The organism is Fulvimonas soli (assembly GCF_003148905.1).
GTDB lineage: Bacteria > Pseudomonadota > Gammaproteobacteria > Xanthomonadales > Rhodanobacteraceae > Fulvimonas > Fulvimonas soli.
Genome location: NZ_QGHC01000008.1, coordinates 108712 through 219694, shown reverse-complemented (window position 1 = coordinate 219694; position 110983 = coordinate 108712). Strand labels below are relative to the sequence as shown.

Sequence of the window (110983 nt, the reverse complement as noted above, 5' to 3'; positions counted from 1 at the left end):
CGCCGGTGGAGCCGCCGGTGAGGATGCGCGCCCACGGCTGCTCGATGGTGCGGAAGCGCCGGGCGATCTCCGGCAGCAGCTCCTGCTGGATGGCGTCGTCGTAAGGGCCCTCGTTGGCGGAATTCACCGCGTAGGAGTCGTCGTAGTAGGGCGAGGGGTGCTGCAAGGTCACCGCGATGACGCGCGCCTTCTTCGCCGGGTCGAGCCAGAAGGCCCGGAACGGCGAATCCCTGCGCTCGAAGCCGAACGGCGCGGCGGTGGAGAAGTGGCCCTGCTCGTAGATCACCGGGTAGCGCACGTCCGGGTGCCTGTCGTAGCCGCGCGGCAGCAGCACGGTGGCGCCCAGGTAGATCGGGTGGCCCCACCAGGCGCTCAGCAGCTTGCTCCGGATGCGGAAGCGCTTGACGTAGGGCGTGTCCTTGGGGAACGGGATCGGCGGAATCGCCCGGTCGGCGACCAGGTGCAGCGGTTCGGGCGAGGCCGGGTCGTAGTGCACCTTCACCGGCTTGCCGTAGAGGTTGCCGGGCGAGTGCTTCCAGTCCTGGCCTTCCCACTGGTCCATGTGCAGCCACACGGTGTGGCCGTCGGCGCGCCTGAACTCGGTATAGACGTTGACGAAGGGCTGCATCCAGTAGTCGCCGGCGGGCAGCTGGCGCAGGCTGGTCAGGGGTGCGCCGGCGTCGTCGGCGTCGATCGCCGCGGCCTGGCCCGGCGCCAGCGCGGTCACGTCGTGGCCGAACAGCGGCACGCCGGTGACGTCGGCCTCCTCGATCGGCGGCTTGCCGGCGTCGCGGCTGACCGCCACGTACACGCGCCCGGTCACCGGCTCGGCGCGCGCCTGCCGGCTGAAGCTGACCAGGATGCGCGGGCCGTCGGCGGCCGGCGCGGCGGGCGGGAGCAGGGACAGGGCGAGGACGGCGCCGGCGGCGCGCAGGAGCGGGAGCGTGGTCATCCGCCGATCGTAGCGGCCCGCCGCCGCGCCGCCCACCGTTACGTGCGTTACACCGATTCGGCGGTACCCAGCGCCTCGTTGGCGGGGTCCTCCAGCTGCAGGCGCTGGCGCCGGCGCAGGCCCGGGAACAGCAGCATCCACAGTCCCACCACCGCCAGCGTGCCCAGCCCGCCGACCACGGTGGCGCCCACCGCGCCCAGCCAGGCGGCGAGCAGGCCCGACTCGAACTCGCCGAGCTGGTTGGAGGTGTTGATGAAGATGCCATTGACCGCGTTGACGCGCCCGCGCATCGCGTCGGGCGTGTCCAGCTGCACCAGCGAGCCGCGGATCACCATGCTCACCATGTCGAACGCGCCCGCGGCGAACAGCGCGGCCACCGACAGCCACAGCGAGCTGGACACCGCGAACACCAGCGTGGCCGCGCCGAAGCCGGCCACCGAGCCGAACATCACCATGCCCACGCGGCGCTGCAGGTCGTGCCGCGACAGCCACAGCGACATCAGCAGCGCGCCCACCGCCGGCGCGGCGCGCAGGATGCCCAGGCCCCACGGCCCGGTGTGCAGGATGTCCCTGGCGAAGATCGGCAGCAGCGCGGTGGCGCCGCCCAGCAGCACCGCGAACAGGTCCAGCGAGATCACGCCGAGGATGTCCTTGCGCTCGCGGATGAAGTGCACGCCGGCGAACAGCGTCTTCAGCGTGGCCGGCTCGCGCTTCGGCTGCGCCTGCTCGTAGCGCAGCCGCGCGACCAGCACGGTGGCGACGAGGTACAGCGCGGCCGCGCTCAGGTACACCACGCCGGGGCCGGCCACGTACAGCACGCCGCCCACCGCCGGGCCGAGGATCATCGCCGCCTGGAACGCCGAGCCGCTGGAGGCCACCGCGCGCGGCAGGATCTCCGCCGGCACCAGCGCGGGCAGCATCGACTGCATCGAGGGCGACTCGAACGCCTTGGCGGTGCTGATGGCGAACACCAGCAGCAGGATGCCGAGCTCGTGGACCGCGCCGAGCAGGGTCAGCGCCGCCAGCAGCGCCACCGCGAGCAGTTCCACGATCTGCCCGTACAGCACCACGCGGCGGCGCTCGAACTGGTCGGCCATGTGCCCGGCCGGCAGCGCCAGCAGCACCGAGGGGAAGAACTGCACCAGGCCGATCAGGCCGAGGTCGAGCGCGCGCCCGGTGATCGCGTAGATCTGCCAGCCCACCGCCACCGACAGCATCTGGAAGCCGAAGCCCGAGGCGATGCGGGCGAACCAGAACTGCACGAAGGCGGGATGGCGCAGCAGCGAGTGCGTCGGGTCGGGCGAAGCGGCGGGGGCGGCCATGCGGGGGATTCCGGGCGGGGAGCGCGCATTATCGTGGAAACGGCCCGCGCCGCGCGGCGGCGGCCGCCGCGTTGCCGCGTGGCGCATGACGAGGGCGGGAAGAACCGGCCGGGGCGACGCGAAAAAAATGTGGTGCGCTTCACGCCCGGCTCGCGCGGCCTTGACCGGCCCTTGCCGCGCGCCGCGCTACCCTGCGCGCCGTTCTCCCTTCGCAGGCATCGCCATGGGCCGCCAGGCCGAGCACGTCTACACCGACCAGGCCAGCATCCATCACCTGGAAGCGCTGGTGCGCGAACTTCCCACCAACGGCCACGTGCGGCTGTCGCTCAAGGACGGCAGCCGCTGCGACGGCTTCATCTGCGAGCGCCCCAACGTGCAGCTGTTCCGCGACGCCGAGGAGCGCGAGGGCTTCAACGGCGTGGTGCGGCTGGACCACCGCGGCATCGGCGGCTGGAGCCGCTTCGTCTGGCTCGACCAGATCGCCCGCGTCGAGCACCTGGACTCGACGCTGGGCAGCGAGACCTGAGGGCCTGTTCAAATCATCGAGGGAGAGCGCCAGGAAGGCCGGCAGGATGAAGCGTGCGCGGGCGTGGAGGCAGCGCTTGCCGTTCTTCCATCGCTTCCCGTGTTTCTCCGGCCAGGCACCGCCGTGCTCGACCACCGGCGCTGGGGCGTGGACTCGGCGGGCCTGGCATCGAGGCCCTGGGCGGCTTCGCATCAGGCTGATCGCGGCCGGAGGCCGCTCCCCAGGGGACCTCGCCAGCCTTGCGGGAGCGGCCTGCGGCCGCGATGCCCAGAACATCGGCCAATCCCGCCATGCCGCGCCGCCGTGGACCGATGTCCACTCTTCCTTGGCCCGCGCGCAGACGGCTCCGCGAAACGCGGCCGCCATCCTCATTCCGTCGTCCCCGGGATGACGGCGCGCGCCGGCTCGCAGGCTTTCGCGCGCTCGGCCGGCCGGGCCGCGGGTGGCGCGGCGCGGCCGCCGGACGGCGCGCGGCTGTCCAGCCCGAACAGCGGCCGCAGCCAGCGCACGCGGCGGATGCCCTCGTGCAGCAGGGCGCAGCCGGCCACCGTGCCGAGCAGCAGCAGGCCAGGCTCCAGCACCGGGCCGAGACGGCGCGGGATCAGCCAGGCCGCGCAGGCCAGCAGCACGCTCTGGTGCAGGATGTACCAGGGATACACCGCCTCGCGCGCATACGGCAGCCAGCGGAACGGGCGGTTGAGGCATGCATGGCCCCAGCCGAGCACGGCGGCGATGGCGCTCCACAGGTAGAAGTAGCGCGTGGCGCGCCACAGCGCGACGCCGGCCGGCTCCACCCAGGCCGCCAGCGCCTGCTGCGCGAGCAGGCGGCCGGCGAACTTGTCCAGGAACAGGTAGGCCGCGAAGCAGGCCAGCGCGAGCGCGAGCGAGCGCCGGCGCAGCCGCGCGAACTCGTTCCACAGCGCGGCGTCGGTGCCGATCAGGTAGCCGTACAGGAACACCGTGGCGTAGATCGCGTGCGCCCACCAGTCGCCGACCAGCGCGTGCGTCTCCGGGTAGCCGCGCAGCAGCGTGCCGAGGGCGAGCAGCGGCAGCGCGGGCAGGATCAGGAGCGGCCAGCCGCGCAGCCTCGCCGCGCCCGCGCGCAGCCGCCGGCCGGCCGGCGATTCCAGCGCCGGCAGCAGCGCGAGCAGCGCCATCGTGTACAGCCACAGGTAGGGCAGGTACCACAGGTGGTTCCAGGTCAGGCCCCAGTCGCGGTAGCCGTGCGTCCAGTAGTGCGGCAGGAAGGCCAGGAAGCCGGGCGCGAGGGCGTGCTCGGCGCGGCCCTGCACGTAGGGCTGGACCGGGACCACCACCAGCATGCCGAAGACGAGCGGCAGCAGCAGGCGCACCGTGCGCTTCCACGCCAGCGCGGGCAGGCGCAGGCGCCCGCGCAGGAAGTGCACGGCCAGGCCGGAGACCAGGAACAGCAGCTCCATCCGCCAGCGGTTGAGGAACAGCATGGGGTACTGCAGCCATTCGGCCAGATGGCCGCTCTTGAGGTGGAAGCCCCAATCGGCCGCCGGCGCCACGTAGAGCATGCCGGCGTGGTAGAGGATCAGCAGGCCGAAGGCCAGCACGCGCAGCGCGTCGATGTCGTGGCGGCGGTTCATGCGCGCGCCTCCGCGCCGGGGCGGCGCGCGAAGCCGTCCGCGCTCCAGCTTTCGCTGCCCACGCCGTGGTGCACGAAGAACAGGCCCTCGGGGTCGTAGCGGCGCTTGGCCGCGGCCAGCCGCGCGTGGTTCGCGCCCCAGAAGCGCTGCGGCCAGTCGCGCAGGAAGTAGTCGCTCTCCGAGACGTAGGAGCCGGCCTGCGGCGCGACCCGGCGCAGCGCGTCCATCGCGCGGTCCACCGCCGCGGCGCGCTGGCGGGCCCGGGCCAGGTCCGGCCCCGGCCCGGGCATGCCCGGGAAGGCCGGGTCGCCCGCGGCGGCGCAGATCGCCAGCGCGAACGCCTCGGTCGCCTGCGGATGGGTGGCGGTGTCGCGGGCGCGCGCGACCGCCGCCGGGTCGCCGCCGCCCAGGCCCTTGTTGAAGTGCAGCGAGACGTGCCACTGCCGCGCGGCGTCGAACAGCGCATCCGCCAGCGCGCCGCGCCGCGCGGGCGACAGCAGCGACTGCGGCAGCCAGGCCGACTGGAAGGCGTGGATGAACCAGCCGACCTGCTCGCGGTCGCCGGCCCATACGCCGTGGTGGGCCGGCGCGCCGGGGCGGTCGTCGGGGACCATCAGCTCCGGCGCGTGCCGGCGGAAGTAGTCGAGGTCCCAGAAATGCCGCGCGGGCAGCGCGAGGACGCGCACCGGCTCGGCGAAGCGGTACTCCGGGCGCGCCTTCACCCAGTCCAGGAACGGCGCCCACGTGCGCTCGGCCGCGGCCTGGTCCATGCCCTGGAACACCATCGAAATCCGCAGGCTGTCGCCCTGGAAGGCCAGCTGCTCGCCCCAGTGCGGGTTGTGCAGCGCCTCGGCGTAGAACGCCATCGCCCTGGCGATCAGCGCGCGCATCGCCTCGCCGGAGCGCGCGCTGATGCGGCCGAGCACCGCGCCGAACCATTCGGGCAGGTCGAAGGTGCGCAGGGTCAGCTCGGTGAGCACGCCCAGGCTGCCGCCCCCGCCGCCCTTGAGCGCCCAGAACAGCTCCGGCTCGCGGCGCGCGTTGACCGTGCGCGCCACGCCGTCGGCGGTGACGACGCGCGCCTCGAGCAGGTTCGACGCGGCGGTGCCGAAGCGCTTGGAGAAGCTGCCGAAGCCGCCGCTCTGCACCAGCCCGGCCACGCCGACGGTGGTGCAGCCGCCGCCCTGCACGTAGCGGCCGGCGCGGGTGGTCACCGCGTGGTAGGCGTCGGCCCACAGCGCGCCGGCCTGCACGGTCACCGCCGGAGTCGGCGCGACCATGCCGGCGCAGCCCTCCGGCACGAAGGCGTCGTGCAGGGTGCAGCGGTTCATGCGGCGGGTCCACACCAGCAGCGAGTCGGGCGCCTGCGAGGTGCCCTGGTAGCTGTGCCCGCCGCCCTTCACCACCAGCCGCAGCCGGTGGCGGCGGGCGAACGCGACCGCGGCGGTCACGTCCTCCTCGCGCTCGGCCGCCACCGCATAGGCGCTGGGCTGCGAGCGCCAGGCCCCGGCCCAGCCGCTGGTCTGGGTCAGCGCCGGGTCGTCGCCGAGCGCGAACGGGTTGCCCAGCAGCCTGAGCGCGTCCCGGCAGCCGCCGGCGCAATCGGCGAACGGCGAATGCGGCCGCAGCAGGCGGCCGCCGACCTGGCGACGGAGCGCATCCCATTCGGCCGCGCCCGGCCAGCCCGGGTCGCCGGGACGCACGCGCGCCGCCGCCGCCGCGCCGGCGGCCGTGCCGCGGGCGGCGGCGGGCGCCCAGCGGGCGGCGAGGGGCAGCAGGGGCATGGCCAGGGCCGCCTTGAGCAGGTCGCGTCGGTGCATGGCAGGATTCCTTCGGGGACGCCGGGGGACGGATGGCCAGCGTGGGCGCGGGGCACCACCGGCCGCCAGCCGGAAGTGACCAGCCGCGGGGCCGCGGGGACGAGTCGCGGGACCGCGGGGACGGGCCGCGGCCGCCCGAGCGCTTAGAATCGCCGGATGAGCGAGGCCGCCGGTTTCACCTACCAGGACTTCCAGCGCTGGCGACGGCCGGTCGGGATCGTCCTCCTGCTCCTGCTGACCCTGGGCAACGCCGTGTTCAACAGCATGGTGTCGCGGATCGACCATGCCCGGGTGGCGGCGTGGGAGCCGTGGACCTGGGAGTGGAGCAGCGCGCTGCTGGTCCTGGCGCTGATCCCGGGGGTGCTGGCGGTGGACCGCCGCTGGCCGCTGCGCCTGGACAGCTGGCGGCGCAGCCTGCCCTGGCACCTGCTCGCCACGCTGCCGTTCAGCCTGCTGCACGTCGCCGGCATGATCGGCCTGCGCAAGCTGGTGTACGGCCTGGCCGGCTGGGAATACCGCTTCGGCGCCTGGTGGCCCAACTTCGGCTACGAATACCTCAAGGACTTCCGCACCTACTTCCTGATCGTGGCCCTGGTCGCGCTGTGGCGGCTGGGGCTGATGCGCTGGCAGGGCGAGGCGCGCCTGCTCGCCGCGCCGGACGACGGCCCGCCGGTGGAGCCGGTGGAGCGCCCCGAGCGCTTCCTGGTGCGCAAGCTGGGCCGGGAGTTCCTGCTCGCCGCCGGCGAGATCGAGTGGGCGCAGGCGGCCGGCAACTACGTCAACCTGCACGTGCGCGGCCGCGACTACCCGCTGCGCTCGACCATGGCCGCGCTGGAGGCGCGGCTGGACCCGGCGCGCTTCGTGCGCGTGCACCGCGGCTACCTGGTCAACCTGGACTACCTGGCCGAGATCGAGCCGCTGGACACCGGCGACGCGCGCCTGAAGCTGCGCGACGGCGCCGAGGTGCCGTGCAGCCGGCGCTACCGCGCGCAGCTGCGCGAGCGCTTCGGCGAGCCGGCCGGCGCCGCCTGAGGTTGCGCCGCGGCGCCGGCTCGTTCCACTCTAGGCCCCTTTCGTGCCCAGGTGACCGCCGATGAAACGATCCCTACGCCCCGTCCTTCCCGCGCTGCTCGGCCTCGGCCTGCTCGCCGGCTGCTCGTCCTCCGGCGACCAGTCCGCCGCGCCGGCGCAGACCGCGCAGCAGGCCGGCGAGGCCGAGGCCGCCGGCAAGCTCGACACCTACCGCCAGCTGCTGCGCATCAAGAACGACGAGATGGCGGTGAGCATGGGCCACGACATCCTCGAGCGCTACCCGGGCAGCGCGGCGGCGAAGGAAGTGCAGCAGACCCTGCCGGCGATCGAGAAGCGCTGGAAGGAGAACAGCGAGAAGGCGCGCCTGGCCGGGCTGTGGGTGTACCAGGTGTCGCCGATGGAGGGCGGCACGCAGTCCACCGCCACCATCTACACCAGCCAGCCCTCCGGCAACGACCGCGTGCGGCTGGTGCTGCGCCGGCACACCGCCTGGGGCCAGAACGCCTTCCTGTTCGGCGGCGGCCACGGCTTCGTCTGCCGCGGCAACTGCACCGTCCCCACCGAGGTGGACGGCAAGCGCGCGGGCATCAAGGCCTTCGCCCCGCCCACCGGCGAGCCGGCGCTGATGATCCGCGACGACAAGGCCTTCATCGCCCAGCTCGCCAAGGCCAAGAAGATCAGCATGGACGTCACCCTGGTCGACGGCGAGAAGAAGGAGACGCTGGTGTTCGAGGTCGGCGGCTTCGACCCGGGCAAGTGGCAGCCGCTGCCCAAGGGCAAGAAGTAGCCGCGTGCACCGCCGCCGGCGGTGCGCGTTCGATCCACCGGAGACACTGCCTTAAGGAGCCGTCGCCATGTCCGCCATGCCCATGCGCCCGCTGCTCGCCGCCGCGCTGGCCGGCCTGCTCGCCGCCTGCGCCACCGGTCCCTCGCAGGGCGAGGCCGCGCGCAAGGCCGCCTACGCGGCCGCCGCCGGCGCGCCGGTGAAGAGCTTCCGCTTCTACAACCCGCTGTGGTCGTGGGAGGCGCTGGGCGCCGACCAGGTGGCCATCTACACCCGGCCCAGGGAGGCCTGGCTGCTCGACGTGCCCGGCTGCACCCAGCTGCCGTTCACCAACGTGATCGGGCTCACCTCGAACCTGCACGAGGTGTCGGTGCGCTTCGACCGCGTGCTCACCGACCGCAACACCTTTCCCTGCTACATCACGCGGATCCGCCCGGTGGACGTGGGCAGGCTGAAGGAGGTGCAGCGGGAGCAGCGCAAGGTCGAGGAGCGTCCGCGCCCGGCCGACGGCGCGCCCGGCGGCTGAGCGGCCACGCGGCCAGGCCGGCGCGGAGCCTTTCCGGCGGAAGCCAGCCTCAGGGGGAACAACAAGTCCTTTCCCCGCCCGGAGAAGGGCGGCGGCGCGCCCGTCAGTGCAGGAACAGCTTCGCGGCCAGCTTGGCCAGCGGCTTCTCCAGCGCATCCTGCAGCCGCGGCGGCAGGTCCAGCGGCTTGAGCAGCATCTTCACCGTCATCTCCACCGGCACGTGGCGGCGCAGCAGGCCCTCGGCGCGGTCGGCCACGCGGCGGAACTCGGCGTGGTCGTCGCGCTTCTCGGGATAGCACTGGTAGAACACGTGGCGCAGCGCGATGTCGCCGTCCTCGCCCTTGATCTCGCGCACCCGGCGCAGGAGCGCGCGGAACACCCTGTAGCGGCCCAGCCCCTCCTGCTCGCGGTAGCGGCGGAAGTAGTGGTAGAAGTGCTTGTAGTGGCGCACCTCGTCGCTCTTGATGTTGTTGGTGATCTGCTTGAGCACCGGCTCGTCGGTGATCGCGTTGATCGCGCGGTACATGCTGGCGGTGCCGGTCTCCACCACGCAGCGCGCGGCCAGCTCCAGGCCGCGGCTGGGCTCCAGCTGCTCCATCGTGCAGGTGGCGCTGTACTCCTGCCAGAACGAGGCGAAGGCCGCGTCCCAGTCGAACTCCGGCCACACGTGGCGGATGTAGGCGGCCAGCGCGCGGCCGTGCTGCAGCTCCTCGTGCTCCCAGTGCTCGCTCAGCCAGGCGCGCACCTCCTCGTCGCCGGCGAAGTGCTCGACCAGGTTGCGCGTGTAGAGGTCCGAGCCGCTCTCGATGAAGGAGGAGCTGCAGACCAGGAAGAACAGCTCCTCGTTGTGGCGCACCCGGGCCACGTCGATGCGGCCGAGGTCGATGCTTTCCAGGGTCCAGGGCAGGGAGATGGCCATGCTCACGCGCGGGTTCCTGTGCGGTGGGCCGCGGCGGCGGGCGCCACGGCCGCATGTGACGGTCGGATGACAACAGCATACGGCCTGGCCGCCCGCGCGGCTTAACGCGGGCCGACCCGGCGAGCCGCCGCGCCGTCAGCGCACCACCGTCACCGGCACGTGCGCGCGCGCCAGCACGTCGCCGGACACCGAGCCGAGCAGCCAGCGCGCCAGCGCGCCGCGCTCGGTGTGGCCGATCACGATGTGGTCGATGCCGTGCTGCTGCACCTGGCCCAGCAGCACGTCGCCGGGGCTGCCGTGCAGCACCTCCACGTCGACCCGGTCCATCGCGTCCGGCGCCAGCGCGGCCAGCTCGCGGCGCAGTTCCTCCAGGCGCTCGGCGCTGGCGTCGGTCATCAGCAGCGCGCAGGCGTCGGCGCCGCCCTCGCTCACCTGCAGCACCGACACCACGCGCACGCGGCCGCCGCAGGCGCGGGCCAGCGCCACGGCGAGCAGGAAGGCGCGCTGCGAGGTCTCCGAGCCGTCGTAGCCGACCAGCGAGTGTTTCAGCATGCGCTTCTCCGCGGTTGCCTCGGTGCCTTCGATTATGCCGGCCCGCGCCGGCGGGTAAAGCTGAACGGGCGCGGCGGCCCGCATCCAATTTCTTCACGAATGCGACGACAGACTCCGCGCCGCAACATCCCCACCGTCCACGGCAACCTGAGGAGGAAGCACGATGAGCAAGCGTACGTTTGGCGGCATGGCGGCCCTGGTCCTGGCGTGCGCGGCGACGGCCCTGCCGTTGCATGTCGCCCGCGCCGACGAAGCCCAGGTGAAATGCGACCTGCGCTTCAGCCTGGAGGGCTGGTCGATCATCTACAAGCATGCCGAGGGCCACGGCACGGTGACCTGCAGCAACGGCCAGTCGTCGCGCGTGAAGATCTCGGTGGTCGGCGGCGGCCTCACCGCGGGCAAGTACCGCATCGAGAACGGCAAGGGCGAGATCACCAAGGTGCGCGGCATCGACGACGTGTTCGGCGACTACGCGCAGGCGGGCGCCGAGGCGGGCGTGGTCAAGAGCGGCACCGCGCAGGTGCTGACCAAGGGCACCACCTCGCTGGCCCTGGCCGGCACCGGCGAGGGCGTCAACCTCGGCGTGTCGGTGGGCAAGTTCACCATCAGCAAGCCGTGACGCCCCGCGCGGGCGGGCGCCGCCGGCGTCCGCCCGCGCATCCGCATAGACTGGCGGGCTTCGCCCGTTTCCGGAGCCCGCCATGCGGCATCGTCATTCGCCGGCACTTCCACCATCCTTCCTTGCATTCGCGCCCGCCGCGGTCCGTGGCGGGCGCTTCGCGTCCGGCCTCGCCGCGCGGGAGGCGGCCGCGTGAGCGCGCCCGCGCCGCAGCGCCTCGCGCCCTGGCGCGTGGGCCTCTGGATCGTGCTGCTGCTGGCCGCCTTCGGCGCCGTGCAGTACCTGCGCTACGGCGCCTGGCTCTATCTGGGCGGCGCGTTCGCGGTCATCGTGCTGTGCGCCGGCGGCGTGCTGCGCCAGGCCTGGGCGCGCCAGCCGCTGCGCCTGGCGCTGCTGCTCGTCGCGCTCTGGGCGCTGGCCAGCGGCGGCCTGATGCTCGCCCAGTGGGGCCAGTTCGACCAGGCCCGCGCGCGGGCGCTGGCGCAGCCGCAGCTGGCCGCGCCGCTGCTGGCGATGCTCGAGCAGATCCGCCGCACCTGGCTGCTCGGCCTGGCCTTCAAGGCGCTGCTGCTGCCGCTGGCGCTGTGGCTGGCCTGGCGGCTCGGCCGGCCGGCGGTGGCGGCGCAGTTCCGCGCCCGCCGCTAGCGGGACTGGGCGCCGCGCGGCGGCCGCGCTACGCTGCCGCGGGCAGGATCGGCCTGCCTGTGGGGATGGGGAGCCAGGGGATGAAACGTCTGTGGTCGGCGGCGTGCGGCTGCCTGCTGGCCGGCGCCGTGATGGCGGCCGGGCCGGGAGCGGTGCGCAGGCAGGTGGAAGCGAGCATGGTGGTCACCGGCACGCTGGTGGTGGCGCCGGACGGCAGCGTCGGCAGCTACCGGCTCGACCGCCCGGAGAGGCTGCCGGCGCCGGTGGTGGACCTGATCGGCAGGAACGTGCCGCGCTGGAAGTTCGAGCCGGTCGTGCGGGACGGCAAGCCGGTGGCGGCCAAGGCGAGGATGAGCCTGCGCGTGGTGGCCCGGCCCATCGAGGGCGACGACCAGAACTACGCGCTGAGCATCCGCGGCACGCATTTCGGCGATGCCGCCGGCAGCCTCGGCTTCAAGGAGCACCGGCAGGGGCCGCACTACCCCGAGATGGCCGCCCGCGGGCACGTCGAGGGAACGGTCTACCTGCTCCTGAAGGTCGACCGCCAGGGCAAGGTCGTGGACGCCGTCGCGCAGCAGGTCAACCTCGCCGCGATCGGCAGCGAGCACCTGCTGCAGGCGTGGCGCGAAGCCTTCGCCAAGTCCGCGCTGCAGGCGGCGAGGACCTGGACCTTCAATGTCTCGGCCGACGGCGAGGACGCCGAGGCGGAATTCCACTACGCGCGCGTGCCGGTGCATTACCAGCTGGGCGAGCGGGGCCAGCTGGCCCCGGACCCCTACGGCCGGTGGGAGGTCTACGTGCCCGGTCCCTACCAGGCAGTGCCCTGGTTCGACAAGGAAGGGATGATCTCGGGCGTGGACGCGCTGCCCGACGACGGCCTCTACGACGTCGGCCATCCCGGCCCGGTCCTGCTGACGCCGCCCGGCGGCGCCTGAGCGCATCGCCGGCGGGCCGCGCGCCCGCCGGTTCAGCGGTGGTTGGCGCATGGCCGGGTATTCGCAGGCTTCGCCTGCCGCCCGTGAAGAACCCATGCGCCTTCCGCTGTCCGCCGCCGCGTCGCTGTGCCTGCTGCTGGCCTTACGGGCCGCGCCCGCGCAGGACCTGACCACCACCTGCCACGCCAGCAGCAGCTACGACCTCACGCTGCGGCCGGGCAGCCTGCTGTTCGACCGCGCGCAGCCGGCGCCCTACCGGGTGGAGCTGGGCGACGGCGCGCTGCGTGCCGACGGCCGGACGGTGCCGCTCACCGCCGAGCAGCAGGACCGCCTGGCCGTGTTCGAGCGCGAGCTGCGCGCGCTCGCGCCGCGCGTGCGCGCGGTGGCGCAGGCGGGCGTGGACCTGGCGGCGCGCGCGCTGCACGAGGAGGCGGCCGGCATGCAGCTCGACGCCGCCAGCCTGGCGGAGCTGGACCGCCGCGTGGCCGCGCGCGCGGACGAGCTCAAGCGCCGCATCGCCGCCAGCAACAGCACGCACGACTGGCAGGGCGAGGCCGCCCAGGCCTACGCCGACCAGCTGGCCGGCGACATCCTGCCGCTGCTGGCCGGCGCGCTCGGCCAGCAGGCGCTGGAGGCGGCGATGGGCGGCGACCTGCAGCAGGCCGCGCAGCTGCGCGACCGCGCCGCCGACCTCGCCACGTCGCTGCGGCCGCGGCTGGAGCGGCGCATGCAGGCGCTGCGCCCGCAGGTGCAGGCGCTGTGCCCGGCGGTGCGGCGGCTGGCCGGGCTGCAGGAGGGCCTGCGCGGCGGCGACGGCCGGCCGCTGGACCTGCTGGAGACGACGCCTTGAGCAACGCCCGCTGAGCGGCCGGCCGCCGGGGCGGGACGGATTAATCTGCGGCTAAGCGCCCCCGGTCCAGCATGCCCGTGTCCCAGCCGGAACACCCGTTGCCGTGGCCCACGCCGCTTCCCAGCCGATCTACAACGCACTGATCCGCCGCAGCATCGACCTGCGCGCGCTGCATTGCGACGCGGCGGCGCAGGTGCGCGAGCCGGGCCTGCGCGCGCTGCTGGGCGAGAACGCGCAGGTGCTGGCGCAACTGGTGGACGAGTTGCAGGGCCAGGTGCGGCGCCGCGGCGGCGAGCCGGCGCAGCGCGGCAAACTGATCGGGCGGGCGCGCCGGCAACTGGCCGGCTGGCTGCCGGCGGCGCTGGCCGCGGACGAGGCCTGGATCCGCCGGCTCGCCCACGACGAGGCGGCGCTGCTGCGGGCCTTCGAGCGCGGCATCGCCGCGGCGCCGGCCGACGCCGCGCTGGAATTGCGCCGTCTGCTGCCGCGCCTGCGCGACATCGACCTCGACATGCGCAGCCTGGTCCATGCCGGCGGACGCTGCTGAAACCGCGCCGGCGCCGGCGCGCGAGGTGCTGGCGTTCTGGTTCGCCGGGGAGAACGCCTCGCGCTGGTTCGCCGCCGATCCCGCGTTCGACGCGGCGATCCGCGCGCGCTTCGCCGCCACCCACGCCGCGGCGGCGCGCGGCGAGCTGGACGGCTGGTGCGCCACGCCGGAAGGCTGGCTGGCGCTGCTGATCGTGCTCGACCAGTTCAGCCGCAACCTCTACCGCGGCGACGCGCGCGCCTTCGCCTGCGACGCCAGGGCGCAGGCGCTGGCCGTGGCCGGCCTGGCGCGCGGCGACGACGGGCGGCTGCCGCGGCCGTGGCGCGCGTTCGCCTACCTGCCGCTGGAACACGCCGAGGACCCGGAGCTGCAACGGCAGTCGGTGGCGCGCTTCCGCGCCCTCGCCGAGCAGGCGCCGTCCGCGGAGCGCGCGCGCTACGATGGCTACCTCGACTACGCCCTGCGGCATGGCGCGGTGGTGGCGCGCTACGGGCGCTTCCCGCATCGCAACGCCGCGCTCGGCCGGGCCGACACGCCCGACGAACGCGACTACCTGGCGCAGCCGGGCGCGGGGTTCTAGCCGGCACCATCCCGCCGTCCCATGGAAAAGGAGTGGCCCATGCACCGTCGCCTTCCCCTCTTGCTTGCGCTTGGACTGGCCGCCGCCGTCGCCCACGCCGGCAACACCCTGCGCGTGGACAGCCAGGTGCTGACCGTGGGCGACAGCGCCAGCCGCGTGGTCAAGCTGCTCGGCCAGCCGGCCTACAAGGAGCCGGTGCAGAACCGCTACGGCGCCTACCGCGGCGAGCGCTGGCAGTACGAGCGCGACGGCCGCGTGGTGAACGTGGTCATCGTCGGCGGCAAGGTCGGCGCCATCGAGGAACTGCAACGGTAGTGTGGGAGCAGTAGTGCGGGGCGGCCTCTGGCCGCGACCGAGCCCGCACGGTGCGCGCCCGCCGCCTCACCGCGGACGGTTCCCGCGCGGATGCCTGCGCCATCGACAGGCGATGCCCGCATCGCGCGACGACCTGGCTTCCGGCACGACCGGCAGGCCGGCGGCGCATGCCGGTCGCATCGCCGCGCCGCCGATCCTGTCGGTGTCGCCCGACCGCGATTCGCGGCGGTCGCCGGCTACGCCCGGGCGATGGGCTTTGCTAATTCTTCTGCATGACGGGCCGCGGCGCCGCGCCGGCATGTCATCCGCGTTCCCGCATCGTCCACGTTCCCACGGAGGGGTTCCATGCGCCGACTGCTTTGCATCCTTCTGCTCCTGCCTGCCTTCGCGGCCGCCGCCGACACGCTGCGCGTGGGCGACCGCCTGCTGGTGAGCGGGGATTCCACCGCCCGGGTGGAGGAACTGCTGGGCCGGCCCTCGCACAGGAGCCATCGCACCGCGGCGCGGCACGGCCGCAGCGGCCAGTCGGGCGAGCGCTGGCAGTACCGCCGCGACGGCCGCACGATCACGCTGACCATCGTGGACGACCGCGTCGTCGGCATCGAGCAGGGCGGGGACTGAAGGCGCATGGCACCGTCGCCGCCGGCCGTGCGATAAAGCGGCCCTGCGCCGGAGAACCGCCATGAGCCAGCCGCCTTCGCCCGAAGCCCGCCACCGCGCCGGCCTGCTGCGCCGCCGCGGCGCCGCGGCCGACGGCCACGTCACCAACATCGAGCTGTTCTTCGACCTGGTGTTCGTCTACGCGGTGACCCAGCTCTCGCACACCCTGCTGCAGCGGCTCGACGCGCTCGGCGCGCTGCAGGCGGCGCTGCTGTTCCTGGCGGTGTGGTGGGTGTGGATCTTCACCGGCTGGGTGACCAACTGGCTGGACCCCGAGCGCATCGCGGTGCGGCTGATGCTGCTGGCGCTGATGCTGGCGGGGCTGCTGCTGTCCTGCGCGCTGCCGGAGGCGTTCGGCGCGCACGGCTGGCTGTTCGCCGGCGCCTACGCATCCATGCAGGTGGGGCGCACCGCGTTCGCGCTGTGGGCGCTGGGCGACGACGCGCCGGCCAACACGCGCAACTTCCAGCGCATCCTGGCCTGGCTGTCGCTGGCGGCGCTGGGCTGGCTGGCCGGGGCCTGGGCCGGGGGCGAGCGGCGCCTGCTGCTGTGGACGCTGGCGCTGGGCGTGGAATACCTGGGGCCGGCGGTGGGCTTCCGCGTGCCGGGCCTGGGCCGCACGCCGACCCGCGACTGGGACGTGGAGGGCGGCCACCTGGCCGAGCGCTGCAGCCTGTTCGTGATCATCGCGCTGGGCGAGTCGGTGCTGGCCACCGGCAGCCATTTCGCCGAGGCGGCGTGGAGCGCGCCGGTGGTGGCCGCCTTCGTCGGCGGCTTCCTCGGCAACGTGGCGATGTGGTGGATCTACTTCGACCTCGCGGTCGAGCGCGGCCGCCAGGCGATCCGCCACGCCGAGGACCCGGGCCGGCAGGCGCGCGTCGCCTACACCTACCTGCACCTGCCGATCGTCGGCGGCATCATCGTCTGCGCGGTGGCCGACGCGCTGGCGCTGGAGGAGCCGCTGTTGCGCGCCGACCTGCCCGCGGCCGCCGTGCTGCTCGGCGGCCCGCTGCTCTACCTGCTCGGCAACGCGCTGTTCAAGCAGGCCGTCAACCGCACCCGCTTTCCGCTCTCCCACCTGGTCGGCATCGGTCTGCTCGCCGCGCTGGCGGTGCCGGCGGCCCTCGGCCTCTCGCGGCTGGCGCTGTCGCTGCTGGCCACCGGCGTGCTGCTGCTGGCGGCGCTGTGGGAGACGCTGTCGCTGCGCTCGGTGCGGCAGGCGCTGGCCGAAGCCGGCGGGGCATGACCGACGGCACGGCATGACGCCTGGCCCATGCCGCGGCGGCCGGGCGGCGCGACGCTGCGCGCATCGGGCGGCCGGGCGCGCCGCCGTGCGGGAGACACGCCATGCGCAACGCCATCATCCTGTCGCTGGCCCTCGCCCTGGGCGCGGGCGGCCTGCCGGCGACGGCGCACGGGCTGCACATCGGCCACGACGAGTGCGGCTTCCGCACCGACTACGACGTCAGGGCGGACGATGCCGGCCTCGCCTTCAGCCGCGCGGCCGGCCGGCCGGCCGAGGTGCTCATGCACGACGGCCGGCTGCGCGTGGACGGCCGCGACGTGGCGGTCTCCGCCGCCGATGCCGCGCGGCTGCGCCAGTACGAGGACGAAGTGCGCGCGCTGCTGCCCGAGATGGCCGGCATCGCGCGCGAGGGCATCGACCTCGGCTTCGACGCGATGGGCACGGTGGTCGCCACCTTCGCGCGCAGCGACGGCGAGCGCGCCCGCCTGGTCGAGCGGCTCAACGCGCGGCACCGCGAGGCGCTGGCCGGGCTCGACCGCGGGCTGGGCCACGGCGTGTGGAAGCAGCACGAGCTGGACACGGCGATCGGGCAGGGCATCGAGGACGCCGTCAGGGAGCTGGTGGGCAGCGTCACCGCCGACGCGGTGAAGGCGGCGCTGTCCGGCGACGAGAGCCAGGTGCAGGCGCTGGAGGCGCGCGCCGACTCGCTGGACAAGAGCATCGACCAGGCGGTGGACGCGCGCGCGGACAAGCTGGAGCGCCGCGCCGAGGCGCTGTGCCCGCGGCTGTCCGCGCTGGAGCAGTTGCAGCGGCAGTTCCGGTTCCGCCTGCCGGACGGCTCGCCGCTGCGCCTGGTCGCCCGCGAGGAGGCCGCCGACCGCGAGGTCGTGCGCCGCTGAGGCGGCCGTCCCGCGGCGCGGTTGCCGCCGTCCCACTGCAAGCGCCCAGGCCTTGCGCCGCGCCGATCCCCCACCATGCGCGGCCGCCGCCGCGCCGGCATCCCCAGGCCGGCGCGGCTTTTTTTCGCGCGCGCCTGCGCGGCTTCTTCATCGGCGTGCTGCTAGGCTTGCCGGCGTTTTTCACGCAGGGAACCCGCCATGCACGACTTCCTCGCCAGGCTCCAGCTGCCCGGGAACCTGCTCCAGACGGGCGTCAACCTGCTCGTCGCGCTGCTGATCCTGCTGCTGGGCCTCTGGCTGGCGGCGCGGCTGGCCAACTTCGCGCAGCGCGCGCTGCGCCGCGCGGCGGTCGATCCCACCCTGATCGGCTTCCTGCGCAACCTGCTGTACGGCGTGCTGGTCGCGGTGGTGGTGGTGATGGCGCTGACCAAGGCGGGCATCCCGTCCGCGCCGCTGGTGGCGGCGCTGGGCGCCGGCGGCCTGGCGATCGGCCTGGCGCTGCAGGGCTCGCTGTCCAACCTGGCCTGGGGCGTGCTGCTGATCGTGTTCCGGCCGTTCCGCGTCGGCGACTACGTCACCGCCGGCGGCGTCGAGGGCACGGTGGAGAGCATCAACCTGATGCACACCCTGCTGGTGATGCCGGACAACCGCGAGGCGGTGGTGCCCAACGCGAAGATCGGCGGCGACGCCATCATCAACATGAACCGGCGCGGCCTGCGCCGCTTCGAGCTGAAGGTGGGCATCGGCTACAAGGACGACATCGGCCAGGCGATCGCCGAGGTCGAGCGGCTGTTCGCCGCCGACCCGCGCATCCTCGAGGAGCCGGCGCCGGGCGTGTGGACCGCCGGCCTCGGCGAGAGCGCGGTCGACCTGGTGGTGCGCGCCTGGGCGCGCCCCGGCGACCTGTGGGCGGCGCAGACCGACCTGCTGCGCGCGATCAAGGAGCGCTTCGCCGCCTGCGGGATCAGCATTCCGTTCCCGCAGCGCGAGCTGACCGTGGTGCAGGGCGCGCTGCCGGCGCAGGACGCGCCGCGCTGAAGCGTGGCGCGGCGCTTCCGCGCCATGCATACGTATGCGCACGGTGCGAAGGCGCGCACGCGATGCCGCGCGGCGCGCGCCTGTTCGCTATGATGGAAGCCTTGCGCGGCCGCCATCCCCGGGCGGCTGCCCGCCATCCGCAGGAGATCCCATGGCCGACCTCAAAGAAGCCCGCGTACCCGACATCGGCGGTCACGACCACGTGCCGGTGATCGAGGTGCTGATCAAACCCGGCGACCGCGTCGAGAAGGACCAGAGCCTGGTGACGCTGGAATCGGACAAGGCGACCATGGAGATTCCCGCGCCGTTCGCCGGCACGGTGAAGGAAGTGAAGCTGAAGGTCGGCGACGAAGTGTCCGAGGGCACGGTGATCGCCATCTTGGGAACCGTCGGCGAAGCCGACGCCGCGTCCCCCTCTCCCCAGGGGGGAGAGGGCGCCAAGGGCGGCGGCCTGCGCGAGGCGCGCGTGCCCGACCTGGGTGGCCACGACCACGTGCCGGTGATCGAGGTGCTGGTGAAGGTCGGCGACACCGTCGCCAAGGACCAGGGCCTGCTCACGCTGGAATCGGACAAGGCCACCATGGAAGTGCCCGCGCCGTTCGCCGGCGTGGTGAAGGAGCTCAAGGCCAAGGTGGGCGACGAGCTGTCCGCCGGCGACGTGATCGCGCTGATCGAGGGCGCGGCCGGCGCCCCGGCGCCCGCGCCCGCTCCCGCGGCGGCGCCGGCCGCGGCCGGCCTGCCGGCGGCGCAGGGCGGCCCGAAGGTGGAGGAGAAGCCCGCGCCGATCGGCGGCCGCAGCGTGCTGCCCGGCAACGCGCCCGAGGGCGACGTGCCGCCGCAGGCGCGCCCGCCGTTCGACGCGAAGATCGTGATGCCGGGCGACGCGCCCTACGCCAGCCCGGCGATCCGCGCCTTCGCGCGCGAGCTGGGCGTGGACATCCGCCAGGTCAAGGGCAGCGGCCGCGGCGGCCGCATCGTGCGCGAGGACGTGACCGCCTACGTCAAGCACGCGCTGGCCTCGGGCGCGCGCCCGGTGCAGGGCGCGCCGGCGGCGGCGGGCGGCGGCCTCAACCTGCTGCCGTGGCCGAAGGTCGACTTCAGCAAGTTCGGCGAGATCGAAGAGAAGCCGCTGTCGCGCATCCAGAAGATCTCCGGCGCCAACCTCGCGCGCAACTGGGCGATGATCCCGCACGTCACCCAGCACGAGGACGCCGACATCACCGAGCTGGAGGCCTTCCGCAAGAAGCTCGGCGAGGAGAACAAGGACCTCAAGATCACCCCGCTGGTGTTCCAGATGAAGGCGGTGGTGGCGGCGCTCAAGGCATTCCCGCAGTTCAACGCCTCGCTCGACGAGACCGGCGAGAAGCTGATCCTCAAGAAGTACTTCCACATCGGCATCGCGGTGGACACCCCCGACGGCCTGGTGGTGCCGGTGATCCGCGACGTGGACAGGAAGGGACTGCTGGATCTCGCCCGCGAGCTGGCCGAGATTTCCAGGAAGGCGCGCGAGAAGAAGCTCGGCCCCAACGAGATGTCCGGCGGCTGCTTCTCGATCTCCTCGCTGGGCGGCATCGGCGGCACCGCGTTCACGCCGATCGTCAACGCGCCGGAGGTGGCCATCCTCGGCGTCTCCAAGGCGGCGACGAAGCCGGTGTGGAACGGCAAGGAGTTCGTGCCGCGGCTGATCCTGCCGCTGTCGCTGTCCTACGACCACCGCGTGATCGACGGCGCGCTCGCCGCGCGCTTCGCCGCCTTCCTCGCGCAGCAGCTGGGCGACATCCGCCGCCTGCTCCTCTGACGCCCTGTCTCCCTCTCCCCTCCGGGGAGAGGGCCGGGGTGAGGGGCGGCCCTTGCGTCGCCCCTCATGCGTAGCGAAAAGAATTCCAAGGATCCCCCATGGCAAGCACCATCGAAATCAAGGTTCCCGACATCGGCGGCCACGAGAACGTGCCGGTGATCGAGGTGCTGGTGAAGGCCGGCGACACGGTCGCCAAGGAACAGAGCCTGATCACGCTGGAATCGGACAAGGCGACGATGGAAATTCCGTCGAGCGCCGCGGGCGTGGTCAAGGAGCTGAAGGTCAAGGTGGGCGACGAGGTGTCCGAGGGCGCGGTGATCGCCCTTTTGGAAACCGTCGGCGAAGCCGACACCGCGTCCCCCTCTCCCCCCCGGGGAGAGGGCAGGGGTGAGGGGCCATCCTCGCCGAGCGCTCCCGCCAGCCCCGCCCCCTCACCCCAACCCTCTCCCCAGAGGGGAGAGGGGGCGAAGGCGCCGCAGGCGGCGGGCGCTTCCGGTCGCAAGCCCGACATCGAGTGCAAGCTGGTCGTGCTGGGCTCCGGCCCGGGCGGCTACACCGCGGCGTTCCGTGCCGCCGACCTCGGCGTCGACACCGTGCTGGTCGAGCGCTACGCCACGCTGGGCGGCGTCTGCCTCAACGTGGGCTGCATCCCGTCCAAGGCGCTGCTGCACGCGGCCGAGGTGATCGAGGAGGCCGAGGCGATGGCCGCGCACGGCGTCAGCTTCGGCAAGCCGAAGATCGACCTGGACGGGCTGCGCGACTTCAAGGGCAAGGTGGTCGGCAAGCTCACCGGCGGCCTGGCCGGCATGGCCAGGCAGCGCAAGGTACGCACCGTGCAGGGCGTGGGCAGCTTCGTCTCGCCCAACGAGATGGAAGTCCGGACGGCCGAGGGGTCCAGGCTGATCCGCTTCGAGTACGCGATCATCGCCGCGGGCTCGCAGGCCGTGCGGCTGCCGGCGTTCCCGTGGGACGACGAGCGCGTGATGGATTCCACCGGCGCGCTGGAACTGAAGGACGTGCCACCGAGGCTGCTGGTGGTCGGCGGCGGCATCATCGGCCTGGAGATGGCCACGGTGTACTCGGCGCTGGGCAGCGAGGTGACCGTGGTCGAGTTCATGGACCAGCTCATCCCCGGCGCCGACGCCGACCTGGTCAAGCCGCTGGCGCAGCGCCTCGGCAAGAAGCTCAAGGGCGTGCACCTCAAGACCAAGGTGGTCGAGGCCAAGGCCGTCAAGAAGGGCATCGAGGTCAAGTACGAGGGCGAGAGCATCCCCGAGACCGCGCTGTTCGACCGCGTGCTGGTCGCCGTGGGCCGCTCGCCCAACGGCCACAAGATCGGCGCGGACAAGGCCGGCGTGGCGGTGACCGAGCGCGGCTTCATCGACGTGGACACGCAGCTGCGCACCAACGTGCCGCACATCTTCGCCATCGGCGACGTCGTGGGCCAGCCGATGCTGGCGCACAAGGCCACGCACGAGGCGCGCGTGGCCGCCGAGGTGGTGGCGGGCCTGAAGAGCCACTTCGACGCGCGCGTGATCCCGTCGGTGGCCTACACCGACCCGGAGATCGCCTGGGTCGGCGTGACCGAGCGCGAGGCGAAGGAGAAGGGCCTCAAGGTCGGCGTGGGCAAGTTCCCGTGGGCGGCCTCGGGCCGCGCCATCGGCATCGACCGCACCGAGGGCTTCACCAAGCTGGTCTTCGACGAGGAGACCCACCGCGTGGTCGGCGGCGGCATCGTCGGCCCGCGCGCGGGCGACCTGATCAGCGAGATCGCGCTGGCGATCGAGATGGGCGCGGAAGCCGCCGACATCGGCCTCACCATCCATCCGCACCCGACGCTGAGCGAGTCGGTGGGCATGGCGGCGGAGGTCTACGAGGGCACCGTCACCGACCTGTACATCCCGAAGAGGAAGTGACGCGCGCCGCCGGCGTGCAGCGAGAAGCCCGGGCCAGGCCCGGGCTTCTCGTTTTGGCGTCGTGCGGGGGTGGGCGGCGGTCGCCGGTGGGATGCGTCGTTCCAGGTGGGCCATCGCGGCCGGAGGCCGCTCCCACGGTGGGGTTCCGCGGCTGGCGCCGGGCGCGCATCGCTCAGACCACGGTGAGGGTCACGTCGATGTTGCCGCGGGTGGCGTTGGAGTAGGGGCACACGACGTGCGCCTGCTGCACCAGCGCTTCCACCTCGTCGCGGGGCAGGCCGGGCACGTGGATCTTCAGCTCGACCTCGATGCCGAAGCCGGTGGGGATCGGGCCGATGCCGACGCTGCCCTCGATGGCGGTGTCGGCCGGCAGCACGCGCTTCTGCTGGCCGGCGACGAACTTCAGCGCGCCGAGGAAGCAGGCCGAGTAGCCGGCGGCGAACAGCTGCTCGGGATTGGTGCCGTCGCCGCCGGCGCCGCCCAGTTCCTTCGGCGTGGTCAGCCTGACGTCGAGCGCGCCGTCGGAGGAGACGGCGCGGCCGTCGCGGCCGCCGGTGGCCTTGGCATGGGCGCGGTACAGGACTTTCTCGATGGACATGGGGGTTGCCTCGTGGTGGTAGGAGCGCCAGGGCCGGTTCCGGTGGGGCGGCGGAGCCGGCCTGGCGCGGCTCCGTCGTCATTGTGTGCTATTTAATAGTGTGCTATTTGATGGGTGGTTCCATGGGGGCGGCAGGAGGCGGTCAGGCGCTGTCGGCGAGCCGCTCGCGCAGGCTCTCCAGCTGCCGCTTGAGCGCGAGCAGCTCGTCCCGCTCGCAGCCGGTGGCGCAGAACACCGCGCCGGGCACGGCGGCGGCGCGCTTCTTCAGCGCGCGGCCCTGCGCGGTCAGGCCGATCACCACCTGGCGCTCGTCCTCGGCCGAGCGGGTGCGGCTGACCAGCCCGGCCGCCTCCAGCCGCTTGAGCAGCGGGGTCAGGGTGGCCGAGTCGAGGAACAGGCGCTCGCCGATCTCCGACACGGCCAGGCCGTCGCGCTCCCACAGCACCAGCATGACCAGGTACTGCGGGTAGGTCAGCTCCAGCCCGGCGAGCAGCTTGCGGTAGAGCTTGGTCATCGCCAGGCCGGTCGAGTACAGCGCGAAGCACAGCTGCTGGTCCAGCCCGAGCGGGGCCGCGGCGGCCTGCGGTTTGGCGGTGCGGGTCTTCATGGAGCGGCAATTTAAATAGCGTGCTATTCAATTGCAAGCGTCTTTTCGCGGCGGCGGCGCCGCCCGGGAGTCACGCCGCGGCCGGCGGGTGTCCGCCGGCGGCGCCGGGCAGCGCCGGCGCGATCCGCCGCGCGGTGCCCTGCAGGTGCGACAGCACCGAGTTCAGCGCCATCTCCATCTGCCGCAGCGTGTGCAGGAAGGCGCGGGGATCGACCGGGCGGTCCAGCTGCAGGTCGGTGTAGGTGTCGACCAGGTGCGGCGCGTCGAGCACCAGGGTGGCGTCGTGCTGCAGCCAGCCGTCGAGCACGCGCTCGGCGGTGTAGGCGGACGAGTAGCGCTGCAGCGCGTCGGCGTCGATCCAGCCGAGCGACTGGTCGGCGACCGCGACGTCCCAGGCGTCGGTGGGCAGCACCGGCCAGTTGACGTCGAGCTGGTAGTCGTCCTTGCGCGCCTCGATGTGCCGGTTGACCGCGGCCGCGTCCAGGTCCGCGGCGAGGTCGGCGACCACCGTCGCGTCGAGCGCCTGCAGCCGCGCCAGGGTCCTGCGGTCGTTGGCCTCGGCGTCGCGGATGTTGTCCAGCGCCGCGCGCAGCTCCTCGTCCATGCGCCGGCTGGCGGTGGCGGCGGCGCGGGCGTGGTGGACGTGCTCGATCCACGCCTCCAGGCCCAGCGCGGTGAGGATGCTGAGCACGATCATCAGGTAGTGCTTGGCGAAGTCCTTCAGCGAGTGCAGGGGGAGCTTGGGCAGCTCGAGGTGCATGGCGGGCTCCGGGCGGGCGCGAAGCGCCGCAGCGTACACGATCGTGTAGGCCCGGGCTGCGGGGCCCCGAAACGCGGACGGCGCCCCGCGGGGCGCCGTCCGTCGCCGGCCGCCGGGGCGGCGGTTCAGCCCAGCGCGTAGCCGAACTGCTCCTGGAACTCGGCGGCGAACTCCTCGTAGGTGAAGCGCTGGTTCTGCGTGCCGGGGTGCTCGACCTTCAGCGCGCCCATCAGCGAGGCCATGCGGCCCACGGTCGGCCAGTCGTAGCCCTTCATGATGCCGAAGATCAGCCCGGCGCGGTACGCATCGCCGCAGCCGGTGGGGTCGACCACCTGGCGCTCGCGCGCCGCGGGGATCTCGATCACCTGGCCGCCGGTGTGGATCAGCGAGCCGCGCGGGCCCAGCGTGACGATGTAGGCCCGGGTGCGCGCGGCGATCTCCTCCGCGCTCCAGCCGGTGCGCTGCTGCAGCAGCTGCGACTCGTAGTCGTTGACGATGACGTAGGTGGCCTTGCCGATCATCGAGCGGAACTCGTCGCCGTTGAACAGCGGCATCGCCTGGCCCGGGTCGAAGATGAAGGGCACGCCGCGCGCGGCGAAGTCGTCGGTGTGCTGCAGCATCGCCTCGCGGCCGTCCGGCGCCACGATGCCGAAGTCGATGTCCGGCACGTCGGCGACGTGGTTGTGGTGCGAGCTGGACATCGCGCCCGGATGGAAGGCGGTGAGCTGGTTGTTGTCCAGGTCGGTGGTGATGAAGCACTGCGGGGTGAACTGGTCCTCGAACACGCGCACGCCGTCCAGGCGGATGCCGCAGCGGATCAGGTGCTCGCGGTAGGGGCCGAAGTCCTGGCCCACGGTGGCCATCGGCAGCGGGTCGCCGCCCAGCAGCTTGAGGTTGTAGGCGATGTTGCCCGCGCAGCCGCCGAACTCGCGGCGCATCTTCGGCACCAGGAAGGACACGTTCAGGATGTGGACCTTGTCCGGCAGGATGTGGTTCTTGAACTGGTCCGGGAACACCATGATGGTGTCGTAGGCCAGGGAACCGCAGATGACGGCTGACATGATGGAAGGCGACCCCGTGGTGACGGCAGGAAGGGCGACCGCGCGGCGCCCGGCGAGCGGCGGACGCGGGCGTCCGGCAAACCGGGCAATGGTAGCGCCAAGTCGCCGCCAAGGCGACCGGGCCATCGCCGCGGCGCTTGCGCCGGCGATGCAGGAAATGCGCGCATCACCGCGTTTCGCAAGGCTTTCTTAACGACTGCGCGCTTGCGTGGGGTAGGGCCGCTCACTAGACTGGCACGCTTGTCTTTCCCTCGCACCGGCGCGCCCAGCCCCCATGTTCAAGAAGTTTCGCGGCATCTTCTCCAACGACATCTCCATCGATCTCGGCACGGCGAACACGCTGGTGTATGTGCGGGGGCAGGGCATCGTGCTGAACGAGCCGTCGGTGGTGGCGATCCGCCAGGACCGCGGCCCGGGCGGCCCGCGCGCGGTGGCCGCGGTGGGCACCGAGGCCAAGCGCATGCTCGGCCGCACGCCGGGCAACATCGCCACGGTGCGGCCGATGAAGGACGGCGTGATCGCCGACTTCACCATGACCGAGGCGATGCTGCAGCACTTCATCAAGCAGGTGCACAAGTCGCGCATGCTGCGCCCCAGCCCGCGCGTGCTGGTGTGCGTGCCGTGCGGCTCCACCCAGGTGGAGCGCCGCGCGATCAAGGAGTCGGCCGAGGGCGCCGGCGCGCGCGACGTGTTCCTGATCGAGGAGCCGATGGCCGCCGCGATCGGCGCCGGCATCCCGGTGCACGAGGCGCGCGGCTCGATGGTGCTGGACATCGGCGGCGGCACCTCCGAGGTGGCGGTGATCTCGCTCAACGGCATCGTCTACTCGCAGTCGGTGCGCGTGGGCGGCGACCGCTTCGACGAGGCGATCATCAACTACGTGCGGCGCAACCACGGCACCCTGATCGGCGAGTCCACCGCCGAGCGGATCAAGCTGGAGATCGGCTGCGCGTTCCCGCAGACCGACGTGAAGGAGATCGAGATCTCCGGCCGCAACCTGGCCGAGGGCGTGCCGCGCATGTTCACGATCAACTCCAACGAGGTGCTGGAGGCGCTGCACGAGCCGCTGTCGGGCATCGTGGCGGCGGTCAAGGCGGCGCTGGAGCAGACTCCGCCGGAGCTGTGCTCGGACGTGGCCGAGCGCGGCATCGTGCTCACCGGCGGCGGCGCGCTGCTGCGCGACCTGGACCGCCTGATCTCGGAGGAGACCGGCCTGCACGTGCAGGTGGCCGACGACCCGCTGACCTGCGTGGCGCGCGGCGGCGGCAAGGCGCTGGAGCTGATCGACCAGCACGGCAGCGACTTCTTCGCTCCCGAATAATCCGCACGCGGGGGGCAGGCGATGGCGCTCGCGCGCGAGGATTCCTCGCCCCTGTTCGCCGGCAGCGTGGCCGGCACCCTTCGGCTGATCTTCTACCTCGCGCTGGCGATGGTGCTGATGGTGCTGGACCACCGCAACGGCTGGATGTGGCGCGCGCGCTACGCCGCCGCGGTGGCGGTGGAGCCGGTGTACCGGCTGGCCGGGCTGCCCGCGGACGGGGTGCGCGCGCTGGGCGTGGCCTTTGCCGACCGCCAGCGGCTCACCGAGCAGAACCAGCGCCTGCGCGAGGACCTGCTGCTGGCCAACGCCAAGCTCAACCGCATGGCCGCGGTGGCCGAGCAGAACGAGCGCCTGAAGGAGCTGCTGGCCACCCAGCACAGCCTGGGCCTCAACGTGCAGCTGGCGCGGGTGATCGGCGTGGACCTCGGCGCCGGCCGCCACCGGCTGATGATCAACCTGGGCGCGCGCGACGGCGTGAAGCCGGGCCAGCCGGTGATCGACGCGCGCGGCCTGCTCGGCCAGGTGGTCGAGGTGCTGCCCACCACCGCGGTGCTGATGCTGGTGACCGACCCCAACCACGCGGTGCCGGTGACGGTCGAGCGCACCGGCCTGCGCACCATCGCCTACGGCGCGCGCGACGGCGACCAGCTCAGCCTGCCGACCGTCCCGATGGCCGCCGACGTGCAGGCCGGCGACCGCCTGCTCACCTCCGGCCTGGGCGGGCGCTTCCCGCCGGGCTTCCCGGTCGGCACCGTCACCGCGGTCGGCCCGGCCGCCAACGGCCTGTTCCTGGAGGCGCGCGCGCGGCCCAGCGCCGACATCAACCGCAGCGACGACGTGCTGCTGCTGCACGACCAGGCCGAGCCGGCCGGGCCGCCCGCGCCGGCGGCGTCCGCCGGCCCGCCCGCCGGGCTCGCGCCGGCCCCGGCCCCGGGCCAGCCCGCCGCGCCGGCCGCCGGCGCCGCGGCGGGGGCGGCGCGATGAACCGGCACCGCCTGAACCTGCTGTGGTTCGTCGCCACCCTGGCGGCCGCGCTGCTGCTGATGCTGGTGCCGCTGCCGCAGCCGCTGGAGCCGTTCAAGCCGTACTGGCCGGCGCTGGTGCTGCTGTACTGGTCGCTGGAGTCGGCCGAGCGGGTCGGCCTGGGGCTGGCCTTCACGGTGGGCCTGGCCGGCGACCTGCTCGACGGCGTGCTGCTGGGCGAGCAGGCGCTGCGGCTCACCGCGCTGGTGTTCATCGCGCTGCGCTTCCGCTCGCGGCTGCGCTTCTTCCCGATGTGGCAGCAGACGCTGGCGGTGCTGGCGCTGCTGCTCAACGACCGCATCCTGCTCACCGTGGTGCGGGTGTTCGCCGGCGAGGCGCTGCCGCCGCCGAGCTGGTGGCTCTCGCCGTTCGTCGGCGCGGCGCTGTGGCCGTTCCTGTTCCTGCTGTTCGACGACCTGCGCGTGCGGCTGCGCATCCCGTGAGATGAGGACGGTGCGGCGTTCGCTGAAGGACCCCCGCGGCGAGAGCGCGCTGTTCCGCCGCCGCGCGCTGGCCGGCTTCGGGCTGATCGTGCTCGGCCTGCTCGCGCTGGTCGGGCGCTACGTGCAGCTGCAGGTGATGCGCCACGACGAGTTCGCGCTGCGCTCGGAGGCCAACCGCCTCAAGCCGCGCGCGATCCCGCCAGGGCGCGGGCTGATCTACGACCGCAACGGCGTGCTGCTGGCCGACAACGTGCCGGCGTTCCGGCTGGAGGTGGTGCCCGAGCAGGTGCCGGACATGGACGCCTTCCTGCGCGAGATCGGCAGCGTGGTGCCGCTGGACCAGGACGACATCGACGCCTTCAGGAAGCAGCTCAGGCAGAGCCGCCGCTTCGACAGCGTGCCGCTCAAGCTGCGCCTGACCGAGGACGACATCGCGCGCTTCGCGATCAACCGCTGGCGCTTCCCCGGCGCCGACGTGGTGCCGTACCTGACCCGCCGCTATCCCTACGGCCCGCTGTTCGCCCACGTCATCGGCTACGTCGGCCGCATCGACGCCGACGACCAGGACAAGCTCGACCCGGTGCGCTACAAGGGCACCAGCCACATCGGCCGCAGCGGCATCGAGCGCTCCTACGAGGACGCGCTGCACGGCACGCCCGGCTACGAGCTGGTCGAGGTGAACGTGGACGGCCGCACCCAGCGCGTGCTGGAGCGGCACCCGCCGGCGCCGGGCCGGAACCTGTACCTGTCGATCGACGTGCGCATCCAGCGGGCCGCCGAGGCCGCCTTCGAGGGCCGCCCCGGCGCGGCGGTGGCGATCGACCCGCGCAACGGCCAGGTGCTGGCGATGGTCAGCGTGCCGAGCTTCGATCCCAACCTGTTCGTCAACGGCATCAGCCACGCCGACTACACCGCGCTGACCACGGCCGAGGACAAGCCGCTGTACAACCGCGCGCTGCGCGGCGTGTACCCGCCCGGCTCCACGGTCAAGCCGTTCCTCGCGCTGGGCGGGCTGGAGCTGGGCGTGCGTCGGCCGCAGGACACGGTGCTGTCCACCGGCGAGTTCTGCCTGCCCAACCAGAGCCGCTGCTACCGCGACGACAAGCGCGGCGGCGACGGCACGGTGAACATGGTGCGGGCGATCCAGCTGTCCACCAACACCTACTTCTACAAGCTGGCGCTGGACATGGGCATCGACCGGCTGAGCGGGTGGATGGGCCGCTTCAGCTTCGGCGGCAGGACCGGCATCGACCTGGACGGCGAGAGCACCGGCATCCTGCCCTCGCGCGAGTGGAAGGCCGCGCACTACAAGCAGCCGTGGTTCCCCGGCGAGACGGTGCTCACCGGCATCGGCCAGGCCTACTGGGCGGTGACGCCGCTGCAGCTGGCGCACGCCACCGCGGTGCTGGCCGGGCACGGCATGCCGTACCCGCCGCGGCTGGTGATGGCCACCCAGGCCGGCGTCGACACGCCGCGCCAGCCGCTGCCGAACCCGCCCACCGGGCCCTCGCTGATCGCCCGGCCGTCCGACTGGGACGTGATCAACGAGGGCATGCAGGCGGTGATCTACGGCGGCGCCGGCGCGACCGGGCGCGGCCTGGGCGACGGCTTTCCCTACCGCATCGCCGGCAAGAGCGGCACCGCCGAGCGCTACTCGCGCCGCACCGAGGCCTACGACACCAACAAGAACAGCGCCTACCTCGCCGCGCGCCACCGCGCCTGGTTCATCGCCTACACGCCGGCGGAGGCCCCGAAGATCGCGGTGGCGGTGGTGCTGGAGGCCGGCGCCTGGGGCGGCAAGGACGCCGGCCCGATCGCGCGCAAGATCCTCGACGCCTGGCTGGCCACCCAGGGCGACCAGGCGCCGAAGGCGACCCCGCTGCCCGAGCAGGGCGCGATTCCCGCGCCGGGCGACGTCACCGAGTCGCCGCTGCCGGAGGACGACCTGCCCGCCGTGCCGGCGAGCGGCGGCGAGCCGGCGGCGGCAGGGAGCACGCCATGATCGACACGCTGGTCGAAACGCTGCACGTGCGCCTGCGCCGGCTGCTGCGGCGCCTGCTGACCCGGCCGCGGATCGACCTGCCGCTGGCGGCCGGCCTGTTCCTGCTCGCCTGCGCCGGGCTGGTCACGCTGTACAGCGCCGGCGACGCCGACCTCGGCCTGGTCGGCGGCCAGGCCGCGCGCTTCGCGATGGGCGCGGCGCTGCTGCTGCTGGTCTCGCGCATCCCGCCGGCGGTGCTGCGCAGCTGGACGCCGTGGCTGTACCTGGGCAGCACCTTCCTGCTGGTGGTGGTGGCGGTGCTGGGCGAGGGGCGCGGCGCCTACCGCTGGCTGGACCTGGGCGTGATGCGCTTCCAGCCGTCCGAGCTGCTCAAGCTGACCATGCCGATGATGGTGGCCTGGTACCTGCACCCGCGCCAGCTGCCGCCGGGCTGGAAGGACATCGCGGTGGTCGGCCTGCTGATCGCGGTGCCCGCCGCGCTGATCGCCAAGCAGCCGGACCTGGGCACCGCGCTGCTGGTGGCCGCCGCCGGCGGCTTCGCGCTGTTCCTCGCCGGCATGGCGTGGTGGCGCATCGGCCTGCTGCTGGGCGCGGTGGCGGCGGTGGTCCCGGTGGCCTGGCACTTCCTGCACCAGTACCAGCGCGACCGCGTGCTGACCCTGCTCAACCCGGAGTCCGACCCGCTCGGCAACGGCTGGCACATCATCCAGTCGCAGATCGCGGTGGGCTCCGGCGGCGTGTTCGGCAAGGGCTGGCAGCACAGCACGCAGTCGCGGCTGGAGTTCCTGCCCGAGCACACCACCGACTTCATCTTCGCGGTGTTCTCCGAGGAGTTCGGCCTGGTCGGCGTGTGCGCGCTGCTGGCGCTGTACGCCTTCATCATCGGCCGCTGCCTGTGGATCGCGATGGAGGCGCGCGACACCTACTCGCGCCTGCTCGCCGGCGCGATCGGCATGAGCTTCTTCGTCTACGTGTTCGTCAACGGCGGCATGGTGGCCGGCATGCTGCCGGTGGTGGGCGTGCCGATGCCGCTGGTGAGCTACGGCGGCACCTCGGCGGTGTCGCTGCTGACCGGCTTCGGCGTGCTGATGTCGATCCACGCCCACCGCAAGATGCACGACTGACGCCGGTTCCTGCGGCCCGGCTTCACGCCTGCTTCGCAACGGCGGACGTACAAAGCGCGGCGCACCGTTTCCGCACCGGCCCGCCGGTGCCGCCAGCGCAGCCGACCGCGCGCCAGCCGAAAAAGGAGCCGCCATGCCGTCCGAGCCGCCTGCTTCGCGCGCGCGCCGCGAATTCCTCCGGCGAAGCCTGGTGGCGGCGCCCGCGCTGGGCCTGTTCGGCGGCGCCGCGGCGCTGGGCGGCGCGCACGCCGCCGCGCCGGCCACGGCCTACGCGCCGCGCTACTTCACCACCGCCGAATGGGCCTTCGTGCAGGCCGCGGTGGACCGGCTGATTCCCGCCGACGCGGAAGGCCCCGGTGCGCTGGAGCTGGGCGTGGCCGAGTTCCTCGACCGCCAGATGGACGACGCCTACGGCCGCGGCGAGCTGTGGTACATGCAGGGGCCGTTCCATCCCGAGGCGGCGCCCACGCTGGGCTACCAGCTGCGCTTCACCCCGCGCGAGCTGTACCGCGCCGGCATCAAGGCGGTGGACGACTGGTGCGGGCGCCAGCACGGCAAGCCCTTCGCCGAGCTCGCGCCGGACCAGCGCGACGAGGTGCTCCGGCAGCTCGAGGGCGGCGCGATCGAGCTGGACGGCGTGCCGGCCAAGGCGTTCTTCGCCCAGCTGCTCACCAACACCAAGGAAGGCTACTTCGCCGACCCGATGTACGGCGGCAACAAGGGCATGGGCAGCTGGAAGATGATCGGCTTCCCCGGCGCCCGCGCCGACTTCATGGACTGGTCGGAGCAGCCGGGCAAGCCCTATCCGCTGGGGCCGGTGTCGATCAAGGGAGCGCGCGCATGAAGCGCATGCCGCCGGTGGACGCGGTGATCGTCGGCTTCGGCTGGACCGGCGCGATCATGGGCATGGAGCTGGCCGAGGCGGGCCTGAAGGTGCTGGCGCTGGAGCGCGGCGAGTACCGCGACACCTCGCCGGACTTCAGTTACCCCGGCATCGTCGACGAGCTGGCCTACGGCATCCGCGGCATGCTGTTCCAGCCGCTGGCGCGCGAGACGGTCACCATCCGCCATGGCGTGAACGAGACCGCGGTGCCGTACCGGCAGTACGGCTCGTTCCTGTTCGGCAACAACGTCGGCGGCGCCGGCGTGCACTGGAACGGCCAGCACTACCGGCCCTCGCCGGAGGACCTGGAGTTCGCCAGCCACGTCCGCCAGCGCTACGGCGCGAAGTTCACCCCGCCGGACATGCAGATCCAGGACTACGGCGTCGGCTACGCCGAGCTGGAGCCGTACCTGGAGAAGTTCGAGTACCTGTGCGGCACCTCCGGCCGCGCCGGCAACCTGGGCGGGCGCATCCAGGAGGGCGGCAACCCGTTCGAGGGGCCGCGCGCCAGGGACTATCCCAACCCGCCGATGGCCGACACCTACGGCGCGCAACTGTTCGCCGACGCGGCGCGCGAGCGCGGCCTGCACCCGTTCCCGCAGCCTTCCTCCAACGCCTCGCGGCCGTACACCAACCCGCTCGGCGTGCGGCTGGGGCCGTGCAACTTCTGCGGCTTCTGCGAGCGCTTCGGCTGCTACATGTACTCCAAGGCCGCGCCGCAGACCACGATCCTGCCGGTGCTGATGCGCAGGCCGAACTTCCAGCTGCGCACGCGGAGCCACGTGCTCAAGGTGAACCTCGACGCCGGCGGCAGGCGCGCCACCGGCGTCACCTACGTCGACGCGCAGGGCGAGCAGGTCGAGCAGCCGGCCGAGCTGGTGATCGTGGCCGCGTTCCAGATGCACAACGTGCGGCTGATGCTGCTGTCGGGCATCGGCAAGCCCTACGACCCGGCCAGCGGCACCGGCGTGATCGGGCGCAACTACGCCTACCAGATGATGAGCAGCATCGCCGCCTTCTACGACCCCGACACGGCGATCAATCCGTTCATCGGCGCCGGCGCGGGCGGCACGCAGATCGTGGACGACTTCAACTCCGACCACTTCGACCACGGCCCGCACGGCTTCGTCGGCGGCGCCTACCTGTTCGGCGGGCAGACCGGCGGGCGGCCGATCCAGCAGCTGGCCGTGCCGCCGGGCACGCCGGCCTGGGGCGCGGCGTGGAAGCGCGCGGCCAAGCAGAGCTACCTGCACACCACCTTCGTCGGCACGCACGGCTCGGTGATGGCCTACCGCGACCGCTACCTGGACCTCGATCCCACCTACAGGGACGCCTTCGGCCAGCCGCTGCTGCGCATCACCTTCGACTGGCACGACAACGAGTACAGGATGACCCGCTTCGTCACCGACCGCGCGCAGGAAGTGGTCGACGCGATGAAACCGCGCCAGTCGTCGCAGACCGTGCGCCAGCCGGGCGACCACTACGACATCCGCCAGTACCAGACCACGCACACCACCGGCGGCGTGATCATGGGCAGCGACCCGTCCACCAGCGCGCTCAACCGCTACCTGCAGAGCTGGGACGTGCCCAACGTGTTCGTCACCGGCGCCTCGGCCTTCCCGCAGAACCTCGGCTACAACCCCACCGGCCTGATCGGCGGGCTCACCTACTGGGCGGCCAGGGCGATCCGCGAGACCTACCTCAAGCATCCCGGCCCGCTGGTGCAGGCATGAACGCCACGAGCAGACGACGCGGCTCCGGGTGGCGGACGCTGGGCTGGCTGGTGCTGGCGCTGGCGGTCCTGCTGCTGCTGGCGGTGCTCGGCAGCCGCCTCGTGCCGGTGGGCGGCAATCCGCAGGCGCAGGCCCCGCTGCCGGCCTCGCCGGAGCTGATCGAGCAGGGCGCCTACGTGGCGCGGCTCGGCGACTGCGCGGCCTGCCACACCGCGCCGGGCGGCCGGCCGTTCGCCGGCGGCCTGGCCATCGCCTCGCCGGTGGGCGCCATCTACAGCACCAACATCACGCCCGACCGCGACACCGGCATCGGCGCCTACACCTACGGCGAGTTCGAGCGCGCGGTGCGCCGCGGCGTGGACCGCCACGGCCGCTCGCTCTACCCGGCGATGCCGTACCCGGCCTTCTCGCGCATCAGCGACGCCGACCTCGCCGCGCTGTACGCCTACCTGATGCACGGCGTGGCGCCGGTGGCGCAGCCCGACCGCGCCAGCGGCATTCCCTGGCCGCTGTCGATGCGCTGGCCGCTGGCCTACTGGCGCGCGCTGTTCGCGCCCAGGGCGCCCGCCAGCGTGCCGGCGCCGGGCGGCGCCGACCCGGTGCTGGCGCGCGGCGCCTACCTGGTCGAGGGCCTGGGCCACTGCGGCGCCTGCCACACGCCGCGCGCCATCACCCTGCAGGAGAAGGCGCTGGATGCGCGCGGCGGCCCGCTCTACCTGAGCGGCGGCAGCATCGACAACTGGGTGGCGCCGAGCCTGCGCGGCGAGGCCGCCAGCGGCCTGGGCGGCGTCGGCGAGGACGAGCTGGTGGAGCTGCTCAAGACCGGCCGCAACGGGCGCAGCGCGATCTTCGGCAGCATGGTCGACGCCGTCGAGCACAGCACGCAGTACTTCACCGACGCGGACCTGCACGCGGTGGCACGCTACCTGAAATCGCTGCCGCCGCGCCGCGAGGAAGCCGCGCCCGCCTACGACGCGGCCGTGGCCAAGGCCCTGCACGCGGGCGACGCCTCCGCCGCCGGCGCGCGGCTGTACCTGGACAACTGCGCCGCCTGCCACCGCAGCGACGGCCGCGGCTACGCGCAGGTCTACCCGGCGCTGGCGGGCAACCCGGCGGTGAACGGCGGGAACCCCGCCTCGCTGATCCGCCTCGTGCTCGGCGGCGGCGCCATGCCGGGCACCGAAGGCGGGCCCACGCAGTTCGCCATGCCGCCGTTCGGCGCACGCCTGTCCGACCAGGACGTCGCGCAGGTGCTGAGCTTCGTGCGCTCGAGCTGGGGCAACCGCGGCGATGCGGTGGCCGCGGCGCAGGTGCACGAGCTGCGCGGCAAGCTGCCCGAGCCGCGCGCGGCGATGACCGGCTACGACCCGCGCGCGCATTGAACGGAGGACCCGCGTCCGGGCGCGCGTGCTAGGCTTTCGCGCGATGATCGACGACAGCCGCACGCGAGTCCTCGCCAGACCGTTTCCGCCGCGCCGGTGCCAGGCCCTGTTCGCCCTGGTCGCCATTGCCTTCCTCGCTGCGCCCGCCGCGGCCGCCGTGCACCCCGGCCAGGCCGAGCTGGTGCGCGAGGTGGCGCGCGACACCGGCAAGGACCCGGCCGCGCTGGACGCGCTGCTCGACCGCGCGCAGAAGCAGCAGAGCATCCTCGACGCGATCGGCCGGCCGGCCGAGGCCAAGCCGTGGAGCGCGTACCGGCCGATCTTCCTCACCGAGCAGCGCATCGACGACGGCATCGACTTCTACCGCGCGCACCGCGCGCTGCTGGAGCAGGTCGGCCGCCGCTACGGGGTGGAGCCGGCCTACATCGTGGCGATCCTCGGCGTGGAGACCAGCTACGGGCGCGTCACCGGCAGGTACAAGGTGCTCGACGCGCTGGTCACGCTGGCCTTCTACTACCCGCCGCGCGCGGCGTTCTTCCGCGAGCAGCTCAAGACCCTGCTGGAGCTGCCGGCCGATCACCTGGCCGGCCCGCTGGACACGCTCACCGGCTCCTACGCCGGCGCGCAGGGCTGGGGCCAGTTCATGCCCTCCAGCATCCGCGACTTCGGCGTGGACGCCGACGGCGACGGCCGCATCGACCTGCAGGGCTCGCTGCCGGACATCCTCTCCAGCGTGGCCAACTACTTCGCCCGGCACGGCTGGCAGGCCGGCGGCCCGGTGGCCGCGCGCGCGCAGCCGGACGCGGCGGCGCGGCCGATCGAGGCGAAGGACGCCAGGCCGCAGTGGCCGCTGGAGCAGCTGGAGGCCTGGGGCTACGCGCCGCTGCAGCCGTTCAACCCGGGCGAGCCGGCCGGCCTGCAGACGCTGGCCGGCGCGAACGGGCCGGAATACTGGTTCACCTTCGGCAATTTCTACGTGATCACCCGCTACAACCGCAGCCCGCTGTACGCGATGGCGGTGCACCAGCTGGCGCAGGCGATCGAGGCCGGCGCGGGCCCGGCGGACCCGGCGCCATGAGGCGCGCCGCGCGCGCCGCGCTGCTCGCCGTGCTGGCGCTGCTGGCCGCCTGCGGCGGGCACCACGCGACGCGGCCCGCGCGCGGTGGCGCGTCCACGTCGCGCGGCGGCGCGGCGCCGCCGCCGGCCGGCGGCTGGCGCGACGACGTCAGCCGCCCGCAGGACAGCCGCTACCGCGACCGCGACGACAGCGTGCCGCCGCCGATCGACGTGAGCCGCCTGCCCGAGCCGGTGCCGAAGGCGGAGCCGCGCTCGCTGTACGGCAACAAGTCGCCCTACACCGTGCTCGGCCAGACCTACCGCGTGCTGCCCGACGCGCGCGGCTACGTGGAGCGCGGCATCGCCTCGTTCTACGGCAACAAGTTCCACGGCTACAAGACCTCGAACCTCGAGGACTACGACATGTACAAGTTCACCGCCGCGAGCAAGGTGCTGCCGCTGCCGAGCTACGCGCGGGTGACCAACCTGGAGAACGGCAGGAGCGTGATCGTGCGGGTCAACGACCGCGGGCCGTTCCACGAGAACCGCATCATCGACCTCTCCTACGCCGCCGCGGTGAAGATCGGCGTGTGGCCCAAGGGCACCGGGCTGGTGGAGGTGCGCGCGATCGACCCGGCGCATCCGGACGAGGCGTCGCCGCCGGCCGTGGCCGGGCGCGCCGCGCCGGCCGCCGCGCCCGCCGTGGTCTCCACCGCCGCGGTGCGGCAGGAACTGTCGGCCGGCGCGGCGGTCCCAGTGCCGGGAGCCAAGCCCACGATCTACCTGCAGGTCGGCGCCTTCGCCGACGCCGGCAATGCCGAGCGCGTGGCCGCGCGGCTGCGCGCCGCCCACCTGGCGCCGGTGCAGGTGGTGCAGGCCGAGATCAACGGCCGCCGCGTCAGCCGCGTGCGGCTGGGGCCGCTGGCCGACGTCGACAGCGCCGACGCGCTGACCGCGCGCATCGAGGACATGGGCCTGCCGCACCCCCAGGTCGCGGTAGACTGAGCAACTTCCATCCGCGCCGGCGCCCGCGCCGGCCTTTCCGACGGGACCGCACACCACGATGAACCTCCTCCGCCGTACCCTTTGCTCGCTCGCCGCGGCCGCCCTGGCCGCGGGCGTCGCCTTGGCCCAGCAGACCCCGCCGCGCCCCTCGCCGGTGCCGCGCCCGGTGGTGCCCGAGGCGCCGGTGCCGCCGCCGCCGGACGTGGACGGCAGGAGCTGGGTGCTGATGGACTACGCCACCGGGCAGATCCTCGCCAGCAAGGACCCGGACCTGCGCGTGGAGCCGGCCTCGATCACCAAGATCATGACCGACTACGTGGTCTCGGCCGAGATCGCCAACGGCAAGATCCACATGACCGACCCGGTCACCATCAGCGAGCGCGCCTGGCGCGGCGGTGGTGCCGGCACCGACGGCTCCACCAGCTTCCTCAAGCTGGGCAGCCAGGTCGACCTGAAGGACCTGCTGTACGGCATGATCATCCAGTCCGGCAACGACGCCGCCATCGCGCTGGCCGAGCACACCGCCGGCTCCGAGGAGGCCTTCGCCGGGCTGATGAACGCCTACGCCAAGCAGCTGGGCATGGTGAACAGCCACTTCGAGAACGCCTCCGGCTATCCCATCCCGAACCACTACACCACCGCGCACGACATCGCCATCCTCTCGCGCGCGCTGATCCACGACTTCCCCGACGACTACGCGATCTCGGCGATCAAGCAGTTCGAGTGGAACGGCATCAAGCAGGGCAACCGCAACACGCTGCTGTGGCGCGACCCCAGCGTGGACGGCATCAAGACCGGCCACACCGCCGCCGCCGGCTACTGCCTGGCCGCCTCGGCCAAGCAGGGCGACGCGCGCATGATCGCCATCGTGATGGGCTCCAGCAGCGAGAAGGCGCGCGCCGACGCGGCGATGGCGCTGCTCAACTACGGCTTCCGCTTCTACGAGACGCACAAGCTGTACGAGGCGGGCAAGCCGCTGGCCACGCCGCGGCTGTGGAAGGGCGAGGAGAACGCGCTGCCGATCGGCGTCACCGACCCGGTGCTGGTCACCGTCAAGCGCGGCGACTACGAGAAGCTGAAGGCGACCATGGACATCCCCGCCACGCTGGTCGCGCCGTTTACCAAGGGCCAGCAGATCGGCACGCTGCGCATCACCCTGGACGGGCAGCCGGTGCAGAGCGTGCCGCTGGTGGCGCTGGCCGACGCGCCGCAGGGCGGCTTCTTCAAGCGGCTGTGGGACAGCATCCTGCTGTGGTTCCACAGCGACAAGAAGGCCGACGCCGGAGCCAAGTGATGCGCGAGATCGACTTCACCCAGGCGAAGAAGGAAGGCAAGGGCTTCGTCTTCCCCGGCGAGTTCGAGATCACCGCGATGGGCGACGCCCGCGCGGACCTGAAGGCGCGCGTGCCGGCGATCCTCGCCGGCCTGGGCCTGCACGTGCTGCACGAGACGGTGCGCCACCGGCACTCGCGCGAGGGCAACTTCCTCGCGGTCACGGTGAGCTTCCGCTGCGACACGCGCGAGCAGTACGACGCCGCCCACGCGGCGCTGCGCGCCGACCCGGACATCCGCTACACGCTCTGACGCCTTGAATCCCGTTCCCCTCGGAACAGCTCTGCTCCCTCTCCCCGGAGGGGAGAGGGCTGCAAGGCGCAGGCCCCGCTTGCAATCCGTCCCGCCCGCCTCATCTGCATTCCCTTCGCCGGTAGCGACGCCATGTCCCCCGATTCCCGCCCGCTCCTGATCCGCCGCCTCGGCCGCCAGCCCTACCAGGCCACCTGGGACGCGATGCGCGCCTTCACCGACGCGCGCGGCCCGGACACCCCCGACGAGCTGTGGCTGCTGGAGCACGACCCGGTGTTCACCCTGGGCCAGGCCGGCAAGATGGAGCACGTGCTGGCGCCCGGCGAGATCCCGGTGATCCCGGTGGACCGCGGCGGCCAGGTCACCTACCACGGCCCCGGCCAGATCGTCGGCTACCCGCTGATCGACCTGCGCCGCGCCGGCGTGGGCGTGCGCGAGCTGGTGCACCGGATCGAGCAGGCCATCATCGATACGCTGGCGTACTGGAACATCGGCGCCGGGCGCGTGGAAGGCGCGCCCGGCGTGTACGTGGGCGGCGCCAAGGTCGCCGCGCTGGGGCTGCGCGTGCGGCGCGGCTGCAGCTTCCACGGTCTGGCCTTCAACGTGGCCATGGACCTGGAGCCGTTCCACCGCATCAACCCCTGCGGCTACAAGGGCTTGGCGGTCACGCAGGTGCTAGACTTGGGCGGTCCGTCGCGACTGGCGGACGTCGAAGACGCGCTCGTGGCCGAGTTCTGCCGCCAGTTCGGGTTCGATGCCGAGCCGGCCGCTCCCCACCTCCCCGAACTCCCCGCCCGCGCCGCGGTCCAGGCTTCGACATGAGCAACGCCGCTTCACCCTCCAAGGCCATCCCGATCAGCACCATCGCCGGCGCGCCGGTGGAGAAGCAGCTGGGCGACGCCAAGATCGCGCGCAACCGCGCCGGCTTCGACACCGCCGTGCCGGTGCTGCGCAAGCCGGGCTGGATCCGCGTGCGCCTGCCGCAGGGCAACGCCGTGCAGCAGCTCAAGGCGCGCCTGCGCGAGAACGCGCTGGTGACGGTGTGCGAGGAGGCCAGTTGCCCGAACATCCACGAGTGCTTCAGCAAGGGCACCGCCACCTTCATGATCCTCGGCGAGGTGTGCACGCGGCGCTGCTCGTTCTGCGACGTGGCGCACGGCCGCCCGGCGCCGCCGGACCCGCTGGAGCCGGCGCGCCTGGCCGAGACCATCCGCGACATGCGCCTGAAGTACGTGGTGATCACCTCGGTGGACCGCGACGACCTGCGCGACGGCGGCGCCGAGCACTTCGCCGCCTGCATCCGCGCGGTGCGCCACGCCAGCCCGAACATCAGGATCGAGATCCTCACCCCCGACTTCCGCGGCAAGGGCCGCATGGAGCGCGCGCTGGAAGTGCTCAGGGACTTCCCGCCGGACGTGTTCAACCACAACCTGGAAACCGTGCCGCACCTGTACCGCGAGGTGCGCCCGGGCGCCGACTACCAGTGGTCGCTGGACCTGCTCAGGCGCTTCAAGGCGCAGCACCCCGACGTGCCGACCAAGTCCGGCATCATGCTGGGCCTGGGCGAGACCCGCGAGCAGGTGCTGGGCACGCTGCGCGATTTACGCGCGCATGACGTGGACATGATCACCATCGGCCAGTACCTGCAGCCCACGCCGCACCACCACCCCGTCGTGCGCTACTGGACGCCGGACGAATTCGCCGCGCTGCGCGAGGCCGGCGAGGCGATGGGCTTCTCCCACGTCGCCTCCGGCCCGCTGGTGCGGTCCTCCTACCATGCCGACCTGCAGGCCCATGCAGCCGGCGTCACCGAGCAAGCCTGAGAACCCTTCATGAGATTCCGTCCCGCGCTGGCCCTGCTGTTCGCCCTCACCCTGACCGCGGCGCACGCGCAGTCGGCGCCCGACGCCGCGGCCGGCGGCGAGGCCCCGCGCGCGGCCTCGACCCTGCCGCTCAAGCCCACCGACCCCCAGGCCGACGCCGCGCAGCTGTCGGCGCGCTTCCTCACCCGCTTCCACTACGACGCCAAGCCGCTGGACGACGCCATGTCCCAGCGCATCTACAAGGCCTACGTGGACCTGCTGGACGGCGAGAAGGTGTTCTTCACCCAGGCCGACATGGACAAGTTCGCGCCGCTGAAGACCAGGCTCGACGACGCGATCTGGAACCGCGACCTGTCCGGCCCGTTCGCGATGTTCAACCTGTACGTCCAGCGCGCGGTGGACCGCATGAGCTACGCGCGCGCGCTGGTCAGGCAGGGCTTCGACCTCTCCAGGGACGAGAGCTACACCTTCGACCGCAAGGACGCCGCCTGGCCGAAGGACCAGGCCGAGCTGGACGACCTGTGGCGCAAGCGCACCAAGAACGACTGGCTGCGCCTCAAGCTCGCCGGCAAGAACGACGAGGACATCCGCAAGACGCTGGACAGGCGCTACGCCAACTACATCGAGCGCGTGAAGCAGCTCGACGGCGAGGACGCCTTCCAGACCTTCATGACCGCCTACGCGGAGACCACCGACCCGCACACCGACTACCTGGGCCCGCGCCAGGCGGAGAACTTCGACATCTCGATGAAGCTCTCGCTGGAAGGCATCGGCGCGGTGCTGCAGCAGCGCGAGGAGTACATCCAGGTGCGCGAGGTGGTGCCGGCCGGCCCGGCGGCCAAGTCCGGCAAGATCCACGTCGGCGACCGCATCGCCGCGGTCGGCCAGGGTGCCTCGGGGCCGATGGTGGACGTGATCGGCTGGCGCGTGGACGACGTGGTCAAGCTGATCCGCGGCAAGAAGGGCACCACCGTGCGGCTGGAGATCCTGCCCGCCGACGTCGGCCTGGACGGCAAGCACGAGCTGGTCACGCTGGTGCGCCAGAAGGTCAGCATCGAGGAGCAGGCGGCCAAGAAGAAGGTCATCGAGATCGACGACGGCGGCGTCAAGCGCAAGATCGGCGTGATCGACCTGCCCACCTTCTACTCCGACTTCGGTGCCCGCCGCGACGGCGACCAGAACTACAAGAGCGCCACCCGCGACGTCGCCCGGCTGCTCGGCGAGCTGAAGCAGGAGGGCGTGCAGGGCGTGATCGTGGACCTGCGCAACAACGGCGGCGGCTCGCTCGACGAGGCCAACGAGCTCACCGGCCTGTTCATCGACCAGGGCCCGGTGGTGCAGGTGCGCAAGGCCAACGGCGAGGTGGACGCGCAGGGCGACGAGCAGCCCGGCATGGCCTGGAGCGGCCCGCTGGCGGTGCTGGTCAACCGCGGCTCGGCCTCCGCCTCGGAGATCTTCGCCGCGGCGATCCAGGACTACGGCCGCGGCCTGATCATCGGCCAGCCCACCTTCGGCAAGGGCACCGTGCAGAACCTGGTGGACCTGGACCGCTTCGCGCAGAACGACGGCGAGAAGCCGCAGCTGGGCGAGCTGAAGATGACCATCGCCGAGTTCTTCCGCATCAACGGCGGCTCCACCCAGCTCAAGGGCGTCACGCCGGACATCCAGTTCCCGAAGAACGGCGACGAGAAGGACTTCGGCGAGTCCACCTACGACAACGCGCTGGCCTGGACCCAGATCGCCCCGGCCGACTACAAGCCGGTGGCGGACCTGAAGGCCTACCTGCCGCAGCTGCAGGCCGCGCACGACGCGCGCGTGGCCAAGTCGCCGGCGTGGAAGCTGATGCTCGACGAGCTGGCGCAGTACCGCAAGATGCGCGACCAGACCACCATCTCGCTCAACTTCGCCCAGCGCGAGGCCGAGCGCAAGCAGCTGGACGCGATCCAGGCCGACTTCCGCGCGCGCCACAAGGCGATCGACGGCACCGTCGCCGACGACGCGGGCCCGACCCTGGACGACGGCCTCAACGCCAACGAGCGCAGCCTGAAGAGCGAGCTCAAGCAGGAGGACGAGGCCAAGAAGGCCAACGACCCGCAGCTGCAGGAGACGGCGCACATCCTGTTCGACGCGATCGGCCTGATCAAGGCCGATCCCAAGCTCGCCGCCGAGGTGCTGCCCTACGGCGGCAAGGACATGGCCTGGGCGCAGCCGCGCGAGGCGGCCGCGCCGACCGCCTCGCACTGACCTCCCGCCGCGCGCGGCGGGCGTCCCCGCCAAGGCGAAGGGCCGCGTCCGACGCGGCCCTTCGCGTTTCCGGCCCCGGCCCCGGCCCGGAACGGCCTCAGGGCTTGGCCTGCTTCTGCTTCTTCATCAGCTCGGCCATCTGCTCGCGCTTCCACGCCTGGTACGCCTCGATGTGCGGCATCTCGCGCAGCAGCTTGGAGCGCGGGTCGACGATCACCAGCGTGCCGGCCGGCACCGTCAGCGTGGCGCTGCCGCGCTCCATCGGCAGCGTGCGCACCTCGTCGCCCACCTGCACGTCCACCGGCATCGGGAACGGCTTGTCGTGCGGCACCTTCCAGCGCAGCGTCAGCGTGTCGCCCTGGCGCTGCTCGACCAGCTCGGGCAGCCTGGCCTCGTACAGGTAGACGTCGAAGAACCACTTGAAGTCGCGCCCGGTCGCCTGGCGCACGATGTCGATGAAGTCCTGCGTGGTGGCGTAGCGCGGCCGGAAGTTGCCGGGCCTGGGATCGGGGCGGCCGTAGACCAGCCGGCGCGTGGCGTCGAAGAAGGCGCGGTCGCCGATCAGCTGGCGCAGCGTGTGCAGCATCAGCGAGGCCTTGTAGTAGATGTCGTTGGCCGGCCCCTTGTCGGCGTCGTACACCTCGTGCTCGAGCTGGCTGCGGCCGGAGACGATGGGGTGCGCGTTCTTCACCATCGTCAGCTCGTCGTGCAGCATGGCGAAGTAGGGCATGTCGCCGTACAGGTACTGGCCGTACAGCGGCTGCATGTAGGTGCCGAAGCCCTCGTGGAGCCACATGTCGTCCCAGTCGGCGTTGGTCACCTGGTTGCCGAACCACTCGTGGGCGAACTCGTGCTGCAGCAGCCAGTCGAAGCCGTACGGGCCGGCCTTGTAGCCGTTGCCGTAGGCGTTGATGGTCTGGTGCTCCATGCCCAGGTGCGGGGTCTCGACCACGCCCATCTTCTCGTCGCCCCAGGGGTAGGGGCCGATCTCCTGCTCGAAGAAGTCCAGCATGCGCGGGAACTCGGCGAACAGCCCCCTGGCCTGCGCCTCGTGGCCGCGCAGGTACCAGAACTCCATCGGGATGACGTTGCCGTAGCGGCTCTTGTACTGGCCCTTGAGCACCTCGAACGGGCCGATGTTGAGCGTGACCGCGTAGGTGGTCGGGTGCTTGGCGCGCCAGTGCCAGGTGCGCGTCGCGCCCTCGTCCTTCACCTCCACCAGCACGCCGTTGCCCGGCGCGGCGAGGTTCCTCGGCACGGTGACGTAGGTGTCGACCAGGTCGGGCTTGCCTTCCGGATGGTCGATGCACGGCCAGAACAGGTCGCAGCCCTCGCCCTCCACCGCGGTGGCGATCCACGGCTGGCCGTCGTCGGTGTGCGACCACACGAAGCCGCCGTCCCACGGCGCGCGCACGGCGGTGTGCGGCTGCCCGCCGTAGCGGATCTCCACCGCGACCTTGCCGCCCTTGGCCAGCGGCGCGGGCAGGGCGATCGCGAGGCGGCCGTCGGGGTTGCTCCAGGCGGAGGCCGGCAGCGGCTTGCCGTCCACGGCGATGGCGTGGACCGCCAGGTTGCGGTCGAGGTCCAGCAGCAGGCGGTCGGTCGCCTCGTTGGCGGTGAAGCCCAGCGTCGCGGTGGCGTCCAGGCTGCGCCTGGCCGGGTCGACGCGGAAGTGCAGCCCGGCGTGGTCGAAATGCACGCGGCGCTGCTCGGCCGGCATGACGCCGCCGGAATGCTGGGTCTGCGCGGTCAGCGGCGGCCCGGCCGGCGGCGCGGACTGGTCCGCGGCCGCGGCGGCGCCGACGAGCAGGGCGCCCAGGGCCAGGGCGAGGGGGCGGCGGAACGGATGGGGCATGGCGGGTTCTTCCTTGCGGGAGGAAGCCCACAGCATGGCATCCCGGCGCCGGCGCAGGCATCGCCAGAAGTCATGCCCGCGGCCTTCCGGCCGCCGCGCTCACCCGCCGTAGCGGCGGCGCAGCAGCGCGAACAGCGCGCGCAGGCCCTGCGCCTCGCCGCCGCGCGGGCGGCCGGGGCGGTCGGCGTCGTTCCAGGCGTAGGTGTCCAGGTGCAGCCAGGGCGTGCCCTCGGGCACGAAGCGCTCCAGGTACAGCGCGGCGACGATCGCGCCGGCGTGGCGCGACGGACCGCCGTTGGCGAAGTCGGCCACCGCCGACTCGAACAGCTTGCGGTACGGCCGCCACAGCGGCAGCCGCCACAGCGGGTCGGCCTCGTCGCGGCCGGCCGCCAGCGCCGCCTCGGCCAGCGCGTCGTCGTTGGCGAACAGCGCCGGCAGGTCCGGGCCCAGCGCCACGCGCGCGGCGCCGGTGAGGGTGGCGAGGTCGAGGATCAGGTCGGGTTTCTGCTCGGCGGCGTAGGCCAGCGCGTCGCCCAGGATCAGGCGGCCCTCGGCGTCGGTGTTGTCCACCTCCACGGTGAAGCCGGCGCGGGTGGCGAGCACCTCGCCGGGGCGCATCGCGTTGGCGGCCACCGCGTTCTCCACCGCGGGCACCAGCAGGGTCAGGCGCACCGGCAGCCGCGCCTGCATCACCAGCGCGGCCAGCGCGATGGCGTGCGCGGCGCCGCCCATGTCCTTCTTCATGTTGCGCATGAAGTCGGCGCCCTTGAGGTCCAGGCCGCCGGTGTCGAAGCACACGCCCTTGCCGACGATCGCCAGCCGCGGGTGCGAGGCCTTGCCCCATTCGAGCTTGACCAGCCGCGGCGCGCGGTGGCTGGCGCGGCCCACGGCGTGGATCGCCGGGAAGTTGGCCTCGAGCAGCTCGTCGCCGACCCATTCCTCGACGCGCGCCTTGTGCGCCTTGCCGAGCTGCTTCACCGCGTCGGCGAGCTGCTTGGGCCCCATGTCCTCGGTGGGCGTGTTGACCAGGTCGCGCACCAGCGCGGTGGCTTCCGCCAGCGGCCGCACCGCGGCCAGCGTGGCGGCGTCGACGGCGAGCGTGGCCGGCGCGCGCGGCGCCTTGCGGTAGCGGGTGAAGCGGTAGGCGCCCAGCGCCCAGCCCAGCGCGGCCAGGCGCGCGTCCAGCGCGACGCCCTCGGCGGCCAGGTGGTAGGTCGCCGCGGGCAGCGTGCAGGGCAGGCCGGCCAGCGCCGCCAGCGGTTCGCGCGCGTCCACGCCGAGCAGGACGCGCGCCAGCCCGCCGCCGGCGTCGGCGAGCAGGGCGAAGCTGCCCGGCGCGCCCTCGAAGCCGCAGGCGTCCAGCCAGCGCCGCTGCGCGGGCGTGAGCCGCTTGCGCGCGGCGGCGAGCCGGGCGGAGTCGGTGGCTTCGATGGCGATGCTGCGGCGGTCGCCGGGCTGGCGTTCGGTCAGGGCGGGCATGGGGTTTCCTTGGCGCATGCCGGCGCGCGTGCTGCCGGCTGTCGAGGCGCGCATGATGCGCGGTTTGCGCGTGCAATCCAAACGAGGCGGCGGGGCGATCGCGGCCGGCGGCCGTCCCCGGCCAAGGCGCCGCGACCCGGTGGGAGCGGCCTCTGGCCGCGAGAGGGAAGGGCAGTCATCGCGGCCGGAGGCCGCTCCCACAAGGTCCACCGTGGCCGCGGGGGGCCGCTCAGTCCGCCGCGTGCGCCTCCAGCCAGTCGGCGAGCGCGGCCAGGTTCGGCAGGTCCAGGTCGGGCGGCGCGCCCAGCGCGGCCGGCCAGGGATGGCGCGCGCGGTTGATCCAGGCGGTGCGCAGGCCGGCGGCGCGCGCGCCGAGCACGTCCAGCTCGGGATCGTCGCCCGCGTGCAGCACCTGCGCCGGCGCGGCGCCGAGGCGTTCGGCGGCGGCGAGGAAGATGCGCGGGTCGGGCTTGGGCCAGCCGGCGTCGCGCGCGCAGACGTGGTGGCGGAAGTGCGCGTGGATGCCGATGCGCGCGAGGTCGGCGTTGCCGTTGGTCAGGCTGGCCAGCGGCAGCCGCGCGGCCAGCCGCTGCAGCGCGGCCAGGCTGTCCGGGTAGAGATCCACGCGGTTGCGCGCGGCGAAGTAGATCTCCCACAGCGCCTCCACCGGCGCCTCCGCGATGCCGCAGGCGGCGAACGCCTGCCGCATCGTGAGGTGGCGCTGGGCGGTGAAGTCGTGCGCCAGGTCGGGCCGCTCGGCGGCCACGCGGGCGCGCAGCGCGCGCATCGCCGGGACCGGCCAGCGCCGCGCCACCTCCGGGTGGTGGCGGCGCAACCAGGCGTCCACCTCGAGGTCGGCGCGCTCCAGGGCCGGCAGCACCGGCCACAGGGTGTCGTCCAGGTCGACGGTGAGCGCGAGGATCCGCACCGCCGGCCGGTCAGTTGGCGCTGACCTGCAGCACCTGGCCGAGCCGGATGGTGTCGCCCTTCAGGTGGTTCCACTCGCGCAGCTGGGCGACCTCCACCGAGTTCTTCTTGGCGATCGAGCCCAGCGTGTCGCCCTTGACCACGGTGTAGGTGCGCGGCGCGTGCGGCGCGGCGGCCGGGTCGGCGGCGCCCTGCACGCCGGCCGCGCGAGCCTTCTGCTGCGCGTCGGCGAGCACCGCCTGCGCCTTGCTGTCGGCCTGGCGGTCGCCGAGCACCTGGCGCGCCTCCACCGTGCGCTGCGAGCCCGGCGAGACGGCGGCGCGCTCGGCGTAGGTGGCGCCCGGCGCGGCCAGCGGCACGCCGCTGGACGGCAGCGGGCGCGCGCCCACCTCGGCCAGCACCTTGGCCCGGCGCGCGTCGCTCATGCCGGCCAGCGCGGCGGCGTCGGCGTAGGGCAGGATGGCGTGCTTGCGCAGCACCGCCTTGCCTTCCTCGGTCTGCATGAAGTCGACGAAGGCCCTGGCATCGGCGGCCTTCGGGCTGCTCGGGTTGGTCACCAGGTAGACCGGGGTGTACAGCGGGTAGCTGCCGTCGGCGATGTTGGCCACGGTGGGCGGCACGCCGTCCAGGCTGAGCGGCTTGAGCTTGCGGTTGCCGCTCACGCCGGCCAGGGTGGACACGCCCAGCGCGTGCGGGTCGAGCGTCACCGCCTCCTCCAGCTTGGCGGTGTTGACGTACAGGCGCGGCGCCGCCACCGGCTGGTTGCCGCGGCCGAACAGCAGCTTGCGCAGGCTGTACTCCACGCCGTCGCCGGGGCTGGCCACGGCGTACACGTTGATCGGCGCGTCGGGGCCGCCGACCTGGTTCCAGTTGGTGATCTTGCCGTAGTAGATGTCGTGCACCTGCTTCAGGCTGAGGTTGCCCACCGGGTTGTCCGGGTGGGTGATGATCACCAGCGCGTCCCACGCCACCGGGGTGAACACCAGCTGGCTCTCGGCCGGGCCGCCGTCGCTGTCGCGCGCGGCGCCGGCCAGGTCGGCCAGGCCGCCGCTGACCGCGTCGAGGCCGGAGGCGGTGTTGAAGGACTGCACCTCCAGGTGGCCGTGGCCGGTCTTCTCCCAGGCCGTCGCCGCGTCGGTGACCACGCCGCGCGCGCTGGTCACGTCGCCGCGCCAGACCAGGGTGGGTCCCTTGGGCGCGGCGGCGGCCTTCTTGTGGTGGTGGGTGGTCTTGGCGGCGGCGGTGGCGCCGAGGCCGGCGCCGACCAGGGCGGCGAGGACGAGGAGGCGGGTGATGCGGACGGACATGGTGCTGGGAAACCCCGGGTGGTGAAGATGGCGTGAGCGTGCCGCCATTCCGGGCGCGCATGCAGTGACAGGATCGGTTATTTCATCGGTCCGCGCAGCAAACATCAAGCCGGGTTGGCCAGCCGTTAAGCAGGCCGTTTCCCGTACCCGCCGGTTCAGTTCAGCAGCACGTAGTGCGCGCCGTCGTCGTCGGCCACCACCAGCGCGAGCTGGCGCGGCTGCACGCCGGCCAGGCGCTGCAGGTCGCGCAGCCCGGCGATGCGCCGGTTGCCCACGCCGATCACCAGGTCGCCCGGCTGCAGGCCGGCCTGCGCCGCGCGGCTGCCCGCGCGCACCGACTGCACCGCCACGCCGGCGGCGCCCTGGTTGCGCAGCGACAGCGGCAGCTCGCTGAAGCGCACGCCGGCCAGGCGCGGGTCGATCCGCGCGCCGTCCAGCGTGGCCAGCGGCTCGGGCGTGAGGGTGGCGCTGACCTCGCGCGTGCCGCCGTCGCGCAGCACCGACAGCTTCACCGTGCTGCCCAGCGGCAGCAGGCCCTCCTGGTTGCGCAGCTCGGCGGCGCTGCGCAGCGGCTTGCCGTTCAGCGCGCTCAGCACGTCGCCCGGCTGCAGGCCGGCACGGTCGGCGGCCGAGCCGGGCGCCACCTGGGTCACCACCACGCCGCTGGCGGAATCCAGGCCCAGCACCTTGGCGATGCGCGGGGTGATGTCCTGCGCCTGCACGCCCAGGCTGCCGCGCTCGACCTTGCCGTGCGCGACCAGCTGGCCCATCACCTCGCTGGCCAGGTTGGAGGGGATGGCGAAGCCGATGCCGACGTTGCCGCCGGACGGGGTGAAGATCATCGTGTTGATGCCGACCAGCTCGCCGCGCAGGTTGACCAGCGCGCCGCCGGAGTTGCCCGGGTTGATCGAGGCGTCGGTCTGGATGAAGTTCTGGTAGCCGGTGCCGCCCAGGCCCGAGCGGCCCAGCGCCGAGACGATGCCCGAGGTCACCGTCTGGCCCAGCCCGAACGGGTCGCCCACCGCCACCACGAAGTCGCCCACGCGCAGCGCGGAGGAGTCGGCCACCGGCAGCGCCTTGAGGTTCTGCGCGGGAATCTGCACCACCGCCACGTCGGTGTCCGGGTCGGTGCCGATCAGCCGGCCCTTGAAGTTGCGCCCGTCCTGCAGCGTCACCGTGATGTCGTCGGCGCCGCCCACCACGTGGTTGTTGGTCAGCACGTAGCCCTTGGCCGCGTCCACGATCACGCCCGAGCCCAGGCTCTGCTCCACCCGCTCGCGCGGCACCGCCGGCAGGCCGAAGAACTGGCGGAAGATCGGGTCGTCGAAATAGGGGTCGTTGACCCGCACGCGCGTCTTGGTGGAGATGTTCACCACCGCCGGCGTCACCTTCTCCAGCATCGGCGCCAGCGAGGGCAGCGGCTGGCCGGCCACGGCGGCGGGCAGCGCGGCGCGGCCGGCCGGGGCCAGCGCGAGGCCGCACGCGGCCAGCAGCAGCGCGCCCAGCCGGCGGGCGAGACGGGAACAACGGGCGGGCATGGCGTGTCCTCCTTGGAAAACGTCGCGGGGGCGAAAAACGGACGCGGCTTCGACCGGCGCGCGCCGCCGCGGTTCCGCGCCGGCGATGCGCCGCGGGCACTTTACATCGGGCCGGGCCGGGGTTAACTTGCCTCTCCGTTCGCAAGCACAACATCTTGTGTGTGCCCGCCAGCGGTCCACCCAGGTGTTGGTGTCCATTCGGCATCTCTCGGGGGAGGGATCGCGTTGCGGAAAGAGCCAAGCCGGAGCGGTCCGGGCGACGGCAGGCCGTCGCCGCCAGGCAGCCGTCCGATCTGCCGCCCGCGGACGGGATCGTCGATCAACACAATCGGGTCGCAAGGCCGGAGGTCAGGAAGCCGATGAGCACCGCGCGTGCACCAGCCATGAACCGGGACGCGGCGCAGATCCCGCTGCAGCCGGCGTCGTACGACATCTGGGACAAGAAGTACCGCCTGAAGAACAAGGCGGGCGAACCGGTCGACGGCAGCGTCGACGAGACCTACCAGCGCGTGGCCAGGGCGCTGTCCGCGGTGGAGGCGACCGAGGAGCTGCGCGCGCACTGGTACGAGCGCTTCCTGTGGGCGCTGCGCCGCGGCGCCATTCCCGCCGGGCGCATCACCTCCAACGCCGGCGCGCTGGAGCACAAGCCGGCCACCAGCACGATCAACTGCACCGTGTCGGGCACCATCCGCGACTCCATGGACGACATCCTGGAGAAGGTGCACGAGGCCGGCCTCACCCTGAAGGCCGGCTGCGGCATCGGCTACGAGTTCTCCACGCTGCGCCCGCGCGGCGCCTACGTGTCGGGCGCCGGCGCGTACACCAGCGGTCCGCTGTCCTTCATGGACATCTACGACAAGATGTGCTTCACCGTCTCCTCCGCCGGCGGCCGCCGCGGCGCGCAGATGGGCACGTTCGACGTCAGCCACCCGGACGTGAAGGAGTTCATCCGCGCCAAGCGCGAGAACGGCCGGCTGCGCCAGTTCAACCTCTCGCTGCTGGTCACCGAGGGCTTCATGCAGGCGGTCGAGCACGACCGCGACTGGCCGCTGGTGTTCCCGGTGCACGTGAAGGAGAAGGACGAGCTCGACCTCGCCGACGGGAGCAAGGTGGTCTGGCGCGAGTGGCCCACCCACGAGAACTACGTGGTGCGCGAGGACGGCCTGGTCGCCTGCAAGATCTACGGCCACATCCGCGCCCGCCACCTGTGGGACATGATCATGGTCTCCACGTACGACTACGCGGAGCCCGGCTTCATCCTGATCGACAAGGTCAACGAGATGAACAACAACTGGTGGTGCGAGAACATCCGCGCCACCAACCCGTGTGGCGAGCAGCCCTTGCCGCCCTATGGCTCCTGCCTGCTCGGCTCGGTCAACCTGACCACCTTCGTGCGCGACCCGTTCGGCCCCAAGGCCCGCTTCGACTGGGACGAGTACCGCGAGGTGGTGAAGATCTTCACCCGCATGCTCGACAACGTGGTGGAGATCAACGGCCTGCCGCTGGAGCAGCAGCGCAACGAGATCCTGTCCAAGCGCCGCCACGGCATGGGCTTCCTGGGCCTGGGCTCGACCATCACCATGCTGAAGATGCGCTACGGCTCGGCCGAGGCGGTGGCCTTCACCGAGGAGGTCTCGCGCGAGATGGCGGTGGCCGGCTGGGAGGTCGCGCTGGACCTGGCCAGGGAGAAGGGCCCGGCGCCGATCCTGGCCCGCGACTTCACCGTCACCGGCGACATGCTGCGCAAGCGCCCGGAGATGGCCGCCGACGGCTACAGGGCGGGCGACACCATCCCCGGCCGCGTGCTGCACGCCAGGTACAGCCGCTACATGCAGCGCATCGCCACGGTGGCGCCGGACCTGGTCAGGGAGCTGGCCGAGGTCGGCGCGCGCTTCACCCACCACACCTCGATCGCCCCCACCGGCACCATCAGCCTCAGCCTGGCCAACAACGCCAGCAACGGCATCGAGCCCAGCTTCGCCCACCACTACTCGCGCAACGTGATCCGCGAGGGCCGCAAGACCAAGGAAAAGATCGAGGTGTACAGCTACGAGCTGCTCGCCTACCGCGCCCTGATCAACGCCAACGCGCTGCCGTTCTCCGACGACCCCGGCGCCCGGCTGCCGGACTACTTCGTGGCCGCCGACGACATCGGCCCGAAGGAGCACGTGGACATCCAGGCGGCGGCCCAGAAGTGGGTGGACTCGTCCATCTCCAAGACGGCCAACGTGCCCACCGACTACCCCTACGAAGACTTCAAGGACATCTACTTCTACGCCTACAAGCAGGGCCTCAAGGGCTGCACCACCTTCCGCTTCAACCCGGCCGCCTTCCAGGGCGTGCTGGTGAAGGAGGCCGACCTCGAGAACACCCTCTACCGCTTCGAATTGGAAGACGGTAGCGTTATCGAACTGAAGGGCAACGAGGAGGTGGAGTACGACGGCGAGATGCACACCGCCGCCAACCTGTTCGATGCCCTGAAGGAAGGCTACTACGGCAAGTTCTAGACGCGCCGCAGCGGCCGACGGCTGAAATCGTACGTACGAAAACAACGTCGGAGGGGAACCCCAGCATGTCCATCGATACCGAAGTCGAAGTGAAAGACAGTCCTGCCCCGGTCGCCGCCGAGGCGCCGGCCGCTCCGGCGGCGACGCCGGCCGCGCCCGCGCCGGCCAGGAAGGCGGCGAAGAAGGCCGCCAGGAAGCCGGCCGCGAAGAAGGCGGCCAAGAAGGCGGCTCCGAAGAAGGCCGCCGCCAAGAAGACCGCGAAGAAGGCGGTGAAGAAGGCCGCGGCCAAGAAGACGGCGAAGAAGGCCGTGAAGAAGGCCGCCGCGAAGAAGGTTGCCAAGAAGGCCGCGAAGAAGGCGGTCAAGAAGGCAGCGAAGAAGGTCAGCAGCAAGAAGACGGCCGCCAAGAAGGCCGCTCCCAAGAAGACGGCCAAGAAGGCCGCCGTGAAGAAGGCCGCCAAGGCGGCCAAGAGGTCCACTGCCAAAAGGGCGACCGCCAAGGCGGCGCGCAAGCCCGCCGCCAAGAAGGCCGCCCGCAAGAAGAAGTAAGCGCCCACCGCGTCCGGCCCGGCCACGCGCCGGGCCGGACGTTTTTTTCCGCCGCGCGCGCCGCCATATAGACGTTTTCGAGGAAGCAATCCCATGGCGATCAAGATCGAGAAGAAGATCAAGGGCTACGAAGTGGTCAAGCCCGAGGACAAGGCCGCGCCGGCCGCCGCCCCCAGCGCCGAGAAGAAGGAGGCGCCCAAGGCGGAAGTGATCCAGATGCACGAGAGCCTGGAGCGCCCCGAGCAGCTCGTCGGCTCCACCTTCAAGATCAAGTCGCCGCTGTTCGAGCATGCGCTGTACGTCACCATCAACGACATCGTGCTCAACGCCGGCACCCCCTACGAGCAGCGCCGCCCCTTCGAGATCTTCATCAACTCGAAGAACATGGACCACTTCCAGTGGATCGTGGCGCTCACCCGCATCATCTCCGCCGTGTTCCGCAAGGGCGGCGACGTCACCTTCCTGGTGGAGGAGATGAAGGCGGTGTTCGACCCGCGCGGCGGCTACTTCAAGGCCGGCGGTGTCTACATGCCCAGCATCGTCGCCGAGATCGGCGCGGTGATCGAGCAGCACATGAAGAACATCGGTCTGATCCACGACCCGGAGATGGACGAGGCCACCCGCCGGCTGATCGCCGAGAAGCGCGCCGCCTACGAGCAGGCCGCCGGCGGCCGGAAGGCCGAGGCCGCCGCCGAGCCGGCCAAGGGCGAGGCCAGCGCCGGCGGCTTCCCGCCCGGCGCCACCCTGTGCGCCAAGTGCAACACCCAGGCGCTGGTGCTGATGGACGGCTGCCAGACCTGCCTCAACTGCGGATACAGCAAGTGCGGCTGAGGGCGGCCATGCACGCCGGACGTTGACGAAAAGGCGGCAGCGATGCCGCCTTTTCGTTTGCTTGCGGAGGGGGCAGGCGCACTTTCCGATCCTTGATTTGCCTCGGCCGGAACCCGCATCCTGCGGCATCCGACACGCCGAGGGGAACCAAGGCCATGAACGACCCGATGAAGCGTTGCCCGGCCTGCGCCGAGCTGATCCAGGCGGCGGCCCGCAAGTGCCGCTACTGCGGCACGGACCTCGATGCCTACGTCGCGGCGCACGAGGCCAGCGTGGAGCAGACCCTGTTCACCGGCCATCCGAAGGCGGTCTACAGCTTCGGTCAGCTCGTGCTGTCCGTCTGCACGCTCGGCATCGCCTGGCTCGTCTTCTGGCTGCGCAGCCTGAGCCTGACCTTCACCATCACCACCCAGCGGGTGCGGGTCGAGCGCGGCCTGTTCTCCAAGGCGCAGGACAACGTGGAGCTGTTCCGCGTGGACCACTTCGACATCCTCAAGCCGCTGGGCATGCGCCTGCTGGGGCTTTGCCGGGTGCGGCTGCATTCCTCGGATGCGGAGATGCCGGTGGTCGATCTGTTCGGCATCCCCGGCCTGGAGGCGATGGCCGACACCTTGCGCGAGTGCTCGCTGCGCGAGCGCGCCCGCCGGCGCGTGCTGCCGATGGAGCAGATGTAGCGTCAAAGAGCGGCTCCGGAGGCCGCTTCGTTCGACGGTCCGGGAGGACCGGGCGATTCCATCGCCCCTGTGCGGAACGCTTCTACCCGGAACGGACGTATAGTGGCTTTCAAAATCGCCCTTGCGATACGTCCTTAAGCTCTGTCCGCCCAGTCCGTTCCGGGAGAGCCGCCATGCGATGCCCCGCATCATTCCGCCCGTTGTGCCTCGTCGGCCTGTTCCTCGCCTGCCTGATCGCAAGCGCGACGACACTGCCGGACAACGTCAGCGTCGGCTACAGGGACCCGCAGAACTTCACCGAGGCGAAGCGCAGCTCCGGGGTGCACGTGATCCGGCCCGACGCCTACCTGGAACCGCTCCGGGTCTACATCGCCCAGCGCGCCGCACGCATTCTGGCGCCGGGCCAGCGGCTGGACATCGTGGTGACCGACGTGGACCGGGCGGGCGAGTACGAACGCTGGCGCGGCCCCGACTTCGACGACGTGCGCATCATCCGGGACGTCTATCCGCCGCGCATCGACCTGGACTTCACCCTGTACGGTGCCGACGGCAAGGTGCTGCGTTCGGGGCACCGCACGCTGCGCGACGCGGCCTTTCTCAGCAGCAGCTCGCCCATCGACCAGGATTCCCTGCGCTACGAGAAGGCACTGGTCGACCTGTGGCTGCGCAGGGGAGCGGACAAGCTCTAGGCCCGGCGTCGTCCGGCATCCGGGCATCCTCCGCCCGCCCTCAGGAGACCCGCCTTGGACCCCGAGTTCTGGCACCGGCGCTGGCGCGAAGGGCGCATCGGCTTCCACCAGGACGGCGTGACGCCGCTGCTGCGCGAGTTCTGGCCGGCGCTGGGATTGCCGCGCGGCAGCCGGGTGTTCGTGCCGCTGGCGGGCAAGTCGCTGGACCTGGCCTGGCTGGCCGCGCAGGGGCACCGCGTGCTGGGCGTGGAGCTGTCGCCGCTGGCGGTGCGGCAGTTCTTCGCCGAGCACGGGCTGGCGCCGGAGGAGCGCGTGTCGCGCCACGGCCGCCACTTCCGCGCCGGCGACATCGAGCTGGTCTGCGGCGACGTGTTCGACCTCGACGCGGAGGCGCTGGCCGATTGCGCCGCGGTGTACGACCGCGCCGCGCTGATCGCGCTGCCGCCGCCGCTGCGCCGGCGCTATGCGCGCGAGCCGTATGCGCGGCTCCCCGCCGGCTGCCGCGGCCTGCTGGTCGCGCTGGAATACCCGCAGCACGAGAAGGCGGGCCCGCCGTTTTCCGTACCGGAGGACGAGGTGCGCGCGCTGTTCGGCCGCGACTGGGACGTGGCGACGCTGGCGCGCCGCGAGATCCTGGCGCAGCAGCCGGGGTTCGCCGCCGAGGGCGTGAGCGCATTGGCCACGGCGGCCTACCGGCTGGCGCGGAAGGCCTGATCCCGCCCGTTCCGGGGGCCGCCCGCCTGATGCCGTTCACGGATCGGCGGCGGACCTTGCCGCGCCCGGCCCGTGCGGGTCGACGCCGGCTCCGTTTCGCTGCACTCTTCACGGGCCTGCCATGCCAAAGCCAGGGGGTCCATGGACGTGAGGTGGTCGCAAGTGAGCTGCAACGTGCGTGCAGGGTCGCGCGCGCACCATGGATGAGCGCAAGGGCGTGTCCGGATGGGTGGCGCTGGCCTCCATCGCCCTGATCACCTTCCTGGCCCTGGCCTCCCTGGACGTGGCGCGGCGCGGGCAGTCCGCCGAGGCGGCATCCAGGGCTTCCCCGGCGCCGCGGCCGGCGTTGCCCGCCGTCCAGCTGTGGCTGAGCACGGCGGATCGCCGGCTGCGCCTGGCGCGGCAGCCCGACGTCCCGATGGCCGAGCGCGAGCCGCTGCCGGACGACGTGGTCGTCGACGTCCACCAGACCTACCAGTCCATCGTCGGCTTCGGCGCCGCGCTGACCGACTCGTCGGCGTGGCTGCTCCGCAACCGGCTGGACGACCGGCAGCGCGGCGCCTTGCTGCAGGAGCTGTTCGGCCCGCCGCCCGGCCTCCACCTCAACATGCTGCGCCTGACCATCGGGGCGTCGGACTTCTCGCTGCAGCCGTACACGCTGGACGACCTGCCCGCCGGGCAGACCGATCCGGCGCTGGCGCATTTCAACATCGCGCCGAACACGCGCGACGTCATCCCGGCGGTGCGCGAGGCGCTGTCGGTCAACCCGCAGCTGCGCATCGTCGCGTCGTCGTGGAGCCCGCCGGCGTGGATGAAGACCAGCGCCAACCTGATCGGCGGCGAACTGCTGGAGGAGTACGAGAGCGCGTATGCGGACTACCTCGTCAAGTACGTCGACGCCTACCGCGGGTACGGCATCCCGATCTTCGCGCTGACGCTGCAGAACGAGCCGAACTTCGTGCCGGTGACCTACCCGGGCACGGAAATGTCCGCCGTCACGCGGGCGCGCCTGATCGGGCAGTATCTCGGCCCGGCGCTGGCGCGCCGCTCGCCCCGGACGCTCATCCTCGAGTGGGACCACAACTGGGACGAGCCGAACCAGCCCCTGGACGTGCTGGCCGACCCCGACGCCGCGCGCTACGTCGACGGCGTGGCCTGGCACTGCTACCGCGGCACGCCGTCCGTGCAGAGCGACGTCCATCGCGTCCATCCCCGGAAGGACGTCTACATCACCGAGTGCTCGGGCGGCGACTGGGAGTCCGCCCGGCACGGCGAGCTGATGTGGTTCGCGCGCGACCTGCTGCTCGCCGGCATCCGGCACTGGGCGCGCGGCGTGGTGTACTGGAACCTGGCGCTCGACGAGCAGCACGGCCCGCACTTCGGCGGCTGCGACCTGTGCAAGGGCCTGGTCACCATCGACTCGCGCACCGGCGAGGTGAGCCGCAACGACGAGTACTACGCCTTCGCCCACTTCAGCCGCTTCGTCCCGCCCGGCGCCGTGCGGGTGGGCTCCAGCGAGACCGACAAGGAGCTCAACAACGTGGCCTTCCTCGATCCCGCCGACGGGTCGGTGATCCTGGTGGCGGTGAACGGCCACGCGGAGGCGCGCCGCATCTCGGTCAGGCTGGACCGGGCGGGCTTCGAGTACCTGCTGCCGGCGCAGAGCGTGGCGACCTTCGTGTGGAACCCGGACCCGCTGGGCGCGTGGCTGCGGCGGGCGCTGCGCTGGTGGCAGGGCCTGCGGGCGCCGCCGGGCGGGGCGCAGGGAACCGCGCCGGACGCGCCGCAGCCCTAGGCAGGCGGCGCGGATGGGCCGCCGCCAGCGCGCGGGCGGCGCGGCAGGCGTTCATTTTCCAGCCAGCTATCGCCCGCGCATCCACGTAACCTTGCCCGGCTTTCCGGCCGACCGCCTTTTCCGAGGTTTCCCGCCATGACGAACGAACCGCACTCGCGTGCGGCGCTCCCGCTTGCGCCCTCGCTGGACCCCGCGCTCGCCGCCGCGCACATGCCGCGGCAGTTCCGCCCGCTGTCCTGGCGCGTGGTGTGGATCGCCGCGCTGGCGCTGGCGCTGGGCGCGCTGGTGGCGCTGGTGGCGCGCCTGCTCACCGCGCTGATCGGGCTGGTGACCAACCTGGCGTTCCACGGGCGCTGGAGCACGGCCTTCGGCAGCCCGGAGGGCCACCACCTGGGCGCCTGGGTGATCGTGGTGCCGGCGCTCGGCGGCCTGGTGGTGGGCGCGATGGCGCGCTGGGGCTCGCGCGCGATCCGCGGCCACGGCATCCCGGAGGCGATGGAGCAGGTGCTGCTCAACGAGAGCCGCATCCCGCCGCGCATGACCTGGCTGAAGCCGGTGTCGTCGGCGATCGCCATCGGCACCGGCGGGCCGTTCGGCGCGGAGGGCCCGATCATCGCCACCGGCGGCGCACTGGGCTCGCTGCTGGGGCAGTCCCTGCACGTGACCGCGGACGAGCGCAAGGTCCTGCTCGCGGCCGGCGCCGCGGCCGGCATGGCGGCGGTGTTCTCCGCGCCGGTCTCCTCGGTGCTGCTGGCGCTGGAGCTGCTGCTGTTCGAGCGCCGCGCGCGCTCGCTGATCCCGGTGGCGCTGGCGGCGGCGCTGGGCACCGGCGTGCGCTACGTGCTGGAAGGCAACGAGCCGATGTTCCCGATGCCCGCGGTCGCCACGCCGACGCTGCTCGCCCTGGCCGTCTATACGGCCATGGGGCTGCTGACCGGCGCGGTCAGCGTGGGCGTCACCCGGCTCACCTACGCGATCGAGGACGCCTTCGAGAAGCTGCCGGTCCACTGGATGTGGTGGCCGGCGCTGGGCGGCCTGGCGGTGGGCGCGGTCGGCTACGCGATGCCGGCCACGCTCGGCGTCGGCTACGGCAACATCGCCGCGGTGCTCGGCGGGCAGCTGGCGCTGGGCTCGATGGCCGCGCTGTGCCTGCTCAAGCTGCTGTCGTGGTCGGTGGCGCTGGGCAGCGGCACCTCGGGCGGCACGCTGGCGCCGCTGTTCACCGTCGGCGGCGCGCTGGGCGGGGTGCTCGGCGCGGCGTGCGCGGGCTGGGCGCCGTGGCTGCAGGTGGACCCGCACGTGGCGGCGCTGGCCTGCATGGCGGCGATGTTCGCCGGCGCCTCGCGCGCCTTCCTCACCTCGGTGGTGTTCGCCTTCGAGACCACCCAGCAGCCGCACGGCCTGCTGCCGCTGCTGGCCGCCTGCGCGGCGGCCTACCTGGTGTCGGGCCTGATGATGCGCCACACCATCATGACCGAGAAGATCGCGCGCCGCGGCGTGCGGGTGCCGGCCGAGTACGCGGCCGACCACCTGGAGCGCATCAGCGTGGGCGAGGCGTGCAGCCGCACGGTGGTCAGCCTGCGCGCGGCGCAGCGCCTGGGCGAGGTGCGGGCCTGGCTGGCGCAGGAGAACCCCGCCAACCGCCACCAGGGCTTCCCGGTGCTGGACGAGGCCGGGCGGCTGCTCGGCGTGGTGACCCGCCGCGACCTGCTGGCCGCCGGCGCGGACGAGGCGGCCGGCGTGGGCGCGCTGCTGCGCCGCCCGCCGCTGGTGGTGCGCGAGGACCACAGCCTGCGCGAGGCGGCCGACCACATGGTCGAGGCGGACGTCGGCCGGCTGGTGGTGGTCGGCGGCGACGGCCGGATGGTCGGCATCCTCACCCGCGGCGACCTGCTGGCCGCGCACGCGCGCCGCCTGCGCGAGGCGCGCGAGGCCAGCCGGCACCTGGGCCGCAGGGGCGCTGCCTAGCGTCGCGCCTCGCCGGATGGCCGCGGGAGGCGCGATGCGTCGGCCGACCGCCGGCCGCGCGCGGCGTTCCGGGCGCGGCGCATCCGCCCTATGATCGGCGGCTGGCGCATCCTTCCGAGGCTCCGCATGGACCCGCAACCTCGCATCCACTGCCCCCTGTGCCGCTGGGAACCCGGCGCCGACGCGCGCTGGGTCTGCACGCCGTCGGAGCCGGGCGCCGGCTGCGGCACCTGCTGGAACACGTTCTGGACCGCGGGCTGCTGCCCCGGCTGCGGCCACTTCTGGGCCAGGACGCAGTGCCATGCGTGCAAGCGGTCGTCGCCCCACGAGGCCTGGTACCACTACCCGGCGGGCGACGGCGCGGCCCCGCGGAAGGAGAAGAGCCTGGAGAAGGCGGCCGGCTGAGGCGGCCTTTCCCGCGCCGGCCCGACCGGGCCGGGCGAAGTATCCGTTGCCGCGTCACGACCTGCTGCGGCAGGCCGACCGCGCCATGTACGAGGCCAAGAAACAGGGCGGCCGCCGCCTGGCGTCGCCTCGCGCGCGAGGGGTGAGGCGCCCGCGCCGCGAAGCTGCGGGAGCGGGCCGGCGCATGCCCGGGCGCGCCTCCCGCCGGCGGCTACGGCCGGGCCGCCGCCGCCCAGCGCAGCTCGGCCAGCACCGGGAAGTGGTCGGACGGGTAGTGGCCGTCCTGCTGCGTGGTGACGGTGGCGTAGCGCTCGGCGCGGAAGCCGCGCACGAAGATGAAGTCGATGCGCTGGTCCGGCGTGCCGGTGAAGTTGTGGAAGGTCTTCTCCGGCCCCTCGACGCGCGGCGCGATCGCGCGGGCGTCCTTGAGCCGCTGCGCGAACAGCGCGTAGGTGCGGCTGTCGGGGCCGGTGTTGAGGTCGCCGGTGAGCACGAACGGCGCGTCGGCCGGCAGCTTCGCCAGGTGCGCGAGGATTTCCTGCGCGGACTTGGTGCGCGCGTCCTCGTCCTGCTCGCGGTAGGGAAAGTGCGTGTCGTAGTAGTAGAAGCGACGGCCGTTCGCCTTGTCCTCGAACAGCGCCCAGGTGACCATGCGCGGGAACACGTTGCCCCAGGTGATGCTGGCGGGCTTGTCCGGCGTGTCGGACAGCCAGAAGTTGCCCGAGTCGAGCACGCGCAGGCGGTCCTTGCGGTAGAACACGCCCATGTGCTCGTCCTTGTGCCCGCCGAAGCGGTCGATGCCGAACCAGGCGTACTGCGGCAGCTTGGCGACGATGTAGTCGCCCTGCTCCTGGTGCAGCTCCTGCGTGCCCATCACGTCCGGACGCTGCTCGCGCACGGTGCGCACCAGCAGGTCGCGCCGCGCCTCCCAGCGGTTGGGGCCGTCGGCGGCCACCGGCACGCGCACGTTGAAGCTCATCACGCGCAGCGTCTGCGCGCGCAGCGGCAGGCCGGCGGCGGCGAGCAGGAGGGCGGAGACGGCAATCAGCCAGGGACGGACGGACGGCATGCGTGGGCTCCGGGATCGCGGCGGGAGCCCCGAACCTAGCACGTGGCGCCGGACGAGGACATGACGCGCCGCGCAGGCGGGCGGCGACCCGCCCGCCCGCGCGGGCATGGCGGTCAGACGCTGCCGGCCAGCCGGTGCAGGCGGATGCCCGCCGCGATCTGCAGCACGCCGTAGAACAGCGCCGCCACGCCGATCCACAGCGCGGTGACCAGCAGCCCGGCCACCGGGCTGAGCACGAACAGCACGCCGAGCACGATCGCCAGCACGCCGCTGAGCGCGATCAGCCACTCGCCCTCGATCTCCTTGCGCACGCGGATGGCGAACACGATGCGGTAGACGCCGCCGACCACCAGCCACGCGGCCAGCAGCATCAGCAGCGCGCCGGCCACGGCGACCGGGTTGCTCACCGCCAGCACGCCGAACGCCAGCGAGACCAGCGCATACAGCACCAGCCAGCCCTTGGAGACGGTGACGCGGCGGTCGAACAGGGCGAACACGGTGATCAGCGTCTCGGCCAGCGCCATCACGCCGCAGGCCCAGGCCAGCGCGAAGGCGGCGGCGAGGGGACGGGCGATGGCGAACAGGCCGAACAGCACGGCGATCACGCCGTAGAGGACGAACACCCACCAATTGCGGCCGAGATGATGCAGCAGACCTGCGTTCATGGCTTGCTCCCTGGTTGACGGTGGTGCGTGCGCCATGCCGGGACGACGCGCGGCATGGCCCCGGCGCCGCATGCTACGCCGTTGCGCCATGAAGCGGGTGTGGAACGGGATCGCAGGGCGGGCGACGGCGCGCCGCCCGGCCATGCGCCTTTCGGCGCCGCCCCCGCCGCGCCATGGCCGTCGCGGCGGCGATGGTCTAGTCTGCCCGCGGAGCCCTTGCCGGAGCGAACCCCATGGCCCTGCTGCCGCGACTGCAAGCGACGATGCGCCGTTCCTTCCCCCTGGCCGTGGCGGCATGGCTGGCGGCCGGTCCCGGCACGGCCGTGGCCGCCACCGCGGCGGCGCCGCGCGTGGACGTGCAGGGCGGCACGCTGGAAGGCGTGGCCGCGCAGGTCGATGGCGTGGCCCTGCGCGAGTTCCAGGGCATTCCCTACGCCGCGCCGCCGCTGGGCGCGCTGCGCTGGAAGCCGCCGCAGCCCGCGCCGGCGTGGGCCGGCGTGCGCCAGGCCACGCGCTTCGGCCCGCGCTGCATGCAGCTGCCGCTGTTCAGCGACATGGTGTTCCGCAGCGACGGCATGAGCGAGGACTGCCTCTACCTCAACGTGTGGACGCCGGCGCGCGCGGCGGACGCGAAGCTGCCGGTGCTGGTGTACTTCTACGGCGGCGGCTTCGTCGGCGGCGACGGCTCGGAGCCGCGCTACGACGGCGCGCACCTGGCCGCGCGCGGCATCGTCGCGGTGACGGTGAACTACCGCCTGGGCGCGTTCGGCTTCCTCGCCCTGCCGGAGCTGGCGGCCGAATCGCCGCGCCGCGCGGCCGGCAACTACGGCCTGCTCGACCAGGCGGCGGCGCTGCGCTGGGTGCAGGCCAACATCGCGCGCTTCGGCGGCGACCCGGCGCGCATCACCATCGGCGGCGAGTCGGCCGGCTCGATCTCGGTGAGCGCGCTGATGGCCTCGCCGCAGACGCGCGGGCTGATCGCCGGCGCCATCGGCGAGAGCGGCGCGCTGATCGCGCCGATCGCCCCGCTGCCGCTCGCCGAGGCCGAGCGCCGCGGCGCCGCCTTCGCCAGGCGCGTCGGCGCCGCCACGCTGGCCGGGCTGCGCGCGCTGCCCGCCGAGACGCTGCTGCGCGCCAGCGACGCCGAGGGCCATCCGGCGTGGCAGCCGGACGTCGACGGCGACTTCCTGGTCGAGCCGCCGGAGCGGACCTTCGCGCGCGGCGCGCAGGCGCGCGTGCCGTTGCTGCTGGGCGCCAACTCGCAGGAGGGCTACTACACCGCGCTGCTGAAGGACCAGCCGCCGACGCCCGCGCGCTACCGCGAGGTGCTGCAGCGCCTGTTCGGCGCGCAGGCGGCACAGGCGTTGGCGCTGTATCCCGGCGGCAGCGAGGAGGAGGTGAAGCGCTCGGCCACGGCGCTGGCCGGCGACCTGTTCATCGCGCACAGCACCTGGCGCTGGATGGACCTGCACCGCCGCAGCGGCGCGCCGGTGTACTTCTACTGGTACGCGCAGCCGCGCCCGGCCAAGCGCCATCCGGAGCCGGGCGAGAGGCCCGACGCGGGCGCGGTGCACAGCGGCGAGATCGAGTACGCGCTGGACAACCTCGACGGCAACGCGGTGTATGCGTGGACGCCGCAGGACCGCGCGGTGTCGCGCCTCTTCGCCGGCTACGTGGCGCAGTTCGTCAGGCGCGGCGACCCCAACGGGCCGGAGCTGCCGGCCTGGCCGGCCGTGCGCGAGCAGGACGGCGGACTGCTGCGCCAGACCATCGCCGTGGACACGCGCACCGAGGTCGACCGCGGCAGCGCGCGGCAGGCGTTCCTGCAGGCGTTCTTCGCCGCGCATCCGCGGCGGCTGCCGTAGCGGTCGCGGCAAGGCTGGGTTCAGCGTCCCGGGGCGCGCGCCGCGCGCCCGGCCAGGGCAGCGGAAACCGCAGCGCCGGCATCGGGACCCGGGATTTCATGGCGCGGGGTCTCGCGGATGGCGAGGTTGCGGGCGGGTGCCACGACGGCGCTGCGGTCAGCGGCACGCCTAGCCCCGTCCGGAGCCGACGCGCGCGACAAGCAGCTCCTCGGCGTTGCGCGGCGGCCGCAGTCCGTCGGTCCGGTTGGCGAAGTAGCGCGCCGCAAGTTCGTCCGCGGACACGTGCCATGCGTCGGCAAGGCCGGCCGCGCGCGCCTCGGCCAGGATCTCCGTTGGCGTGCAATAGCTGAGGAACGGCGTGCCGCTGGCGCGCGCGCCCTTTTCCGCCAGTTCCAGTCCCGGACGCACGGCGGCTTCCGCCATCGACAGCGGCAGCAGGAAGCTCATCGCCAGCCACGAGTCCGGCGCCAATGTGGCCACGTCGCGCAGCATGCGCGCGTTCGCCGCGCATGCTCACGCCTGTGGACGCCACGGCCGCCGGCTTGCGCGCGTCGAAGCCGGCGGCATCGAGCGCGACACGCCAGGTGTCGCCCGCCTCGGGATCGACCGGCACGAAGCGCAGCTGCGGTGGCACGCCGTGGCCGGGTTCGAGCAGGCGCCGCCGCTTCCACGCCTGCATGCGCGGCTGGTCGACCTCGAACACGGCCAGCCGCGATGCAAGGTCCGGCCGGCGCTGCACGCAGCTGTCGAGCCCGGCGCCGAGCAGCACGTACTGGTCCACGCCCGCGGCGACGGCCTCGGCGACGAGGTCTTCGATGTAGCGCGCGCCACGATCGAGGCGCGGAACGGCCGCGTGGAATCCGGGTCCATGTCGCCACGCGCGCGCCAGTCGTCGGCCGGCGCCAGCAGTGCAAGGCCCACGCTGTCGTCCAGCACGTGCGGCGGGGGATCGACCGCCACGTGCAGCGCGCGCCACAGCGCGGTGCGCGCCGCGGTGGTGTCCGGCCCGGTGCCGGGCGACGCGGCCATCGTCGCGCTCACGCCTTCGGTTTGCCTGGTGCCTGCAAGCGCCAGAGGCGCCCGTCCGGATCGCGCACGGTCGTCTCGCGCGTGCCCCAGTGCGCGTCCTCGAACGGCGAAGCCACCTCGATGCCGGGTCGCGGCACGAACGATGCCTCGTCGGGGAACGCGAGTACCACCTGCATGTCCGGCCGCTCGGTCGGCGGCACCTCGGCGATGAGCGGCGGCGTGCCATCTCCGCTGCGCAGCTGGCCGGAATGATGATCGGTTTCGAACTCGAGCGTGAAACCCAGTGCCTGGAAGAACTTCGCCGACTTGCCCCAGTTGTGGGTGGTCAGGAAGATCGCCGGAATGCCTTCGGTCCTCATGTCACTTCTCCCTGCGGGCCGGTCGCCGGCCGGAGGATGGCTTGCCCAGGTAGGCGCGCAGCGCCTCGGCCACCAGCGCCGACAGCGACAGCTCCGCCTCGATCGCGCGGTGCTTGATCTCGCGGATCGGCCCGATCGGCAGGTACACGTTGAACTGCTTGAGGTCGGCGTCGGCCATGCCGGGCATCTTGCTAATTTGCTGGCAAACCAGCAATGGGCGCTCCATCCGTCGAGAGCGACGGATGCTGCTGTCGCTGGCGTTCCTGCTGGTGGCCTCCTTCGCCGCCAGCGAAGTGATCGCGGTGTTCGTGCGCGGCGGCACGCTGGCCTGGCAGGCGGTGGCGTCGCTGCTGCTCTTCGGCGTGGTGTTCGCGGCGATCTTCAAGGTGCTGCCCGATGCGGTGATCGCCCGGCGCGACGCGCTGGCGGGCGCGGGCCTGACCGCGCTGCTGTTCGCCGTGGGCAAGTTCGCGGTGGGCGTGTACCTGGCGCGCAGCAGCGTCGGCGGCGCCTACGGACCGGCGTGCAGCGCGGTGGTGCTGCTGCTGGCCTACTACACCGCGCCGATCCTGCTGCTGGGCGTGGAGCTGACCCGGGCGGTGGCGAGGGCGCGCGGCGCGCCGATCCGGCCGGGCCCGCACGCGGCGGCCGCCGGCGCGGAGGCGGGCGAGAGCGAGGCGGGCCGTGGCGGCTGAGCGTGCCGGTCAGACGCCGGGCCTTTCGCCTCGCCGCTGCCGTTGCGCGCGATGCGCCGCCTCCGCGCAAGGGATCGTCCGGGGCACCGGAAGGCTTCTCCCGCTTGCGCGGCAGCGGCGTGTCGCGGCGCGCGGCCGGGGCGGGCGCCCCGGCGCTTCAGGGCGACGGCGCGGGCGGGGCCGAGGATGCCGGCGCGGGCGCGGCCGGCGCGCCCGGCGGCGGCAGCGTCAGCGAGGGATCGGCCTGCTGCGACTCCAGCTCGCGGATGCGCTGCTTGAGCGCCTCGAGCTGGCTGCTGGTGTTGCGCAGGTCGGCGGTGAGCGCCACCGCCTGCTGCTGGGCCTGCTGCTGCTGCTCGGCCACCTGGCGGGCCTGCCGGCGCTGGTATTCCGCGTCCTGCTGCAGGTTCTGCAGGCGCTGCTGGTTCAGCGCGAGCATCTGCTCGGTGTAGCGCTTGCCGGCGGCCAGCCGCATCGCGTCGATGTCCACCTGCGCCAGCTTCTGCGTCTGCTCGGCGAAGGTGCGGTAGACCGCCTCGGCCTCGTCGTAGGAGTCGGTCTGGATCGCGCGCCAGAACTCCTTGCCGTGGAACAGCGCCACGTAGTAGCTGAGCTTGTCGGCGTAGAACAGCAGGCTGGCGCCGTAGGTGGCGTTGTAGGTGGTGCGCAGCTCGGTCAGCTGGTGGCCGTCGATCAGCCGGCGCAGGTCGTCCACGGTGCTGGTGGCCGCGGCGGCGCCGGCCGGCGCGGCGGCGGACGTCGCGGGCGGCACGGTCGCGGCCCCGGCCACGCCCGGCGCGAACGTCGCGGGCGTGCCGGCGCACGCCGCCAGGGACGTGACCGCCAGGGCCGCCAGAATCGATACCGCGCAAAGCCGCGCACCCGCGCTGCGAGTCATTCGGTTCATCCCCCTGAAATCCTTTGCGTTGCCATCGTGGTGGAGCGCGCCGGCGGCCTTCGTGGCCGCGGCGGGAGCGAGCTGCCCGAAGTCTAAAGGCAGCGGGGCGGGGGTCAAGGGTCGGCGGCGTGGCGGCAGGGGCATCTCAATAGACCAGTTGGACGCGGTGGCATTGCAGGGATTGCAGGTGGACGTCGGTGCGGCCGGGTTCCTCGCCCAGCAGGGTGGCCAGCAGCGGTTGCAGGAACTGCTGTCCGACGTCGTTGAGCACCGGGCGCAGCAGGTCGAGCACCTGGGCCAGCGGCGCGAGCAGGGCGTTGGAGAGCGCCGTGCCGCTGCCGGCGGCCTGGATGTGGCCCAGCGTGTCGCGCAGGATCGCCTTGCAGCCGTCCGCGCTGCCGCCCGGCAGGCCGAGCAGGGTGGTGGTGCACTGGTCGCCGGTCACCGCGCCCAGCACGCCGCCGAGCAGGTCGCCGACCGAGCCGAGCAGGCCGCCGACCAGGTTCGCCAGCCCCGGCAGCAGGGCGGTGGTCTGCGGCGACACCGGCTTGGCCAGCTCCTGCTGGATGTACTGCATGCGTTGCTTGCGGCCGTTGGGCGTGTCCGGGTACGGGCCGGCGTTGTTCCACAGGTCGTCCGCCATCTGCGCGACGTTCGGGCTGCCCGCGTTGCCGCTGGTGGCGGTGCCCAGGATCAGGGACAGCAGGCCATTGGCCAGGTCGGCCACGGCGTCGCCCAGGTCGAGGTCCATGTGGATGCTGCCGGTCTCGCCGGGATGCAGCGTCAGGTCGCCCTGGCCGGTCAGGGCCTGGAGGTGCAGCTGGTTCGTGATCAGGGGGACGCCGAGCACCGTGACCAGGTTCTCGTTCCGCAGGCCCACGTCGCAGGACTGGCTGGTCGAGGCGATGGCCTTGTCGTCGAACTTGCCGACGCACAGGTTGAGCAGCGAGGCCTGCGTGGCGATGGTGGCCGTCCGGCCCTGCGCGCTGGCGTCGCACAGGCGGGTCAGCGTGCCCTTGCCGTTGGTGACGTCGAGCACGACCGGCAGGTTGACCGACGTGCCCAGCGCCTGCAGCAGCGGACCCAGCGCGGGAATGGCGGAGGTGCTGATGGCCAGGCGCACGCGCAACTGCGCGGTGTAGGCGGTGGCGCCCACGCCGCCGATGGCGATCGAGGGCGGCTCGATCAGCGTCGCCCAGGCGGAGACGCCGGGAACCGGCACCTGCAGGTCCGCCAGGTGGTGGCTGTTGGCGACCTGCAGCGCGACGTTGACCAGGTCGAGCGCGCTCACCTGCGCGTCGAGCGCCGATTTCACGTTGGCGGTGTCGATCAGGGCGAACAGCCCGCGGTGCGCGCCGTCGGCGGCGGTGCCCAGCTGCAGCAGCGCGCCGCCCTGCGCCTGGGCCTGCACCTTCAGCGTGTCCAGCGCGGCCAGGGTGGCCTGGGCGAGCTGCTGCTGCTCGCCCAGGCGGATCATGGCGTCGAGCAGGTCGTCGATGCTGACCTGCCGCGCGGCGAGAAGGCTGTTGAGCGTGCCGACGTCGGTGGCCGCGCTGACGTCGATGCCCAGCTCCTTGAGCAGCTCGGCCGGCGTGACGTGCAGGTTGGCCAGGCCGTTGTAGCCGACCAGCGCGGTGCCCCCGGCATCCAGGCCGAGCAGCTTGAGGATGCCGGGCACCATGCCGCTGTCCTGCAGTTCGAGCAACTGCGAGCCCACCGAGAAGGCGGCGACCGGATCGGTATGGGCGGCCACCGAGGTGGCGCTGACGCCGCTGAAGCTGGCGAAGCCGAAGAACGGCACCAGCGGCATCGACGCGCGGACGCGGACCGCGTTGGCCGGGTGCGCGGCGTCCGCGCCGGCGAAGTGCTGCTCCCCGCCGTTGGCGGGGTCCCAGTAGCCGCAGGCGATCGCCAGGCTGCCGCCGAAGTGGTTGTCGGCGGCGCTGCCGCGCGCGGCGGCGTTGTCGTCGTTGCCGGCCGGGCAGGTCTGCAACTGCTGCGCGCCGGCCAGCGCCGCCAGGTCGGCCACCTTCTGCGCCTCGCGCTTGGCCCAGAACAGGTAGCCGACCTCGACCAGCCCGAGCATGCCCAGCAGGCCGACCATCATGATCAGCATCGGCACCGCCATCGAGCCGCGCACGGCGCGGCGCGTGACCGCGCGGGCGACGTGACGGGAGCGGGCGGCGGCGGTCATGGCGTCAGCGTCCGCCGGCGTTGGCCTTGCCCACGGCGGTTTCGTAGAACTCGGGGATCGGGTGCTCGAAGCTCTGGAGGTAGCGGCGATAACTGGCGCTGGCCTCGTCGCCGAGCACCGGCAGGCGGCCGCCCGCGCGGGTGCCGTCCACCTGCAGGCGCAGCAGCTGGCGGGTGACGGCGCCGAGCGCGTCGCGGCTCTCCTCGTCCGCCGGCACGACCGGGGACAGCGCGTCCGGCGCATCGGCCGCCGGCGGCGAGGCGGGAACGGCCGACTCGACCGGAGCCGTCCGGTCGCCGGCGGCGGGCGCCGGTGCGGGCGCGGCGGACGGCGCCGGCGCGCCCTGCATCATGCGGCCGGTGATCGGCGCCTGCTGCGCGGTTGCGGCCAGGGGCGGCAACGACAGCACGGCGGCCGCGACGAGGGCGCGGCGCAACGGATGGCGGTTCATGGGGAGGCCTCCTTGGGAGCGGACGTGCCCAGGCGGTCCAGCAGCGGCGCGGGCACGCCGGTGACGGGCGCCGTCGTCGCATGGCCGGCCTGTTCGAGGCGGGCGAGCGGGCCGCGCGGCGGGTACGCCGCGCCGTCGTCGCCCGGCGCGGGCGCGGTGCGCGGCAGGCGCAGCTGCGCCGCGAGCTCGCGCACGGCGTCGCGCGTCGCCGCCGGCAGCCCGGCGCGCTGCATGATGGCGTCGGCCTGCGCCGGGGCGTCGGCCAGCAGCGCCCACAGCGCGAGGTTGGACACGGCCTTGGCGCTGGCCGGCTCCAGCTCGGCAGCCTTGGCCAGCGGCTCGCGCGCCTCCGCGATGCGGCCGGCGCACAGGCGCGCGTAGCCCAGGTCGCCCAGGTAGGCGGTGTTGATCGGTTCCAGCTGCGTCGCCCTGAGCAGGGCCGGCTCGGCCTCGGCGTAGCGGCGCTGCGCGGCGTCGATCAGGCCCAGGCCGTGCCAGGCCGCGGCGGCCTGGGAGGTGTCCAGCAGGCGGCGGTAGAGCTCGCGCGCGGCGTCGTACTGGCGCGTCTCGCGCAGCGCGTCGGCCTGCAGGCGACGCAGCTCGGGCGGGTCGCCGTAGCGCTGGCGGTAGGCGTCGATGTGCGCCAGCGAGGCGTAGTACGCGCCCTGCCGCTGCATCTGGCGGATCAGGTCCAGGTACATCGCCGCGTCGTCGCGGGCGGGCTGCGGCGGGTCGAGGCTGGGCGCGGCGTCGTGGCGCGGGTAGCCGCCGCGCGGGAGGCCGGCGCAGGCGGCGAGCAGGCCCGCGAGCAGCGCGGCCGGCAGGGCACGCGCGAGAAGATGGCGTGGGCGAAGGGGCGGGCGCACGGTCAATGTCCTCCCAGCCGGGTCACGGTGCCGGCCAGCGAGATCACGGCGGGACCGGCCAGCACCAGCATCAATGCCGGCAGCAGGGTGAGCATCATCACCACGGTCATCTTCACCGAGAGCTTGCCGGTCTTTTCCTTGAGGTTGAGCTTGCGCTGCTCGCGCAGCCGCTCGGCGAACTGGCGCAGCGGCTCCTGCACCGCGCCGCCGTGCTCGTGCACCTGCACGACCAGCTGCACCAGGCTGCGCAGGTCCTCGTTGCCGAACGACTCGGCCAGCCGCCGCAGCGACTGCGCGCGCTGGCGCCCGCGCATGTAGACCGCGTTGGCGTCGCGGATCTCGCCGCCCAGCACGGGCAAGACCGCCTCGAAGCGCTCGGCGATCATCTGCAGGCTCTGGTCCATGCTGAAGCCGACCCCCTGCAGCAGGCGCAGCAGGTCGACCAGCAGCGGCAGCTCGTCCTCGGCGCGGCGACGCAGGCGGTCGGCCCAGGCGTCCAGCGCCAGCTTGGGCAGCAGCACGCCGGCGGCCAGCGCGGCCAGCAGCACCGCCAGCGCGCGCACCCCGCCGGCCGGCAGCCACGGCAGCGCCAGCAGCGGGAACAGCAGCGCCAGCGCCAGGCGCAGGCCGAGGAAGATCGCGCGGCCGGCGGGCGTGTTGCGGTGGGTGCGTTCCAGCAGCAGGCGGTCCTCGGCGGCGAGCAGGGCACCGCCCAGGCGGCCGCGCTCGAAGCGGTGGCCGAGCGCCTCCAGGCCGTCCAGCACGCGCTGCCACGGCGTGCGCGTCGCCTGCGCGGCGACGGGCTCGGCGATCGGCTGGCGCTGCAGCGCGCGCTCGATCACCCGCGCCTGCCGTTCGCCGCGACGGCGCCACGCCAGGTCCAGCGCCAGCAGCCCCAGCCCCAGCGCCAGCAGCACCCACGCCGCGACGGACAGCGCATGGGCGCTCATCGCAGCGCTCCGCGGCGTGGCGCGCGGCTCACAGCGACCTCGCCAGGCGGTAGAGCAGGAACACTCCCAGCACCTCCAGCCCCAGCGCCGCCAGCAGCAGCTTGTGCCCCAGCGGCTGGGTGAACATGGGCAGGAAGAAGGCGGGGTTGAGCAGGCTCATCAGGATCGTCACCAGTACCGGCAGCAGGCCCAGCACCCAGGCGGACAGGCGCGTCTCGGAGGTGATCGCATGCAGCTCCTGGCGCGCGTGCGCCAGGTCACGCATGAAGTCGCTCATGCGCTGCAGGATCTGGTCGGCGCGGCCGCCGATGCGCATGCCGGTGCCGAGCACCACGTGCAGCAGTTCCAGTTCCTGCAGGCGGTACGGGCGCGCGGCGAGCTGCAGGGCGCGGTCCAGGTCCAGCCCGGCGCGCGCCGACTGCAGCGTGCGGTCGAGCACGGCGCGCAGCGGCGGCCGGGTACCGGCGGCGATGCTCTGGAAGGCCATCGGCAGGCTGTTGCCGATCGAGGACAGGCGCACCATGCCGTCGAGGAAGTCGGGCAGCTGGCGCAGCAGCTGCTGCCGCTGCCGCTCGATGCGCCGGCGCAGCCACAGCCACAGCAATGCGGCATAGGCGCCCAGCATCAGCGGCGCCGCCCATGCGCTGCCCAGGCGCCACCCGCCCAGCAGCGCGGCGGCCGCGCCGGGCAGCGCCAGCGCCGCCGTGGTGCGCCAGCCGGTGGGCAGGCCGGCGCGCAGGTACAGCGCGTCCGGGTGCAGCCGCTCCTGCGGCCAGGCCGGCGCCGCGCGCGGGCGCGCCTGCGCCTGCGCCGCGGGCGGCGACGGCGCGGTGACCGCGAGGGTCTCCTCCAGGCGGTGCAGCGCGCGCCGCTCCTGCTGCCGCGCCGCGCTGCCCCACCACAGCTCGACGGCACCGGCCAGCGCGAGCAGCACCAGGCTGAGCAGGGCCAGCGCCTGGGTCACGGCAGCGCGCTCCCGGCCTCGCGCAGGAACTGGCGGAACGGCTCCAGCTTGTGCGTGTGCGGGTGGAAGCCCAGCCCCGGCCAGCGGTCGCGCTCCCTGCCGTCGACGTCCACGTAGGCCTCGTGCCGGTACATCTCCTGCGTGGTGATGATGTTGTCGCCCACCCCGGTGACCTCGGTGATCGAGGCGATCACGCGCCGTCCGTTGCCCAGGCGCGCGATCTGCACGATGAAGTCGATCGCGCTGGCGATCTGCCGGCGCAGGCTGCTCTCGCTGCCCTGGAAGCCGGCGAAGCCGGCCAGCATCTCCAGCCGGTACAGCGCATCGCGCGGCGAGTTGGCGTGGATGGTGGACATCGAGCCGTCGTGGCCGGTGTTCATCGCCTGCAGCATCTCCAGCACCTCGGCGCCGCGCACCTCGCCGACCACGATGCGGTCGGGGCGCATGCGCAGGCTGTTGCGCACCAGGTCGCGGATGCTCACCGAGCCTTCGCCGTCGAAGCCGCCCAGGCGGCTCTCCAGGCGCACCACGTGGGGGTGGTTGAGCGAGAGCTCGGCGGTGTCCTCGATGGTGATGACGCGCTCGTTGTGCGGGATGAAGCAGGCCAGCGCGTTGAGCAGCGAGGTCTTGCCCGAGCTGGTGCCGCCCGAGATCATGATGTTGCAGCGGCCGAGCACCGCCGCCTTCAGCAGCGCGTGGATGGCGCGGTCGAAGGTGCCCCGGGCCAGCAGCTCGTCCGGGGTGAACGGGTCCTTGCGGAACTTGCGGATCGACACGCTCGGCCCGGTCACCGACAGCGGCTCGATGATCGCGTTGAGCCGCCCGCCGTTGGGCAGGCGCGCGTCCACCATCGGGCTGGATTCGTCCAGCCGCCGGCCCAGCGGCGCCAGGATGCGCCGCACGATGCGCAGCAGGTGGTGGTTGTCGCAGAAGCGCACGGTGGCGCGCTCCAGCACGCCGCCGCAGGAGACGTACACGTCCTGGTAGCCGTTGATCAGGATGTCCTCGACCTCCGGGTCGAGCAGCAGGTCGTCCAGCGGGCCGAAGCCGGTCAGCTCCTTGACCAGTGCGCTGGACACCAGGCGCATCTCGGCCTCGTTGATCGGGATGCGCCATTCCTGCACGAAGCTGGCGGTCTCCGCGTCCACGTACTTGACCACGGTGTCCTGCGCCCAGGAGGCGATGTCCAGGCGCTGGTCCTCGATGCGGTTGAGCAGGAACTCGTGTGCCGCCGTGAACACGTCCTGGAACTGCTGGGTCTGCTCGAAGGGCATGCCGGAGGGACGCGGCGCGTCGTCGACGCGGCGTAGCACGGGCGTGCCGGTGGGGTTCATGGCGTCTTCCATCGGTGTTCTCCGATGCGCATCAGGAGCTGTTTCCAGCGGGACGCGGCGTTGGCGGCGGGCGGCTCGTTGCGCAGTCGCGCCAGCAGCGGTTGCAGCGCCAGCACGTAGGGGTCGCGCGGCGCATGCTGGTGCAGCAGCTGGCCCTGGTTGGCGCTGGCGCGCAGCGCCCGCGCGCGCTCGGGCAGCTTCGCCAGCAGCGGCAGCGAGAAGCGCTGGGCGAGCTGGCCGGCGTCCACGCCGCAGGCGGCATCGTGGTGGCTGACCACCAGGGCCAGCCGCGGATCGCGCGCATGCAGCGATTCGAGTTCGCGCAGGCAGGCGTCCAGCGCCACCACCGAGGCGACGTTCTGGTCGGTGACCAGCCAGATCTCGTTGGCGGCGCGCAGCAGGTCCGGCGGCAGCTGCCGGCAGGGCGTGCCGCCGGCGTCGCACAGCAGCAGCCCGAAGATGTCGCGCAGGCAGTCGATCAGCACCGGCGTCTCCGGCGCGTCCGCGGGTGCCGCGGTGCCCGGCGCCTGCGCCAGCACCGCCAGGCGGCTCTCGTAGTGCGGCAGCGCGGTGCGGACCAGGGTGGCGTCCAGGCGCGCGGCGTTGCGCAGCGCGTCGGCGTAGTGGAAGTCGCCGGCGGTGCCCAGGTACAGCGCCGCGTCGCCGGCCGGGTAGCCCAGGTCCAGCAGCAGCGTGCGCGCCTCATCGAGCGCCGGCGCGGGCGACGGCGGCAGCGATGCCAGCGCGCCCAGATGGGCGGCCAGCGTGCTCGTGCCCACGCCGGGCCGTGCGCCGAGCAGCAGCACCAGCTGGCCGCGCGGCCGCGCCGCGCGCACCGTCGCCGCGCCCGCCGGCCGCTGCAGCACGCGTCGCAGCAGCCGGCCGATCTCCTCGTCCGACGCGTCCAGGTCGATGAAGTCGTGCACGCCCGCACGCAGTGCGGCCAGCACGCATTCGGCGCGGTCGGCGCGGGTGGAGCCCACGCCCAGCAGCGGCGCGCCGGGCGCCATCGCGATCAGCCGCGGGGCCAGCTCGCTGGACAGCGGCGCGGCGTCGGCGGCGTAGTCGAGCAGCACCACGTGGCCGGCCTCCGGCTTGCGCGCCCAGGGCCGCGGATCGAAGGCGCGGCTGTCCTTCCAGTGCACCTTGGCCAGTTCGCGCAGCCGCACGGCCAGCGACTGGGCGCGCCGCTCGTCCGGCGAGTAGAACCACAGGTCCACGCCGAGTTCCCGCTTGCCGATGGAAACGATGGAAGCCGTCGCGCGCATGCCATGCGTCCTCAGCGCGAGAAGCCGGGCAACTGGTCCGCGCTGGCCGGATCGACCAGCCAGGCCCCCCAGACCGGCTCGTGCTGCCGGGTCTCGCGCTGCCCCGGCAGCGGCAGCGTGGTGCCGCGGGCGATCGGCCGCACCAGGTGCGGCGTCACCATGATCACCAGCTCCTTGTCCTGGCGACTGTAGCGCAGGTCGCGGAAGAACGCGCCCAGCACCGGGATGTCGCCCAGCAGCGGGATCTTGTCCACCTGCGAGCTGATCGACTGGCTGACCAGGCCGCCGATCACGAAGGTCTCGCCGTCGCCCAGCTCCACCGTGGTGTCGGCGCGGCGCGTGCTGATCGCCGGCACGGACACGCCGTTGAAGGACAGCGCGTTGGCGTAGTCCAGGTCGCTGGCTTCCGGCGCCACCTTCAGCGCGATACGGTCGGGCGCCAGCACGGTGGGCGTCACGGTGAGGCCCACGCCGAAGGGCTTGTACACGATCGCGGTGGTGCCCAGCCCCTGCGGCTCGGGCAGCGGCAGCTCACCGCCGGCGAGGAAGCTGGCGCTCTGGCCCGACAGCGCCACCAGCGTGGGCTCGGCCAGCACGCGGGCCATGCCGTTGCTCTTGAGCAGGTCGAGGTCGGCGTTCCAGGCGTGGTGGCCGTCGCCGCTGGCGTGGCCGAGCACGAGGCTGAAGGCGGAGGAAAGCACGCTGGTCGAACCGTCGTCGCCACTGCCCTGGTTCATCGGGCTGCCGAAGCCCCAGCTGAAGCCGTTGTTGCGGGCCTGGAAGTTGATGCCGAGCTGGTTCATCACGTTCTTGTCCAGCTCGACCACCTTCACGTCCACCTGCACCACGCCACCGGCGGCGACCGTGCTGGCGTCGGCGACGGTGCCCTTGTCGCCCACCGCGCTCTGCGCCGCGGCGAGCGCGCGCTGGTGGTCGAGCAGGGTGGCCGGCTGGCCGGCGAGCACCGCCTGGCCGTCCTGCACGGCCACCGTGGCGCCGCTGTCCTGCTCCAGCGCGTCCTGCGCGGCGCCGCGCACGCGCACGGCCAGGCGCTGCGGCAGCTCCTGGCCGCGGTGCCACAGCAGCAGCACGGTCTGGCCCGGCTGCCGGCCCACCAGCAGGGCCTGGCGGCGCCGGCCCTTGAGCATCACCAGGTCGGCCACCGCCGGATCGGCGATGGCCACGCGCTCCAGGTCCGCGGGCAGCGACCACGGCCGCTGCTCGTGCGCCTGCAGCACCAGCTCGGCGTCGGCGGTGCGCGGCGCGCCCGCCGCGCTTGCCGCGAGCAGCCAGGCGCCGGCCAGTAAGGCGCATCGGCGGAGGGCGTGCCTTGCGGTGAAGGGCATGAAGGGGCTCCGTCGCTTCATGGGGAGGGCGGGCGCGCGGAATACGCGTCGCCGCGCGCGGTACCGCGGATGATTTCCAGGCCGGCCGTGCCGGCGCCCTTGCGCGGGCGCGCCGCGGGCTGCGGCACGCCCGCCGCGCCGGCCAGGCCGGCGCCGTCGATGCCGGCGAAGGCGCGGTTCTCCGGCAGGGCGAGCCGGGCGCGCTGCGCCGGATCGAGCCCGGCCAGCGGCGCCAGCGCGGCGCGCGGCGCCGGAAACAGCGCATCGTCGGGACGGCCGGGGTCGGCGGGATGGCGCAGGGCGAGCGCGAGGCGGCCGTTCTGCGCGCCGAGCAGCAGCTTGCCCACCTCCGCCACCGGCACCGCCAGCACCGCGGTGTGCGGCGGCGGGTTGTCGGTGCGCGCGAGCGCGACGGACTTGCCGTCGGCGGCGGGCGCGGCGCTGGTGGCCGCGGCGGGCAGGTCCTGGTCGCCGTAGGCGAGCACGCGCAGCCGCGACAGCAGCAGGCGCGCCTGGTCGTCCGTGGCCGTCCCGCGCGGGCTGCCCGGCGGCGCGGCCTTGAGGCTGAGGAAGACGTCAACGTAATCGCCCGGCGCGATGCGGTTGCCGGCGCCGGCCAGTTCGTCCACCGCCACCGCGAGCGCGCGCTCGCCGGGCCGCAGCCGGACCGCCACGCCGTGCGCCAGCAGCTCGGGCGTGATGGCCGTGCCCGCGGGGATGTCCACCCGCGGCAGGCTGCCGGCCACCACATCCACGCTGGCGAAGCTGCCGGCGGGCGCCTGCGCGAGGCGGACCAGGCGCAGCGCGCCGGCCGCGATGGGCTGGCCCGCCGGCAGCGCGACGGCGGCCGCCACCACCGCCGGCCGCGTGTCGCCCGAGGACGGCGCGCGTGCGGCGGGTGCGGCCGCGGCGGTCGTCGCCTCGCGCGCGCCGTCGCGCTTGCCGAGGTTGAGCGCCACCAGGGCGAGCACCACCGCGACGACGACCAGCAGCAGGGCGGCGATGCGGGCGAGCTTGTGCATCTGCGGTCTCCGGTCAGTCGGTCTGCGGGTCGAGCTGCACGGTGGCGCTGCTGGCGATCGCAGAACCCAGCAGCCAGCCGTAGGCCGCGCCGGTGCCGGGCAGCAGCGGATGCGCGTCGTAGTCGTAGGACGCCACCACGGTCAGGCATTGCGCAGCGGGAACGCTCGGACAGGACGCGGCGGTGGAGACGGCGACCGGCGCGTAGCTCGTGCCGGGCGTGGCCGGCGCGTCGCAGCCGGCGGTCTCGCCGGAGAAGTCGAGCAGCCACTGCATCGAGCGCTGCGCCGCCGCGCAGGCATAGCCGCGGCGCTGCTCCGCCGTGCCGTAGCGCAGCGCGGCGCGCGCGCCCTCGGCGGCGGCCAGCGTCAGCGACTGCTTGGCGGCGAAGATCAGCACGCCGGAAAAGGTGAGCAGCAGCAGCGGCAGCATGCCGAAGAGGAACACCAGCGCGAACTCGATGGCGGCGACGCCGCGCTGGCGGCGCATGGCTGGCAACGATGCAACGCGCGGCTGCATGGCCTGCCTCATGGCAGGCCTCCTTGCGCCAGGCCGGGCACGAACACCACCAGCAGCGCGCCCACCGCCAGGTACGCGGCGTAGGGCAGGCCGGGCTGCGCCCGCCGCCGCGCCGCCGGCGAGGCGGCGGCCGCCGGGGGCGCGAGCCAGGCCTGCACCCGCGTCCGGCCCGGCAGCGCCAGCATGCACCAGCGCCGTGCCAGCAGCACGGCGAGGGCATGCACGCCACCCAGCAGGCTGCCGACGATGCCGACCGGCAGCAGCGCCGGCGCGCCGAGCAGGAAACCCAGCGTGGCGAAGAACTTCACGTCGCCCGCGCCCATCCAGCCGATCAGGTGGAAGGGCAGCAGGACGGCCAGGCCCGCCAGCAGGCCCAGCAACTGCGGCCACGGCGCGGCCGCCCGACCTGCCGCCCAGTCGAGGAAGGCGAGGCAGCCCCCCACCGCCAGCGCGGCCAGCAGCCAGCGGTTGGGTACGCGCCGGGCATGCAGGTCGCTCGCGGCGACCAGCACGCTCAGGACGGCGGCGAGGGCAGGCAACGGCGCAGGCACGGACGGATCTCCGCTGGAGGGCAAGCCGCATCGGCGGCTCCCGATCGGGCTCGCATGTCCTTCGTTTGCGCGCGACAGACCTGCCTGCGGCCTTGGCAGACGGCCGCGCGCGGAGCGCGACTGCCTAGGCGCCCACCGCTGTTTTCACCTTGTTGAAAAGGGCGGTCAGGATCTGGCCGAAGGTGCCGCTTGCGTCCGTACCGATGACAGCGACCAGCACCACCGCGACCAGCGCCGCGAGAATGCCGTACTCCATGGCGGTGATGCCGTCTTCCTCAGCCAGAAATTTGCGAATGGACTGATTCATGTCTCCTTCCTCCACCTTTTCTGCCGATAGGCCGGATGCCTGGAGGACACCCGGAATCCGTGGTGCCGGGCCGCGGGCGCCGGGTCTCGGCTCTGTCGCGTGCCGGGCATGAAATCGCCCTCCGCGCGTCAGCCGGGGCGCGCAGAGAAACACCATGGAAAAAGGTCGTGCCGGAGAAAGCCGCAGCGGGCGCGCCGCATCGTCCGGCGACGCGCCGAAGCCGGCCCGCCGCCGTGTGCGGCGGTGGATGCACCCGCGATCGCATGCTGCGTCGTCCATGCTGCCCCCTGTGGCTTGAACTCATCGGAATCCGGCCGATGGGGCGGAGTTTCCACGGCGCCACCTTGGGCCGTTACACAAATTCGGCAGAATCGACGGACTTTTCCGTGAAGGTATCTTCACGGCCTGCTTCACGTTTTCACGACTAACTTTCTCCAGCGGCTTGCCGAAAACGTGCATTTGGCTGGCGAGGCGCTTGGGTCTAATGGATCGAAGCGGCAGTAGCAGGGAATCTTCACTGCTTGGAACGGCGGTGCGGGCTGGTCGTATGAGGGGGCTCGACGTGCGATGGCGTTCGAGATCAATGGAAGGCTTCGGTCGAGCGACCTGATCTCCCTTGGCGGGGCGCTCAGGGTCTGCGAAATGGAGATCGTGCTGGTCGGCGCGAGGAAGCCCAGTGCCGCCGTCGATTCCTACGTGCTCAACGAGGCCGTCCTCTGCAGCGCGGAAGTGGATTTCCCGTTCCGCGGACGCTTCGTGCTGCCGCCCGACTGGTGCCTGCTGGGCTACATCCACCACACCGAGGAAGGCAGCTGGTGCCACGGCACGCCGCTGCAGCCCGGCATGGCCTTCACCGTGCTGCCGGAAGGCATCAGCGAATTCCTGCTGCGTGCCGGCAGCGTGGTCAGCGTCATGCTGGTGCCGCTGGACCGCCTGCAAAGGAAGTACGCCCAGCTGCAGCCGCTGCAGGCGGAGCTGCCGGCGCGACTGCTCTCGCTGTTCAGCCTCTGCGCCACGCGGCAGGCGCAGGAATTGCGCTCGCGCTACGAGCGCATCCGCGAGGACCTCGGCGCCGCCCATGGCGTGGCGGACCGCCCCGCGCCGGCCATGGTGGACGTCGACGCGCTGCTCGAAAGCCATCTCGCGGCCGGCCTGGGCGCGCCCGCGGAGGACCGGCCGCAGTGCTCGCGCGGCCGCCGCGCGCACTACCTGATCGTGCAGCGCGCCGAGCAGTTCATGCGCGCCAACATGCGCCACGACATCTACCTCACCGAGATGTGCAACGCCGCCGGAGTGAGCGAGCGGGCGCTGCGCTACGCCTTCGACGACCTGCTGGGCATCTCGCCCAACCGCTACCTGTCGATGCTGCGGTTGTGCACTGCCTGCCGCAGCCTGTCGCTGTCCGACGCCAGCCGCCGCTCGGTGAAGTCGGTGGCGCTGAGCTGCGGGCTGTGGGACCTCTCGCGCTTCGCGGACCACTACCGCCGGGTGTTCGGCGAATCGCCGCGCGACACGCTGATGCGGGCGCCGCCGATCGAGCCGGCGGAGCCGCCGCCGCTGGCCCGCGTCTCCGAGCGCGGCTGAGCCCGTTTTCGCAGGGCGTGCCGGCGCCCCGGCCGGGTCCGCCCGCGTCCGGAACCGCCGCCGGGGGAGCGGTCTGCCGCCACGATCGCGCCGCAAACCTTCGCAGCCGCAGACGGCCGCCGCAGCGGTTCTCCGGATCGCCGGCAGGTTGCCAGGGGGGCCTCCCACCGATGCCGCCTGGGCAACCTTGCCGCATTTGCGCATGCACTTGCCGTATTCGCTCCATGGCGTGCCGGATACGCGCATGGCCTTGCCGGTTCGGTTCATCGCGGCCGTTTCGCGCCGCATCTAATGGCCCCCACTGCACCTCCCGGCGTGCCGGACATGCGCCGCGGAGCTTCTCGAACGATGAGCCGGATACGTCCGCCGTCGCTTGGCCGGACGGGCTCGAGGGGGTCTCATGAACCGTATCTATCGTCTGGTGTGGAGCAAGTCCCGCAACGCCCTGGTGGTCGCTTCCGAGCTTTCGTCCTCGGCGGCGCGGCCCGGCGCATCGCCCTCGAGCCGGCGCGGCCGGCCGGCGCGCGCGGCATGGCTGGGCCTGCTGGCTGCCGGCGGCTTCGCCTTTGCCCTCGCGGCGCAGGCGCAGTCCACGGGCGACCGCAAGCTCGACGAGCTGCAGACGCTGATGGCGCGCTACGACGGCACCGCGCCGTCCACGGCCCAGGCCGCGCCAGCGGCCGCCACGGGCGGCCTGGTCCGGGTGGTGGATGGCGTGACCGGCGCGGTCGCCACCACGGTGACCCGGGTGCAGGGCGGCGTCGCGAAGGTGCTGCCCCTGCCTGGCGGCGTCGCCGGCACCGGGCCGGTGCTCGACGTCGTGCGTACCGTGCCGCACCAGGTGGTCGGCCAGGTCGGGCCGACCGTGCACACCGCGGTGAGGGACGTGCGGCAAGTGGTGTCCGGACTCGCGGGTGTTGTCGGCGGCACGGGCGCCATCGTCGGCGCGGCGACGCACGCCGTGGACGCGTCCGTTTCGAAGGTCGGCGACGCGGCGCAGGCGCTGCCGCTGCCGGGCGGCGCGGGTCAGGTCGTGGGCGCGGTGGCCACGGTGCCGGAGAAGGTCGTGGGCGGCGCGGCGCCGGTGGCGCAAGGCGTCGCCTCCGGCGTCGGGCAGCTCGTTTCGGGGCTGGTGCAGGGCGCCACCTCGGGCGGGCTCGCGGGTACCGCGGGCCAGGCGGCGCATGGCGTGGCGTCCACGCTGCCCGAGGTCCGGGCGGATGCGGCGGTCGCGACGCCGCTGGCGCAGGCCGGCGCGGGCGCGAAGCTGCAGGATGGACGGCTGGACGTCCATCTGGCCGTGCAGCCGCGGCATCCGTCCGCCGCTGCCGCGCAGGGCGGCGAGGGCCTGCAGGCGGCCGCCGGCGTGGCGGTGGCCGCGCCGACCCCAGCGGGCACCAGCCGCGTCGCCGGCGCGGTGGACGTCGCGGCCGACCGCGAGCACGGCCTGGCCGCCGGCGCCTCCGCGGTCGCGTCGTTGCCGCCGGTCGCCGGGGTCGCGCTCGATGCCGGCGTGAAAGCGGCCGCCCGGGACGACGCGGACGACGATGCGACCGGCGCCCTCGCGGTGGACGCCGAGGTCGCCGCCGACCGCCGCCGCCGCCATGACGGCGACGACGCGCCGCAGGCCGACGCGGTGGCCGACAACGACACCACCGCCGGCAGCCCGGCGAGCCCGCTGCCGCTGGTCGGCGGCAGCCTGTCCTCGCTGGGCGGCGTGGTCGGCGGCACGGTCTCCGGCGTGACGGGCGCGCTCGGCGGGCTGGTTGGCGCAGCGACGCCCGCGGCCGTGCCGCCGGTGCCGCCGCCCTCGGCGCAGCCCACCGGCCTGATCGTCGGCAACGGCGGCGTGGTGGGCACCGTCACGCAGCTGCTGGGCACCACCGAGAACAGCCTGTTCAGCAATTCCAGCGGCTATGTCAGCAACGGCAGCCTGCGCGTCAACAATGCCAACTTCACGCAGGGCTACTCCACCGTAAGCGTACTTGGCATACCGGCGCTGAACCTCACGCCGGTGGGCACCGTGCTCACCACCACGGATGGCACCGTGCTCGGCGGCACCGGCACCAATTCGCACCTTACCCTGATCGGCGGCGTCACCTCCGACAACTACATCACCAACATCAACAACGGCGCCGCCGGCGGCCTGCTGGGTGTGGTGCTGCCGAACAGCGCGCCGGCCTGGGCCTCCACCTGCCTCAACGTGCTGGGCGTGGTCACCGAGTCCTGCTGGGCGGTCAACGCCGCCCAGGACTACCAGGTGCTGGTGGGCGACGGCGCCTCGGCCAACGGCTCCAAGGAAGTGGTGATCGGCACCAACGCGAGCCACACGCTGCCCGCGGTGGACGCCGGCACCGCGTTCCCCGGTGACGGTGCCAATGACCAAAACAACCCCAGCGGCGTGCCCACCGCCGACTACGAGGCGCGGCTGGGCCACTCGGTGGTGATCGGCGACGACGCCTCGGGCACCGCCAACGCGCAGACCATCGTGGGCGCCGAGGCCACCGCCAGCGTGGCCAACAGCGTGGCGCTGGGCTACAAGTCCTCGGCCAGCCGCGGCGCGCAGACGAACTACGCGGCCTACGGCCTGGCCACGCCGCAGAATTCGGCGGGCGAGGTGTCGATCGGCGCGGCGGGCCAGGAGCGGCAGATCACCCACGTGGCCCCCGGCAGCGACCTGACCGACGCGGTCAACGTGGCGCAGTTGCAGGGCGTGGCCGGCATGGCCGGCAACGCCGTGCAGTACGACGACGCGGCGCACAGCGCGGTGACGCTGGGCGGCGCGGGCGCGACCGCGCCGGTGGCGCTGCACAACGTCGCGCCGGGCGCGCTGGCGGCCGACAGCACCGATGCGGTGAACGGCGCGCAGCTGTTCGCCACCAACCAGCAGGTGACCAACAACAACACGACCATCAACAACCTGCAGGCCAACGCCCTGCTGTGGAACGCGACGCTGGGGACCTACGACGCCAGCCACGGCGGCTCGCCGCAGCGCATCGCCAATGTGGCCGACGGCACCGCGCCGAACGACGCGGTGAACCGCAGCCAGCTCGATACGGTCGCCGGCACCGCGCTCAACGCGGTGCAGTACGACGACCCCGCGCATTCGAGCGTGACGCTGGGCGGCGCGGGCGCGACCGCGCCGGTGGCGGTGCACAACGTGGCGCCGGGCGCGCTGGCGGCCGACAGCACCGATGCGGTGAACGGCGCGCAGCTGTTCGCCACCAACCAGCAGGTGACCAACAACAGCACGACCATCACCAACCTGCAGGCCAACGCCCTGCTGTGGAACGCGACGCTGGGGACCTACGACGCCAGCCACGGCGGTGCGCCGCAGCGTATCGCCAACGTGGCCGACGGCACCGCGCCGAACGACGCGGTGAACCGCAGCCAGCTCGACACCGTCGCCGGCACCGCGCTCAACGCGGTGCAGTACGACGACCCCGCGCATGACAGCGTGACGCTGGGCGGCGCGGGCGCGACCGCGCCGGTGGCGCTGCACAACGTGGCGGCCGGCGTACTGTCGGCCACCAGCGCCGACGCGGTGAACGGCGCGCAGCTGTTCGCCACCAACGCGACCCTGGCGCAGTACCTGGGCGGCACCACCAGCTTCGATCCGGTCACCAACACCTGGACGGCGCCGACCTTCAGCATCACCTCGGTGGCTTCCGACGGCAGCACCAGCACCAGCGACTACCACAGCGTCAGCGACGCCTTCGGCGCGGTGAACGGTTCGGTGACCAACCTCAACAGCCGCATCGACAACATCGACAACGGCGGCGGCATCAAGTACTTCCACGCCAATTCCGCGCTGGCCGACGCCAGCGCCACCGGCAGCGACAGCGTGGCGGCCGGCCCGCAGGCCGTGGCCGCCGGCGCCGGCAGCGTGGCGGTGGGCAACGGCGCCAGCGCCGCGGCGGACGGTTCGCTGGCGCTGGGCGCGGGCGCCGCGGCCGACGCGGCCAACAGCGTCGCGCTGGGCGCCGGCGCGACGGCCAGCCGCGGCGCGCAGGCGGCCTATGCGGCCTACGGCCTGGCCGCGCCGCAGGATTCGGCGGGCGAGGTCAACGTGGGCGGCCGCCAGGTCACCGGCGTGGCCGCGGGCAGCGAGGACGACGATGCGGTGAACGTCGCCCAGCTGAAGGCGGTGGACGAGCACGTCAGCAGCACCGACCGGCTGGCGGTGAAGTACGACGCCGACGAGGCGGGCAACGCCACCGACCGCATCACCCTGGTCGGCAGCGGCGGCGGCGCGCCGGTGGCGATCGGCAACCTCGCCGCGGGCCTGGAGGCGGCCGGCAGCACCGAGGCGGTGAACGGCGCGCAGCTGTGGCACTGGACCCAGGACGCCGGCAACGCCTACAGCAACTACAGCCTGTACCAGCAGATCGCCAACCTCGGCAACGGCGGCGGCGACGGCGGTTCGAAGTACCTGAGCGTGAATTCCACGCTGGGCGCCGCCAATGCCACCGGCACGGACAGCGTGGCGGTCGGCCCGGTGGCCAGCGCCAGCGGCAACGGCAGCGTGGCGCTGGGCAACGGCGCGGACGCCAGCGCCGACAACGCGGTGGCGATCGGCGCCGGCTCGGTGGCCGACCGCGCCGACAGCGTGTCGGTGGGCAGCGCGGGCCACGAGCGGCAGATCACCAACGTGGCCGCGGGCAGCGCCGACACCGATGCGGTCAACGTGAGCCAGCTCAAGTCCACGGTCGATGCCTCGCAGAAGGGCGCGATCCGCTACGACACCAAGGCCGACGGCAGCACCGACTACACCAGCGTGACCCTGGGCGGCGGCAACGGCGGCGGGCTGCGTCCCGAGGCGGTGACCACCACCACCATCCACAACGTGACCGCCGGCACCGCGGACACCGATGCGGTGAACGTGGGCCAGCTGCACGCGGGCATGCAGGACGCGGTGAACTGGGCCAACGCCTACACCGACCAGCGGCTGGGCGACCTCAACAACCGCATCGACCACATCGGCCACCGCGCCGACGCCGGGGTGGCGGCGGCGATGGCGATGGCGGGCCTGCCGCAGGCCTACGAGCCGGGCCGCAGCATGGCGGCGGTGGCCGCCGGCACCTTCCGCGGCGAGTCGAGCCTGGCGATCGGCATCTCGACCGTCTCCGAGGGCGGCCGCTGGGTCTACAAGCTCACCGGCTCGACCGACTCGCGCGGCGACACCGGCGTGTCGATCGGCGCAGGGATGCAGTGGTAACGGCCATGGACGACCAGCGAGGGGGAGCGATCATGGGAATACGCACGGCATGCAGGAACGCCGGGCTGCTGCTGGCCGGCACGGCGCTGGCCGCGGCCGCCGGCTGCAGCGGCAACCGCCGGGCCGACGCCGGCGCGGGCGCGGTGGAGTTTCCGGACCCCGCGCGCGCGACGATGCCGGAAGGCAGCTTCGTGAACGTGGAGAACCTGCGCAAGCTCGCGCCGGGCCTGACCAAGCCGCAGCTGTATGCGCTGCTGGGCGCGCCGCACTTCAACGAGGGCGTGTTCGGCGTGCGCCGCTGGAACTACGTGTTCGACTTCCGCAAGGCGGACGGCAGCGGCGACTTCATCCGCTGCCAGTTCCAGGTCGCGTTCGGCAAGGACCACACCGCCGCGGCCTACTACTGGAAGCCGGAGGCGTGCAAGGCGCTGCTGGAGCCGCCGGCGCCGGCCGCGGCGGCGCCTCCGCCGCCGGCGCCGCTGCCGGCCGAGCCGATCCGCCTGTCCTCCGACGCCCTGTTCGCGTTCGACAGCGCCGCGCTGACCGGGCAGGGCCGCCGCCGGCTGGACGACCTGCTGCAGCGGCTGCGCGCGGCCAGCCAGGTCGAGGACATCCGGGTGGTCGGCTATACCGACCGCATCGGCCGCGACGCCTACAACCTGGTCCTGTCGAGGCGGCGCGCGGAGGCGGTGCGCGACTATCTGGCGGCCAACGGCGTGCCGGCGGCGTCGATCCAGGTGGAGGGCCGCGGCGAGGCCGACCCGGTGGTGCAGTGCCACGACGCGGCGCGCGCCGCGCTGATCGCCTGCCTGGCGCCCAACCGGCGGGTGGAATTGTCGGGCGTGGCGCACGCCCGGCCGTAAAAAGCGGATTCGAGCCCGCCGCGATCGGCACCGTGGGCGGCACATGGACGCCCTGCCGTAATGCGTTGCGCTCCAACCCCCTGTGGCCGGCGCTCCCACGGTGCCGATCGCGGCGGGCTCGATGATGATGGTGCGGGAAGCGCGGCCGCGCGGCGCCACTGCCGCGCGGCCGCGGCCGTGGCGACGAGCGGCGGCCGGCGCGGGTTGCATCGGGTGGCGTGGCGGGGGATGCTTGGGCGCCGCGCATCCCCCCGGCTCCAAGCCACGACCCGCCGAGGCGCCATGAAATTCCTCCTGATGATCTATAGCGACGACGCCCTGCTGGACGCGCTGCCGGCGGGCGAGTTCGACGCGCGCATGCGCGACTGCATCGCCCACGCCGACGAGCTGCGCGCCGAGGGCCGGCTGCTGGACAGCCAGCAGCTGCACGAGCCGGCCGCGGCCAGGACGGTGCGGGTGCGCGACGGGCGCACGCTGGTGGTGGACGGCCCCTTCGCCGAGACCAAGGAATACCTCGCCGGCTTCAACCTGATCGAGGCCGACAGCATGGAGGAGGCGCTGCGCATGGCGGCGGAATTCCCCTGGACGCGCACCGGCAGCATCGAGGTGCGGCCGGTGCGCGACTTCGAGGCGGTGCGGCGGCGCGTGGGGGCCTAGCGGGCCGGCGGCGGCAAGCGGTCATCGCGGTGGCATCGGACCTTCAGGCCCTCAACGCCGCACCTGTTCCGACTCCACCACCATGTCGAGCACGTAGGCGACCGCCGGCGCGTCGGCGGCCGGGTGCGCGACGGCGTAGCGCTTCACCCGCAGCACGTTGCGCACGCCCGGCTCGTGCGTGTAGCCCTCGATGTCCTGGTACAGCGGCTGCCACGGCCCGGGCGCGCCGGTGGCCAGGCCCTGCGCGTCGTAGTGCCGCTCGCGCGCCATCAGGCACTGCTTGCCGGGCACCAGCGGGTGCGGGCAGGGCTGCGTGTCGGCGGCGATCTCCAGGAACAGCGTCTGGCCGGGGCCGCCGTAGCGCGTCTCCGGCGTGGGCACGCCGGCGAAGTCCAGGGTGTCGCCGCCGGCGGTGACGAGGAACAGGTGCGGCGTGCCGGCGGCGTTCTCCAGGCGGACCGCCGGGGTGCCGGCGAGCGTGCGCGAGATCTCGTGGTCCAGCGCGTTCAGCGAGGCGTTCATGCAGGCCATCATGGTGTGCATCAGCGCGTCGACGTGCAGGTGGCCGTTCTCCAGCCGGTAGCTGCCGCCGATCGCGTTGCATGCGTTGCTCACGTGCACGTGGCCGTTGGCGAAGTCCAGCTGCAGCGGCTTGTCCGGCCGCGCGAACAGCGCCTCGATGCGCTTGCCGTCCTGGCCCGTCGCCTGGTCGAGCCGCCAGTGGTAGCGCGGCAGCTGCGCGTCGACGGCGGCGGCGGACGGATCGTCGGCGCGGGCCGAGGGGGCCGAGGCGCACGCGGCCAGCAGCAGGGGCAACAGCAGCGAAGCGGCTTTCATGGCCTCGTCTCCGTGGATGTCCGGCAGGGATGCTAGCGGCTTTCGCCGGCGGCGGAGGTGAAGGCGGAGGAAACGGCGGCGAAAAAGGCCGCGCCGGGGGACGGCGCGGCAAGGGGTTCGAACCGACCACTGCCAGTGCGTCGGGGCTTGTGCGGAGGGAACCGTGCAAGCGCGGCCATCCTCGCGTGCGGCCATCTCATCCGCTGCGACGCTCCGGCCTGCCTTGACGGCACGGCGGCGGCGCGGCAGTTTCGCCGGACCGCCCGCTTCCAGGACCGCGCCCCATGCCCGTCCCCGCTGCCGTCTCCCCGCGCTGGCGGCGCTGCCGCCGGATCGCGCCGCTGCTGCTGGTGTCGCTGCTGGCCGCCTGCGCGCACGCGCCGGCGCGCAACCCGCTGGCCACCTGGGTGCCCTCGCCCAACTACGACGCGCGGCGGCCGGTGCTGATCGTGCTGCACTTCACCGACCAGCACTCGGTGCAGGAGAGCCTGGACACGCTGCGCACCGCCAACAGCGGCGGCCCGGTGAGCGCGCACTACCTGATCGGCGCCGACGGCCGCATCTACCAGCTGGTCGCCGACGCCGACCGCGCCTGGCAGGCCGGGCCGGGGCGCTGGGGCACGATCACCGACCTCAACTCCGCCTCGATCGGCATCGAGCTGGACAACGACGGCCACTCGCCGTTCGCCGTGGCGCAGATCGACGGCCTGCTGCGCCTGCTGGCCGACCTCACCGCGCGGCTGCGCATCCCGCCCACGCAGGTGATCGGCCACGAGGACCTCGCGCCGGGGCGCAAGGACGATCCGGGCCCGCTGTTCCCGTGGGCGCGGCTGGCGGCGGCCGGCTACGGTCTGTGGCCGCGCGACGCCTCGATCGACCCGCCGCCGGGCTTCGACCCGTGGATGGCGCTGGCGCTGGTCGGCTACGCGCTGGACGACCGCGCCGCCGCGGTGCGCTCCTTCCACCACCACTTCCGCGGCATGGACGGCGACGCGCTCGACGCCCAAGACCTGCGCGTGCTCTACGCGCTGGCGCGCCAGATCGAGGGAACTGCGGGACAATAGCGGTCCTGTTTCCGCGCGGACGGCTTCCATGCTGCAACTGATCGGCTTCGACGGCGACGACACGCTCTGGCACAGCGAGGACTACTACCAGGCGGCGAACGCGGCCTTCGCGGCCATCCTCGGCCGCTACGTCGACCTCGGCGACCGCCGCGTGCAGGAGAGCATGCTGGCCACCGAGCGGCGCAACCTCAAGCTGTTCGGCTACGGCGCCAAGGGCATGACGCTGTCGATGGTGGAGACCGCCATCGCGCTCACCGAGGCGCGCATCAGCGCCGCCGACATCCACCGCGTGGTGGAGCTGGGCAAGGACGTGCTGCAGCACCCGGTGGAGCTGCTGCCCGGCATCCGCGAGGCGGTGGCCGAGGTGGCCGAGTACCACGCGGTGGTGCTGATCACCAAGGGCGACCTGTTCCACCAGGAGAAGAAGGTGGCGCAGTCGGGCCTGGCCGAGCTGTTCCGCCGCATCGAGATCGTCTCGGAGAAGGACGAGGCGACCTACCGCCGCCTGTTCGCCGAGTTCGGGCTGCGCCCGGAGCAGTTCGCCATGGTGGGCAACTCGCTGCGCTCGGACATCGAGCCGGTGGTGCGGCTGGGCGGCTGGGGCGTGCACATGCCCTACCACGTGACCTGGGCGCACGAGCTGGAGAACGGCCTGGACGGCAGCGAGGAGCGCGTCGCCACGGTGGCCGTGCCGGCCGAGATTCCCGCCGCGGTGGCGCGGCTGCGCGCGCTGGCGGCGGCGGGCTGAGCGCGGCTCAGGCGGGCTGGACGAGCCGCCGCCGCGGCTCCGGCGCGGCCCTCGCGTCGCGGCCGGCGGCGCAGGCGCGCCGCAGCTCCTGGTAAGGCACCAGCCGCTGCCGCAGCCAGTCCAGCGTCTGCGGGCCGAACAGCCGCTCGGCCTTGCGCTCGGCCCGGCGCGGCCGGCCGTCGGCCGCGGCGCGCTTCCACGGCTCGCTGTCCAGGTCGGCCACGGGCTGGGCGCAGCGGTCGTCGAGCTCGAGCTCCGCGTCCAGGCCGAGGAAGGCGCACAGCCGCCGCCATTCGACGTCGAGATCGGCGATCAGGTCGTCGAGGAACACGAAGTGGTGCTGCGGCCGCCCGGCGCAGTCCAGGTGGATGCGCGCGGCGCGGTTCCAGCGCTGCGCCCAGTGCACGATGCCGCCGCCGAAGGCGTCGTTGCCGTCGTAGCGCAGGTTGGCGTCGGCCACCGAGGCGAGCACGTCCTCGCCGCGGCGGATCACGTGGACGAAGCGCGCCTGCGGCACCAGCCGCTCGATCTCGGGGATGTACAGCAGGTGGTAGGGCGTCTTCTCCACCCACAGCGCGCGGCCCGCGGCGGCGGCCTGGGCGTCCAGCAGCGCGACGAAGCGCCGCGCGCAGCCGTGCGTCCGCCAGGGCAGCGGCCGCGGCCGCGGCGCCTCGGGCAGGCGCGCGCGCAGGGCGTGCATCGCCTTGCGCGCGCGGGAGCGGGCGATGTCGAAGCGGTGGCGCAGGCGCCGCCGCCGCGGCCGCGCGCCGCGGTCGCCCCAGCGCCATGCCAGCTCGCCGTACAGCCAGGCGAAGAAGCCCGTCTCCGGCAGGGCGTACACCAGCGGGTGGCGCGCCAGCAGGGCCTGGACCAGGGTGGTGCCCGAGCGCGGGCAGCCGACGACGAAGATGCGTTGCATGGATTTTTCCCCTGCGGGCCGCGCGCCGGGCGCGCGGTTCCCGGGAGTCAACGCGCCCCGCGACGGCGGGTTGACCCGGCCGCGCCGCGCGCGGCTTGACGGCGCGGGCGGCGGTCGCATCGAATCGGCCGATGCCGTCCCGCCTCGTGCTCGATACCAACGTCTGCCTGGACCTGTTCGTGTTCGCCGACGCGCGCTGCGCCGCGCTGCTGGAGGCGCTGCGCGCCGGCCGGGCGGAAGCGGTGACGCGCGCGGACTGCCGCGACGAGTGGCTGGCCGTGCTGCGCTACCCGCAGCTGGCGCTGGACGAGGCGCGCCGCGCGCGGGCCGCGGCCGCGTTCGACGCCCACGTGCGCTGCCTGCCCGCGGGCGGGCTGCCCGCCTGCGAAGGCGCCGCGCTGCCGCGCTGCGCCGACCCGGACGACCAGAAGTTCCTCGAACTGGCCTGGCAGTCGCGGGCGGCGTGGCTGCTCAGCAAGGACCGCGCGCTGCTCGGGCTGGCGCGGCGCGCGCAGCGCGCGGGCCTGTTCCGCATCGGCATGCCGCAGCAGTGGACGCCATCCTGAGCCGCGCCGTGGCATGCTCGGCGCGTCCGCAGGGCGGAGGCGCGCAATGCAGTTCGAGCTGGTCCCGGTGACGCTGGCCTGTCCCTGCTGCGGCGAGGCGATCGAGGTACTGCTGGACCCCTCCGCGGGCGGGCAGCAGTATGTCGAGGACTGCCAGGTGTGCTGCCGCCCGATCGTGCTGACGGTGACACTGGACGAGGAAGGCTCGCCGCGGGTGGACGCGCGCGGCGAGGACGAGGCCTGAGCGCCTGTTCACGATCTCCAAGCATCTCCCCGTGAAACGTCATCCCAGCGAAAGCCGGGATCCAGCGGCGTTGACCATTCGAGGGAAAGTCACCGGATGACCAGTCCTTCGGCTGTTGAAAAGCGCCTCCTGCTTTCGCAGGAATGACGGAGAGGGAATGGCCGGACCGACGGCAGATCGTGAACGGGCTCTGCGCGCTCAGGCCAGCGCGGCGGCGTCCAGCACGCCGATGCCCGCCGCGGCCATCGCCGCGCGCGCGGGGCCGTCGCCCGCCGGCGTCACCGGGCGGCTGAGGTCCCACAGCATGTGGGCGCGGAAGCCGAGCGCGGCGGCGTCCTGCGCGGTCCACAGCACGCACACGTCGCGCGCCAGGCCGCACACGTACACCTCGCGCACGCCGCGCCCGCGCAGCCAGCCGGCCAGGCCGGTGTCCGGCCGCGCGCCGCCGGGGCCGTGGTTCTCGCGGAAGGCGCTGTAGGAATCCACGCGCGGGTCGCTGCCCTTGCGCAGGATCAGGTCGGCCGGCGCCCAGTCGATCGCCGGGTGCAGCGCCGCGCCCGGCGTGCCCTGCACGCAGTGCGCGGGCCACAGCGTCTGCGGCTGGCCGTACAGCTCGATCGTCTCGAACGGCGCGCGGCCGGGATGCGCGCCGGCGAAGGAGACGTGCCCGCGCGGATGCCAGTCCTGCGTGGCCACCACGTGGCGGAACAGGCGCCGGCGCAGCAGCGCGTCGATGCCCGGCACGATCGCGGCGCCCTCGTGGCAGGCCAGCGCGCCGCCGGGCATGAAGTCCGGCTGCACGTCGACGAGGATCAGGGCGGCGTCTGCGTTCATGGCGGCAACGGGTCGGGTCAACGGCCGCCAGTGTAGCGGCGTTGCCGGCGCGGGCAGGCATAATGCGCGGCTGGCGACGAGGATGGGCGATGCATTACGACCAATCGTGGATGGGCTACGGCTGGGTCGGCGGCGTGCAGGCCGGGCTGATCACCGCGGTGGCCGCGGCCGCGCTCTACCTGCTGTTCCAGTGGCTGTTCCGCCGCCGCCGCGGCCACGCGGCGGCGATCGGCTGGTCGTACCTGCTGTCGCTGGCGCTCACCGCCAGCGGCGACCTGTGGGACATGTTCTATTTCAACTACGCGCGGCTGCAGTCGCTGCAGCTGCTGAAGGCCAAGCTGGCCGAGGTGCACGACCCGGACGGCATCGCCACGCGCGTGCTGTGCGAGCTGCTGGGCGCCGTGGTCGGCGTGTTCGTGGCCTGGCTGCTGGCCGGCCGGCCGCCGCGGGCATCGGCCTGACGGCGCGGCCCGCGCGTCACAGCACCGGCTCGACCAGCCGCGCCAGGTGCATGGCCAGCCGGCGCGCGAACGGCGCGCCGCGGTATTCGGAGACGTCCACCGCGTCGGCGCGCGCGAAGTCGGCGCGCAGCATCGCCTCCACCTCGGCGGCGAAGGCGCGGTCCACCGCCAGCGCGGCGATCTCGAAGTTGAGCCGGAACGAGCGGCTGTCCAGGTTCATGCTGCCGACCGCCGCGCTGTCGTCGTCCACCAGCAGCACCTTCTGGTGCATGAAGCCGGGGCGGTAGCGGTACACGCGCACGCCGGCGCGCACCGCCTCGTGGGCGTGCAGGGCGGAGGCGAGGAACACCATGCGGTGGTCGGGGCGCGCGGGGATCAGCACGCGCACGTCCACGCCGCGCAGCACCGCCAGCCGCAGCGCGGCCATCACCGCCGCATCGGGCACGAAGTAGGGCGTGGCCAGCCACAGCCGCTCGCGCGCGGCGTGGATCGCGTGGACGAAGAACAGCGAGCAGCTTTCCTGCCGGTCGGCCGGGCCGGTGGCGGCGATGAGCACGCTGGCCGCGCCCTCGCCCTCGCGCGGCGGCAGGAACGGCGGCTCCGCGCCGGTGACCCAGCGCCAGTCGCGCGCGAAGCTGCGCTGCAGGTCGGCCACCGCCGGGCCGCGCAGCTCCAGATGGGTGTCGCGCCACGGCGCCAGCGGGGGCTTCAGGCCCAGGTACTCGTCGCCCACGTTGAGCCCGCCCACGAAGCCGCGCCGGCCGTCCACCACCACGATCTTGCGGTGGTTGCGGAAGTTGAGCTGGAAGCGGTTGCGCCAGCGCCGCGTGGCGAACGGGTGGATGCGCACGCCGCCGGCGCGCAGCGCCTCGACGTAGCGGTGCGGCAGCGCGTGGCAACCCACGCCGTCGTACAGCACGCACACCGCCACGCCGGCCGCGGCGCGCTCCAGCAGCGCCTGCTGCATGCGCCGGCCCAGCGCGTCGTCGTGGAAGATGAAGAACTGCACCAGCACGTGGTGCCCGGCGCCGGCGATGGCCTCGAACAGCGCGGCGAAGGTGGCCTCGCCGTCGACCAGCAGGCGCAGCCGGTGGCCGCCGTGGAAGCGGCCGCCGAGCATGCGGGCGATCGCCGCGTAGCGCGCGCAGGCGGGCTGCGGCGGGTGCCGCGCCAGGTAGCCGCCGCGCCCCGGCCAGTCGGCGCGGCCGGCCTGCCGGCTGCGCAGGCGCTGCAGCGGCACGTAGCCGACGAAACGGCTGCTGCCGAGGAACAGGTACGGCGGCAGCGCCAGGTAGGGCAGGAACACCAGCGCCAGCGCCCAGCCGACCGCTCCCTGCGGCGTGCGCACGTGCATCACCGCGTGCATCGCCGCGCACAGGCCGGCGAGGTGCAGCAGCAGCGCGGCCAGGCCGAGCAGGCTGGGGATCATGGCGGGACCCGGGCAGTCGCGACCGGCCTATCTTGCCCGATGCGCCGGCGCGGGTCTGGAGCCTGCCCGCGCGCTCCTCGTGCCCCGGCCGTCTGCGCGCAGGCCGGGGAGCGCGCGGGCACGCGGCGAGGCGGCATGGATGGCGCCGGCCCCCTGGGGAACGGGGAGTGTGCCGGTCCGCGATGGCGTGGCATGGGCGGGCGTGCGGCGAGGGTCAGGGGCATCGCGGCCGGAGGCCGCTCCCACGGGGGCCTGGCAAGCCTTGCGGGAGCGGCCTCCGGCCGCGATCAACCCGACGCGGGGCCGCCGACGGCCGCGATCCCTGGCGCTCCTGCCCGCAAGATTCCGGACAGGCGCTCAGCCGGCCAGCAGGCGCTCGGCGAGGCTGCGCGCCTGCTGGCGGATCTCCGGCATCGCGGTGGATTCCCACAGCGTGCCGCGCAGCAGGCTGCCGATGGCGAACAGCCGCGGCCAGGCCTCGCCGTCGTGGCGCAGGCGGCCGTCCGGCTCGGCCTGCACGCCGAGGCCGAGCGGGTCGGGCAGCGCATGGCCGTTGACCACCAGCTGGCGCAGCAGCGGATGCGCGGTGCGGCGCAGGTCGGTGTCCAGCCCCACGGTCTGCACGACCAGGCCGCCTTCCAGCGTCTGCGCCGGCCGGCCTCGCGCGGGCGCCAGCGTCACCCGCAGGCGGTCCGCGCCGGCGGCGCGCACCGCCTGCACGCGGCCGCGCCGGCGCTCCAGGCGGCCGGCGCGCTCCAGCGCCGTGATCTCCTCGGCGACCTGCGGCGGCATGCGGTGGCGCGCGCGTTCCCAGGCCCAGCGCGCATGACGCAGGAAGCGCGCGCGCTCCTCGGCCGGCAGCTCGGCCCACAGGCCCTGGGTGTGCGGGCGCAGGCTGTCGATCACCGTGCGCCAGTCGGCGCTGGCCGCCGCGGCCTCGCGCAGCAGGCGCAGCCAGCGCCTGAGCTGCGGCGCCTCGCGCAGCGCGTCCACCAGCGCGCCGCCATCGTCCGCCGGCGCGGAGGCGGCGGGCAGGTGCGATTCCGGCAGCCGGCCGTGGCGCGACAGCGCCACGAAATGCGTGGCTGGCCAGCGCGCGGCCAGCTCCAGCAGCACGTCCACCGCGGTCAGCCCGAGGCCGATCACCACCGCCTGCTCCGGCGCCGGCACGGTGGACGGCTGCGCCAGCAGCGCCCACGGATCGGTGACGTAGCGGCCGCCCGCCAGCGCGTCCGCGTCGACGCCGGCCAGCGGTTGCGCCGGCAGCGCGCCGAGCGCGAGCACGGCGGCGTCGGCGCGCGCCTGCTCCTCGCCGCGGACCACCGTGACGCCGTCGGCCTCGGGCACCAGCGCGTCGGCGGCGAACGGCACCACGCGCACGTCGACGCCGCGCGCGCGCGCCAGCGCCAGCGCGCGCGCGACTTCCGACTCGAGGTAGTCGCCGTAGAGCCGGCGCGGCAGGAAGTCGGTGCCGGCGAGGGAAGGATCGAGGCGCCGCGCGTAGTCGAGGAAGCCCTGCGGCTTGCCGGTGAACATGCCCATCGAGGCGGCGCGCACGTTGAGCAGGTGGCGCGGCGAATCGGTGCCGTAGGCCACGCCGCGGCCGGGCCGGCCGCCGCCGGTGTACCAGTCCAGGTGCAGCGCGGCGCCGGGCGGCGCGCGCTCGGCCAGTTCGCTGAGCAGCGCCGCGGCCGCGGCGCCGCCGCCGATGATGGCGACACGTCGGTACATGCAATTCCCTGGAGGTCGGCTGGCGGGCGGTCAGGTGCGCAGCTGGCCGACGATCGCGGCGCGCTGCGGCAGCGTGCGCCAGGCTTCGCCCGGGCGCAGCTGCTCGTAGGCAAGATACTCGTCCAGGTCGCCACCGTACACGTGCAGGCTGAGCGCGACGTCGTGCCGCGAGAGGTTGCGGCAGCGGTGCAGCCCGGCCTCGGCGTCGTCGAACCAGGTGGCGTCGCCCGGGCCCAGCCATTCGCGGCTGCGCTGGTGCAGCGCGCCGTCGGCGTCGCGCCGCCAGTTCTCCACTTCCAGCGCGCCGTGCAGGGCGACCTCCAGGCCCCACAGCCCGGCGTGGTCGTGCACCGGCGTGGCGTAGTTGGGCGGCCACACCATCACCAGCAGGCTGGCGCCATGCTTCAGTCGGCCGCCGAGCTGCCAGCGCTCGAAGCGGCTGGTACGGCGCAGCGCGTCCAGCTCGTCGGCCAGCTCGCCGGAGTGGCGGTGGATGACGGCGCCCAGCTCGCGCGCGAGGGTGGCGAGGTCCGGCGGATCGCCGGCGCCATGGGCGAGAACGACTTCACGGAGCGCCCTCAAGCGTTGCCGGAATGCAGTCATGCAGGCTCATGTGCGTGAACGGGGATGGCGGCCAGTGGAGCATGTCCCCCGTTAAGTCGGCGTAACCCGCGGGCGTGACTTCCGTGCGATGGCGCGCCCGCGCCGCCGGCGCATACTGGCGCCGCGATGCAACCTTCGGCGCGCGGCCGGCATCGAACCGATGCATCCGGTGCGCGCATCGCACCGCGAGGAGACGACGATGATCGAACTGGGCGTGGTGGTGCTGGTGCTGGGCGCGCTGTGGCTGGGGTTCGCCCTGCTCGGGGCGGTGTTCAAGCTGCTGTTCGGCCTGATCGGCGGCCTGTTCGGACTGCTCGGCGCCGCGCTGGGCCTGCTGTTCGGCGGCGTGGCGCTGATGGTCGCCGTGCCGGTGGTGATGTTCGCGCTGCTGCCGCTGTGGCTGCCGGTGCTGCTGGTGGTCGCGCTGGCGTGGGCGATCGCGCGCGCCGCCTCGCACAGGCCGGCGGCCGCGCCGGTGGCGGCGCGCTAGCCGCAAGCTCGCCGTGGAACGGCCCGGTCCGGCGTTCGCGCCGGCCGGGCCGGTTTCCCGCCGGCGCGGCGCTCCGCTACAGCTGGCGCAGCAGGAAGGTGACGGGCACGCGCGCCCATGCGCGCACCGCGTGGCCCTGCGCCATCGCCGGCTCGAAGCGCCAGCCCGCCAGCACCTGCTCGCGCGCGCTGCGGTCCAGTAGCGCGTGGCCGCTGCTCTGCTCGACCTGCACCTCGACCGGCCGGCCCTGCTCGTCCACCAGCACGCGCAGCAGCACCGTGCCTTCCAGCCGCTGGCGCACCGCGACCGGCGGATAGCGCAGCGGCGCGGCGCGGTAGGCCAGGCTGGTCTCGACCGGCGCGGGCGCGACGACCGCGTCGCCGGGCGGGGCGAGGGTGGGCTCGGTCACCGGCGGCGCGGCCTGCGAGCCTTCGTCGCTGAGCCGCACCGGCGCGGCCACCGGCGGCGCGGGCAGCGGCCTGGGCGCCGCGACGGGATGCGGCTTCGGCGGCAGCGGCCTGGGCACGGCCGGCGGCGGTACCGGCGGCGTCGGCTCCGGGACGATCCAGTGCAGCGGCAGCGCCGGCGCGGCGCGCGGCACGGACAGCGGGGCGGGCAGCGGCCGCAGCGCGGCCAGCAGCACCGCCAGGTTGAGGGCGATGGCCACGCTCAGCGCGGCGATGCGCACCTGGTCGGGATGGCGGGCGGGGGAAGCGGGCACAACACGGGCGACAGCCAGGCTTGCGGGCGACATGGGCGACCTCCTGACGGCATGGGCGGGTTGTAGGCGCGGCACGCTGCATGGCGCAGGGGGATCGTGCGGGCGCGGCCCGAGCCTATGCCCGCCGCGGCGCGGACCGCAAGAGGGGGCGGCATCGCGCAAAAAAAGAAACCCCGCACAGGAGGCGGGGTTATGGAAATGCGGATGCCAGGGGGAAGGGGGCGCATCCGCGGGACACAGCCTGCGGCAGGCGACCTTTCGCCGGCGTACAAAAGTTGTGAGTTCCGTCTTCACGCGCGGCTTGCCCGGCGGCCGGTCCGGCCTGTCACAATCGTGCGCCGGCAACGGGCCGGAACACGCGGGAGCGAACACCATGAAGACCTGGCGCATCATCGCGGGCGCAGCGGGCCTGCTGCTGGGCGGGTTGCTGGCGGCGCCGCCGGCGCGGGCCGGCGAGCTGTCCTGCACGATGCATTTCCAGCTGTCCGGCTGGTCGGTGTTCTACAAGACCGCCACCGGCAGCGGCACCGTCCGCTGCAGCAACGGCCAGAGCATGCACGTGAAGCTGCGCGCCAAGGGCGGCGGCCTGACCTTCGGCAAGACCCGCATCGACGACGGCGTCGGCAAGTTCTCCGGCGTGTCCGGCATCCGCGAGGTGCTCGGCCACTACGCCAACGCCGAGGCCCACGCGGGCGCCGAGAAGTCGGCCGAGGCGCAGGTGCTGACCAAGGGCAACGTGTCGCTGGCGCTGAGCGGCAAGGGCCAGGGCTGGAACCTCGGGGTGGCGTTCGGCGCCTTCATCATCGAGCCGTGACGATGTGCCCGTACCGGGGCGTATGCAAGGCGCCGCGCGCCGGGTAAGGTAGGGCGGACCATCGGCCGCCCACTTCCCCGAGGAGCCTCCATGTCCGCCCGAACCGGCGCCGCACCGCCGCGCTACGCCTTCGCCGACGAGCTGGCCAGCACGGTCATCCACGGCATCGGCATCCTGCTCAGCATCGCCGGGCTGGCCACGCTGGTGGCCTTCGCCGCGCTGCACGGCGACGCGCGCACGGTGACGGCCAGCGCGGTGTTCGGCGCGGCGCTGATCCTGCTCTACACCGCCTCCACGCTGTACCACGCGATTCCCGGCGAGCTGCCGCGGCGGGTGCTGCGCACGCTGGACCACATCGCGATCTTCCTGCTGATCGCCGGCACCTATACCCCGTTCACCCTGCTCGTGCTGCCCGGCGCGTGGGGCTGGGGGTTGTTCGGCACGATCTGGGCGCTGGCGCTCGCCGGCAGCGCGCTGGAGCTGGGCCTGCTGCACCGCTTCAAGAACCGCGTGCTGGCGGCCTCGATCTACGTGGCGATGGGCTGGGTGGCGCTGGTGGCGTTCAGGCCGCTCAGTGCGCACCTGGAGACGGGCGGGCTGGTGCTGCTGGTCGCCGGCGGCGCCGCCTACACGCTGGGCGTGCCGTTCTACCTGTGCCGGCGGCTGCCGTTCCACCACGCGGTGTGGCACGGCTTCGTGCTGGCCGGCAGCGTGCTGCACTACCTGGCGGTACTGCTGTACGTGATTCCCGGCTGAGGGCGCGGCCGGAATGGGCCGGAACGATGGCCCCGTGCCAGCCGGGGTTCAGGGGGCGCATCGTGCGCCGCCTGCGGCGCCCGGGCCCGGCAACGGCCCGGCTGCCGAGGCAAGGCGCTGGAACGGCCGGGCATGCCCAGCCGGTGAATCCTTCTCCCCCCGGGAGAAGGTGCCGGCAGGCGGATGAGGGTTCGGCAGGGATGGAACCTTCGCCTTCGTCCGTACCCTCACCCCTCTCCCGACGGGAGCGTGGAGCAGGGCCGCGGACCATGCGTTGCCAGTGCGAGTCCTTCCCCCCTTGGGGAGAAGGTGCCGGCAGGCGGAACGAGGGTGCGGCTGGAACGGAACCCTGGGCGCTTGCCCATCCCGCGCCCGTCGTCGTCGCGGCGCTGCCGACGCGCTCAGCCCTGCTTCCGCCGCTGCGGGATGAACTGCGTGCGCACCGCCTCGGCCAGCTGCGCCGGCGGCAGCAGGCCCTGGTCGATCACGAAGTCGTTGAAGGCCTGGCGGTCGAACTTCGGACCCAGCGCCAGCTCGGTCTCCAGGCGCAGCTGCTGCAGGCGCATGTAGCCGTAGAAGTACGCCGTGGCCTGGCCCGGGCTGTCGAAGGTGTAGCGGTCCAGCTCCTGCCGCGCCATCGCCTCGGACAGGCCCACGTCGCGCACCAGCACGTCGTGCGCGCGCTCGCGGGTGATCAGGCCGAGGTTGAGCATCGGGTCCAGGTAGGCGCGCGCGGCGCGCATCAGGCGCATCTGGTAGGCGGCGAACTGGCCGGCCGGCGGCTCGTACGGCAGCATCTCCGACTCGGCGTACAGCGCCCAGCCCTCCACGTTGACGCTGTTGAAGGCGAACAGGCTGCGCGCCAGCGAGACGCCGCGCTCGACCATCGCGGCGAACTGCAGCTCGTGGCCGGGCCGGCCCTCGTGCGCGGTGAGGCTCCACGCGGCGGCCTTGAAGGTGAAGTCGTCGTAGGCCTCGCCGGCGTCCTTGCCGTTGCCCGGGTTGCCCATGGTGAGCACGAAGGTGCCCTGCTCGCCGTGGTTGTCGATGAACGGCGGCGGGTCCATGTGCGGCGCCGGCACCTGCGCGGCCTCGGCCTCCGAGGCCAGGCGCATCTGCATCCTGCGCTGCGGCAGGGTGACGATGCGCTCGCGGCGCACGATGTCCTCGATGCGGCCGAGCACCTCGTGGTACCAGGGCATCACCTGGTCCTTGCCGAGCTGCTGCTGCTTGAGCGCCTTGAACACGTCGCGGTAGTCGGCGGCGTCGATGCCCTCGGCCTTCGCCACCGCCGGCGCCAGCGCCTGCAGCGCGCCCTGCAGCTCGACGAACTCCAGCTCGGCCTGCTTCATCAGCTGTTCCGGCGGGATGTCGATGCCGACCTGGCGCAGGTTGTAGGCGTACAGCGGCTCGGGCAGGCGGAAGTCGGCGCGGGCGCGCGGCAGCACGGTGCGCTTCACCCAGGCGTCGTAGTCCTTGAGCTGGGCGTCCAGCGCGTCGAGCGCGGCCTTGCCCGCGGGCGTGTCGAGCTTGTACTTGGCGAACAGCTGGCGGACGCCGGCGACGTAGCGCGGCGTGTTGGCGAGCTTCTGCTCCACCTCGCCGCGGTAGGGGCCGAGCAGGGCCCGGTCGCCCAGGCGCGCCTCGGTCTGCGCCTCGGCCAGCCCGGTGATCGGCGCGCAGCCCGGCGCCTGGCCCACGTAGCACTGCAGCCGCTTGAGCGCCTGCGCGCGCCGCGCCGGGGCCACGTCGTCCTTGAGCAGCGCGAACTCGCCGGTGAACACCAGCGAGCCCACGTCGGTGTAGGGCAGCAGGTACTTGCGGTTGAGGTCGATGCCCTCGATCTGGTCGCCGGCGGCCTTGATCAGGATCTCCAGGTCCTGCCGCACGTTGACGTCGCGTTCCGCGGCCAGCAGCTGCTCCAGCCTCGCCTTGGCCCCGGCCAGCGCGGCGCGCGAGCGCTCGTCGAGGCCGGGCCTGAGGTCCGCCACCTTGTCGTCGTAGCCGGGCAGGCCGAACTGCGAGGCCGATTCCGGGCTGAAGCGCGCGATCACTTCCAGCAGCGCCTTGGCGTCGGCGTTGCTGCGCCCGATCCAGGCAGGCGTGCCCTGCGCCCGGGCGGCGCCAGCGGCGGCCAGCGAGACGGCGAGGACGAGGGCGAGTCGGCGCGGCTTGGGCATGGGACACCTGCGTGGCGAAAGGATTGCGCAAGCCTAGACGGCCCGCCCGTGCCGTGCCATGTGCCGGAGGTGCCGCTCAGCCGACCAGCATCGCCAGCCCGAACAGCCCCACCATCACGAAGGAGATCGCCAGCTTCGCCAGCGTGCCGAGCAGCAGGCCGATCCAGGTGCCCGCGCCCACGTGCGCCGAGCGCAGCACGCTGTTGCCCGCCGTGAGCTCCCCGGCCAGCGCGCCGAGGAAAGGGCCGAGCAGCAGGCCCGGCGGGCCGAAGAACATGCCGGCCACGGTGCCGAGGGTCGCGCCCCACAAGGCGGCGCGGCTGGCGCCCACGTGCCTGGCGCCCAGCGCGCTGGCGACGAAGTCCAGTGCCACGCCGAGCGCGCCCAGCGCGGCGATCCCGCCCAGCCACCACGGGCCCAGGTGGCGGTAGCCGTCCACCGCGGCGGCCAGCCAGATGCCGCCGAAGATCATCGGGATGCCGGGCAGCACCGGCAGCACCGCGCCGGCCAGGCCCGCCACGATCAGCGCCGCGGCGAGCACGTAGAGGGCGGCGTCCACGAAGGTGGCGATGTCCATGCGTTTCCCCCGGCGGCGCGCCGCGGCTCAGGGCGTGGCGAAGGCGTCGCGGTAGGCCGGCTTCAGCAGCGCGGCGAAGCCCGCCGCCGGCACGTCCACGTGCTGCACGCCGTCGGCGTAGGAGGCCACCTGGTAGGCCGGGAACAGCAGGCGCAGGCCGCGCGCCTTGCCGCCGTCGGCGAGCAGCGCGAAGGCCTGGTAGTTCTCGGCGGTCGGCGCGGTGCCTTCCTCGATCCACTTGCGGTCGGAGCCCAGCCGCTGGTCCTGCGGACCTTCCAGTCGCCCGAGCAGGTCCGCGCGCGCCGCGTCCGCCAGCACGCGGCGCGCCGCGGCGGGATCGGCGAACAGGTCGTCCAGCGCCAGCGTGCGCCCGGCGCGCGCGTCGTACAGCACGGTGAGCAGGATCGGGTTGCCGTGCGCGCCGCCGGTGAAGGCGCCGCCCTGGCCCACCACGCTGACGAGGTCGGGCGTCTGCGCGACGACCTTGAAGTCCAGGGTCAGCTCCCACGGGTAGGCGGCGCTCGTGGGATGCTGCGCCGCCGGCCCGGCCTGGGCGAGGAAATCCCGCCTGGCGCGGTCGCCCAGCGCGCGCAGCGCCGCGCCGAGCGGCGCCTGCGCCGGCGGCAGCGGCGGGTAGTGGATGGCGTAGCGGTATTTGTCGCCGCTGCCGCTGTCGGTAAGCTGGCCGTCCGGCGAGGTCGCCGGAGTAGTGGCGCTGGCGGCGGCCGGCGGTTGCGTCGTGGCCGCCAGCGACGGCGCGGCGGCCGGCGCAGGCGCTGACGCCGGCGTCTGCGCATTCCCGGGCGCCTGCGATCCGCAGGCCGACAGCAGCAGCGCGACGCCCAGCGCGAAGCATCCTTTCGGAAGAGACGGCATGACCTATCTCCTTGTGTGCGTACCGGCGCAGTGTACCCATGGCGGATGAACCGGCGTTCTCGCCGCGGCTGCTGAAGGCCGACGAGCTGGGCCGCATCGAGCTGGTCGAGCGCGGCGGCCGCCCGGCGGTCCGCCGCGACGTGGCCGCCGCGCGCTGGTGGGCGCGCGCCTTCGCCCGCCGCGCCGCCGCGCGCGAGGCGCGCGCGCTGGCGAAGCTGGCTGGCGTCGACGGCGTGCCCGAATTGCTGCGCTGGGACGGCCGCGAGCTGCTGCGCGGCTACATCGCCGGCGCGCCGATGCAGCAGGCGCAGCCGCGCGCGCGCGCCTACTACCGCGAGGCGTTGCGCCTGCTCGCCCGGCTGCACCGCCGCGGCGTGGTGCACAACGACCTGGCCAAGGAGCCGAACTGGCTGGTGCGCGAGGACGGCCGCCCGGCGCTGGTGGACTTCCAGCTCGCCTGGAGCCGCGGCCGCCGCGGCCGGCTGTTCCGCCTGCTGGCGCGCGAGGACCTGCGCCACCTGCTCAAGCACAAGCGCACCTACTGCGCGCAGGCGCTGAGCGCGCGCCAGCGCGCCATCCTCGACGCGCCGGCACCGCATTCGCGGCTATGGCGCGCCACCGGCAAGCGGCTGTACAAGCTGATCGCGCGGCGCGTGTTCGGCTATTGGGACAACGAGGGGCAGGGGCGAATACGCGATTGAGCCCAGGACCGATGCCATGCACGGCAGGCAGCTCGTGGCCGGCATCGGCCGGGGCGCCGGACTCAGTGCAGCCGGATCACTCCAGGTTCCGGACTGGCGCCGCAATCCATGTTGCAGTAATCCTCAATCTGAGGAAGGCGCCTGGTTATCTTCTCGCTGGACAGATAGGCCAGCCCGACGTCGTAGGTGCCGTCATTGCGTGGCACGGCATCGAGCTGCATATGGACGAGGTAGGGAATGACCAAGCCGTGGACCCCGCTTCCCTCGAGCTTTCGCTGCTTCAGCGAAGCGTAGGCCAGCTTGGATATCTCGGGGGGCAGTTTCTCGACCGTCTTCGTGTTCAGCACTTTACCGCTCGAATCCACATAGGCGATGACATCCACCGGTCGATGCGAGGCTTGCCCTGCAAGACTGCTTTCCGAAGCAGCCGTATCGAGCGACAGGGCCGGCATGGAAAGCACCAACAGACTGCCGCCAAGTAGGATGGTACCGATCTTCATGACGAACTCCTCCATAAAGTCGAGCACAGACCCGGGCGGTTCCTGGTCTGTCATGGGGATGCATGCTTCCGTCGTGTGCCGGTTTTCAATGGCCCCGCGAGGAGAGCATCGCATGCTGGGCCAGGGCCTGCTGTGCCGAAGCGCCAAGATAGGGGTCGGACATGGGCTGGAAGCGCATCTTGCAGAAGGCGTTGCGGCTCTGCTGGTCGCTGCACATCCAGCCGCCGTTGATGGGCTTCACCGGCATATTGGAAACATAGGTGAGCCGCGTGTCGTAATTCCCGTCGTCGCGCTTGGCGGTTTCCAGGTTCATGGTAATGAGCACGTAGCTCGTCACCCGGCGCCCTGCTTCGACAGGAGGCTTGAAATGCCACTGCTTCAGTGTGTCATGAACCAGTTGGGTGATTTCCTTGGGCTGCCGGCCAACGGTGTTGAGGGGAATGACGTTCCCCTGCGGATCAACCTGCGCAATGGCCTGGATCGTAGATGGAGCGGGCGTCGCTTCCCCACTGTTGGACCCAGCATGTGCCGCGACTGCTGACATTCCGAACAGACAGCCAACCAGCCATGCAGCGCGTTTCATGGTCTTCTCCTTAACTGAACTGGCCGATTCAGTAATTGGCAGATTTACTCCTTATGGAGTGGTCAAGTCAAGCGCGTCTCTGGAGCGCACATGGAGCCACGCATGTGCCGCGTCACTTCACTTTTCCACGAACGCCCGCTCGATCACGTAATCGCCCGGTTCGCGCGTGCGCGGCGAGGCCTGGAAGCCGCGGCCGTCGAGCAGGGCGCACAGGTCCTCCAGCATCGCCGGGCTGCCGCACAGCATCACGCGGTCGGTTTCAGGGTTGAGCGGCGGCAGGCCGGTGGCCTCGCTCATCAGGCCGTCGACGATGGCGTCGGTGATGCGGCCGCGGTTGCGGAACGGCTCGCGGGTCACCGTGGGGTAGTAGATCAGCTTCTCGCGCACCAGCTCGCCCAGGTACTCGTGCTGCGGCAGCTCGTGCTCGAGGTAGTGCGCGTAGGCGAGGTCGTCGACCTGCCGCACGCCGTGGGCGAGCACGATCTTCTCGTAGCGCTCGTAGGTGTCCGGGTCGCGGATGATGCTCATGAACGGCGCCAGGCCGGTGCCGGTGCCGAGCAGGTACAGGTGCTTGCCGGGCCTCAAGTCGGTGAGCACCAGCGTGCCGGTGGGCTTGCGGCTCACGATGATCGGGTCGCCGGGCCGGAGGTGCTGCAGGCGCGAGGTGAGCGGGCCGTTAGGCACCTTGATCGAGAAGAACTCCAGATGCTCCTCCCACGCCGCGCTGGCGATCGAGTAGGCGCGCATCAGCGGGCGGCCGTCCACCTCCAGGCCGATCATCACGAACTGCCCGCTGTCGAAGCGGAAGCCGGGATCGCGCGTGGTGCGGAAGGAGAACAGGCTGTCGTTCCAGTGGTGCACGTCGATCACGTGCTCGGTCGCCAAAGCCACCATAGATGTCGTCGTCTCGAATTGCGGAGCGGGGAAGGCGCCGCCGCAGGCGGCGGTAGCGTGACTCGCGTGGGAAGGCGGGTGCCGGTGGACCTGGCGAGTGCCGCGGATCGCGGCGGCCGTGGCATTTTACGCGATTCGCCGCCGCGCCGCGCGCCCGCCCATGGGACGAAACGTCGCGCTCTGCGGCATCATGCGCGCAGTCGACAGGGGGAAAGCCAGGCATGGAACCGAGCAAGTCGCTGCCCGTGAGGGAGCACCACGTCCACCAGCGCCATTTCGACCGCCTGGTGATGCTGTCCGACGGCGTGTTCGCCATCGCGCTGACGCTGTCGGCGGTGGAGCTCAAGCCGGAGGCCGCGCCGGGCGAGAGCCTGCTGCGGGCCTGGGCGGTGCCGCTGCTGGTCTACTTCGTGAGCTTCGCCATCGTGGGCGGCGTCTGGATGCGCCACCGCCGCGTGCTGGCGAACCTGCGCCGCGTGGACGCGCCGTCCACCCTGCTGACCCTGCTGCTGCTCAGCCTGGTGTCGCTGATGCCGGTGGTGGTCCGCGTGATGCTGACCTCGGCCGGCGACGCCTCGCGCGACGGCATGCTGTTCTACGCGCTGGCGCTGATGGCCAACTACCTCTGCCTGGCCGCCTCCTGGGGCTATGCCGCCTTCGTCGGCGACCTGGCCCCGGACGTGCCGAAGGCGCGGGCCTGGGGCTGGCTGCTGCAGGACCTGTTCGTCGCCGTCATGTTCGGCGCGGTGGCGCTGTACAGCCTGCACCTGAAGCCGCTGGCGCTGCTGGCCACGCTGGCGGGCCTCGCGCTGCGCTTCGCTTCCAGTCGGCTGGACAAGGCGTCGAAAGGGGCCGGAAGCATCGTTCCGGCGGACAGCGCCGAAAGATAACGGCCCGGCCGCGCCATTTGGAAGGCGGAGAGTCCGTCGACGGCGCAGAAATCCGCCCGCCGAAAGCGCCGGTCGGCTTTCGTTCGGGCCAGCCATCCGGGGCAGAGAAGCGAGCCGTGCCGTTGACACGGCAAGTATTGCATGTAATTAATTAAGTAATTTCCTAATTGTTTTGAGACATGGACAAGGTCTTCGAAGCCCTGGCTTCCACTGCCCGCCGCAAGATCCTGGCCTATCTCGGGGGCGGCGAGATGAGCGCTGGCGAGATCGCCGAGCGGTTCGAATTCAGCAAGCCGGCCCTGTCGGGGCACCTGCGCATCCTGGAAGAGGCTGGGCTGGTGGCGCGCGACAAGCGCGGCCAATTCGTCTACTACCGGCTGGTGCCGGACCGCCTGGCCAACACCCTGTACGGCTGGATCGCCGAGGTGTGCCCGGTGGCCGGGCCGCTGAAGCGCGAGAGCCGGGCCCGGGCGCGCGGACGAACCGCCGGCCGGCACCGCTAGGAGGCGGCCATGTCCGCGCTGGTCCGCAAGGTGCGGAGCTTCCCGTCAGTGAGCATTCCATCCTGCTCCGGCGGCCGTTCCGTGGAGGTGTCGCTCATCGCGCAGCTCGCCCGGGGCGAGGGCGACCGGCTGTACGCGGCCGCCATGGCCCGGCAGCGTGGCCACGCCCGGTTCGTCGATGCGCTGGACGAACCTTCCGCCCGGCTCGGTGGCATGGATCTGGCCAGCGGGGACCGTTCCTCGCTGTATTCCTTCGGCGTCGGCGCCAAGGGCCACCCATACCACCGCCATGCAGGCCATCGCGTATTCACCGCGATATCCGGCAGCGGGGGCGCGCAACTGCGCTTTTCCAGCGCGTCGGCGGCGCAGATCGAACGGGATCCGCGCAGCTTTCTCCAGGCCCTGCACTACGTCGATATCCCGCCCGACAGCCTGTTCGTCGTGCGCTTCGGCGGCGGCACTTGGCACCAGTTCGAGACGGCACGGCCGAGTTCGCCCCATCCGGCCCTGTTCGCGTTGTCCTGTCACACCGATGAACTGGGAGGAGCCCTGCCGGAGTCCGTCCGCGCGAAGGTGCTTGCCGACGAGGCCACGATTCCGTCGCTGACGGAGTTGCTGCCGGAAGCGGCGACCATCCTTCTGCAAGGCCTCGATCCCGCATCGGTGCCGACCACGGCGCTGGCGCTGGCCGCGCCAGCGGACTCGCTGCGCGGTCGCCTGTGTGCCGCCGTGCGAAGCATCCAGGGGCGCGTGTACGGCCCGCTCGGTGGCTGGGGAACAGAGGGGGGATTCCGGTCCGACAGGAACGGCAAAGGGAAGGTGGAGGCGCTGGCCGCGCCGCCGCCCGATTCGCTGTTGCTGACGCAGCTCCCGGAGGGTTTCGACCACGAGGACACGTTCCAGCTGCTCGTCGGGGCGGGCGGCAGGGTGGCGCGGCCGGCGTCGGCATGGCTGGAGGGCCTGCTCGAAGGCTTTCTGGCCAGCCGTCCATCGGGCGTGTCTCGGCTGATGGCGTTGCGCAATGCGCTGGTGAAGCCGCTGGGGCTGCGTACCTCGCCGCTCGGATGTCCGGTTTCGCCACTGTTGGGCGGCGGTGGAGGAAGGCTGTTCGCCGGGCGGTTTCCGGTCCTGGACATGGCTATCGATGCCGCGGACACGCGAGCGCAGGTGGTCCTCGGCGTGGACGACAAGCACCTGCGCTTCCGCTCCTGCGTGGGCGTGGACCTGAGTGGGAACGGCCGCGTGGCGTTTACCCTGGGCACGCGGGTGCAATGCACGAATCGGTTCGGCCGGCTCTACATGGCGGCGATCGATCCGGTCCATCGCGGTTACATCGCTCCGGCCATGCTGCGGCTGGCGGTGGACCATGCGCTGGCCGGTGCGGTCCGCGCGAGGGCATGATCCCGGTCCGTGGCCCGTGTGGCCCCGGCGGCCGTTCATGGGACAATTCACCGGATGAGCACGGTGGCAGACAACCTGAGACCAGCTGGCGCCGGCGCCGATCCAGCCCCCTGGCGCCTGTGCGTGGCGCCCATGATGGACTGGACAGCACCTCTAAATTCCCGGCTATTTTCAAGGGTGTGCGCATAGCTCCGTGTGCGCAGAGGTGCACAGTCAGCCCCATACAGCTCTCTTTTTTGTCGCATATATTTGACATTTCAAGAAGGTATGACTAGTCTGCACCCATGAGTACGATCCATGAGTTGGGAGATGCCCTGCGGGTACGCCGCGCGGAAATGGGGCTGAGCCAGGCCCAAGTGGCTGTGCTCAGTGGTTTGTCGCGGCAAACGGTCAATCAGGTCGAGACGGGCGCAGTTCCGGACTTGGGACTCAACAAGGCCGAACGGCTTGCCACGGTGCTTGGGCTGGCACTACGCGTGGATGTGGGCCGTCCCGCACCCATCAGAGCGCGTCGCAAGATGACCCCGCTCGCGCGTGCGGCAGCTACCGCCAGCGTGAGCTACAAGACTCCGATTGCGGGCACGACGCTGAAGAAAGTGCTTGCGACGGGAAAGATGCCGGCTAAGTACATCCCGCACGTACATGCTTTGCTGGACGACGCGCCAGTTTCACTGCTGGCGGCCGTGGCCGAACAGCTTCATGACGAGATGGATATCAGCCGTGACGCCGTCTGGAAGAACTATCGGAGCTTGGCGCGCGAAGTGAAGAGCAAACGTGGAATCTGGGAATGAGCCGGCTTGATCTGGAGCGGCCAGGCCCTTGGACGCGTTTGTTTCCTCATGCGTTGGAGCTGATGTCGCATCTGGAGCAACGAGTTCCTGGTGCAACGTGGACCTTCGGTGGCGGTACCGTGCTCATGCTGCGCATGGCGCACCGGCAGAGCAAGGACATCGATCTGTTCGTTCCGGATCCGCAGTACCTGGGATACGTCAACCCACGACTGAGTGATGTCGCCGAAGGCATCAGCACCGACTACGAGGAGGCGGCGGAGTTCATCAAGCTATATCTTCCGGATGGCGAGATCGACGTGATCGTCGGTCAGCCATTGACGGATACCCCGTACGACACGATCAACTATGGTGAGCGAATGATCCGAGTCGAAACGTCCGCTGAGATCATCGCCAAGAAGATGTGGCATCGCGGTGATCGTGCAAAGGGGAGGGATCTGTTCGATCTATGCGCAGTTGCGAATGCTGAGCCGGAACAGCTAGAGATGGCAAAGCCTTTCATGGTTCGTCACGGCACTGCTTTCTTGCAGGCATTAACCGAACGCGAAAATGTTCTTAGGCGGGAATTTTTGGTAATCGACGCCATCGGCGAAACGATGGACTTCAATCAATGCCTGCTTCAGGCTGAGTCGATCATCAGGCCTTTGCTTTAGCCTTCTTGTGAAGGCCGGAGGAGGGCAAGCAATGAGCATGCTTAGTCTGCGCGTAGGCATCACATTTGGGTCATGACTCGCTTCGACCCGAGTCGGACGCCTGCCCCAGACCGGGAGCGGCTGTCCAAGGCTCCAACCTCCGGTAGACTCCGAGAGGGGACAATGCCGTATGGGGGGGAAATGGTTGCTGTAATGGAACAATCGGCCGAAGTGTCGACGCAAGGCTCGTTAGATACGAGCAATCTGATGGTTGAACGCCTTGTTGTGCACAGAATCCACGCGCGTTTGCCTGATAAGACCATCCCCCCTGCAAGTTACGGCGCCGCTCTGATCGCTCTCCCTGATTCAGGACGAGATGCTTTGCAGAAGCGTATTGTGGCGGCATTGGGAAGCCGGTCACATGGCGTTGAGATGTCGATTGAGGGCACGGAGGCGGTTGATTTCTTTCAACTGGCCGCTCATGCGATTCACCAACAAGATTCCGACCTCATCGCCACGTCTCGTGCAGTCGCCGACAGACTGACACACGCACAAGGAACTACCAACGCACCCGCGGGTATGCTTGCGGTTGTAACCGGCCGTATTGGATCAAGTCCGAAGCGTTTTCTTTCGGTAATCAAAGCGGATATACAGGATGGCTTTGGCACCGGAGACGATGCCGAAAATGTAGACCTGACTTATCTACAGAATTTGATGCTCACGCCGACGCAAAAATTCTATAAGGTTGGGCTTTTATTGGAACTCTCGGCCGGATTACAGCAGTCACCAGGCGAATACGATCCAAGCAATTATCGAGCCTTCCTCTTTGATCATTTGATTACCGCAACCGAGACTAAGCAGGCCGCCGCATACTTCTACCTGCACTTTCTTGGTATGGACATCCAGAAGTCGTCCAAGAAGCTAACCAAGGATTTCTTCGAGCACACAAAAGCATTTGTCGCGTCGTCATCGCTATCGGACGAAGAAAAGCTAGAGATGAACCCGATGATCTGCTCGGTGGTGAATCGACTCTTCTTCATGTCCGTCCTCGTGGGTTGGCGGACTTTACTCAGCTTCGATTGGTACGGCTCAGTGGGGGCAGGTCACCGTCATTTTAAACGGCTAGTTTGTGGGGTGTCAGAAGGCGCGCCCGGAGCCGTTTTTGAACGACTCTTTATTGTAATGTGTTTACTAGGGTCGCCATCGATATCCAGGCCGGTCAAGCCGCACTCGGACAGACTGATGCCATATGAATAATTGTTTGCGCGAAACAATCCTCTAATCTCGACGTATCTGCCGTTATATAAGTTTTCTTTCTCGCCAAGATCCCCCGTGTTGAGAAGACTCAGGCAGCCAGAATCCGTCGCCCAATAGTCCTTGTCGTACCCTAAGCGCCTCACCAAATACATTGACTCTGGACCGATAACCAGGAAGCCGTGTAGCGTTAACTGCTGGCCATCATATTGTGCACGATTAGCGTTTAGCACCCGGATGTCCAGTGAATTGTCTGCTGCCAAACCTAAGCCCGCCTCTGACAGCATGAAGAACACTAGCAATAGCAGTGAGAAAATTTTCATTCCACCGGCCTT

108 protein-coding genes and 1 pseudogene (1 of these 109 cut by a window edge) are annotated in these 110983 nt (G+C 72.5%); 62 read left to right on the top strand and 47 right to left on the bottom strand.

Features of this window, described 5'->3' with window-relative positions; all coding sequences use genetic code 11:
• Together C7456_RS12250 and C7456_RS12245 are read right to left on the bottom strand one after the other, a co-directional pair.
• Window positions 1–952, bottom strand: the 5' portion of a protein-coding gene (locus C7456_RS12250) for an alpha/beta hydrolase-fold protein (protein ID WP_109724038.1). It extends 668 nt beyond the left edge of the window; 952 of the gene's 1620 nt are visible here — the first part of the coding sequence; it begins with the start codon at window positions 950–952; its stop codon lies beyond the left edge, outside the window.
• Between the two features lie 47 nt (window positions 953–999).
• Window positions 1000–2274, bottom strand: a complete 1275-nt coding sequence (locus tag C7456_RS12245) for an MFS transporter (RefSeq protein ID WP_109724037.1) — start codon at window positions 2272–2274, stop codon at window positions 1000–1002.
• Between the two features lie 223 nt (window positions 2275–2497).
• On the opposite strand from C7456_RS12245, the gene C7456_RS12240 reads away from it, so the two are divergent.
• A complete protein-coding gene (locus tag C7456_RS12240) occupies window positions 2498–2800 on the top strand; it encodes a DUF3247 family protein (protein WP_109724036.1) in 303 nt (100 codons plus the stop codon).
• Window positions 2801–3168: 368 nt separating this feature from the next.
• Here C7456_RS12240 and C7456_RS12235 read toward each other — a convergent pair whose 3' ends face one another.
• Both C7456_RS12235 and C7456_RS12230 read right to left on the bottom strand, forming a co-directional pair.
• Window positions 3169–4413, bottom strand: a complete 1245-nt coding sequence (locus C7456_RS12235) for an acyltransferase family protein (protein WP_109724035.1) — start codon at window positions 4411–4413, stop codon at window positions 3169–3171.
• Window positions 4410–6233 (bottom strand): FAD-binding oxidoreductase, encoded by a 1824-nt coding sequence (locus C7456_RS12230; protein WP_109724034.1) that lies wholly within the window; start codon window positions 6231–6233, stop codon window positions 4410–4412. The genes C7456_RS12235 and C7456_RS12230 overlap by 4 nt, the downstream gene beginning before the upstream one ends.
• A 156-nt stretch (window positions 6234–6389) precedes the next feature.
• Here C7456_RS12230 and C7456_RS12225 point away from each other — a divergent pair, with 156 nt between their 5' ends.
• From C7456_RS12225 to C7456_RS12215, 3 genes are all read left to right on the top strand, one after another.
• Window positions 6390–7265 carry a LytTR family DNA-binding domain-containing protein gene (locus C7456_RS12225; protein WP_109724033.1) on the top strand — a complete coding sequence of 292 codons (876 nt, stop codon included), beginning with the start codon at window positions 6390–6392 and terminating at the stop codon, window positions 7263–7265.
• Window positions 7266–7326: 61 nt separating this feature from the next.
• The gene (locus tag C7456_RS12220) at window positions 7327–8052 is read left to right on the top strand and encodes a hypothetical protein (RefSeq protein ID WP_109724032.1); all 726 of its coding nucleotides are present in this window, start codon (window positions 7327–7329) and stop codon (window positions 8050–8052) included.
• Window positions 8053–8119: 67 nt separating this feature from the next.
• Window positions 8120–8575 carry a DUF6491 family protein gene (locus tag C7456_RS12215; RefSeq protein ID WP_109724031.1) on the top strand — a complete coding sequence of 152 codons (456 nt, stop codon included), beginning with the start codon at window positions 8120–8122 and terminating at the stop codon, window positions 8573–8575.
• 103 nt (window positions 8576–8678) lie between these two features.
• Here C7456_RS12215 and C7456_RS12210 read toward each other — a convergent pair whose 3' ends face one another.
• Together C7456_RS12210 and C7456_RS12205 are read right to left on the bottom strand one after the other, a co-directional pair.
• Window positions 8679–9500 (bottom strand): ferritin-like domain-containing protein, encoded by an 822-nt coding sequence (locus C7456_RS12210; protein WP_109724030.1) that lies wholly within the window; start codon window positions 9498–9500, stop codon window positions 8679–8681.
• A 129-nt stretch (window positions 9501–9629) separates the two neighbouring features.
• Complete coding sequence (locus C7456_RS12205) at window positions 9630–10046, bottom strand: universal stress protein (protein WP_109724029.1); 417 nt, start codon at window positions 10044–10046, stop codon at window positions 9630–9632.
• Window positions 10047–10209: 163 nt separating this feature from the next.
• Here C7456_RS12205 and C7456_RS12200 point away from each other — a divergent pair, with 163 nt between their 5' ends.
• The 13 genes from C7456_RS12200 (at window position 10210) to lpdA (ending at window position 22094) form a co-directional block, all read left to right on the top strand.
• Window positions 10210–10665 (top strand): hypothetical protein, encoded by a 456-nt coding sequence (locus C7456_RS12200; RefSeq protein ID WP_109724028.1) that lies wholly within the window; start codon window positions 10210–10212, stop codon window positions 10663–10665.
• 192 nt (window positions 10666–10857) lie between these two features.
• Window positions 10858–11310 carry a hypothetical protein gene (locus C7456_RS12195; RefSeq protein WP_109724027.1) on the top strand — a complete coding sequence of 151 codons (453 nt, stop codon included), beginning with the start codon at window positions 10858–10860 and terminating at the stop codon, window positions 11308–11310.
• Between the two features lie 80 nt (window positions 11311–11390).
• Window positions 11391–12245, top strand: a complete 855-nt coding sequence (locus C7456_RS12190; RefSeq protein ID WP_109724026.1) for an energy transducer TonB — start codon at window positions 11391–11393, stop codon at window positions 12243–12245.
• A 94-nt stretch (window positions 12246–12339) separates the two neighbouring features.
• Window positions 12340–13095 (top strand): DUF2884 family protein, encoded by a 756-nt coding sequence (locus C7456_RS12185; protein ID WP_109724025.1) that lies wholly within the window; start codon window positions 12340–12342, stop codon window positions 13093–13095.
• A 103-nt stretch (window positions 13096–13198) separates the two neighbouring features.
• Window positions 13199–13642 (top strand): DUF2383 domain-containing protein, encoded by a 444-nt coding sequence (locus C7456_RS12180; RefSeq protein ID WP_109724024.1) that lies wholly within the window; start codon window positions 13199–13201, stop codon window positions 13640–13642.
• On the top strand, window positions 13623–14222 hold the full coding sequence (locus tag C7456_RS12175) for a DUF924 family protein (RefSeq protein ID WP_109724023.1): 600 nt from the start codon (window positions 13623–13625) through the stop codon (window positions 14220–14222). Before C7456_RS12180 ends, C7456_RS12175 begins: the two co-directional genes overlap by 20 nt.
• A gap of 39 nt (window positions 14223–14261) precedes the next feature.
• Window positions 14262–14537 (top strand): DUF2845 domain-containing protein, encoded by a 276-nt coding sequence (locus tag C7456_RS12170; RefSeq protein WP_109724081.1) that lies wholly within the window; start codon window positions 14262–14264, stop codon window positions 14535–14537.
• A gap of 345 nt (window positions 14538–14882) precedes the next feature.
• The gene (locus C7456_RS12165) at window positions 14883–15158 is read left to right on the top strand and encodes a DUF2845 domain-containing protein (RefSeq protein WP_109724022.1); all 276 of its coding nucleotides are present in this window, start codon (window positions 14883–14885) and stop codon (window positions 15156–15158) included.
• A gap of 61 nt (window positions 15159–15219) precedes the next feature.
• Window positions 15220–16443, top strand: coding sequence for a low temperature requirement protein A (locus C7456_RS12160; protein ID WP_109724021.1), 1224 nt, complete (start codon window positions 15220–15222; stop codon window positions 16441–16443).
• A 101-nt stretch (window positions 16444–16544) separates the two neighbouring features.
• Window positions 16545–17342, top strand: a complete 798-nt coding sequence (locus C7456_RS12155) for a DUF2884 family protein (protein WP_109724020.1) — start codon at window positions 16545–16547, stop codon at window positions 17340–17342.
• Between the two features lie 198 nt (window positions 17343–17540).
• Window positions 17541–18380, top strand: coding sequence for a mechanosensitive ion channel family protein (locus tag C7456_RS12150; protein WP_109724019.1), 840 nt, complete (start codon window positions 17541–17543; stop codon window positions 18378–18380).
• A 151-nt stretch (window positions 18381–18531) separates the two neighbouring features.
• Window positions 18532–20178, top strand: coding sequence for a dihydrolipoyllysine-residue acetyltransferase (gene aceF / locus C7456_RS12145; RefSeq protein WP_109724018.1), 1647 nt, complete (start codon window positions 18532–18534; stop codon window positions 20176–20178).
• 98 nt (window positions 20179–20276) lie between these two features.
• Entirely contained in the window at window positions 20277–22094 is a 1818-nt protein-coding gene (gene lpdA / locus C7456_RS12140; protein ID WP_109724017.1) for a dihydrolipoyl dehydrogenase, read from the top strand.
• A 172-nt stretch (window positions 22095–22266) separates the two neighbouring features.
• Here lpdA and C7456_RS12135 read toward each other — a convergent pair whose 3' ends face one another.
• The 4 genes from C7456_RS12135 to C7456_RS12120 all read right to left on the bottom strand — a co-directional run bounded on the left by C7456_RS12135 (window position 22267) and on the right by C7456_RS12120 (window position 25120).
• Complete coding sequence (locus C7456_RS12135; RefSeq protein ID WP_109724016.1) at window positions 22267–22692, bottom strand: organic hydroperoxide resistance protein; 426 nt, start codon at window positions 22690–22692, stop codon at window positions 22267–22269.
• 142 nt (window positions 22693–22834) lie between these two features.
• Entirely contained in the window at window positions 22835–23299 is a 465-nt protein-coding gene (locus tag C7456_RS12130) for a MarR family winged helix-turn-helix transcriptional regulator (RefSeq protein WP_109724015.1), read from the bottom strand.
• A 70-nt stretch (window positions 23300–23369) separates the two neighbouring features.
• Window positions 23370–24059: a hypothetical protein gene (locus tag C7456_RS12125; protein WP_109724014.1), complete on the bottom strand. Its 690-nt coding sequence runs from the start codon at window positions 24057–24059 to the stop codon at window positions 23370–23372.
• A 125-nt stretch (window positions 24060–24184) separates the two neighbouring features.
• Entirely contained in the window at window positions 24185–25120 is a 936-nt protein-coding gene (locus tag C7456_RS12120) for a carbohydrate kinase family protein (protein WP_109724013.1), read from the bottom strand.
• A gap of 274 nt (window positions 25121–25394) precedes the next feature.
• On the opposite strand from C7456_RS12120, the gene C7456_RS12115 reads away from it, so the two are divergent.
• The 15 genes from C7456_RS12115 to C7456_RS12045 all read left to right on the top strand — a co-directional run bounded on the left by C7456_RS12115 (window position 25395) and on the right by C7456_RS12045 (window position 42743).
• The gene (locus C7456_RS12115) at window positions 25395–26441 is read left to right on the top strand and encodes a rod shape-determining protein (RefSeq protein WP_109724012.1); all 1047 of its coding nucleotides are present in this window, start codon (window positions 25395–25397) and stop codon (window positions 26439–26441) included.
• A 21-nt stretch (window positions 26442–26462) separates the two neighbouring features.
• The gene (gene mreC / locus C7456_RS12110; protein WP_109724011.1) at window positions 26463–27425 is read left to right on the top strand and encodes a rod shape-determining protein MreC; all 963 of its coding nucleotides are present in this window, start codon (window positions 26463–26465) and stop codon (window positions 27423–27425) included.
• Window positions 27422–27907, top strand: a complete 486-nt coding sequence (gene mreD, locus C7456_RS12105; protein WP_109724010.1) for a rod shape-determining protein MreD — start codon at window positions 27422–27424, stop codon at window positions 27905–27907. Before mreC ends, mreD begins: the two co-directional genes overlap by 4 nt.
• Before the next feature lie 10 nt (window positions 27908–27917).
• Complete coding sequence (gene mrdA / locus C7456_RS12100) at window positions 27918–29909, top strand: penicillin-binding protein 2 (RefSeq protein ID WP_425454635.1); 1992 nt, start codon at window positions 27918–27920, stop codon at window positions 29907–29909.
• Window positions 29906–31033, top strand: coding sequence for a rod shape-determining protein RodA (gene rodA, locus C7456_RS12095; protein ID WP_425454634.1), 1128 nt, complete (start codon window positions 29906–29908; stop codon window positions 31031–31033). The genes mrdA and rodA overlap by 4 nt, the downstream gene beginning before the upstream one ends.
• Window positions 31034–31166: 133 nt before the next feature.
• Window positions 31167–31877, top strand: a complete 711-nt coding sequence (locus tag C7456_RS12090; protein ID WP_109724008.1) for a gluconate 2-dehydrogenase subunit 3 family protein — start codon at window positions 31167–31169, stop codon at window positions 31875–31877.
• A complete protein-coding gene (locus C7456_RS12085; RefSeq protein WP_109724007.1) occupies window positions 31874–33649 on the top strand; it encodes a GMC family oxidoreductase in 1776 nt (591 codons plus the stop codon). Before C7456_RS12090 ends, C7456_RS12085 begins: the two co-directional genes overlap by 4 nt.
• A complete protein-coding gene (locus C7456_RS12080; RefSeq protein ID WP_109724006.1) occupies window positions 33646–35031 on the top strand; it encodes a cytochrome c in 1386 nt (461 codons plus the stop codon). Before C7456_RS12085 ends, C7456_RS12080 begins: the two co-directional genes overlap by 4 nt.
• 43 nt (window positions 35032–35074) lie before the next feature.
• Entirely contained in the window at window positions 35075–36109 is a 1035-nt protein-coding gene (gene mltB / locus C7456_RS12075; protein ID WP_109724005.1) for a lytic murein transglycosylase B, read from the top strand.
• A complete protein-coding gene (locus C7456_RS12070) occupies window positions 36106–37092 on the top strand; it encodes a septal ring lytic transglycosylase RlpA family protein (protein ID WP_109724004.1) in 987 nt (328 codons plus the stop codon). The genes mltB and C7456_RS12070 overlap by 4 nt, the downstream gene beginning before the upstream one ends.
• Window positions 37093–37150: 58 nt before the next feature.
• A complete protein-coding gene (locus C7456_RS12065; RefSeq protein ID WP_109724003.1) occupies window positions 37151–38386 on the top strand; it encodes a D-alanyl-D-alanine carboxypeptidase family protein in 1236 nt (411 codons plus the stop codon).
• Window positions 38386–38676, top strand: a complete 291-nt coding sequence (locus tag C7456_RS12060) for a YbeD family protein (protein WP_109724002.1) — start codon at window positions 38386–38388, stop codon at window positions 38674–38676. Before C7456_RS12065 ends, C7456_RS12060 begins: the two co-directional genes overlap by 1 nt.
• A gap of 132 nt (window positions 38677–38808) precedes the next feature.
• A complete protein-coding gene (gene lipB, locus C7456_RS12055; RefSeq protein ID WP_109724001.1) occupies window positions 38809–39498 on the top strand; it encodes a lipoyl(octanoyl) transferase LipB in 690 nt (229 codons plus the stop codon).
• Window positions 39495–40499, top strand: coding sequence for a lipoyl synthase (lipA, locus tag C7456_RS12050; protein ID WP_109724000.1), 1005 nt, complete (start codon window positions 39495–39497; stop codon window positions 40497–40499). Before lipB ends, lipA begins: the two co-directional genes overlap by 4 nt.
• Window positions 40500–40508: 9 nt before the next feature.
• Complete coding sequence (locus C7456_RS12045; protein ID WP_109723999.1) at window positions 40509–42743, top strand: carboxy terminal-processing peptidase; 2235 nt, start codon at window positions 40509–40511, stop codon at window positions 42741–42743.
• 97 nt (window positions 42744–42840) lie between these two features.
• Here the strand turns inward: C7456_RS12045 and C7456_RS12040 are convergent, their stop codons facing one another.
• From C7456_RS12040 to C7456_RS12020, 5 genes are all read right to left on the bottom strand, one after another.
• Window positions 42841–44598: a M1 family metallopeptidase gene (locus tag C7456_RS12040; protein WP_109723998.1), complete on the bottom strand. Its 1758-nt coding sequence runs from the start codon at window positions 44596–44598 to the stop codon at window positions 42841–42843.
• 99 nt (window positions 44599–44697) lie between these two features.
• Entirely contained in the window at window positions 44698–46077 is a 1380-nt protein-coding gene (locus C7456_RS12035; RefSeq protein ID WP_109723997.1) for a leucyl aminopeptidase family protein, read from the bottom strand.
• A 229-nt stretch (window positions 46078–46306) separates the two neighbouring features.
• Window positions 46307–47005: an HAD family hydrolase gene (locus C7456_RS12030; protein WP_109723996.1), complete on the bottom strand. Its 699-nt coding sequence runs from the start codon at window positions 47003–47005 to the stop codon at window positions 46307–46309.
• 10 nt (window positions 47006–47015) lie between these two features.
• On the bottom strand, window positions 47016–48311 hold the full coding sequence (locus C7456_RS12025) for a LysM peptidoglycan-binding domain-containing protein (RefSeq protein WP_109723995.1): 1296 nt from the start codon (window positions 48309–48311) through the stop codon (window positions 47016–47018).
• A 155-nt stretch (window positions 48312–48466) separates the two neighbouring features.
• Window positions 48467–49849: a DegQ family serine endoprotease gene (locus C7456_RS12020; RefSeq protein ID WP_109723994.1), complete on the bottom strand. Its 1383-nt coding sequence runs from the start codon at window positions 49847–49849 to the stop codon at window positions 48467–48469.
• A gap of 359 nt (window positions 49850–50208) precedes the next feature.
• On the opposite strand from C7456_RS12020, the gene C7456_RS12015 reads away from it, so the two are divergent.
• From C7456_RS12015 to C7456_RS11975, 9 genes are all read left to right on the top strand, one after another.
• Window positions 50209–52356 (top strand): adenosylcobalamin-dependent ribonucleoside-diphosphate reductase, encoded by a 2148-nt coding sequence (locus C7456_RS12015; RefSeq protein WP_109723993.1) that lies wholly within the window; start codon window positions 50209–50211, stop codon window positions 52354–52356.
• 65 nt (window positions 52357–52421) lie between these two features.
• Window positions 52422–52904, top strand: a complete 483-nt coding sequence (locus C7456_RS12010; protein WP_109723992.1) for a hypothetical protein — start codon at window positions 52422–52424, stop codon at window positions 52902–52904.
• 93 nt (window positions 52905–52997) lie between these two features.
• Window positions 52998–53735 (top strand): TSCPD domain-containing protein, encoded by a 738-nt coding sequence (locus C7456_RS12005; RefSeq protein WP_109723991.1) that lies wholly within the window; start codon window positions 52998–53000, stop codon window positions 53733–53735.
• Between the two features lie 155 nt (window positions 53736–53890).
• A complete protein-coding gene (locus tag C7456_RS12000) occupies window positions 53891–54409 on the top strand; it encodes a PH domain-containing protein (RefSeq protein WP_109723990.1) in 519 nt (172 codons plus the stop codon).
• Between the two features lie 200 nt (window positions 54410–54609).
• Window positions 54610–55098 carry a DUF3016 domain-containing protein gene (locus tag C7456_RS11995; protein ID WP_245889855.1) on the top strand — a complete coding sequence of 163 codons (489 nt, stop codon included), beginning with the start codon at window positions 54610–54612 and terminating at the stop codon, window positions 55096–55098.
• 54 nt (window positions 55099–55152) lie between these two features.
• Entirely contained in the window at window positions 55153–55812 is a 660-nt protein-coding gene (locus C7456_RS11990) for a thiopurine S-methyltransferase (protein WP_109723988.1), read from the top strand.
• Window positions 55813–56011: 199 nt separating this feature from the next.
• Window positions 56012–57607, top strand: coding sequence for a glycoside hydrolase family 30 protein (locus tag C7456_RS11985; RefSeq protein ID WP_109723987.1), 1596 nt, complete (start codon window positions 56012–56014; stop codon window positions 57605–57607).
• A 210-nt stretch (window positions 57608–57817) separates the two neighbouring features.
• Window positions 57818–59575, top strand: coding sequence for a chloride channel protein (locus C7456_RS11980; RefSeq protein WP_109724079.1), 1758 nt, complete (start codon window positions 57818–57820; stop codon window positions 59573–59575).
• 126 nt (window positions 59576–59701) lie between these two features.
• Complete coding sequence (locus C7456_RS11975; RefSeq protein WP_109724078.1) at window positions 59702–59980, top strand: hypothetical protein; 279 nt, start codon at window positions 59702–59704, stop codon at window positions 59978–59980.
• 211 nt (window positions 59981–60191) lie between these two features.
• Here the strand turns inward: C7456_RS11975 and C7456_RS11970 are convergent, their stop codons facing one another.
• Window positions 60192–61049, bottom strand: coding sequence for an endonuclease/exonuclease/phosphatase family protein (locus tag C7456_RS11970; protein ID WP_211306319.1), 858 nt, complete (start codon window positions 61047–61049; stop codon window positions 60192–60194).
• A gap of 113 nt (window positions 61050–61162) precedes the next feature.
• Window positions 61163–61714 carry an HdeD family acid-resistance protein gene (locus C7456_RS11965; protein ID WP_109723986.1) on the bottom strand — a complete coding sequence of 184 codons (552 nt, stop codon included), beginning with the start codon at window positions 61712–61714 and terminating at the stop codon, window positions 61163–61165.
• Between the two features lie 233 nt (window positions 61715–61947).
• Between C7456_RS11965 and C7456_RS11960 the strand changes: the two genes are divergently transcribed.
• Window positions 61948–63579 (top strand): carboxylesterase/lipase family protein, encoded by a 1632-nt coding sequence (locus tag C7456_RS11960; protein ID WP_245889854.1) that lies wholly within the window; start codon window positions 61948–61950, stop codon window positions 63577–63579.
• Between the two features lie 168 nt (window positions 63580–63747).
• Here the strand turns inward: C7456_RS11960 and C7456_RS17355 are convergent, their stop codons facing one another.
• The 4 genes and pseudogenes from C7456_RS17355 to C7456_RS11945 form a co-directional block, all read right to left on the bottom strand.
• Window positions 63748–64071, bottom strand: coding sequence for a hypothetical protein (locus C7456_RS17355; protein ID WP_211306321.1), 324 nt, complete (start codon window positions 64069–64071; stop codon window positions 63748–63750).
• Between the two features lie 28 nt (window positions 64072–64099).
• Window positions 64100–64555 (bottom strand): annotated as a pseudogene (locus C7456_RS17750) (class I SAM-dependent methyltransferase); the annotation flags it as partial.
• Window positions 64556–64616: 61 nt separating this feature from the next.
• Window positions 64617–64967 (bottom strand): VOC family protein, encoded by a 351-nt coding sequence (locus C7456_RS11950; protein ID WP_109723985.1) that lies wholly within the window; start codon window positions 64965–64967, stop codon window positions 64617–64619.
• Window position 64968: 1 nt separating this feature from the next.
• Window positions 64969–65145, bottom strand: coding sequence for a CopG family transcriptional regulator (locus tag C7456_RS11945; protein WP_109724075.1), 177 nt, complete (start codon window positions 65143–65145; stop codon window positions 64969–64971).
• Between C7456_RS11945 and C7456_RS11940 the strand changes: the two genes are divergently transcribed.
• Entirely contained in the window at window positions 65144–65662 is a 519-nt protein-coding gene (locus tag C7456_RS11940) for a YhjD/YihY/BrkB family envelope integrity protein (RefSeq protein WP_109723984.1), read from the top strand. The genes C7456_RS11945 and C7456_RS11940 overlap by 2 nt on opposite strands.
• A gap of 157 nt (window positions 65663–65819) precedes the next feature.
• Here C7456_RS11940 and C7456_RS11935 read toward each other — a convergent pair whose 3' ends face one another.
• The 13 genes from C7456_RS11935 to C7456_RS11875 form a co-directional block, all read right to left on the bottom strand.
• Window positions 65820–66569: a DUF2968 domain-containing protein gene (locus C7456_RS11935; protein ID WP_109723983.1), complete on the bottom strand. Its 750-nt coding sequence runs from the start codon at window positions 66567–66569 to the stop codon at window positions 65820–65822.
• 136 nt (window positions 66570–66705) lie between these two features.
• Window positions 66706–68754 carry a TadG family pilus assembly protein gene (locus C7456_RS11930; RefSeq protein WP_109723982.1) on the bottom strand — a complete coding sequence of 683 codons (2049 nt, stop codon included), beginning with the start codon at window positions 68752–68754 and terminating at the stop codon, window positions 66706–66708.
• Window positions 68755–68758: 4 nt separating this feature from the next.
• Entirely contained in the window at window positions 68759–69205 is a 447-nt protein-coding gene (locus tag C7456_RS11925) for a DUF3613 domain-containing protein (protein ID WP_109723981.1), read from the bottom strand.
• Window positions 69202–70071 (bottom strand): tetratricopeptide repeat protein, encoded by an 870-nt coding sequence (locus C7456_RS11920; RefSeq protein ID WP_109723980.1) that lies wholly within the window; start codon window positions 70069–70071, stop codon window positions 69202–69204. The genes C7456_RS11925 and C7456_RS11920 overlap by 4 nt, the downstream gene beginning before the upstream one ends.
• Window positions 70072–70073: 2 nt before the next feature.
• Window positions 70074–71021, bottom strand: a complete 948-nt coding sequence (locus C7456_RS11915) for a type II secretion system F family protein (protein WP_109723979.1) — start codon at window positions 71019–71021, stop codon at window positions 70074–70076.
• A 28-nt stretch (window positions 71022–71049) separates the two neighbouring features.
• Window positions 71050–71985, bottom strand: a complete 936-nt coding sequence (locus C7456_RS11910) for a type II secretion system F family protein (RefSeq protein ID WP_109723978.1) — start codon at window positions 71983–71985, stop codon at window positions 71050–71052.
• On the bottom strand, window positions 71982–73331 hold the full coding sequence (locus C7456_RS11905) for a TadA family conjugal transfer-associated ATPase (RefSeq protein ID WP_109723977.1): 1350 nt from the start codon (window positions 73329–73331) through the stop codon (window positions 71982–71984). Before C7456_RS11905 ends, C7456_RS11910 begins: the two co-directional genes overlap by 4 nt.
• Window positions 73316–74587: a CpaE/TadZ family protein gene (locus tag C7456_RS11900; protein ID WP_109723976.1), complete on the bottom strand. Its 1272-nt coding sequence runs from the start codon at window positions 74585–74587 to the stop codon at window positions 73316–73318. Before C7456_RS11900 ends, C7456_RS11905 begins: the two co-directional genes overlap by 16 nt.
• Window positions 74588–74598: 11 nt before the next feature.
• Complete coding sequence (locus C7456_RS11895) at window positions 74599–75933, bottom strand: type II and III secretion system protein family protein (RefSeq protein ID WP_109723975.1); 1335 nt, start codon at window positions 75931–75933, stop codon at window positions 74599–74601.
• Window positions 75934–75950: 17 nt separating this feature from the next.
• Window positions 75951–76955, bottom strand: a complete 1005-nt coding sequence (gene cpaB / locus C7456_RS11890) for a Flp pilus assembly protein CpaB (protein ID WP_109723974.1) — start codon at window positions 76953–76955, stop codon at window positions 75951–75953.
• A 13-nt stretch (window positions 76956–76968) separates the two neighbouring features.
• Complete coding sequence (locus C7456_RS11885) at window positions 76969–77442, bottom strand: TadE/TadG family type IV pilus assembly protein (RefSeq protein ID WP_245889851.1); 474 nt, start codon at window positions 77440–77442, stop codon at window positions 76969–76971.
• 38 nt (window positions 77443–77480) lie between these two features.
• Window positions 77481–78023 carry an A24 family peptidase gene (locus C7456_RS11880; protein WP_211306318.1) on the bottom strand — a complete coding sequence of 181 codons (543 nt, stop codon included), beginning with the start codon at window positions 78021–78023 and terminating at the stop codon, window positions 77481–77483.
• Window positions 78024–78147: 124 nt separating this feature from the next.
• Entirely contained in the window at window positions 78148–78330 is a 183-nt protein-coding gene (locus C7456_RS11875) for a Flp family type IVb pilin (RefSeq protein WP_109723972.1), read from the bottom strand.
• A 642-nt stretch (window positions 78331–78972) separates the two neighbouring features.
• Between C7456_RS11875 and C7456_RS11870 the strand changes: the two genes are divergently transcribed.
• From C7456_RS11870 to C7456_RS11855, 4 genes are all read left to right on the top strand, one after another.
• Window positions 78973–79914: an AraC family transcriptional regulator gene (locus tag C7456_RS11870; protein ID WP_245889850.1), complete on the top strand. Its 942-nt coding sequence runs from the start codon at window positions 78973–78975 to the stop codon at window positions 79912–79914.
• 400 nt (window positions 79915–80314) lie between these two features.
• A complete protein-coding gene (locus C7456_RS11865; protein WP_109723970.1) occupies window positions 80315–85132 on the top strand; it encodes a YadA-like family protein in 4818 nt (1605 codons plus the stop codon).
• 32 nt (window positions 85133–85164) lie between these two features.
• Window positions 85165–85995, top strand: coding sequence for an OmpA family protein (locus tag C7456_RS11860; protein WP_109723969.1), 831 nt, complete (start codon window positions 85165–85167; stop codon window positions 85993–85995).
• A gap of 282 nt (window positions 85996–86277) precedes the next feature.
• The gene (locus tag C7456_RS11855; protein ID WP_109723968.1) at window positions 86278–86652 is read left to right on the top strand and encodes a YciI family protein; all 375 of its coding nucleotides are present in this window, start codon (window positions 86278–86280) and stop codon (window positions 86650–86652) included.
• 51 nt (window positions 86653–86703) lie between these two features.
• Here C7456_RS11855 and C7456_RS11850 read toward each other — a convergent pair whose 3' ends face one another.
• The gene (locus C7456_RS11850) at window positions 86704–87489 is read right to left on the bottom strand and encodes an META and DUF4377 domain-containing protein (protein ID WP_109723967.1); all 786 of its coding nucleotides are present in this window, start codon (window positions 87487–87489) and stop codon (window positions 86704–86706) included.
• Window positions 87490–87773: 284 nt separating this feature from the next.
• Here C7456_RS11850 and C7456_RS11845 point away from each other — a divergent pair, with 284 nt between their 5' ends.
• Window positions 87774–88553 (top strand): N-acetylmuramoyl-L-alanine amidase, encoded by a 780-nt coding sequence (locus C7456_RS11845; protein ID WP_109723966.1) that lies wholly within the window; start codon window positions 87774–87776, stop codon window positions 88551–88553.
• A gap of 28 nt (window positions 88554–88581) precedes the next feature.
• Window positions 88582–89301 carry an HAD family hydrolase gene (locus C7456_RS11840; RefSeq protein WP_109723965.1) on the top strand — a complete coding sequence of 240 codons (720 nt, stop codon included), beginning with the start codon at window positions 88582–88584 and terminating at the stop codon, window positions 89299–89301.
• A 7-nt stretch (window positions 89302–89308) separates the two neighbouring features.
• Here the strand turns inward: C7456_RS11840 and C7456_RS11835 are convergent, their stop codons facing one another.
• Window positions 89309–90220, bottom strand: coding sequence for a sulfotransferase family protein (locus C7456_RS11835; RefSeq protein WP_170120215.1), 912 nt, complete (start codon window positions 90218–90220; stop codon window positions 89309–89311).
• Between the two features lie 131 nt (window positions 90221–90351).
• On the opposite strand from C7456_RS11835, the gene C7456_RS11830 reads away from it, so the two are divergent.
• Window positions 90352–90786 carry a PIN domain-containing protein gene (locus tag C7456_RS11830; protein ID WP_109723963.1) on the top strand — a complete coding sequence of 145 codons (435 nt, stop codon included), beginning with the start codon at window positions 90352–90354 and terminating at the stop codon, window positions 90784–90786.
• A gap of 46 nt (window positions 90787–90832) precedes the next feature.
• Window positions 90833–91030 carry a CPXCG motif-containing cysteine-rich protein gene (locus C7456_RS11825; protein WP_109723962.1) on the top strand — a complete coding sequence of 66 codons (198 nt, stop codon included), beginning with the start codon at window positions 90833–90835 and terminating at the stop codon, window positions 91028–91030.
• A gap of 198 nt (window positions 91031–91228) precedes the next feature.
• Here the strand turns inward: C7456_RS11825 and C7456_RS11820 are convergent, their stop codons facing one another.
• Window positions 91229–91864 (bottom strand): nicotinamidase, encoded by a 636-nt coding sequence (locus C7456_RS11820; protein ID WP_109723961.1) that lies wholly within the window; start codon window positions 91862–91864, stop codon window positions 91229–91231.
• Window positions 91865–91953: 89 nt separating this feature from the next.
• Here C7456_RS11820 and C7456_RS11815 point away from each other — a divergent pair, with 89 nt between their 5' ends.
• Window positions 91954–92325 (top strand): hypothetical protein, encoded by a 372-nt coding sequence (locus tag C7456_RS11815; RefSeq protein WP_109723960.1) that lies wholly within the window; start codon window positions 91954–91956, stop codon window positions 92323–92325.
• Between the two features lie 16 nt (window positions 92326–92341).
• Here the strand turns inward: C7456_RS11815 and cls are convergent, their stop codons facing one another.
• The 3 genes from cls to C7456_RS11800 all read right to left on the bottom strand — a co-directional run bounded on the left by cls (window position 92342) and on the right by C7456_RS11800 (window position 96067).
• Window positions 92342–93754 carry a cardiolipin synthase gene (cls, locus tag C7456_RS11810; RefSeq protein ID WP_109723959.1) on the bottom strand — a complete coding sequence of 471 codons (1413 nt, stop codon included), beginning with the start codon at window positions 93752–93754 and terminating at the stop codon, window positions 92342–92344.
• A 357-nt stretch (window positions 93755–94111) separates the two neighbouring features.
• Window positions 94112–95485: an FAD/NAD(P)-binding protein gene (locus C7456_RS11805; RefSeq protein WP_109723958.1), complete on the bottom strand. Its 1374-nt coding sequence runs from the start codon at window positions 95483–95485 to the stop codon at window positions 94112–94114.
• 30 nt (window positions 95486–95515) lie between these two features.
• Window positions 95516–96067: a cysteine dioxygenase gene (locus C7456_RS11800; RefSeq protein WP_245889849.1), complete on the bottom strand. Its 552-nt coding sequence runs from the start codon at window positions 96065–96067 to the stop codon at window positions 95516–95518.
• Between the two features lie 220 nt (window positions 96068–96287).
• Here C7456_RS11800 and C7456_RS11795 point away from each other — a divergent pair, with 220 nt between their 5' ends.
• The gene (locus tag C7456_RS11795; RefSeq protein WP_109724073.1) at window positions 96288–96578 is read left to right on the top strand and encodes a hypothetical protein; all 291 of its coding nucleotides are present in this window, start codon (window positions 96288–96290) and stop codon (window positions 96576–96578) included.
• 76 nt (window positions 96579–96654) lie between these two features.
• Here C7456_RS11795 and C7456_RS11790 read toward each other — a convergent pair whose 3' ends face one another.
• Window positions 96655–97332, bottom strand: a complete 678-nt coding sequence (locus C7456_RS11790; RefSeq protein ID WP_109723956.1) for an energy transducer TonB — start codon at window positions 97330–97332, stop codon at window positions 96655–96657.
• Between the two features lie 340 nt (window positions 97333–97672).
• Between C7456_RS11790 and C7456_RS11785 the strand changes: the two genes are divergently transcribed.
• A complete protein-coding gene (locus tag C7456_RS11785; protein ID WP_109723955.1) occupies window positions 97673–98113 on the top strand; it encodes a hypothetical protein in 441 nt (146 codons plus the stop codon).
• Between the two features lie 90 nt (window positions 98114–98203).
• A complete protein-coding gene (gene trhA / locus C7456_RS11780) occupies window positions 98204–98869 on the top strand; it encodes a PAQR family membrane homeostasis protein TrhA (protein WP_109723954.1) in 666 nt (221 codons plus the stop codon).
• Between the two features lie 401 nt (window positions 98870–99270).
• On the opposite strand, the gene C7456_RS11775 is transcribed toward trhA, so the two are convergent.
• From C7456_RS11775 to C7456_RS11765, 3 genes are all read right to left on the bottom strand, one after another.
• The gene (locus C7456_RS11775) at window positions 99271–101049 is read right to left on the bottom strand and encodes a DUF885 domain-containing protein (RefSeq protein WP_109723953.1); all 1779 of its coding nucleotides are present in this window, start codon (window positions 101047–101049) and stop codon (window positions 99271–99273) included.
• A gap of 76 nt (window positions 101050–101125) precedes the next feature.
• Window positions 101126–101608 (bottom strand): DUF456 domain-containing protein, encoded by a 483-nt coding sequence (locus tag C7456_RS11770; protein WP_109724072.1) that lies wholly within the window; start codon window positions 101606–101608, stop codon window positions 101126–101128.
• A gap of 45 nt (window positions 101609–101653) precedes the next feature.
• A complete protein-coding gene (locus tag C7456_RS11765; RefSeq protein WP_109723952.1) occupies window positions 101654–102502 on the bottom strand; it encodes a DUF3298 and DUF4163 domain-containing protein in 849 nt (282 codons plus the stop codon).
• 38 nt (window positions 102503–102540) lie between these two features.
• Here C7456_RS11765 and C7456_RS11760 point away from each other — a divergent pair, with 38 nt between their 5' ends.
• On the top strand, window positions 102541–103203 hold the full coding sequence (locus C7456_RS11760; protein WP_109723951.1) for a protein kinase family protein: 663 nt from the start codon (window positions 102541–102543) through the stop codon (window positions 103201–103203).
• Between the two features lie 62 nt (window positions 103204–103265).
• On the opposite strand, the gene C7456_RS11755 is transcribed toward C7456_RS11760, so the two are convergent.
• From C7456_RS11755 to C7456_RS11745, 3 genes are all read right to left on the bottom strand, one after another.
• Entirely contained in the window at window positions 103266–103703 is a 438-nt protein-coding gene (locus C7456_RS11755; protein ID WP_139942991.1) for a hypothetical protein, read from the bottom strand.
• Between the two features lie 85 nt (window positions 103704–103788).
• Window positions 103789–104286, bottom strand: a complete 498-nt coding sequence (locus C7456_RS16860) for a hypothetical protein (RefSeq protein ID WP_139942992.1) — start codon at window positions 104284–104286, stop codon at window positions 103789–103791.
• Window positions 104287–104403: 117 nt separating this feature from the next.
• A complete protein-coding gene (locus C7456_RS11745) occupies window positions 104404–105180 on the bottom strand; it encodes a ferredoxin--NADP reductase (RefSeq protein ID WP_109723948.1) in 777 nt (258 codons plus the stop codon).
• A gap of 221 nt (window positions 105181–105401) precedes the next feature.
• Here C7456_RS11745 and C7456_RS11740 point away from each other — a divergent pair, with 221 nt between their 5' ends.
• The 6 genes from C7456_RS11740 to C7456_RS11715 all read left to right on the top strand — a co-directional run bounded on the left by C7456_RS11740 (window position 105402) and on the right by C7456_RS11715 (window position 110651).
• Window positions 105402–106070: a TMEM175 family protein gene (locus C7456_RS11740; protein ID WP_109723947.1), complete on the top strand. Its 669-nt coding sequence runs from the start codon at window positions 105402–105404 to the stop codon at window positions 106068–106070.
• A 179-nt stretch (window positions 106071–106249) separates the two neighbouring features.
• Window positions 106250–106573, top strand: coding sequence for a metalloregulator ArsR/SmtB family transcription factor (locus tag C7456_RS11735; RefSeq protein ID WP_109723946.1), 324 nt, complete (start codon window positions 106250–106252; stop codon window positions 106571–106573).
• Window positions 106574–106582: 9 nt separating this feature from the next.
• Window positions 106583–107974, top strand: a complete 1392-nt coding sequence (locus C7456_RS11730) for a DUF2867 domain-containing protein (protein ID WP_109723945.1) — start codon at window positions 106583–106585, stop codon at window positions 107972–107974.
• A gap of 284 nt (window positions 107975–108258) precedes the next feature.
• On the top strand, window positions 108259–108765 hold the full coding sequence (locus C7456_RS11725; RefSeq protein ID WP_109723944.1) for a helix-turn-helix transcriptional regulator: 507 nt from the start codon (window positions 108259–108261) through the stop codon (window positions 108763–108765).
• Window positions 108762–109415: a nucleotidyl transferase AbiEii/AbiGii toxin family protein gene (locus C7456_RS11720; RefSeq protein WP_109723943.1), complete on the top strand. Its 654-nt coding sequence runs from the start codon at window positions 108762–108764 to the stop codon at window positions 109413–109415. Before C7456_RS11725 ends, C7456_RS11720 begins: the two co-directional genes overlap by 4 nt.
• Window positions 109416–109607: 192 nt before the next feature.
• Window positions 109608–110651 (top strand): nucleoid-associated protein, encoded by a 1044-nt coding sequence (locus C7456_RS11715; protein ID WP_170120214.1) that lies wholly within the window; start codon window positions 109608–109610, stop codon window positions 110649–110651.
• Window positions 110652–110983 lie beyond the last annotated feature (332 nt).

Bases quoted from the DNA above. Each gene is read 5' to 3' on its own strand.
- C7456_RS12185 (WP_109724025.1), top strand. From the start codon at position 12,340: ATGCGCCTTCCGCTGTCCGCCGCCGCGTCGCTGTGCCTGCTGCTGGCC.
- C7456_RS11725 (WP_109723944.1), top strand. From the start codon at position 108,259: ATGAGTACGATCCATGAGTTGGGAGATGCCCTGCGGGTACGCCGCGCG.
- C7456_RS12165 (WP_109724022.1), top strand. From the start codon at position 14,883: ATGCGCCGACTGCTTTGCATCCTTCTGCTCCTGCCTGCCTTCGCGGCC.
- C7456_RS17355 (WP_211306321.1), bottom strand. From the start codon at position 64,071: ATGCTGCGCGACGTGGCCACATTGGCGCCGGACTCGTGGCTGGCGATG.
- cpaB (WP_109723974.1), bottom strand. From the start codon at position 76,955: ATGCACAAGCTCGCCCGCATCGCCGCCCTGCTGCTGGTCGTCGTCGCG.
- lpdA (WP_109724017.1), top strand. From the start codon at position 20,277: ATGGCAAGCACCATCGAAATCAAGGTTCCCGACATCGGCGGCCACGAG.
- C7456_RS11775 (WP_109723953.1), bottom strand. From the start codon at position 101,049: ATGCCCAAGCCGCGCCGACTCGCCCTCGTCCTCGCCGTCTCGCTGGCC.
- C7456_RS11895 (WP_109723975.1), bottom strand. From the start codon at position 75,933: ATGCCCTTCACCGCAAGGCACGCCCTCCGCCGATGCGCCTTACTGGCC.
- C7456_RS12115 (WP_109724012.1), top strand. From the start codon at position 25,395: ATGTTCAAGAAGTTTCGCGGCATCTTCTCCAACGACATCTCCATCGAT.
- C7456_RS11795 (WP_109724073.1), top strand. From the start codon at position 96,288: ATGATCGAACTGGGCGTGGTGGTGCTGGTGCTGGGCGCGCTGTGGCTG.
- C7456_RS12245 (WP_109724037.1), bottom strand. From the start codon at position 2,274: ATGGCCGCCCCCGCCGCTTCGCCCGACCCGACGCACTCGCTGCTGCGC.
- aceF (WP_109724018.1), top strand. From the start codon at position 18,532: ATGGCCGACCTCAAAGAAGCCCGCGTACCCGACATCGGCGGTCACGAC.
- C7456_RS11840 (WP_109723965.1), top strand. From the start codon at position 88,582: ATGCTGCAACTGATCGGCTTCGACGGCGACGACACGCTCTGGCACAGC.
- C7456_RS11950 (WP_109723985.1), bottom strand. From the start codon at position 64,967: ATGAGGACCGAAGGCATTCCGGCGATCTTCCTGACCACCCACAACTGG.
- C7456_RS12235 (WP_109724035.1), bottom strand. From the start codon at position 4,413: ATGAACCGCCGCCACGACATCGACGCGCTGCGCGTGCTGGCCTTCGGC.
- C7456_RS11945 (WP_109724075.1), bottom strand. From the start codon at position 65,145: ATGGCCGACGCCGACCTCAAGCAGTTCAACGTGTACCTGCCGATCGGG.
- C7456_RS12150 (WP_109724019.1), top strand. From the start codon at position 17,541: ATGCACGACTTCCTCGCCAGGCTCCAGCTGCCCGGGAACCTGCTCCAG.
- C7456_RS11760 (WP_109723951.1), top strand. From the start codon at position 102,541: ATGGCGGATGAACCGGCGTTCTCGCCGCGGCTGCTGAAGGCCGACGAG.
- C7456_RS11785 (WP_109723955.1), top strand. From the start codon at position 97,673: ATGAAGACCTGGCGCATCATCGCGGGCGCAGCGGGCCTGCTGCTGGGC.
- C7456_RS11975 (WP_109724078.1), top strand. From the start codon at position 59,702: ATGGACCCGCAACCTCGCATCCACTGCCCCCTGTGCCGCTGGGAACCC.
- C7456_RS12040 (WP_109723998.1), bottom strand. From the start codon at position 44,598: ATGCCCCATCCGTTCCGCCGCCCCCTCGCCCTGGCCCTGGGCGCCCTG.
- C7456_RS11885 (WP_245889851.1), bottom strand. From the start codon at position 77,442: ATGCGCCGCCAGCGCGGCGTCGCCGCCATCGAGTTCGCGCTGGTGTTC.
- C7456_RS11860 (WP_109723969.1), top strand. From the start codon at position 85,165: ATGGGAATACGCACGGCATGCAGGAACGCCGGGCTGCTGCTGGCCGGC.
- rodA (WP_425454634.1), top strand. From the start codon at position 29,906: ATGATCGACACGCTGGTCGAAACGCTGCACGTGCGCCTGCGCCGGCTG.
- C7456_RS12080 (WP_109724006.1), top strand. From the start codon at position 33,646: ATGAACGCCACGAGCAGACGACGCGGCTCCGGGTGGCGGACGCTGGGC.
- C7456_RS12220 (WP_109724032.1), top strand. From the start codon at position 7,327: ATGAAACGATCCCTACGCCCCGTCCTTCCCGCGCTGCTCGGCCTCGGC.
- C7456_RS11720 (WP_109723943.1), top strand. From the start codon at position 108,762: ATGAGCCGGCTTGATCTGGAGCGGCCAGGCCCTTGGACGCGTTTGTTT.
- C7456_RS12240 (WP_109724036.1), top strand. From the start codon at position 2,498: ATGGGCCGCCAGGCCGAGCACGTCTACACCGACCAGGCCAGCATCCAT.
- C7456_RS12010 (WP_109723992.1), top strand. From the start codon at position 52,422: ATGTCCATCGATACCGAAGTCGAAGTGAAAGACAGTCCTGCCCCGGTC.
- C7456_RS12230 (WP_109724034.1), bottom strand. From the start codon at position 6,233: ATGCACCGACGCGACCTGCTCAAGGCGGCCCTGGCCATGCCCCTGCTG.
- C7456_RS12025 (WP_109723995.1), bottom strand. From the start codon at position 48,311: ATGTCCGTCCGCATCACCCGCCTCCTCGTCCTCGCCGCCCTGGTCGGC.
- C7456_RS11835 (WP_170120215.1), bottom strand. From the start codon at position 90,220: ATGCAACGCATCTTCGTCGTCGGCTGCCCGCGCTCGGGCACCACCCTG.
- C7456_RS11730 (WP_109723945.1), top strand. From the start codon at position 106,583: ATGTCCGCGCTGGTCCGCAAGGTGCGGAGCTTCCCGTCAGTGAGCATT.
- lipA (WP_109724000.1), top strand. From the start codon at position 39,495: ATGAGCAACGCCGCTTCACCCTCCAAGGCCATCCCGATCAGCACCATC.
- C7456_RS11940 (WP_109723984.1), top strand. From the start codon at position 65,144: ATGCCGGGCATCTTGCTAATTTGCTGGCAAACCAGCAATGGGCGCTCC.
- C7456_RS11875 (WP_109723972.1), bottom strand. From the start codon at position 78,330: ATGAATCAGTCCATTCGCAAATTTCTGGCTGAGGAAGACGGCATCACC.
- C7456_RS11815 (WP_109723960.1), top strand. From the start codon at position 91,954: ATGCATTACGACCAATCGTGGATGGGCTACGGCTGGGTCGGCGGCGTG.
- C7456_RS11715 (WP_170120214.1), top strand. From the start codon at position 109,608: ATGGAACAATCGGCCGAAGTGTCGACGCAAGGCTCGTTAGATACGAGC.
- C7456_RS11830 (WP_109723963.1), top strand. From the start codon at position 90,352: ATGCCGTCCCGCCTCGTGCTCGATACCAACGTCTGCCTGGACCTGTTC.
- C7456_RS12170 (WP_109724081.1), top strand. From the start codon at position 14,262: ATGCACCGTCGCCTTCCCCTCTTGCTTGCGCTTGGACTGGCCGCCGCC.
- C7456_RS12155 (WP_109724020.1), top strand. From the start codon at position 16,545: ATGCGCAACGCCATCATCCTGTCGCTGGCCCTCGCCCTGGGCGCGGGC.
- C7456_RS11825 (WP_109723962.1), top strand. From the start codon at position 90,833: ATGCAGTTCGAGCTGGTCCCGGTGACGCTGGCCTGTCCCTGCTGCGGC.
- C7456_RS11970 (WP_211306319.1), bottom strand. From the start codon at position 61,049: ATGCCGTCCGTCCGTCCCTGGCTGATTGCCGTCTCCGCCCTCCTGCTC.
- C7456_RS11765 (WP_109723952.1), bottom strand. From the start codon at position 102,502: ATGCCGTCTCTTCCGAAAGGATGCTTCGCGCTGGGCGTCGCGCTGCTG.
- mltB (WP_109724005.1), top strand. From the start codon at position 35,075: ATGATCGACGACAGCCGCACGCGAGTCCTCGCCAGACCGTTTCCGCCG.
- C7456_RS16860 (WP_139942992.1), bottom strand. From the start codon at position 104,286: ATGAAACGCGCTGCATGGCTGGTTGGCTGTCTGTTCGGAATGTCAGCA.
- trhA (WP_109723954.1), top strand. From the start codon at position 98,204: ATGTCCGCCCGAACCGGCGCCGCACCGCCGCGCTACGCCTTCGCCGAC.
- C7456_RS11925 (WP_109723981.1), bottom strand. From the start codon at position 69,205: ATGAACCGCCATCCGTTGCGCCGCGCCCTCGTCGCGGCCGCCGTGCTG.
- C7456_RS12190 (WP_109724026.1), top strand. From the start codon at position 11,391: ATGAAACGTCTGTGGTCGGCGGCGTGCGGCTGCCTGCTGGCCGGCGCC.
- C7456_RS11740 (WP_109723947.1), top strand. From the start codon at position 105,402: ATGGAACCGAGCAAGTCGCTGCCCGTGAGGGAGCACCACGTCCACCAG.
- C7456_RS12205 (WP_109724029.1), bottom strand. From the start codon at position 10,046: ATGCTGAAACACTCGCTGGTCGGCTACGACGGCTCGGAGACCTCGCAG.
- C7456_RS11855 (WP_109723968.1), top strand. From the start codon at position 86,278: ATGAAATTCCTCCTGATGATCTATAGCGACGACGCCCTGCTGGACGCG.
- C7456_RS12130 (WP_109724015.1), bottom strand. From the start codon at position 23,299: ATGAAGACCCGCACCGCCAAACCGCAGGCCGCCGCGGCCCCGCTCGGG.
- C7456_RS11735 (WP_109723946.1), top strand. From the start codon at position 106,250: ATGGACAAGGTCTTCGAAGCCCTGGCTTCCACTGCCCGCCGCAAGATC.
- C7456_RS12090 (WP_109724008.1), top strand. From the start codon at position 31,167: ATGCCGTCCGAGCCGCCTGCTTCGCGCGCGCGCCGCGAATTCCTCCGG.
- C7456_RS11850 (WP_109723967.1), bottom strand. From the start codon at position 87,489: ATGAAAGCCGCTTCGCTGCTGTTGCCCCTGCTGCTGGCCGCGTGCGCC.
- C7456_RS12035 (WP_109723997.1), bottom strand. From the start codon at position 46,077: ATGCCCGCCCTGACCGAACGCCAGCCCGGCGACCGCCGCAGCATCGCC.
- C7456_RS12200 (WP_109724028.1), top strand. From the start codon at position 10,210: ATGAGCAAGCGTACGTTTGGCGGCATGGCGGCCCTGGTCCTGGCGTGC.
- C7456_RS11865 (WP_109723970.1), top strand. From the start codon at position 80,315: ATGAACCGTATCTATCGTCTGGTGTGGAGCAAGTCCCGCAACGCCCTG.
- C7456_RS12065 (WP_109724003.1), top strand. From the start codon at position 37,151: ATGAACCTCCTCCGCCGTACCCTTTGCTCGCTCGCCGCGGCCGCCCTG.
- C7456_RS11915 (WP_109723979.1), bottom strand. From the start codon at position 71,021: ATGAGCGCCCATGCGCTGTCCGTCGCGGCGTGGGTGCTGCTGGCGCTG.
- C7456_RS12005 (WP_109723991.1), top strand. From the start codon at position 52,998: ATGGCGATCAAGATCGAGAAGAAGATCAAGGGCTACGAAGTGGTCAAG.
- C7456_RS11930 (WP_109723982.1), bottom strand. From the start codon at position 68,754: ATGACCGCCGCCGCCCGCTCCCGTCACGTCGCCCGCGCGGTCACGCGC.
- C7456_RS11985 (WP_109723987.1), top strand. From the start codon at position 56,012: ATGGATGAGCGCAAGGGCGTGTCCGGATGGGTGGCGCTGGCCTCCATC.
- C7456_RS11905 (WP_109723977.1), bottom strand. From the start codon at position 73,331: ATGGAAGACGCCATGAACCCCACCGGCACGCCCGTGCTACGCCGCGTC.
- C7456_RS12015 (WP_109723993.1), top strand. From the start codon at position 50,209: ATGAGCACCGCGCGTGCACCAGCCATGAACCGGGACGCGGCGCAGATC.
- mreC (WP_109724011.1), top strand. From the start codon at position 26,463: ATGGCGCTCGCGCGCGAGGATTCCTCGCCCCTGTTCGCCGGCAGCGTG.
- C7456_RS12020 (WP_109723994.1), bottom strand. From the start codon at position 49,849: ATGCCCGCCCGTTGTTCCCGTCTCGCCCGCCGGCTGGGCGCGCTGCTG.
- C7456_RS12120 (WP_109724013.1), bottom strand. From the start codon at position 25,120: ATGTCAGCCGTCATCTGCGGTTCCCTGGCCTACGACACCATCATGGTG.
- C7456_RS12160 (WP_109724021.1), top strand. From the start codon at position 15,220: ATGAGCCAGCCGCCTTCGCCCGAAGCCCGCCACCGCGCCGGCCTGCTG.
- C7456_RS12060 (WP_109724002.1), top strand. From the start codon at position 38,386: ATGCGCGAGATCGACTTCACCCAGGCGAAGAAGGAAGGCAAGGGCTTC.
- C7456_RS11900 (WP_109723976.1), bottom strand. From the start codon at position 74,587: ATGCGCGCGACGGCTTCCATCGTTTCCATCGGCAAGCGGGAACTCGGC.
- C7456_RS11845 (WP_109723966.1), top strand. From the start codon at position 87,774: ATGCCCGTCCCCGCTGCCGTCTCCCCGCGCTGGCGGCGCTGCCGCCGG.
- C7456_RS12225 (WP_109724033.1), top strand. From the start codon at position 6,390: ATGAGCGAGGCCGCCGGTTTCACCTACCAGGACTTCCAGCGCTGGCGA.
- C7456_RS12045 (WP_109723999.1), top strand. From the start codon at position 40,509: ATGAGATTCCGTCCCGCGCTGGCCCTGCTGTTCGCCCTCACCCTGACC.
- C7456_RS12135 (WP_109724016.1), bottom strand. From the start codon at position 22,692: ATGTCCATCGAGAAAGTCCTGTACCGCGCCCATGCCAAGGCCACCGGC.
- lipB (WP_109724001.1), top strand. From the start codon at position 38,809: ATGTCCCCCGATTCCCGCCCGCTCCTGATCCGCCGCCTCGGCCGCCAG.
- C7456_RS11805 (WP_109723958.1), bottom strand. From the start codon at position 95,485: ATGTACCGACGTGTCGCCATCATCGGCGGCGGCGCCGCGGCCGCGGCG.
- C7456_RS12215 (WP_109724031.1), top strand. From the start codon at position 8,120: ATGTCCGCCATGCCCATGCGCCCGCTGCTCGCCGCCGCGCTGGCCGGC.
- C7456_RS12000 (WP_109723990.1), top strand. From the start codon at position 53,891: ATGAACGACCCGATGAAGCGTTGCCCGGCCTGCGCCGAGCTGATCCAG.
- C7456_RS12085 (WP_109724007.1), top strand. From the start codon at position 31,874: ATGAAGCGCATGCCGCCGGTGGACGCGGTGATCGTCGGCTTCGGCTGG.
- C7456_RS11820 (WP_109723961.1), bottom strand. From the start codon at position 91,864: ATGAACGCAGACGCCGCCCTGATCCTCGTCGACGTGCAGCCGGACTTC.
- C7456_RS11980 (WP_109724079.1), top strand. From the start codon at position 57,818: ATGCCGCGGCAGTTCCGCCCGCTGTCCTGGCGCGTGGTGTGGATCGCC.
- C7456_RS11790 (WP_109723956.1), bottom strand. From the start codon at position 97,332: ATGTCGCCCGCAAGCCTGGCTGTCGCCCGTGTTGTGCCCGCTTCCCCC.
- C7456_RS11935 (WP_109723983.1), bottom strand. From the start codon at position 66,569: ATGAACCGAATGACTCGCAGCGCGGGTGCGCGGCTTTGCGCGGTATCG.
- mreD (WP_109724010.1), top strand. From the start codon at position 27,422: ATGAACCGGCACCGCCTGAACCTGCTGTGGTTCGTCGCCACCCTGGCG.
- C7456_RS11965 (WP_109723986.1), bottom strand. From the start codon at position 61,714: ATGAACGCAGGTCTGCTGCATCATCTCGGCCGCAATTGGTGGGTGTTC.
- C7456_RS12175 (WP_109724023.1), top strand. From the start codon at position 13,623: ATGCCGGCGGACGCTGCTGAAACCGCGCCGGCGCCGGCGCGCGAGGTG.
- C7456_RS12125 (WP_109724014.1), bottom strand. From the start codon at position 24,059: ATGCACCTCGAGCTGCCCAAGCTCCCCCTGCACTCGCTGAAGGACTTC.
- C7456_RS11755 (WP_139942991.1), bottom strand. From the start codon at position 103,703: ATGAAGATCGGTACCATCCTACTTGGCGGCAGTCTGTTGGTGCTTTCC.
- cls (WP_109723959.1), bottom strand. From the start codon at position 93,754: ATGATCCCCAGCCTGCTCGGCCTGGCCGCGCTGCTGCTGCACCTCGCC.
- C7456_RS11745 (WP_109723948.1), bottom strand. From the start codon at position 105,180: ATGGTGGCTTTGGCGACCGAGCACGTGATCGACGTGCACCACTGGAAC.
- C7456_RS11960 (WP_245889854.1), top strand. From the start codon at position 61,948: ATGGCCCTGCTGCCGCGACTGCAAGCGACGATGCGCCGTTCCTTCCCC.
- C7456_RS12070 (WP_109724004.1), top strand. From the start codon at position 36,106: ATGAGGCGCGCCGCGCGCGCCGCGCTGCTCGCCGTGCTGGCGCTGCTG.
- C7456_RS11870 (WP_245889850.1), top strand. From the start codon at position 78,973: ATGGAGATCGTGCTGGTCGGCGCGAGGAAGCCCAGTGCCGCCGTCGAT.